The sequence below is a fragment of the Streptomyces sp. NPDC002671 genome (assembly GCF_053592475.1).
Map to the genome: position 1 here is coordinate 1 of NZ_JBSFVU010000013.1, position 114359 is coordinate 114359.

Here is a 114359-nt window from a genome sequence, read left to right on the forward strand (position 1 = left end):
CGGCGATGATCAAGGCGCCGCCAACGACCACGCCGATGAGAATGCGGTGCAACCGAGTCAGCTGCGGTGGCGCGGCCACTCGTACTCCCCTCCCGTTGCGTGCTCTTGCGCGCTACAGGGTGGCACATGTGTGCGCCGAACGCGGTACCGGTCCTTCCGGTAGACCCCGGCCGCCCTCCGATCAGGCCTTCTTCGCGCCCGACTTGGAGGGGGACGCGGAGGACGTCGTCGACGAACCGGCACCCGCACCGCCGTCGTTGGCCCGCGAGACCGCCGCCACGACCTCCTTGACGGCCTTCTCCGCGGCCTTGGCCAGCTCGCCGCCGTCCGGGGTCTTCTCGCCCGCGAGACCGGCACCGTTGTAGTCGAGGGTGATGACGACGTTCTCGACGCGGGAGACGACCGTCTGCTGCTTGAAGGCGCCTTCCTTCTTCTTCAGGTCGTAGCGCACGACCATCGCCTCGTCGCCCGCCCCGGACATCGGCGTCGAACTGGCGTGCGTCGCACCGGTCACCGTCTCGGCGCCCTTGACCTGCTGGTTGTAGTAGGTGTGCGCCTGGGTGTTGCCGGAGCCGCGGTTGGCGTCCGAGTCGAAGCGGAGCAGGGAGACGTTCAGCCAGCGGAACTGCGAGCCCTTGACGCCGTTGTTGTCCAGGCTGCTCCAGGCGCAGGAGGAACGGGACGCCGTGTCGTCGGTGGCGCCCTCCTTGGCGGAGCCGGTGCCCTTGGGGACCAGGCTGCCCAGGGTCTTGGCCGACAGCACCGAGCACGGCTTGGGCAGCTTCTTGAACGCGGCGGGCTGCACGGTCGGGGAGGCGCTGGCAGACGGCTTCTCGGAGGCACCGGCGCTCGGCGAGGCGCTGTTACCGCCATCGCCCTTGGCCTTGCTGTCGCCCGAGTCGGAGGAGCAGCCGGCGGCGATCAGCACCACGGGGACGGTGGCCGCGCAGACAAGGGCGCGACGGAGGCGCTTGGCTCGCTGGTCACGGTGGGCACGGTCGACTCGCTGGGCTGCTCGCTGCATGGTTCCTTCACTCATGACGCCGGGTGTTCGTGCGGGTTCCTGCGGGGCCACCGTACGCGGTGAAGGAGCTGTGCGGTTTCCGTTCACGGGCTTTGCGGGCGGCGGCGGAAACGACCGCGGGGGGCGTCAGGCGTTGAGCGCGCTGTCCAGTTGGGAGGCCAGATTACGGGCCCTGTCCTGCATTTCCTTGCTGTCCGGGACCGCGCCGACGGCCATCGGCTGCTCCTCGTACTCGATGGTGACGATGACGTTGGACGTGCGGAACACCACAGTCACCGTCCGCTGTTCGACCGTCGAACCGGACTCACCGAGCTGGTCGTCCAGGTACGCCTCGTCACCGAGTTCGGACAGCGCGCGGGGCTGGAGGTCGGCGGAGGAGGACGGGTCGTCACTCGGGGTGCCTGTGGAGGTCGAGGTCGCCGACGAGGAGGACGTCGGGGAGTGGGAAGCGGAGGGAGTGGAGGCCCCGGTGGTGGGCGTGGTGGGCGTGGCGGGCGTGGCGCTGGGACCGGGTATCCCGGCCGCCGTCCGCTTGTCCTGGAACAGGTTCATCGCCTGGTCGTCGTCACTGACCGTGTTGTCGTACGACACCACGCGCTCGAAGTCGACGGAGAGCCGGTCGGTGGCCTCGGCGGAGTCGACCTTCCAGCGGCAGCCCACCTTGCGGTCGGTGTCGTAGGTGAGCGCGGCCTCGCCGGCGTAGGCCTTGTCGCGCTGCTCCGGGTCGGCGATCTGCTGGATGCCGGGCAGCAGCGTGTCGAGGGTGTCGTGGCCGACCGCGCCGCAGGGCTCGGGGAGGCTGCGGTACCGGCCGGGCTGGGCCGCGACCGTGGCCGTGCCGGCCCCGCCCGGGTTGGCGTCGTCCGCCGGGCTCTCCCCGCCGGAGCCGCTCGTGCAGCCGGCCAGCAACGCCGCGAGGAGGGCGGCGGTACCGGTTACGTACGCCTTCCGCTGCACGGTCGGGCTCCTCTCGACGTGGGCGATCCGACGGTGCGCGATCGCTCGGTGCTCCAGTGTCCCCGCTGGTTATTCGCTTGCCGCAGCGGGGCGTCCCCTGGAGACAATGTGTATCGCACGCACTGCTGTGAACGCCGGTCCCATGTCCCTTTTCGACGACCTTGGCGCTGCTTTTGCGTTTTGCTGCTCTTAAGTCTTTTTGTTGTTGTCTTCGGGGGAACGAGGAAGATATGTCGTACGTAGAAATGCCGGGCGCGAAGGTCCCGATCCGCATGTGGGCGGACCCGGCGACGGTGGAGGACGTGGCCCTGCGGCAGCTCCAGAACGTGGCCACTCTGCCGTGGATCAAGGGTCTGGCGGTCATGCCGGACGTCCACTACGGGAAGGGCGCGACGGTCGGGTCGGTCATCGCCATGCAGGGGGCCGTATGCCCTGCCGCGGTGGGCGTGGACATCGGCTGCGGAATGTCCGCGGTGAAGACGTCGCTGACGGTGAATGATCTCCCCGGGGATCTGTCACGGCTGCGGTCGAAGATCGAGCAGGCGATTCCGGTGGGGCGGGGGATGCATGAGGACCCCGTCTGGCCGGGAGAGTTCCACGGGCTGGCCACCGCTGGGTGGGACGAGTTCTGGGGGCGGTTCGACGGGGTCGCGGAGGCGGTGAAGTTCCGGGAGGAGCGGGCGCACAAGCAGATGGGGACGCTCGGCGCCGGCAACCACTTCATCGAGGTGTGCACGGACACCGAAGGCGCCGTCTGGCTGATGCTGCACTCCGGTTCCCGGAACATCGGCAAGGAACTCGCCGAGCACCACATCGGCGTGGCCCATAAGCTCCCGCACAACCAGGGCCTGGTCGACCGCGACCTCGCTGTGTTCATCGCGGAGACCCCGCAGATGGCGGCGTATGAGCACGATCTCTACTGGGCTCAGCAGTACGCGAAGTACAACCGGTCGCTCATGATGGCGCTCCTCAAGGACGTGATCCGCAAGGAGTTCAAGAAGGCCAAGGTGACCTTCGAGCCCGAGGTGAGCTGCCACCACAACTACGTGAGCCGGGAGCGCTACGAGGGCATGGACCTGCTCGTCACCCGCAAGGGTGCGATCCGGGCCGGCTCCGGAGATTTCGGAATCATCCCGGGCTCGATGGGCACGGGTTCGTACATCGTGAAGGGTCTCGGGAACGAGAAGGCCTTCAACTCGGCCTCGCACGGCGCCGGTCGGCGCATGAGCCGCAACGCGGCCAAGCGGCGCTTCTCGACGAAGGACCTGGAGGAGCAGACGCAGGGAGTGGAGTGCCGTAAGGACTCCGGCGTCGTGGACGAGATCCCGGGCGCGTACAAGCCGATCGAGCAGGTCATCGATCAGCAGCGGGACCTCGTGGAGGTCGTGGCGAAGCTGAAGCAGGTCGTGTGCGTCAAGGGCTGACGCGAGAGGCCCCCGGTTGCCGGAACCGCGTCGGCCCGCTCGCTGTCTACCTCCTCGCCGGGCAACCGTCTGTCGGGGAGGGCCAGTTGATGAAGCACACACGCAGGCGTGCGGGGATATGGGCCGCCGGGCTCGTCGTGGTCGCGGGGAGTCTGCTCGCGGGGTGTTCGCAGAAGTACAACGACGAGCGGGGGAAGGGGGACGCCCCCGTGCAGGGGCGGGCGGGGGACAACACGCCTGCCGAGGTCTACAACATGCCCGACGGGTTCGGGAACCTCGCCACCAAGTGTGTGGGGCACGGGTTCCGGGCGTATGTGACGACCAACGCGTCCGGGCCGTCGAACGTGCAGATCGTGGAGGACAAGGCGTGCGCCGGCTGAGCGCCGTACTCGGTGTCTGTGCCGTGCTGCTGCTCAGCGGGTGTTCCCGGCAGTACTACGACGAGCGCGGCAAGGCGGACGCGCCCGTGAAGGGGCGCGCGGGGGAGAACAGCGCCGCCGAGGTCTACAACTTCCCGGACGGCTTCGGGAACCTCGCCACCAAGTGCGTGGGCAAGGGGAAGCGGGGCTACGCCACGACCAAGTTCGTGCAGGCCGAGGACGAGGACGACGTCAAGATCGTGCCGGCGAACGCCGTCATCGTCGACGACCCCTCGTGCCCCTGATCAGTGCCCGTGGCGTACGGCGTAGATCATCACGAACGCCAGGATGTGGATGCCGAAGAGGAAGTACGCCAGGAAGTACCAGACCTGGCGTTCGTCCTTCTTCTCCTGGGCCAGGCGGCGCTTCTCGGCGGATTCCGGGATACCGGGGGACTCTGCGGACTCCGCGGGCCCCGAGGACTCCTGCGTCATGACAGTTCCCTGTGCACCTTCGTGTTGGACGCCTGGGCGCGCGGGCGCAGGACGAGGAGGTCCACGTTGACGTGGCTGGGTCGGGTGACCGTCCAGGTGATCGTCTCGGCGACGTCGTCGGCGGTGAGGGGCTCGGCGACGCCCTGGTACACCTTCGCGGCCTTCTCGGTGTCGCCGCCGAAGCGGGTCAGCGCGAACTCGTCGGTCTTGACCATGCCGGGCGCGATCTCGATGACCCGCACCGGCTGGCCGACGATCTCCAGGCGCAGCGTCTCGGCGAGGACGTGGGCGCCGTGCTTGGCGGCCACATAGCCCCCGCCGCCCTCGTACGTGCCGTGCCCGGCGGTGGAGGACACCACGACCACCACTCCGTCACCGCTCGCCACCAGCTTGGGCAGCAGGGCCTGGGTGAGGTTCAGGGTGCCGATGACGTTCGTCTCGTACATCGTGCGCCAGTCCGCGGGGTCACCGGTGGCCACCGGGTCCGCGCCGAGCGCGCCGCCCGCGTTGTTGACCAGGACGCCGATCGTCTTGAAGGCCGTCGCGAACTCGTCGACCGCCGCGCGGTCGGTTACGTCGAGGGGGTAGGCCGTAGCCGAGTGCCCGGCCGCGTTGAGCTCCTCGGCCAGCGCCTCGATGCGGTCCTTGCGGCGGGCGGTGAGGACCACGCGGTAGCCCGCCGCGGCGAGCTGCCGGGCCGTGGCGGCGCCGATACCGCTGCTCGCACCGGTGACGACGGCGATGCGGGAGGCGGCGGACGGGGCGGCGGTGGCCATGGGCAGCTCCGGGCTCGTTCGGTGGCTTGTTCGGTGGTCGGGCTCTGTCCAATGTAAGTGAGCCTCAGCCCGTGCTTCGCGGCGCCCACATGATCACGGCCATTCCGGCCAGGCAGATGAGCGCCCCGGTGATGTCCCAGCGGTCGGGGCGGAAGCCGTCGGCGACGACACCCCACAGGAGCGAGCCGGCCACGAAGATCCCGCCGTACGCGGCCAGGATGCGGCCGAAGTGGGCGTCGGGCTGGAAGGTGGCGACGAAGCCGTAGGCGCCGAGGGCGAGGACTCCGCCGGTGATCCACAGCCAGCCGCGGTGTTCCCGCAGGCCCTGCCAGACCAGCCAGGCCCCGCCGATCTCGAACAGCGCGGCGAGGACGAACAGGGTGGCGGAGCGGAGGATCGTCATGCCCGCAGCTTCGCACGCCGGGGTGCGCGTTCTGACATGGCCGGTGGCGGCGTCTAGGCGGCGTTCTCAGCGCTTTCGGTGTTCTCGGCGTCGTAGCGCTCGCGGGCCGTCCGGACCTCCTCGAAGTTGGTCTCCGCCCAGTTCTTCACCGCGCTGAGCAGGGCGGCGAGGCTGCTGCCGAGCGGGGTGAGGGCGTAGTCGACGCGGACCGGGACGGAGGGGGTGACGGTGCGGGTGATGATGCCGTCGCGCTCCAGGGTGCGCAGTGTCTGGGTGAGCATCTTGGGGCTGACACCCGCGATCTTGCGGTTGAGGTCGCTGTAGCGCATGGGGGCGGGGACGAGCGCGGCCACGACCAGGCTGACCCACTTGTCGCTGAGCCGGCCGAGGAGCTGGTTGGTGGGGCAGGCGCGCAGGAAGGCGTCGTACTCGACTCGGGCCTGCTCGCGGCGCTGGGCCGCTGTCGTGGTCGCCATGGGCTTGCTCTCCTTCGGGACAGCTACGCACTCTCAGGTAACTACTTACCAATGGATAGTACATCTCCTAGAGTTGGTGTCGCGGCCGGGAAAACGCCGCGAAGCTCATCAAATGACTTGTAATCGGGGAGAGTTGACATGCGTGCTGCTGTGGTGACGACGTTCGGTGGTCCGGAGGCCGTGGAGCTCGTGGACGTGGCGGTGCCGGAGCCGGGGGCCGGGCAGGTGCGGATCAAGGTGGCGGCCAGCGCGGTGAACCCCGTGGACCTGGCCGTGCGGGCCGGCATCTTCGGCGGGGCGGGCCGGACGCTGGGGCTCGGCTGGGACGTGGCCGGGACGGTGGACGCGGTGGGGGTGGCCGCGGCCTGGCAGGTCGGCGACGAGGTGGTGGCGCTCGCGGCGGGCGTGGTCGATCCGCTGGGAGCGCACGCCGAGTATGTCGTCGTGCCGGCGGACGCGGTGGCCAAGGCGCCGGCCACGGTGGACGCGGTGCATGCAGGCGCCCTGCCGCTGAACGGGCTGACCGCCGTCCAGGCCCTCGACCTGCTGGACCTGGCGCCGGGTGCGTCGCTGCTGGTGACCGGTGCCGCGGGTGCGGTCGGCGGGTTCGCCGTCCAGCTGGCCGCGCGGCGGGGGATCGTGGTGACCGGGCAGGCCCGGGCGATGGACGAGGAGCTGGTGCGGTCGCTGGGGGCTGCGGAGTTCACGGCCGACGGGGTTGCGCCGGGCAGTGTGGACGCGGTGCTGGACGCGGCGATGCTCGGGGAGCCGGCGCTGGAGTCGGTGCGGAACGGGGGTGTCTTCGTCAGTGCCCAGCCCGGCCGGCAGCCCGCCCCGGTGCGCGGGGTGCGGACCACGGCCGTGGAGGTGAGCGCCGACGGTGCACGGCTGTCGGAGCTGGTCCGGCTGGTGGACGAGGGGGTCCTGACGCTCCGGGTGGCCGAGACCTTCACCCTGGCCGACGCCGCGAAGGCGCACGAGCGGCTGGCGCAGGGGGGTGTCCGGGGGCGGCTGGTGCTGGTGCCCTGAGGGGGCGGCCGGGGTGCCCCTGACGGTGCTGTCGGGTGCGCCGCCAAGGTCGGGGTGCCGGGATGGAATATTCGCCGGGTGGGTGACTGTTGCAAGGGCTTAGTTGAACAGTCAACAAGCCTGGAGGATGAGCGGCCATGCAGTTCGGGATCTTCACGGTCGGCGACGTCACGCCGGACCCCACGACGGGGCGTACGCCGACCGAGCGCGAGCGGATCAAGGCCATGGTCGCCATCGCGCTGAAGGCCGAAGAGGTCGGCCTGGACGTCTTCGCGACCGGTGAGCACCACAACCCGCCGTTCGTGCCGTCCTCCCCGACCACGATGCTCGGCTACATAGCGGCGCAGACGGAGAAGCTGATCCTCTCCACCTCCACCACCCTGATCACCACCAACGACCCGGTGAAGATCGCGGAGGACTTCGCGATGCTCCAGCACCTGGCCGACGGGCGTGTCGACCTGATGATGGGCCGCGGCAACACCGGGCCGGTCTACCCCTGGTTCGGGCAGGACATCCGGCAGGGCATCAACCTCGCCGTCGAGAACTACGCGCTGGTGCACCGGCTGTGGCGCGAGGACGTCGTCGACTGGGAGGGGAAGTTCCGTTCGCCCCTGCAGGGCTTCACGTCGACGCCGCGCCCGCTGGACGGGGTGCCGCCGTTCGTCTGGCACGGGTCGATCCGCTCGCCGGAGATCGCCGAGCAGGCCGCGTACTACGGCGACGGGTTCTTCCACAACAACATCTTCTGGCCGGCCGACCACACCAAGCGGATGGTCGAGCTGTACCGGAGCCGGTACGCCCACTACGGGCACGGCACGCCGGAGCAGGCGATCGTGGGGCTCGGCGGCCAGGTGTTCATGCGGCGCAACTCGCAGGACGCGGTCCGCGAGTTCCGGCCGTACTTCGACAACGCGCCGGTGTACGGGCACGGGCCCTCGCTGGAGGAGTTCACCGAGCAGACCCCGCTGACGGTCGGTTCCCCGCAGCAGGTGATCGAGAAGACGCTGTCCTTCCGGGAGTACGCCGGTGACTACCAGCGCCAGCTGTTCCTGATGGACCACGCGGGGCTGCCGCTGAAGACCGTGCTGGAGCAGCTCGACATGCTCGGCGAGGAGGTCGTACCGGTGCTGCGCAAGGAGTTCGCGAACGGCCGTCCGGCGGCTGTGCCGGAGGCGCCGACGCACGCTTCCCTCAAGGCTTCCCAGGAGGTGTCCGCATGAAGCTCGTCGTCGTCTCGGCGGGGCTGAGCGTTCCGTCGTCCACGCGGCTGCTGGGTGACCGGCTGGCCGCGGCGGTGGACCGGCAGACGCCGGTGGATGTGCAGGTCGTCGAGTTGCGCGACCTCGCGGTCGAGATCGCGCACAACTTCACCAACGGGTTCGCCGGGACGGCTCTGGCCGCCGCGCAGGACGCGGTGGCGGGGGCCGACGGGCTGATCGTCGTCACGCCCGTGTTCAGCGCGTCCTACAGCGGGCTGTTCAAGTCGTTCTTCGACGTGCTCGACAAGGACGCGCTGGCGGGCAAGCCGGTGCTGATCGCGGCGACCGGGGGTACGGGGCGGCACTCGCTGGTACTGGAACATGCGCTGCGGCCGTTGTTCGCGTACCTGCGGGCCGTGGTCGTGCCGACCGCTGTCTACGCCGCCTCGGAGGACTGGGGCGCGGAGGGGCTGCCCGAGCGGATCGAACGGGCGGCGGGGGAGCTGGCCGCGCTCATGCCTACGGCGGCTCGGCCGAGGGAGGCGGTTGTCGTCCCGTTCGCGGAACAGCTGGCGGCGCTGCGCCCCTAGGCCCTGTCGGCCTGGCTTTTGCCCACCCGCCCGACTCGGTCGGCCGAAAGGCTGCCGGCTCGCGTGGGTGGTGCCGGGCGGGATGCGGTGAGAAGACGGTAGGGGCGGGGGGTGGGTTCCGCTGTGACGGTGAGAGAGGGGTAAAAAGCGTGATCGTAGGCCTGCTCGTCCCGGCCTAACCGCCGGAGGCCTTGGCAGACTGGGTGCGTGCCCCAGACTGTGCTGCTCGCCGAAGACGACCGTGCCATCCGTCATGCCCTGGAGCGTGCCCTGACGCTGGAAGGGTACGAGGTGACGGCGGTCGCCGACGGCGTCGAGGCGCTCGCTCAGGCCCACAGGACGCCGCCGGACATTCTCGTCCTCGACGTGATGATGCCTGGTATCGACGGGCTCCAGGTCTGCCGGGTGCTGCGTGCCGAGGGCGACCGCACTCCGATCCTGATGCTCACCGCCCTCGTGGAGACCGCCGACCGGATCGCCGGCCTGGACGCCGGTGCCGACGACTACGTCGTCAAGCCGTTCGACGTCGAAGAGGTCTTCGCCCGGCTGCGGGCTCTGCTGCGTCGTACGACGCCCGTGGCTGCCTCGGCGGCAGGTGCGAGTGGTGGGGACGGCGGGCGGGAGCCGCAGCTCTCCGACCGGCAGGTCGAGGCCGCCGGGATCCGCATGGACCTCCAGGCCCGCCGCGCCTGGCGCGGCACGCGCGAGCTGGAGCTGACCCGTACCGAGTTCGAGCTGCTGGAGCTGCTCGTGCGGAACGCCGGCATCGTGCTCGATCATTCGACGATCTACGACCGGATCTGGGGCTACGACTTCGGGCCCGGCTCCAAGAACCTCGCTGTCTACGTCGGCTACCTGCGCCGCAAGCTGGACGAACCCGGCGCGTCGCAGCTGATCCACACCGTGCGGGGCGTGGGTTACGTGTTGCGGGAGGACTGAGTGAGCCGCCGCCGGCGGCTGCTGGACCGGCCGCGGCCGAAGCTGGTCTCCCTGCGGACCACCTTCGCTGTCTCCTTCGCGGCCGTCACCGCGGCCGTCGCGATCCTCGTCGGCATCGTGTCGTACGGCTCCGCCGCCCGCCTGGTCCGGGTCGACCAGCAGTCGGTGTTCACGCAGGTCGTGCAGGACGTCCGGGACGAGGTGCGGCAGCACGAGATGGTCCCGGAGGACTTCTCCTCCTCCCGGCCGGGCCATGATCTGGTCCGGCCCGCCCGCACCGACGTACAGGTGCTCGGCGATCAGGGGCAGATCGTCGACCACGGCAACCCCGTGCTGCCCGTCACCGGCCACGACAAGTCCGTCGCGCGGGCTCAGACGGCCGGGAAGGTGGTCGAGCACAAGGACGTCGGGGTCGACAGTGACCTGTTCCGCATCGCCACGGTGTCGCTGGGCGACGGGCGGGGCGCGGTGCAGGTCGCGCAGGAGTTCAGTGATACCGAGGATCTGCTGCGTACGCTCCAGCAGCGGACGCTGATCCTGATGGCGGCGGTCGTGGTGCTGGCCGGTCTGTTCGGCTGGTGGCTGGCCCGGCGGATCACCATGCGGCTGGTGATACTGACCTCCGCCGCGGAGGACGTGGCGCGCACCCGGCAGCTGGGCATCCAGGTGCCGGTCGTCGGGCTCGACGAGGTGGGGCGGCTCGGGCGGGCGTTCGACCGGATGCTGGGGCGGCTCGCGCAGTCGGAGGAGGACCAGCGGCGGCTGGTGCAGGACGCGGGGCACGAGCTGCGTACGCCGCTCACGTCGTTGCGTACGAACATCTCGCTGCTGCGCCGGATCGACGAGCTGCCGCCCGCGACCCGGGAGGACCTCGTCGCCGACCTCACCCAGGAGGCCCGTGAGCTGACCGACCTGGTCAACGAGCTGGTCGACCTCGCCGCCGGGCAGTCCGACACGGAGCCGCCGCAGCGGGTGGACCTCGCCGACATCGCGGAGGACGTGGTGGGGCTGGCGAAGCGGCGTACCGGGCGGGAGATCGTGCTGCGGACCAGCGGCGACACGAGTACGGACGGGCGGCCGGGGATGTTGCAGCGGGCCCTCTCCAACCTGGTGGAGAACGCGGCGAAGTTCGACCGGGGCGGGAAGGCGCCGATCGAGATCCACATCGCGGGGCCGGCGCGGCCGGGGGCGGTGCGGGTGGAGGTGCTGGACCGGGGGCCCGGGATCGCCGAGGGGGATCTGATCCGGATCTTCGACCGGTTCTACCGGGCTGCGGATGCGCGGTCCCTGCCGGGGTCCGGGCTGGGGCTGTCGATCGTGCGTGAGGTTGCCATGGCGCATGGGGGCGCGCCGTTTGCCTTCCGGCGAGAAGGGGGCGGGGCGGTGATCGGGTTCACGGTGGGCGGGGGGTCCGCCTCGGCTTCGCCTTCGGCGTAGTCGTCTCCCACCTGCGCTCGGGGGTAGCCCCGGAGTGCGGGCCGGGCCATGATCTGAGCGGGAGCTTGGCTCGGGAGGGGAGGTTCCGTGCTCAGTGATCAGGAGGCTGCCGCCCTTGCCTGCATCGACGAGGCGGCGATCGGGCGGACGCTGCTCGAGTTGATCGCGGTGCCCAGTGTGACCGGGAGCGCCGCCGAGTCGGAGCTTCAGCATCTGCTCGCCGGGCGGCTGGAGCGGCTGGGCCTGGACGTCGATCTGTGGGCCATGGATCTGCCTGCGCTCCGCGCCGACCCGGAATTTCCCGGGATGGAGGTCCCGCGGGACGAGGCCTGGGGGCTGGTCGGCCATACCGCGGCCGAGGGCGACGGGCCCACGCTGATCCTCCAGGGGCACGTGGACGTCGTACCGCCCGGGGATCTTCGCGCCTGGGACGGGGATCCGTTCGTGCCGCGGGTCACCGGGGACGTCGTGCACGGGCGCGGGGCCTGTGACATGAAGGCGGGGCTGGTCGCGCATCTGGCCGCGCTCGATGCGATCCGGGCGGCCGGGGTGCGGCTGCGCGGGCGGGTTGCCGTCCACTTCGTCGTCGGGGAGGAGGACGGCGGGATCGGCGCCTTCGGGACCCTGAAGCGGGGGTACGGCGGGGACGCCTGTGTCGTCACCGAGCCGACCGGCGGAACCCTCGTCACCGCCAACGCAGGGGCGCTGACCTTCCGCCTCTCCGTGCCGGGCCGGGCCGCCCACGCCAGTTCACGGGACGCCGGGGTCAGCGCCGTCGACGCGTATCTGCCGCTCCATGAGGCGCTGGCCCGCCTGGAGACGGCCCGCAACGCCGACCCCTCCCCGCTGATGGCCGAGTATCCGATCCCGTACGCCCTCTCCGTCGGGACCCTGCGGGCGGGGGACTGGGCCAGCAGCGTGCCCGATCTGCTGGTTGCGGAAGGGCGGCTGGGGGTGCGGCTGGGGGAGGACGCCGGCGCCGCGCGAGCGGAGTTCGAGCGGTGTGTGGCCGAGGTCTGCGCCGGCCACCCCTGGCTGCGGGAGCATCCGGCGAGCGTGAGCTGGCCGGGCGGGCAGTTCGCGAGCGGACGCCTCCCGGAGGGGCATCCGCTGCGCGACGAGGTGCGCGACGCCTGCGCCGACGCCAACGGCTGGGCCACCCGGCCCCGCGAGCGCGGGGCGCCGTACGGCAGCGATCTGCGGCTCTACGCGGGAGCCGGGATACCGACGCTGCAGTACGGGCCGGGCGACGTACGGGTCGCGCACAGCCCCCGGGAGTGCGTGTCCCTGCGTGAGGTGGTGGAGGCGGCGCGGACCCTCGTGCTCACCGTGATGCGGTCGGTCGGGGTGAAGTGACCCCGTCGGCGCAGCTCTGCTGACGGCGCCGGGTGAAGGCCGGCAGGCTCGGCGGGGTCAGGAAGCCCTCCGCGCGGGCGCTCGCCAGGCCGATGCGCGGGATGTCGGCGCTCTTGGCGAAGAGCAGGAAGCGGGGTTCCCACACCGGGCGGTACTTGGCGTTCGCGCGGTACAGGGACTCGATCTGCCACCAGCGTGAGAAGAAGGTGAGGATCGAGCGCCACAGCCGCAGCACCGGGCCCGCGCCGAGGCGGGCGCCCCGCTCGAACACCGAGCGGAACATGGCGAAGTTCAGCGAGACCCGTCGTACGCCCAACTCCTCTGCGTGCAGCAGGAGTTCCACGACCATGTACTCCATCAGGCCGTTCTCGCAGGCGCGGTCGCGGCGCATCAGGTCCAGGGACAGACCGTGCTCGCCCCAGGGGACGAAGCTGAGCAGGGCCCGCGGGCGGCCCTCCGCGTCCCGGCACTCCAGCATCATGCAGCGGCCGTCGGACTCGTCGCCGAGGCGGCCCAGGGCCATGGAGAAGCCGCGCTCGGTGGCGCCGTCGCGCCACTGGTCGGCGCGGTCGATGAGGAGGGCCATCTCGTCGTCGGGGATGTCCTCGTGGCGGCGGACGCGGACGGTGTAGCCGGCCCGCTTGACCCGGTTGTGGGCCTGGCGGACGACGCGCATGGCGCGGCCGTCGAGGGTGAAGTCGGCGAGGTCCACGATCGCCTCGTCGCCGAGTTCGAGGGCGTCCAGGCCGTGCCGGGCGTAGATCGTGCCCGCTTCCTCGCCGGCGCCCATCACGGCCGGGGTCCAGGCGTGGCGGCGGGCCTCGGCGAGCCAGGCGTCGATGGCGCCGGGCCAGGCCTCGGGGTCGCCGATGGGGTCGCCGGAGGCGAGGCTGACGCCGCCGATGACGCGGTAGGTGATGGCGGCCTTGCCGCTCGGGGAGAAGACGACGGCCTTGTCGCGGCGCAGCGCGAAGTAGCCGAGGGAGTCGCGGTCGCCGTGCCGGTCCAGCAGGGCCCGCAGCCGCTGCTCGTCCTCCGTGTCGAGCAGGCGCTCGCCGCGGGGGGCGCGGAAGCAGGCGTACAGGACGAGCAGGAAGGTCGCCGCGATCAGGCTGTTGACGATGATGTCGGCCCAGCGGGGCGCGTGGACGGCGTCCACGCGGTCGGCGAGCGGGCCGACGCTGATGCCGCGCAGCAGGGTGTAGGCGACCTCGTCGAGGAGGCTGGCGCCGGGGAGCTTGTTGGTGAGGTGCACCAGCAGCGTGCCGAGCGCGGCGCTGATCAGGGAGCCGCCCGCGCCGACCGCGAGGGCCAGGCGCGGGTTGGAGCGGTCGCCGATCGCGTCGAACTCGCGGCGGCCGATGAGCAGGGCGGCCACGAACAGGGCGGTGAGGGCGGCGGAGGCCCAGTTGAAGAGGTGCTCCTGGTACGACCCGTGGGTGAGGGCGAGGGTGTACAGGGCGAGGAGGGGGCCGGCGAGCAGCAGGTTGAAGACCCAGGCGGCCCGTTTGCGGCGGCGCATCACCATGGCCAGGAAGAGGGCGAGGGCCGCCGAGGCGAGGCCGGCGGTGGCCAGGTACGGGGTGAAGTACTCGCCCGCGTTGTGCTCGTGCACCTCCTCCCGGAAGGGGAGGGAGATCACGCAGGCGATGTTCAGCACGACCATGAGCCGCAGGTACCAGACGGTGGCCGCGGCGGCCCGCTTCCGCAGCCGGTCACGGCCGGGGGAGGGGACGAGGGAGAAGATCGTGCGGAGGGGGTTGCGCTGAGTGGAGACCTGTGGAGGGATCAGGGTCGACTCTGGTGCGGGCATGGTGACTGGTCACCTTGGGGGAGGGGGACGGGGTGAAACACTGACCCTACAGCTCGTAGGGTAGTGGGGATAAGGGGTTGCGCATATCCGATGCACAGGTTCTCATCCCGGCTCCTGTGTGCCGCGCCGGGCTGCCACCAGGTGCCAGGCCAGGTTGCCCGCCGCCGCCCCGGCCGCCACCGCGGCGACGATCACTCCGCCGGTCGCGAGGCCGTCGCTGAACAGGTGCGGGCGCCGGGCAAGGCTGTGCAGCCCGAAGCCGCACAGCTCGTACACGCCGATCGCGGCGATGATCAGGCTGACGACCAGCAGAGTCAGCGTCGGCGCGAGACTGCGCACGTCGACCTCCACCGGTGGACTCGCTTCCGCTTGTGTCTCCTGCATGCGTCCCCCGTTGAACAGACGTGTGACCGTGGCCGGTTGGGAACCCTACATTACGTAGGGTCGCACGGCTCGCCGCCGTGCGGGGCCGGGGCTGCAGCAGATGCAGGACACCATCGCCGACTTTGTCACCAAGCACACCGCCTGACCCGTCACCCGCCGCGCACGCCGAGGTGCCGCAGTGCCGACGCTGCCGCGCCCGCTCCGCACATGCCGTGTGCGCCCGGGCCGGGCGGGGTGGCGGCCGAGCAGAGGAAGACGCCGGGGACGCCGGTGGCGTACGGGTCGAGCGCCGCGCGCGGGCCGAGCAGGAGCCGCAGGGGCGTCTTCGCGCCGGTGAGGATGTCCCCGCCGCCGAAGTTGGCGTTCGCCGAGGCGAAATCGGCGGGCCGGGTCACGCGGACGCCCAGGATGCGCTCCCGCACCCCCGGCGCGAAGCGCTCCAGCTGCCGCAGCACCGCCTCCGTCGCGTCCCCGTCGTAGCCGTGCGGGACGTGCGCGTACGTCCACACCGGGTGCACGTTCCCGACCGAGCGTGCCGGGTCCGCCAGGTACTGCTGTCCGACCAGGACGAACGGGCGGTCGGGCATGCGGCCCGCCGCCACCTCCCGTTCCCCGTGGGCGACTTCGGCGAACGTGCCGCCGACGTGGACGGTGCCGGCGCGGCGGGCCTCCTCGTTGGTCCAGGGCACGCCGTCCTCGACCGCCAGGTCGAGCTTGTACGCGCCGGGGCCGCGTCGGAAGCGCTCATAGGCGGCCCGCGCCCGGGGCGGCAGCCGGTCGCCGTAGAGGGCGGCGACCTGGCCGGGGTCGAGGTCCAGCAGGGTCACGTCCGCGGGCGGGATCTGCGCGCGGTCGGTGACCCGTACCCCGGTGTGGACCTTGCCGCCGTGCACCCGCAGCACCTGTTCCATGGCGCGGGCGATGGCGCCCGACCCGCCTTCCGCGGCGGCCCAGCCGGCGGCGTGACCGGCGGTGAGGATGCCGAGGCCGATCGCGGAGCTGAGCGGAGCGGACAGCGGGCGGAACGCGTGCGCCGCGACCCCGGCCCACAGCGCCCGTGCCTGCGGGGTGCGGAACAGGCGCGCCAGGGCGGCGGCCGGCGCCAGTGTCGGCAGGCCGAAACGCGCGAGCAGCAGCGGGTGCCGGGGGACGCGGAGGAGCGGGCCCATGACGTCGTCGGCCAGGGCGTCCCAGTGGTGCACCGGCCGTTCGAACAGTGCTCGGTACCGCCCGCCGTCCACACCCAGGCCGCGGGCGGTCTCGGCCACGGAGCGCAGCAGGACGCCGGCCGTGCCGTCGTCGAGCGGGTGGACGCAGTCGACCTCCGGGAGCACCCAGCGCAGTCCGTGGCGTTCGAGGTCCAGCGCGCGGAGCGCGGGAGAGGTGACGGCCATGGGGTGGATGGCCGAGCAGTGGTCGTGCAACAGGCCGGGGACGAGGGCCTCGTAGCTGCGGGTGCCTCCGCCGGTCTCGGCGGCGGCCTCCAGGAGGGTGACCTCAAGGCCCGCCTTGGCCAGCAGGGCCCCCGCGGCGAGCCCGTTGGGCCCGCCGCCGACGACGACCGCGGTGGTCATGAAGCTGTGTCCCAGCTGCTCGGCGTGTCCGGCGTGCTCGGCCGGAGGGTGTGCACGGTGTGCACGTCGTGGACAGGCTAGCCGGGCCCGCCGGTGGGCCAGGGCCGGCGGGTCAGCATGTCCCGCACCCTGACCAGGCCGCGCTCCAGCGGTCCGAGGGCGGCGGATCAGCCGAAGCGGCCCGCGACGTAGTCCGCCGTGCGCTGGTCCGCCGGGGTGGAGAACATCTGCTCCGTGTCGCCGTGCTCGACGATGCCGCCGGGCGTGCCCTGCTCGGCGAGGAAGAAGGCGCACTGGTCGGAGACGCGCGCCGCCTGCTGCATGTTGTGCGTGACGATCACGATGGTGACCTGGCCCGCGAGCTCGCCGATCGTCTCCTCCACGCGGCGGGTGGAGGTGGGGTCGAGCGCCGAGCACGGCTCGTCCATGAGCAGGACGCGGGGGCGTACGGCCAGCGCGCGGGCGATGCACAGGCGCTGCTGCTGGCCGCCGGAGAGCGCGCCGCCCGGCTGGCGGAGGCGGTCGCGGACCTCCTTCCACAGGCCGGCGCGGGTCAGCGACTCCTCCACCAGCTCGTCCTTCTCCCGGCGGCCCGCCCGGACGCCGGTCAGCTTCAGGCCCGCCACCACGTTGTCGTAGATCGACATGGCCGGGAACGGGTTCGGCTTCTGGAAGACCATGCCGATACGGCGCCGGGCCTCGGTCAGCCGCCGTTCGGGTGCGTAGATGTCCTCGCCCTCGAAGAGCACCTCGCCGCCGAAGGCCGCGCCGGGGATCATCTCGTGCATGCGGTTGAGCGTGCGCAGGAACGTCGACTTGCCGCAGCCGGAGGGGCCGATCAGGGCCGTCACGCGACCCGCGGGCATGGTCAGCGAGACACGGCTGAGCACCTGATGGCTGCCGAACCAGGCCGAGACCGCGCGGGCCTCCAGGGTGGCGGGGCCGGGCCCGGCGGGGGCCTCGGGGGCTGCGGCATCCGTGGGGTCCGTGGGGTCCGTCGGGTCCGTGGCGGGCAGAAAGGCGGTGTCGGTCATCGGGGCCACCTCGGGGCGGGGTCGGTCACGGCGGGTTCGGTTCCGGCAGGTTCGGTCCTGGCGGGTTCGGTCACAGCAGGTTCGGGAGCAGTTCGGTCGTGCGGGTGGCCACCTGCAGGCCCAGCACCGTGACGACCGGCGCGAAGACGAGCCAGGTCTGGTGGCGGCCCCAGCGGTGCCAGGTCCACACCGCGGCGACGGCCGTGAGCAGCAGCGCCTGGAGCCACATCACCAGCGGCCACGGCACTCCGGACGGGCGGGCCAGCGGCTCCTCGGACGCGGGCAGGGTGCCGGAGCGGATCACCGCGGCCGGCGTCTGGAACGGCGCGGAGACCAGGTCGGCGTCGACCCGCAGCACCCCGTTCGGCATGAAGTGCGGCCCGCTGGCCGTCACCAGCACCAGGCGGCCCTTGCCGGAGACGAGGGGGGCCGGGGCGGGGTCGCCGGCCCGGCGGACGTCGGTGACCTTGTACTTCGCCTTGCCCTGCCCGGTGGTCACGGTGAGCGTGTCGCCCGCGGCGAGGTCGGCCAGGTGCCCGAACGGGCCACCGTAGGCCGCCGCGCGGCCCATCAGCACGCTGGTGCCGGCCTGGCCGGGCATCGGGGTGTCCCGGCGGTGCCCGGGGCCGTCGGTCAGCACGGAGGAGTCGGTGCCTTCGAGCACGACCTGGGAGAGTCCCACCTGGGGCGCGTCGATGAGCGCCAGCGGCGTGCCGGGCGCCAGCAACTGGCCCTGCTGGTCGGTCTGGGCCACCGGGGCGGTACCCAGGGCGAGTTGGTTGCGCAGCTCGTCGAACGCGGCGTGCTGCGCGCTGTGTTCCTGGATGCCGCTGAGCACCAGCAGCTGGACGGTGATGCCGAGCAGCAGCGCGGCGAGGCTGAGCAGACCGCCGCGGGCCAGATGGCGTACGGCGGTGACGCCGCGCACCCGGACGCCGGGCGCGGCCGGTGCGAGCGCGGTCGGTACGGCGGCGGTCACGGCGGCCCGCCTCCTTCGCTGTTCATAGGGAGTCGTGGAAAGTCCTGGAGGGTCGTACGGCGGCTGCCGGGGGAGGCGGGAGCGTCCCGCCTCCCCCGACGGCCGGTGGATCAGGTGGACTTGATGGTGAAGTTCGCGCCGGTCTTGGCGTTCACCGTCGAGGAGCCGGCGTAGACGGCGTGCAGCGTGTGCGTGCCGCGGGCCAGCTTCGGGAGGGTGATCGTGACGGCGCCCCGGTTCAGCGTGCCCGTGGCGAGGAGCTTGGTGCCCTCGTAGATGCGCACGGTGCCGGTCGGGGTGGTGCCGGCCGCGGTGACCTTGACGCCGACCTTGGCCTGGGCGGTGTGGCTGACCGTGGAGGGCGCGGTGGTGGACAGCGACGCGGTCGCCTTGGTGATCTTCAGGCTGACGGTCGCGTGGGACGTGTAGAGCTTGCCGCTGCCTGCGTAGGACACGGTCAGCGTGTGCGTGGCGACCTTGAGGTGGTTCGACAGGCCGATGGTGACCTTGCCGGAGGCGTCCAGCGTGCCGGTGCCGAGGACCGTGGCGCCCTCCTTCACCGTGACCTTGCCGGCCGGGGCCACGCCGTGCGAGCCGGTGACGACGACGGCCACCTTCGGCACCTTGCCGTACGCGGTGGTCGCCGCGGTCGCCTTGACGGTGCTCGCGTACTTGACCGTGGCCGTCACGGTGCCGGTCGCGCCGGTGCCGTTGAGGTTGGCGCCGGCGACCGTGGCGGTGTAGGTGCCGGCCGCCAGACCCGTGAAGGTGTGCGAGGTGGCGGACGCCGGAACGTCCTTGACGGCCGCCACGGTGCCGTCGGCGCGGGTCAGCCGGACGCGGTAGTCGGTCAGCGCCAGACCGCGGGCGGGCGGGGCCGTCCAGGACAGCTTCAGGCTCGCGTCACCGGGGGCCGCCTTCACTGAGGCGGGGGCGGCGGGCGTGGAGGCGTCGATGCCCGACTCCTCCAGACCGCCCAGCTTGGCGTGCTTGGCCACGCTGACCGAGCCGTTGTACGGCTCGTTCACGAAGCCGAAGCTCGCGATGACCTTCTCGGCGGAGTCGGAGGCCAGCCCGGCCTTGTGGGTGCCGCTGGTGACGAAGACGTCGTAGAGGTCCTTGTCGAAGAAGATGCCGGTCGGGTCGATCGCCCGGGACGGCACGATGTTGTAGACGTCGCGGCCGAAGGTGGCGTTGTCGTAGTAGTCGGTGACCGGGACGACCTGGCCGTTCTCCGTCTTCACCGGGCTGGTGGCAACGGTGGCGCCGGGCAGCACCACGGACGCGAGCCGGGCGCCGTTCGCCACCGCCTGGGTGCTGTAGTCGGGGGCGATGCCGTTGTTCTGGGCGATCCAGCTGCCCACGGAGAACGGGACCAGGGTGTTGTCCTGGTCGAGCGCGGCGTCGGCCTGGTTCTCCTGGACGGTCGGGATGGCCGGGTCGACCGTGCTCTCGTCCAGACCGATCACGTTGAGGAAGAACTTACGGGTGCCGGAGCCCGCCTGCGGGAGCAGCGGGTGCACCACGACACCGTTCAGCTTGTGGTCGGAGCCCGGGATGTACAGCTGGTGCAGCTGGTCCACCGTCAGGTTGTCCAGGCCCGCGCCGCGCACCGCGACACCCACCGCGTCGCGCGCGAACGGGATGTACGTCAGCGCGGTGCCGGAGGTGCTCGGGCCGCTGGAGGAGCGGGCGAAGTCGACCTGGCCCTTGATGGAGACGCCGGTGTCGGGCTTCGGCCAGTTGTCGCCGGTCAGCGCCATCGACAGGGCCTGCTTGCCCTGGGTGGAGCCGTTCGGGCGGGCGAAGGTCGGGCCGCCGGACCGGGTCCGGATGGAGGAGGTGGTGGAGCCGGTCCCGGGCTCGATCGCGTCGTAGGAGGCGATGCCCGCACCGCTCGCCGACTTCACGGCCGTGTCGGCGTAGCTCTTCTTGTTCACCGTGTCACCGGCCAGGGCGTTGAGCACGTCCTGGGTGGTGTCGGAGCCCACGCCGACCAGCTTGCGGAAGGTGCCGGCGGGGGTGGGGTCGGCCTGGGCGGGGCTCGCCAGGGCCAGGCCACCGGCCACCACGGCGGCGGCGACGAGCGCCGCAGTAGAGCGCGTTCTGCGCATCGAAGGTCTCCTGTTGTCAGTGCGGAGGTGTGCGAGGGATCTGGCAGGGTGGTACGGGCCGTCCGCCCCGAGTGCCTGTCGGGGCGGGCGGCCGTCTAGGGGGTGCCGGTGGTCACGGACGCGGTCCGCGCAGCCGTTCCGGCAGGGTGAGGGCCGGGATCACGGTCACCGTGCGGCCCGAGGGCAGGGTCACCCGCAGCGGCAGCCGCAGTCGGCGACCGCCCGCGAAGGGCGCGCCGAGACCGGCGACGGCGCCGAGCGCGGCCCCGGCCGGGACGGCGTACCGCAGCGGGTTCGAGGGGTCGCCGGGCGTCATGCCCGCGGCGGTGGTCTGCACGGCCTTGCCGCCGTCGAACGACGGCTGCGCGTCCGGGGACGCCGAGGCGTCGGGGCTCTGGCCCGTGCCGCCGTCGCCCGACGGTCCGCCGGAGGCCGTGCCGCCCGAACCGGCGCCGCCGGTGCTTCCGCCGGAGCCGCCGCCGGAGGTGCTGCCCGCGTCGCCGTCGTCCCCGGCGGGACCCGGGCCGGTGTAGTGCAGCAGGGCGTCGGCGGCCTTCAGCGCGCGCTCGCGCAGGCCGGCGGAGAGCGGGGCGTAGCCCACCGGGAGCCGGCCCGGGTCGGTGCCGGGCACCTGGCCCGCGCCGGCCGCGTACTTCAGCAGTGCCGCGTAGTCCGCGCGGGCGTTCGGCTTCAGCGACCCGGGCCGGGCTGCGGCCCACACCAGCTGGGCGAGCGGGTAGGCGCCCTTCGCCGTGGCGTTCGCCGGGGTGATCTCGGCGACGTCCTTGCCGCCGGCGCTCTTCGCGGCCTCGGTCAGCGCCGCCTCGGTGGGGGCGACGAACTTGCCCGCCGCGTTGCGCAGCTGGGCCGTCTGGAGGTTGTAGCGGGCGGCTGAGGCCGCGTCGGTGACCGTGATGACGAACCGGGAGCCGACGATCTGCGGGCCGGGGGACTTGTAGGCGGGCGGGTTGCCCAGCTCGTCCCAGATCGACTTCCACAGGTTGTCGGCGCGCCGGGTGTGCAGGGCGCCGCTGTGCATGTCCTCGACGTACGGGTGGAAGTCACCCATGCACTGCAGGGCTTCCTTGGGGGCGCCGGTGCCCGGCAGGACCGTGCACCAGGGGTCGGACTTCGGGAAGTCGTCGGTGTGCGCCGGGTCGAAGGTGTTACCGGTGGCGCTCCACTCCGGGTTGGTGCTGTAGTACGGGTTCACCATCATGCCGTTGTCGGAGACCCCGGAGAGGAACTGCCGGGCCTCCTTGTCGCCCATGATCCACTGCCACAGCGCGCGGGCGGTGTCCGTGTGGTCGAGCGAGGTCATGAGGTCGGTGTCGGTGGCCGGGGTCTCGGCGACCGACAGATGCGCGAACTCGGGGTTGAGCGCGATGAACTCGGGGTCGGTCGCGAGGCCGGCCGGGTTGTTCTTCACCCAGTCGTACCCCTTGGCCACCTTGTCGCCGAGCACCGCGCCCCAGGGCGAGTTGCGGTACGACTCCGTGAGCAGCTTCGCCACCAGGCGCGGGGTGAGCTTGATCGACTCGACCTTGGTGCCGGCGCGCTTGCGGATGTCGTCCGGGGCGTCGGCCATGGGCCTGCGCTCGATGGTGAACGCGATGACGGCACCGGACAGGGCGACCGGCGCGTACGTCGTCGTGCCCGAGGGAGCCGTCGTGCCGTCGTCGGCGCCCAGCGCGCGGGTGGTGAAGGCGAGCCCCGAGGAACCGTCCGCGGCGAGCTGGGAGCGGGTGTCCGGCTCGCCCTGTTGCGTGTAGCCGAAGACCTTGCCGGTCGGGCACAGCGCGGCCTGCCAGCTGGTCATGGCGTCCGCGGCGAGTTCGCTGCCGGTGGTGGGGCGCTCCTTGGCGCCCAGGGCGCAGCTGGAGCCGACCGGGTTGAAGTGCAGCGGGATCGCGATGCGGTTCTTCCAGTTGGTGGAGGAGACCGGGGAGCCCGCGTTGACCTGGCTGTGGTCGGCGTACGGCGCGCCGTCCAGGTCGAGGTGGCCCTGCGGGACGATCACCAGCCAGCAGGAGCGGGGCTTGGCCGTGCCACCCGCCTTGACGAGGGCGCCGCAGCCCAGGTGCGGGGCTTCGAGCGCGGTCTGCGTCTCGAAGTACTCCTCCCCGTTGCCGCCGTCGCCGGTGCGGGCGAAGTCGACCTCGTTGGTGGTGTTGCGGTTGAAGAAGGGGTTGTTCTGGGTGCCGGTGGTGATCACCGTGCCGTCCACCGCGCGGAACGGCACATCGGCCGGGGCGTTGGGGTTGTCGGCGCCGTAGCGGTCGTCCTGGCCGTAGTTGGTGGGCTCGGCGCTGTAGAAGACCTGGCGGGTGTCGTCCATCCCGGTGCCGGGCCAGCTGCTGCGGTTGGTGGTCGGGGAGGCGCCGTACTCGCACTGGGTGCGCGGCGGGCCGGGGTTGCCGGGGACGGAGTGGTCGTCGTCGCCCCAGCACTGCATGATCTGCACGAAGTCGGTGTTGAACAGCGTGCCCGCGAACGTGGTCGGGGTGCCGCCGGTCCAGGAGACCTTGATCGCCTGGCTGGTGAGGTGGGTGGTCTGGCCGACCGTGAACTTCATGTTCTTGAACTCGCCGCGCCCGGAGACGGTGACGGCGGAGCCGCTGCCGTCGGACGACGCGGACCGCGCCGCGGGTGCGGCCGTGGCCGCCGGGGCGGCCTGGGCCACGGCCAGCCCGGCCAGGGCGCCGACGGCGGCGCCGGCGACCACGCGGGCGAGGGCGCGCCGGACGCGGGTGCGGGTACGGCCGGGAGTGCGCTGCGGAGTCACTCCGAACTCCCCTCGGTGGAACGGCCGTTGGCGCGGTCGAGCCCGGAGCGGGAGCCGACCAGGCGGGACACCGTGGAGGGCAGCAGGAGCAGGCCGAGGACCAGGACGACGGCGAGCAGCATCAGCGTCTGGGTGCTGGTCCAGCCGTGCCCGGCGGCGACGGCGACCGGCTGGGCGAGGGCGACGGTCCCGTCGGCCGCGGTCCCACCGGCACCGCCACTGGCACCGGCGGTGCCGCCGCCGCTGCCGGTGCCGCCACTGGCACCACCGGCGGCCGAGCCGCCGCCCGGTGCGAGGGTCTGGCCCGTGTCGGGGTCCACGACCGGCCCGCCGGCACCCCCGGACGCCGCGCCGCCACCGGCCGCGTCACCGCCCGAGGCGCCGCCCGAACTGCCGCCGCTGCCACCGGACTTGGCGCCGCCACTGCCCGTGGTGCAGGGCGGGGCACCCTTCTTGTCGCACTCCGCAGGGTAGGGAGCGGTCTCGGCGAGCCGGTTGTGCCCGGAGGGGGTGAACGTCGGGTTGTTGCAGCGCCGGATGTCGATGTTCTGTGCCGACACGCCCGGGATCCGGCGGATCTGCTGGAAGCCGGCCTTGACCAGGTTGATCGGCAGCGGCGAGTAGCCGAGCTTGGGTGCCTGCTGCTGGCCCTGGCACATGAAGTAGTAGGCGAACGCGCCCAGCGTCCTGCCCTTGACCTTCGTGAACGTGCCCTGCACGGTCAGCGGCAGAATCATGTACGAGTAGCTGGACAGCGGGTAGTTGCGCTTGTCGGTGTCGTTGTAGACGCCGTCGAGCTGCTGGGTGAGGTAGTCCGGAGAGCTCTTGTCCGTGTTGATCCGGGCCTTGAGCAGCGAGACCGCGACGTTCTGCGGGGTCGGCTCGGTGTAGTAGCCGGCGTGGTTGAGGACCTTGGCGACCGGGTAGTGCGCGTGGAGCGCGTACGAGTAGTTGACGTAACCGATCGCGCCCTCACCGTAGTTCTGCGCGACGTAACCCGCGACGCCGAGGTCACCGGACTGCGCGATCATGCCGGGGACGGTCGGGTAGTACGAGGTCTGCCCGCAGGCGCCCGAGCGGCCGACCTTGTGGCAGTACGCCTGCCACAACGCCTTGTGCTGGTTGGCCATCCACAGCGTGAACTGGGCGGTGGAGCCGGAGCCGTCGGAGCGGACGACCGGGACGACGGGGCGGTGCGGCAGCATCAGACCCGGGTTGTCGGCCCGGATCGCCGGGTCGTCCCAGGTCTTGATGACCCCGGTGAAGATCTTCGTGACGACGTCCCCGGACAGGCGCAGGTTGGTGACCCGCCGGCCGTTGACCGTCAGGTGGTACATGAAGACGGTGCCGCCGGCCACGATCGGCATGTACGCGTAGGACCCGGGGGCCGGGCGCTCGGCGGCGGAGCCGTCGGTCGGGTGCGTCTGGAAGGGGATGTCCGAGACCGCGAAGTCCACGGTGCCGCTGAGGAACTGGCGGCGGCCGTCGGAGGAGCCGTTGCCGGCGTAGCTGATCCGCATGCCGTACTGGTTGACGCCGCGGCGCCACTCGTCGACGGCGTTCTCGGCCCAGGTGGAGCCGGCACCGGCGATGGGCGTGTAGCTGTCGGCGGCGGCAGGCGCGGAGGCCGTACCGGCGAGGATGCTGAGCAGCGCGGCGAGGATGCCCAGGCTGCGCAGGCGTCTGGTGAGATGGCTGAGCATCAGAGGGTGTCTCCGTCGGCTGCGGTTTCGGTGGTGTCCGGTACGGGGGTGGTGTCCGGCCGCGGGGCATCGGCGGGCTCGGCGGGCTCGGGGCCGAAGAGGCTGAGCTTCGGCCCGTGCAGCTCCGCGAAGCGCTCCACGTCCTTGCGGGAGGCGCGCTGCGCCCTGCGGGCCTGGCGCTTGTTCTGGTGGCCCGGGCCCCGGCCGCCGATGACACGGGCGATCGCGAACAGCACCAGCACCTGCGCCATCAGCACCGAAGCCGCGCCGAAACCGCGGGCGATCATCGTCGGCTCGGGCGACTTGACGAAGTTGAAGACGGCGAGCGGCAGGGACACCATCGGGCCGCTCGTCGGGTCCGCGTTGAGCGCGGCCGTGAATCCGGCCGTCAGCAGCACGGGGGAGGTCTCGCCGATGCCGCGTGCGGTGCCGAGGATGACGGCGGTGGCGAGGCCGGAGCGCGCGGTGGGCAGCACCACGTGCCACACGGTCCGCCAGCGCGGCGCGCCGAGGGCCTCGGCCGCCTCCGTCAGCGTGCCCGGTACGAGCCGCAGTACGACGTCCGACGCCCGGATCACGATCGGGAGCATCATCACGCTGATCGCGAACCCGGCCGCGAGCCCGGACTTCTCCATGCCGAGGTTGAGGATCCAGACGGCGTACACCATCAGGCCGGCCACGATCGACGGCAGCGCGGTCATCGCCTCGACGATGGTGCGCACGAAGCGGGAGAAGCGCCCGGGGATCTGGTTCAGGTACACCGCGCAGGCCAGGCCCAGCGGGACCGTGATCACCAGGGCGATGGTGATCATGATGAGGGTGCCGAGCATGGCGTGCGCGATGCCGCCGTTGCTGAGCGGGTCGAGGGGGCCCGCGGCCTGCATGTCCTGGGTGAAGAAGTTCCAGTGCGGCAGCGCCTCCCGGCCGCGCCAGGCGGTGAAGCCGACGACCATGAAGAGCCCGGTGAACAGCAGCGTGGCCGCGCTCCACAGCACGACGGTCATCACCCGGTCGCGTACCGCCTGCCCGTTCTCCTCCAGGCCGGTGAGCACGGCGTAGATGAGGAGGAAGGCGAGGTACGCCGTGACCGTGAAGCCCAACGCGCCGGAGAAGGCGGCGAGTTGGCCGAACAGCAACACGGCGGTGCAGTACCCGGAGGCGGCGGCGCCGGTCAGGGACAGCACGCCGGAGCGGGTGAGTCCGCCGATGCGGCGAGGCACGTCGGGCAGTTCACTGACGGCTGGGGCGGGGACGGCCTCGACGGCCTGTTCCACCACGGTGTCTTCCACGACGGTCATCTCATGCCTCGCTCTGCGCGCCGGACCGGGAGCGGGCCACGATGGAGGAGGCGGTGAAGTTGACCGCCAGGGTGAGCACGAACAGCGCCAGGCCCGCCGCCATCAGCGCCGACATACCGAAGGTGGAGGCGTCGCCGTAGTGCAGGGCGATCAGCGAGGACACCGAGTTCGAGCCGGTCTGCAGGACGTGCCACTGGATGCTGAACACCGGCGAGATGATCAGGTAGACGGCGATGGTCTCGCCGAGCGCCCGCCCGAGCCCCAGCATGGTGCCGCCGATGATCCCGCCCATGCCGTAGGGCAGGACGACCGCGCGGATCATCCCCCAGCGGGTCGCGCCGAGCGCGTACGCGCCCTCCCGTTCACCGGCCGGGGCCTGCGCGAACACCTCGCGCATCACCGAGCACTGGATCGGCGCGACCATCAGGGCGACGACGATCCCGGCGACGAAGGTGGAGGCGGTGAAGACGCTGTCGGAGGCCAGCGGCTCCCCGGCCTGCGTGCCGTCCACATGGAACAGCGGGATCCACCCGAGCCAGTCGTTCAGCCAGCGCGACAGGCCGATCACGTGCTGCTGGAGGAAGAACAGCCCCCACAGCCCGTACACCACGGAGGGTACGGCCGCCATCAGGTCGACCATGGCCACGAGGGTCTGCCGCAGCGGACGCGGGGCCACATCGGTGATGAACAGCGCGGTACCCACGGCCAGCGGTACGGAGATCGTCACGGCGACTGCTGCGATGAGCAGGGTGCCGGTGAGGACGGCGGCGATGCCGAACTGGTGGACGTCCGGCTGCCATTCGGTGGTCGTGAGGAACGCGAACCCTCGTGCCCGTAGCGCCTGTCCCGCTCTGAGCAGCAGAAACAGGCCAACCGCGGCCATGATGGCGAGGACAGTGACGCCGGTGGCGGTCAACTGCCAGCGGAAGATCCGGTCCCCGATGCCGCGGGTGGCGTACGCCTTGCGGGGCAAAGGTTGTTCGGGTCTTTCCGGTTCTTCGGATCTGCTGGGTTCCGCTCTGCCGGATCCCTCTACCGCGGACACCAAGTGTGGCCCCCTCATGCCTGCGACATGCGGCAACTTGCAGCGACATGTGCGGGAACGACCGTTCCCATGCGGGGAGAGTCAATGGCTGGTTGTTTTCGGATCGCCACGACACAGGAGGACCACCGGTGAACGGTTCATGTCATTTCAGGGCTTAAGGGTGCTTGTATCCGCCACGCTTCGGTGCTCCGGCTCTCCGTGCGGGCGGTGCGTCAACTCTCCGTACGGGCGGTGCGGCGGGCGTAGGCGCGGGCCGCGCGGGCGCGGTCGCCGCAGCGGGTGGAGCACCAGTGGCGGCGGCCGTGGCGCAGCAGGTAGCGGTTGCAGGGGCTGGATCCGCAGGCGGTGAGGCGGTCGGCGTCGGCGCCGGTGAGCAGGTCGGCGGCGTCGGCAGCGAGGGCCGCCAGGGCGTGCTCCATGATCTGGGCCGTCGGGTGGGCGGCCTCCCGGTACAGGCCCCGGTCGGGGTGCCAGTGGAGCAGCGAGGCCGCGGGCGCGCGGGTGAGCGCGTCGTTGACGGCGTCCAGGGCGCTCTTCGGGGCCGGGAGGTTCTCGACCCGGGCGGACAGCAGCGCGCGGATCTGCTCGCGCAGGGCGCGCAGCTGGGACGCGCAGGTCTCGCGCAGGCCGGCGTCCTCGGGGGCGAGCCCGTGCTCCGTGAGCCAGCGGTTCGCGGCGGCGGGTGTGCCGAGCAGGTCGAGCCTCTGGCCGCTGGCCAGGGCGGGGGCGCTGTTGGCGAGGTCGAGGGCGGGATGCTGCTCCGCGCCCGGCGCCGGGGCGAGTTCGGCGGCCGTGCTCCCGTTGCTCCCATTCATGAATCTCATGGTACGCCTTGCGCCCATCCGTGAGAACGGTCTACTGTCTCTCACGGATAGACGCCACTACATCCGTGAGGTGTTCGTCATGACTTCTGTTGCTCCCGACTTTGACGCGTCCCGCGAGCGCATACCGGTCCGCGTCTTCGGCGGCCCGACCGCCCTGATCGAGTACGGCGGTGTGCGCCTCCTCACCGACCCCACCTTCGACGACCCGGGCGACTACGCGCGGGGTGACGGCCGGTCCCTCACCAAGACCGCGCCGCCCCGCACGCCGCTGGCCGACCTCGGCCCGGTCGACGTCGTCCTGCTCTCCCACGACGAGCACCCCGACAACCTCGACACCTCCGGCCGTGCCCTGCTCGCCGACGTGCCGCGCACCTTCACCACCACCGGCGGCGCGGTCCGCCTCGGCGGCACCGCCGAGGGCCTCGCGCCCTGGCAGTCCGTGGAGCTGACCCGCCCCGACGGCGGCACCCTCACCGTCACCGGCGCGCCCGCCCTGCACGGCCCCGAGGGCGCCGAGGCGGTCACCGGCCAGGTCATCGGCTTCGTCCTCACCTCGCCCGACCTGCCCACGGTCTACGTCAGCGGTGACAACGCCTCCCTGGACCTGGTGCGCGAGGTCGCCGACCGGTTCGGCCCGGTCGACACCGCCGTGCTGTTCGCCGGGGCGCCCCGCATCGCGGAGATCTTCGACAGCGCCCTGCTCGTCCTGGACTCCGCCCAGGCCGCCACCGCCGCCGAGATCCTGGGCGCCCACCGGGTCGTGCCGGTCCACTGCGACAGCTGGGGGCACTTCACCGAGAGCCGGGAGGACGTGGTGAAGGCGTTCACGGCGGCCGGCCTCGCGGACCGCCTCCAGCTGGACTGACCCGGCCGCCGGGGCCTAATTCGCCCGCGGCGCCCACTCCTGCGCGAAGGTCTCCATCCGATGTCCGCGAGGGGGCGCCTCGCTTCAGCGGGGTGGGGAATCGCTTCTCTCAACTGCTGTGACCTCGGCTTTTGGTACGGATCTGCACCGTCTGCACCGGCCACGTCGAGAGTTCACTGGGGTTCAACCGCTCGATCGCCGCCCGGAGTTCGTCGTGCAGGACCAGGTCGTCCCAGCCCGCGCGTCGGCCGCTGCCGGGGGCGGTGTCCTCGCCGCGCAGCTCCGTCCAGCCGAGCCCGGCGAGCTGTTGCAACGCGAGCCGCTCCCACACGGACTCGGTCAGCTTCCCCCGGCACCGTCATCCCACCACGTCCCCCACGCGCAGCGTCTCTGATCAGCTAAGCGATCCCATGCAAGACAGAGTGTCTGGCATGGGTGGTGCCCACCGTGGCGGGGTGGCGTGGGCGTGCAGGTGGAATCCTGCACCCAGTGCCGCTCCTCGTGGCAGGTGTCGGCCGGTGGTGGGTGTGCTGATCGTCGTCACGCCCTGGTGCCGGTGGGCTGCGCGGGGCAGCCTCATCCGGCCCGTGTGAGCGTGTCCCTCCGGACGCTGTCCCGCCGAACCTGTGGGTCTGGTGGGGGAGGGTGCCCTGCGTCGCCTGGGCGCGGGGCGTGTTGTCTGTCGCCGAGTGGGGCCGGTCTTGGACCGGTCCTTCCGGCTGGTCTTCGTGGCCGGGGTGACCACGGCTTGAGTTTCGAGCTTGTCCGCCACCGAGCGGATGACCATGGTGCCGGTGGCGCGGTCGGTCACGGTCTTGGTCTGGTGGGCCAGGCCACGCGCGGCGATGCGCTGCCAGGCCCCCATGTCGCGGTCGCCTTGCCAGCCACACTCTGGATTCGGGCAGACGGCCCATTTCCAGCCGTGTGTGGTGGGCCGGTCGGGGGCCTTGCGGTGGCGCAGCGGGACGAGACAGTGGGGGCAGTGCCGGGAGGTGTCGCAGGCGGGGACGGTGACGACGGCGATGCCCGCCTCGGCGGCCAGGTGCCGCATCCGGTCCACGATCTGCCCGCGTACCTGCTGGGACAGGCGGGTGTTGAGGGTGCGGCCCATGCCCCGGGCTTCCATCGAGCGGAGGTCCTCGACGTAGATCACGGTCGCACGGGCAGTGATGGCCTGACCGACCGTCCAGCGTGCGGCGGACCAGGCGAGGGCGTCGTTGAGGTGGGAGCGGCGGTTGGAGACGTGCCGGAGCTCCTCGGCGAGCACCTGCTGTTGGACCGTCAGCGGATGCGTGTCGTTTCCGGCGATGAGGCGTTCGTAGTGGCCGGCCTTGGTATGCAGGTGCTCGCTCTCGCGGCGCAGCCGGTGCTGTCTGGCCAGCACACCAGAGGCGCGGAACATCCCACCTGCGCCGAGAGCGGTGATCTTCCCGTCGTCGTGCAGGCGGACCGCGCCCGCGCTGAGCAGGGTGTTCAGCCCCCAGTCCACGCCGAGGGCGATGGTGTGGCCACTGCGCCGGGCCATGGGCACGGCGTGGGTGTAGGCGAGGTCGGCCCTCACCCGGCCCTGGTGGATGCGCAGGGTAGGCAGGTGCAGTACCGCGCCGGGCGGGACGGTCGGCGGCAGCTTGATGGGGCAGGCCACCCACATCCAGTCGCCGTATGAGCGCGGGCCGGGGCGCGTAGGCAGCTGCAACTGCAGCAGCGCCCGGCCCGGATCATCACCACGCGCGATCGACGCCTGCTGCCCGTCACAAGCCGACAGCAGCAGCATCCGCGCCGTGCGGGGTGCGGCCTCCAGCTCGAACACATCGACCGGCAACCGGCCGTGCTTCGTGACGAAGGCGGCGATCTGCCGGGTCCGGGACCTGACCACGCTGGACGGCAGATCCCGGCCGCCGGGGACGGCCTCACGGACGGCATCCCACTCGGCCGGGGTGCGCCTGCCCGCATCGGCGGGCCACGCCGCGAGAATCCCGGCGGTCAGGTCGGCCCGCCACTTCGCCGACCGCAGCGTGCGCCCGGCGGTCTCCTGGGCCATGCGCACGATCCGGTCATTGACGCGGATGCCCTCGGCCGCGCCGACGGTCCAGCCCAGGCGTCGCAGCGCCATCCACGCGTTCGACGGCAGCGCACGGCCTACCGCGTCCACACCGGAGGCGAGCGTGCTCACGTCGGTGGCGTTCCAGTGCGCGGCCAGCAGATCAGCGACCATGCCGGACACCAGATCCGCCGCCCAGCCCATGCGCTGGGCCGGCACCGCGGCCGACAGCACCTCGCCCGACTGCTCCACCACCCCCGTCCGCAGCAGACCACGGGCACAGGCGGTGCGGGCCACCTCGCCCTCACCCAACGGCAGTCTCCGGCTCACCGGCACCCCCTCGCCTCGCTGCCACGTGGTGCTGTCATTCGATCAACGACACTCCCGCGAAAAGGTCACGCATTCGATCTACGCACTCATATACGACACCGACACCCGGCATGAGGCCGAACGACGACACATCACCAGGGATCCCGAAGGGAACACGTGAGCCTGCCGGAGATCAACTGGGGCAGCAAGGTGTCGCGGAACGCGACGAGCGAGCGGGACTCGGCCGCGGCGGCCACGATCCGGTCGTGCAGCGGCTGGGCCGCCGCCGCGAAGGAGGCGACCGCGTCCGGGCCGGGCACCCGCACGGCCAGCGTGGCCAGGTCCCGCTTGTTCAGATGGGCCACGGTCGTGCCCGTCTTGTAGTTCTCGACCTTGGCCAGCGGCCCGCGCAGGGCCTCCCGGCACAGCACGGAACCCCCGCCGACCAGGGACTTCGCATGCAGCACCCGCTGGTTGAGCAGGGCCGGTTCGCCCAGCCAGAAGGTGGGGCGGAACTCCGCGTCCATGCCGGCCACGGTCTCCCCGGGCGCCACGACCAGCTCCTTGTCCAGCCGCTGGGTGGTCCAGATCTGCGGGCGGAACGTCTTCAGGTCGCGGATGCGCAGCAACGGCCGCCCGAGCCCGTCGGAGTTGAACTCCGCCGACGCGAACGGCGCCCCGAACGTGAGCTCCAGCGCCTCGAACAGCGGCAGTTCGCGGGCGCCCGGCTCCGACAAGGCGGACCGGTAGAGGAGTTGGAGCAGCTCGTCGGCGGACTCCGTGATCCGGGCGTTGGCGTCGATCTTGTCGTCCAGCGCCCCGAGGACCGCCGCGACGGCCCGCTGCTCCCGCAGCGAGGGGAGCGGCACGGGAAGCCCGCGCAGTTCGCTGCCCCGGATGCCCGCCGCGGCCACCTGGTGGATGATCGTCTCCATGCTGCTGCGCCCGGCGGGGGAGCGGAAGTAGTAGTAGTAGAACCGCGGATCGGCCAGCGACTCCTTGATCCGGGCGCGGATCAGATGGCTCTCCCAGGTGCGCGGGCCACTGCCCGGCCCCACGTACACGCAGTGCCCGGCGCCCTCGTACTTCAGGGACTGGCGGACGAACAGCAGATCGCCCTCCTGGAGCAGGAACCGCTCCTTCTCCTTCTCGGTCAGGGGCGCCAGTTCGCACTCCTGGTCCGTGATCACGTCGTACGCGAAGGCCTCGCCCATGTTGACCATGGGGATGCCGGAGCCGCGCAGCTTGGTCGGGTAGCTGACCCCGTTGCGCAGCGGCTCGCTCAGCAGGTCCCCGAACGGCACCTCACGCAAGGGTGGTCACCCCGCTCAGCCGCTCGCGCAGTACGGCGTCCAGCCGCGCGGACTCGTCGAGCCGGTCGAACAGCTGCTTGGTCATCCGCGCGACGCGCTGGTCGAGGGGCTCGGCGTCCGGGTCCTCGGCGGCTTCGGCGGTGCCGACGTACCGGCCCGGGGTGAGCACGTGGTCGTGCCGGGCGATCTCCTCCAGCGTGGCGCTGTAGCAGAAACCGGGCACGTCCTCGTACGAAAGGCCCTTCTCCTTCGCGGACTTGGTGCCACGCCAGGCGTGGTAGGCGTCGGAGATGCGCTCCAGGTCCGCGTCCGTGAAGACGCGCTCCGTGCGGTCGACCATCGTGCCGACCGACCGCGCGTCGATGAAGAGCACCTCCCCGCGCCGGTCCTCCAGCGCCTTCGCGCCCTGCGAGGTCTTGTCCCTGGTGAGGAACCACAGGCAGGCCGGGATCGCCGTCGTGCGGAACAGGTTGCCGGGCAGGGCGACCATGCAGGCGACCAGGTCGGCGTCGACCAGCGCGGCGCGGATGTCGCCCTCGCCGTTCTGCTGCGAGGTCAGCGTGCCGTTGGACAGCACCACGCCCGCCGAGCCGCGGTCGCCCAGCTTGGACACGATGTGCTGGAGCCAGGCGAAGTTGGCGTTCGACTGGGGCGGGACGCCGTACTTCCAGCGCGGGTCGTCCGCCCTGCGCATCCAGTCGGACATGTTGAACGGCGGGTTCGCCATCACGAAGTCGGCCTGGAGATCGGGCAGTTTGTCCTCGGCGAAGGTGTCGGCCCAGCGCTCGCCGACGCCCTTGGGGTCCATGCCGTGGATGGCGAGGTTCATCTTCGCCAGCCGCCAGGTGCGCTCGTTGGCCTCCTGGCCGTAGACCGCGATGTCGTGGCTGTGGTCCCGGCCGCGCCGCTCGGCGACGAACTTGCCGGACTGCACGAACATGCCCCCGGAACCGCAGGCCGGGTCGTACACCCGGCCCTCGTACGGCTCCAGCACCTCCACGATCAGCCGGACCACGCTCGCGGGAGTGTAGAACTCGCCGGCCCGCTTGCCCTCGGCGCGCGCGAAGCGCTCCAGGAAGTACTCGTACGTCTCGCCGAGCACGTCCTGCGCCGGGCGGTCGCCGTGCCCGGTGAAGCGGGCGTCGCCGATCAGGTCGACCAGTTCCTTCAGACGGTGCTGGTCGACGTTGTCCCGGTTGAAGATCTTCGGCAGGACACCGGTGAGGGCCTTGTTGGCCCGCATCACCTCGTCCATGGCGTCGTCCAGCAGCAGACCGATGCCGCCGTCCGCGCCGGCCGCGCGCTCGGCGATGTGCTCCCAGCGCGCGGTCGGCGGCACCCAGAACACGTCCTTACGGGTGTACTGGTCCGGTGTCTCCGCCAGCTCGGGGTCGGCGGCCAGCTCGGCCCGGCGCTCGGCGAACGCGTCGGACACGTACTTCAGGAAGACCAGGCCGAGCGCGAACTCCTTGTACTGTGCCGCGTCCACGGAACCGCGGAGCTTGTCCGCCGCCTTCCACAGGATGTCCTGGATCTCCTTGGTGCTGGAGACATCGGGCAGCCCGGCCTGGCCGGGGGTGGCTCGCTTGCGCGGGGGCATCGGTTCCTCTTCGTGGGCCCTGGCATCGGCCACCCATTGTCCCCGACGCCAGGGCGGAGGTCAGTCCGTGCCGGACTCCATCGCGGCGCGGTCCAGGATCTCCTCCTCCTCGGAGACCTCGCCGCGGGAGGCGATGGCCTCGGCACCGCCCTCCGGCATCTCCTGCATGGTGCCGATCAGGCCGGTCGCCGCCGCCTGGTCGGCGCCGATGACGGGGCTGCCGGTGCCGATCAGGCCGAGCCCGGCGTACTGCTCCAGCTTGGCGCGGGAGTCGGCGATGTCGAGGTTGCGCATGGTGAGCTGGCCGATCCGGTCCGCCGGGCCGAAGGCCGAGTCCGCGGTGCGCTCCATCGACAGCTTGTCCGGGTGGTAGCTGAACGCGGGGCCCGTGGTGTCGAGGATCGAGTAGTCCTCGCCGCGCCGCAGCCGCAGCGTCACCTCGCCGGTGACGGCCGCGCCGACCCAGCGCTGGAGCGACTCGCGCACCATCAGCGCCTGTGGGTCCAGCCAGCGGCCCTCGTACATCAGCCGGCCGAGGCGCCGTCCCTCGTTGTGGTACTGGGCGAGGGTGTCCTCGTTGTGGATCGCGTTGACCAGCCGCTCGTACGCCGCGTGCAGCAGGGCCATGCCCGGGGCCTCGTAGATGCCGCGGCTCTTGGCCTCGATGATCCGGTTCTCGATCTGGTCCGACATGCCCATGCCGTGCCGGCCGCCGATGGCGTTCGCCTCCATCACCAGATCGACGGGGGAGCCGAACTCCTTGCCGTTGACCGTCACCGGGCGGCCCTGCTCGAAGCCGATCGTCACGTCCTCGGGGAGGATCTCGACCTCAGGGTCCCAGAACCGTACGCCCATGATCGGCTCGACGGTCTCGATGCCGTTGTCCAGGTGCTCCAGGGTCTTGGCCTCGTGCGTGGCGCCCCAGATGTTGGCATCGGTGGAGTACGCCTTCTCGGTGCTGTCGCGGTACGGCAGGCCGTGCGCGAGCAGCCACTCGGACATCTCCTTGCGCCCGCCCAGCTCGGTCACGAAGTCCGCGTCCAGCCACGGCTTGTAGATCCGCAGGTGCGGGTTGGCGAGCAGGCCGTAGCGGTAGAACCGCTCGATGTCGTTGCCCTTGAAGGTCGAGCCGTCGCCCCAGATCTGGACGCCGTCCTCCAGCATCGCCCGGACCAGCAGCGTGCCGGTGACGGCACGGCCCAGCGGCGTGGTGTTGAAGTACGTCCGCCCGCCCGAGCGGATGTGGAAGGCGCCGCAGGCGAGCGCGGCCAGGCCCTCCTCGACCAGCGCCGCCCGGCAGTCGACCAGGCGCGCGATCTCGGCGCCGTAGGTCTTCGCGCGGCCGGGCACGGAGGCGATGTCGGGCTCGTCGTACTGGCCGATGTCGGCGGTGTACGTGCACGGGACGGCGCCCTTGTCACGCATCCACGCGACCGCGACGGACGTGTCGAGACCGCCCGAGAAGGCGATGCCGACGCGCTCGCCGGCGGGGAGGGAGGTGAGGACCTTGGACATGGGAAGAGTATGCGCCTTAATGCATGACCATGCAAAGCCTGCTGCGTGTGGGTCGCGACACGGTGGGTCAGGACGCCGTTGACGCCGGTCCGGCCACGCCGAGGACGTCGAGCATCGCGCGGGTGGCCGGGCTCGGGTTGAACCGGCTCCACGCCAGGTACTCCACGCGATGCGGCCCGTCCACCACCGGGACCAGCGCCAGCCCGGGGTCCTCGGCGGCCAGCGGGCGGATGAACGCCGAGGGCAGCAGCGCGATGCCGAGCCCGCGCGCGATCAGCCGGGTGATCAGCTCGACGACCCCGGCCTCGTACGCCACGTCGCGCACCAGGCCCGCGGCGGCGAACGCCCGGTCGGACTGGGCCCGGGCGGGCGTCCCGGCCACGAAGTCCACGAACGTCTCCTCGGCGATGTCCGCCAGGGTGACCGGGGAGGCGCCCGCCAGCCGGTGCCCGGCCGCCACCGCCAGCACATGCTCGTCGCGAGCGAGGACGACGGTCTCCACGCCGGACGGCCGCTCGCCCTCCGGCAGGCCGAGGAAGGCGATGTCCAGCTCGCCGTCCCGGACCGCCGCCGCCAGTTCGTCGCTGCGCCCGGAGCGCAGGCCGACGCGCACGTCCGGATGCCGGGCGCGGTACCGCTGCAACAGCTCGGGCACGTCCACCGCCGCCGTCGTCACGATCACGCCGACGCGGAGCCGGCCGCGTACGACACCGGTCGCGGCGGCAGCGTCGGCGACCGCGCGGTCGGCTGCGGCCAGGCACTCGCGCGCGCCGACGAGGAACGCCGCTCCGGCGCTGGTCAGCTCCACCCGGCGGCTGGACCGGGCGAACAGGGTGACCCCCAGCTCCCGTTCCAGGGCGGCGATCCGGTGACTGAGGGAGGACTGCACGACGAAACAGCGTTCCGCGGCACGGGTGAAGTTGCGGGTTTCGGCGACGGCGACGACGTACCGCATCTGCTGGAGATCCACGGGGATCGATCGTTGTCGTTCATGGCTGCCATGACAACCATGTGTTGGACTCATGATGGTGGCGCTGCCGAGACTTCATGACATGCCTCGCATGCCTTCCCCGTCCGCGCAGCGGGCGGCAGACGTCGCCCTGACCGCGCTCGGTCCCGCCTCCTGGGGCACCACGTACGTCGTCACCACCCGGCTGCTGCCGCCCGGGCACCCGATGTTCGCCGGGCTGATGCGTGCCCTGCCCGCCGGGCTGATCGCGCTGGCGATCACCCGTGTGCTCCCGCGCGGGGACTGGTGGCGGAAGGCCGCGGTCCTCGGCGTGCTCAACATCGGCGGGATGCCCCTGCTGTTCCTGGCGGCCGAACGCCTCCCCGGCGGTGTCGCCGCCACCCTCAGCGCCGCCCAGCCGCTGCTGATCGCCGGGCTGGCCACCGTGCTGCTCCACGAGCGGCCGACGGCCTGGCGGCTGGCCTGGGGTGTGCTCGGCGTGGTCGGCGTCGGACTCGTCGTGCTGGGGCCACAGGCCCGGCTGGACGCCGTCGGCGTGCTCGCCGGCCTCGGGCATACGGCGATCATGGCCGGCGGGGTCGTCCTCACCAAGCGCTGGGGCCGCCCCGCGGGGGTCGGTCCGCTGACCCTGACCGGCTGGCAGCTGACGGCCGGCGGCCTGCTGATGCTGCCGCTCACTTTCGCGATCGAGGGGGTGCCGCAGCGGATCGACGCCGCGGCGGCGGGCGGCTACCTGTGGCTCGGCAGCATGGCCGGGCTGATCGCGTACACGCTCTGGTTCCGCGGCATCGGCAGGCTGCCGGTCGGCGCGTCCGCAGCGCTGGTGCTGCTGTCTCCGCTGGTCGCGACCGTCATAGGCCTTGCGCTGGGCGAGTCCCTGAGTCTGCTCCAGACCCTCGGCTTCGTCCTCGCCCTGGCCGCGCTGCTCGCGGCCCAGCTCAACCCTCCGCAGCTCAACCTTCCGAGGAGCAAGAACGATGAAGACAGGCATGACGATCGCCGTGCTCGGCGCCACCGGGATGGTCGGCAGCAGGGTGATCACCGAGTCCCGGGCCCGGGGACACCGGGTGCTGGCCCTGTCCCGCAAGCCCGCGAGTGAGGACCCGGACGTGACGCCGGTCGCGCTCGACGCGAACGACGCGGACGCCGTACGCGAGGCGCTGGCCGGATCCGCCGCGGACGCTGTGGTGCTCGCCGTGCGGACCGTGCCGGCCGACCAGGAGTTCCTGGTCGGCACCACCCGTACGGTGCTGGACCTCGCCGCACGGCTCGGGATGCGGGTCCTCGTGGTCGGCGGCGCCGGTGCGCTGCGCAGCCCCGGTGACCGGGAACTGCTGGTCGCCGACAACCCGGCCCACGTGCCGGCGGAGTTCCAGGCCGTCGCCGCCGCCGGGATCGCCCAACTGCGGGCCTGCCAGGCCCATTCGGCCGCCGACTGGGTCTACCTGAGCCCGCCGGCCCTGCTCGAACCCGGTGACCGTACCGGCCACTACCGGCGCGGCACGGACACGTTGCTCACCGGTGCCGACGGCCGGTCATGGATCAGCGCGGAGGACCTTGCCGTCGCCGTGCTCGATGAGCTCGAAGTCCCCGGTCCCGAGCGGCACATCACGGTGGTTCACGACGGCTGAATCCGAGGCGGGTCGCCGCGCCTCATGCCGTTGTGTACGCCCTCGCCGCCTCGGCGAGGCGGCGGACGCCCTCGGTGAGGTCGGCGGGGTCCGCGGAGGCCGCGAAGCCGAGTCTCAGGTAGGTGCCCGGTGGCTCGGCGGGGAAGTAGCGGGCGCCCGGGTTGACCGCCACGCCGTGCGCCCGTGCCACGTCTGCGACGGCGGAGTCCTCCAGGCCGGGCGGGAGCCGGACCCACAGATGCAGGCCGCCCGTGGGGACCCGGGTCGGCGTCCAGTCGGGCAGCTCGCGCGCCAGGGCCCCGGCCAGCACCGCACAACGTTCCCTCAACTGCGTGGAGAGGGAGCGCAGATGCCGGTCCCACGGCGGCGTGCTCACCAACTCCACCGCGGCCTCCTGCAGGGGCCTGGCGACGAAGAAGTCGTCGACCCGGCGCATCCCCTGCAGCCTGCGCATCACCGGTCCGCGGGCGATCACCGCCCCGATGCGCAGGCTCGGCGAGGCCGGCTTGGTCAGCGAGGTCAGGTGGACCACCGTGCCGTCGCGGTCGTCCGCGACCAGCGGACGCGGCACCGGACCGCCGTGGCCGAGATGGCGGGCGAAGTCGTCCTCGACGAGGAACGCCCCGGCGGCCCGGGCCACGTCCACGACCTGGCGGCGTCGCACCGGCGCGAGCACGGCGCCGGTCGGATTGTGGAAGGTGGGCTGGCAGTACAGCAGCCGGGCCCCGGTCACGGCGAAGGCGTCGGCGAGCAGGTCGGGGCGGATGCCGTCGTCGTCCATCGGTACGGCCACCGGGCGCAGCCCCGCCGCGCGGGCGGCGGCCAGCGCGCCCGGGTACGTCGGCGACTCCATCAGCACCGGGCTGCCCGGCGCGGCCAGCGCCCGGAACACCATCGACAGCGCGCCCTGGCCGCCGCCGGTGACCAGAACGTCCTCCGGGCCGACCCCGCCGCCCGCCGCCCGCGCGAAGATCGCGCGCAGCGGTGCGAGGCCTGCGGCGGGTGCCCGGTCCCAGGCGTCGGGGCGACGGGCCGCACGGGCCAGTGCCGCGGTCAACGCCCTTTCGGGGCGCAGTGATTGGTGCAGATAGCCGCCCGCCATGGCGATCGCCCCGGCGGGCAGCGGATCAGACAGGCCGTCCGCGGCGCCCGGGTCGAAGTCACGACCCGCGAGTGCCACCGCCTGCCAGGAGGTGTCCGGAGCGTCGGCGGCCGTGCGCGCGCGGCGCGGGGCGACGTAGGTGCCGCTGCCCGGACGGGTCACCACCTCGCCCTCGGCGGCCAGTTGGGCGAACGCCCTCGACACGGTCACCGGGCTGACGCCGTGACGTCCCGTCAACTCCCGGCTGCTGGGCAGCCGGTCGCCGGGCGAGAGCCGGGCGATCTCCTGGCGGAGGATCTCCACCAGTGCACCAGTACTGCTACTGTCAGACATGAGACATGAGAGTAACGCTTCTCACCCTGCTGGAGAATCGCTCCTCGACACGGCCGAAGCGGAGACGGATGCCGCGGCACCGCCGGAGAGCCTGTGGCGCAACGGCGACTTCCTCAAGTTCTGGCTGGGAGAGACCGTTTCGCTGCTCGGCACCCAGGTGACGACCCTCGCCCTGCCCCTCACCGCCATCCGCGCGTTCGGGGCGAGCGACGAGCAGGTGGGACTGCTGCGGTTCCTGCAACTCGCCCCCTACTTCGGCCTCGCCCTGATCTTCGGGGTGTGGGTGGACCGGGTCCGCCGGCGCAGGGTCATGCTCGCCGCGAACCTCGTCCGGCTGGTCCTGCTGGCGCTCGTCCCCGCCCTGTACTGGGCGGACGCCCTCGACCTGGTCACCCTGACGGTCATCGCGTGCGCCGTCGGTGTCGCGTCGGTGCTGTTCGACGTGAGCTGGATGTCGTACGTGCCCACTCTGGTCCGCGACCCCGCCAACTACGTCGAGGCGAGCGCGAAGATGGGCGTCAGCTCCTCCGCGGCCGATGTGGCGGGGCCCGGGCTCGCGGGTGTGCTGGTGTCGGCGCTGACCGCACCGGTGGCGCTGATCGTGGACGCCTTCTCGTATCTGGTGTCCGTGGTCTCCCTGCTGCTCATCCGAACGCCCGAGCCGCGTCCGGAGCAGGGTGCGCGACGGCATGTCTGGCGGGAGCTGCGGGACGGCCTCGACTGGGTCATGAAGGACAGGATCCTGCGGGCCCTGGCGCTCGTCGGGTTCTGCTGCAACTTCTCCATGATCACCGTGTGGACGATGTTCCTGCTCCACGGCACCCGCGACCTGCATCTCTCCTCGTCGGCGCTCGGCGGTATCTTCGCCACGGCCTCCGTGGGCGGCCTGATAGGCGCGCTGATGTCCGGACGGGTCATCAGGCGGTTCCGGCTCGGACGCGTCTACCTGGTGGCCCAGTCGGCCCTGCTGCTCGGCCCGAGCCTGATCGCCGCCGCCACCGGGCCCCGGCCGGTGGTGATCGCGATGTGCGTCGCGTCCTTCTTCGTCACGTACCTCGGCCTCGGCGTCGCCAACGTCATCATCGTCAGCCTCCGGCAGACGAGCACTCCCGCGTCGATGATGGGCCGGATGACGGCGGCCTTCCGCACCCTGCTGTTCGGCGGCGGCGCCCTCGGCGGCCTGACCGCCGGCCTCCTGACCGGCGAACTCGGCGGCCAGGGCGCCCTGACCATCGCGGCGATCGGCTCCGCCACCGTGGCAATCGGCCTCCTCACGTCCCCGGTCATCAGACTGACAGCTCTGCCGTCACCGGTGCACCGGTGACCGACGCCCCGGAGGCTTCCACCCTCAGGGGCTGAGACGCTCATGTAATGAGCGGTTCTTACGGTCGCGTAGTGAGAACATGCCCAGCACAGGGGGGAAGGGGGGCGCCCGTGGCCGCGCCTGGCTCGCGGAGTGACGGCACGACGAGGGTGCGGACGGTCTGCTCGTACTGCGGGGTCGGCTGCGGCATGGTCCTCGACATCGAAAGAGGGCCGGACGGGCGGCGTACGGTCCTGAAGGCGTCGGGGGACAAGGAGCACCCGGCGAACTACGGCCGGCTGTGCACCAAGGGCGCGACCACCGCGGACCTGCTCGCCGCGCCCGGGCGGCTGACCACCGCGCTGGTCCGGCAGGACCGCGGCGAGGAGCCGCGGCCCGCGCCCGTGGCGGACGCCGTCGCCGAGACCGCCCGCCGTCTGCGCGCGATCGTCGACGAGCACGGCCCTGACGCGGTCGCCCTCTACGTCTCCGGGCAGCTGAGCCTGGAGGCGCAGTACCTGGCCAACAAGCTGGCAAAAGGTTTCATCCGCACCAACCAGATCGAGTCCAACTCCCGGCTGTGCATGGCCGGCGCCGGCACCGGCTACAAGCTCTCGCTGGGCGCGGACGGGCCGCCCGGCTCGTACGAGGACCTCGACAAGGCCGACCTGTTCTTCGTCATCGGCTCCAACATGGCCGACTGCCACCCCATCCTCTACCTGCGGATGATGGACCGGGTGAAGGCGGCCGGTGCCAATCTGATCGTCGTCGACCCGCGGCGCACCGCCACCGCGGCCAAGGCCGACCTGTTCCTGCAGATCAAGCCGGGCACGGACCTCGCCCTGCTCAACGGGCTGCTGCACCTGCTGCACGAGAACGGCCGCACCGACCCCGAGTTCATCGCCGCGCACACCGAGGGCTGGGAGGCGATGCCCGGCTTCCTCGCCGACTACCCGCCCGCCACCGTCGCCGGGATCACCGGCATCCCGGAGGGCGACATACGCGAGGCCGCCCGGCTGATCGGCGAGGCGGGGGAGTGGACGAGCTGCTGGACGATGGGCCTGAACCAGTCCACGCACGGCACCTGGAACACCAACGCGCTGGTCAACCTGCACCTCGCCACCGGCGCGATCTGCCGCCCCGGCAGCGGGCCCTTCTCCCTCACCGGCCAGCCCAACGCCATGGGCGGCCGGGAGATGGGCTACATGGGGCCGGGACTGCCCGGGCAGCGCTCCGTCCTCGTCGACGCCGACCGGGCCTTCGTCGAGGAGCTGTGGGAGCTGGAGCCCGGCGCCGTGCGCGCCGACGGCGTCGGCAAGGGCACGGTCGAGATGTTCCAGAGGATGGCCGGAGGGGAAATCAAGGCCTGCTGGATCATCTGCACCAACCCGGTCGCCTCCGTCGCGAACCGCAAGACGGTCATCGAGGCCCTGGAGGCCGCCGAGTTCGTCGTCACGCAGGACGTGTTCGCCGACACGGAGACGAACGCGTACGCCGATGTCGTCCTGCCCGGCGCCCTGTGGACCGAGGCCGAGGGCGTCATGGTCAACAGCGAGCGCAACCTCACCCTCGCCCAGCCCGCCGCCGATCCGCCCGGCGAGGCGATGGCCGACTGGCGGATCATCGCCGACGTGGCCCGCGCGATGGGGTACGAGCAGGGCTTCGCGTACGACAGCGCCGAGGAGGTCTTCGAGGAGATCAGACGCGCCTGGAACCCGGTGACCGGCTGGGACCTGCGCGGGGTGAGCTACGAGCGGCTGCGGGAGACGCCCGTGCAGTGGCCCGCGGCGAGCGCGGACGGTCCCGACCGCAACCCCGTCCGGTACGTCGGCGAGGACGGCTCGCTCACCTTCCCGACCGGCAGCGGCCGGGCGGTCTTCTACCCCCGCCCGCACATCCCGGCGGCCGAACTCCCCGACGACGACTATCCGTTCGTGCTCAACACCGGCCGCCTCCAGCACCAGTGGCACACGCTGACCAAGACGGCCAGGGTGGCCAAGCTGAACAAGCTCAACCCCGGTCCCTTCGTGGAGGTGCACCCGCAGGACGCGGCCGAACTGGGCCTCACCGAGGGGGACTCGGTGGAGGTCGCCTCGCGGCGCGGGCGTGCCGTGCTGCCCGCGGTCGTCACCGACCGGGTGCGGCCGGGCTGCTGTTTCGCGCCGTTCCACTGGAACGACCTGTTCGGCGAGTACCTGAGCGTCAACGCGGTGACCAGCGACGCCGTCGACCCGCTGTCCTTCCAGCCCGAGTTCAAGGTGTGCGCGGTCTCGCTGACCAAGGTGTGCACTGCGGTGACGGTGCGGGACCCGGCGCCGCTGGGCGCACGGGCCACGGCACAGGCGCCCGCGGCTGCATTCCCACAGCCTGCGGCGTCTCCGCCGACGCCCGCTCCTTCTCCCTTTGGTCTGGAACCCGTGCCGCCGCCGGCCCTGTCCGACCACGAACACCGGTACCTGACCGGCTTCCTGACCGGCATCGTGCTGGGCTTCCCGGGCGTACCGGTGCTGCCGCCGCACGCCCCGGTCAGCCCGGAGAACGCCCTGTGGGTGAACGGCGTACTGGCCGGGATGTACTCCAGGACCGAGCCGCCGCCGTCCACGACATACGCGCCCGGCGGCTCCCCTCGCCCGTCCACAAAGACCCCCCGCCGCCAGGTCGTGATCCTCTGGGCGTCGCAGACCGGCAACGCCGAGGAGTTCGCGACCGCCACGGCGGACCGGCTCACCACCGACGGCCACTCCGCCTCCCTCCTGCCCATGGACGAGGCGGACCCCGCCGCGCTGCCCACCGACGCCGACCTGCTGCTGATCACCAGCACCTTCGGCGACGGCGAAGCCCCGGACAACGGTGCCGCGCTCTGGGACGCCCTCGCCGCGCCCGACGCCCCGCGCCTGGAGGGCAGGCGCTACGCCGTCCTGGCCTTCGGCGACTCCTCCTACGACGACTTCTGCGGCCACGGCCGCCGTCTCGACCGCCGCATGGAGGAGCTGGCCGCGACACGGCTTGCCCCGCGCACCGACTGCGAGCCGGACTACGAGACGGAGGCGGAGGCCTGGCTGGACCAGGTGCTGATCGCCCTGAAGGGTCCCGACCAGACGCCTGCCGCCCCTTCGCCTCCCCGTCCGCCCCGCCCCGTGCCCGCCTCCGTCACCGCCCGCCTGGCCGGCAACCGCCTGCTGAGCCTGCCCGGAGCGGGCAAGGAGGTCCGGCGCTTCACCTTCGACACGCGTGACAGCGACACCCCGCTGGTCCACGAGGCCGGCGACGCCCTGTCGGTGCGCCCGGTCAACTGGCCGGAACTCGTCACGGAGTGGCTGGCCGTGACCGGCCTGGACGCGGAGGCGACCGTCCGGGTCAAGAACGCCGGGGAGGTGCCCTTCGCCGAAGCCCTGCTGCGCCACCTGGACATCACCCGCATCAGCCACGACCTGCTGCGCTTCGCCGCCGACCGCGCCCGCGACCCGCGCGAGCTGCGCAACCTCCTGCGGCCGGACAACAAGGGCCGGCTGGCGCAGTGGTCCTGGGGCCGGCAGGCCGTGGACGTGATCACCGAGTCCGGCGTCCGGGCGGCCCCACAGGAGTGGGCCGACGTACTGGGCCGCCTGCAGCCACGCCAGTACTCCATATCCTCAAGCCCTTTGACGGACCCCCACCTGGTGTCGCTGACCGTCTCGGTCGTCCGCTACGAGAACGTCCGGGGCCGCCCCCGCCAGGGCGTGTGCTCCCCCTTCCTCGCCGACGCCGAGCCCGGCACCCCGGTGCCGGTCCGCGTCCACCGGACTCCGCACTTCCGCCCGCCCGCCGATCCCGCCACACCGGCGGTGATGGTGGGCCCCGGCACGGGCATAGCGCCTTTCATGGGCTTCCTGGAGGACCGCCGGGCCCGCGGCCACCGAGCCCCCAACTGGCTGTTCTTCGGCGAACAGCACCGCGCGACCGACTTCTACTACGAGGAGGAACTGGCCGCCTTCCTCGCCGACGGCACACTCACCCGCCTGGACACCGCCTTCTCCCGCGACCAGCGCGCCAAGGTCTACGTCCAGGACCGCATGCGCGAACACGGCGCCCTGCTCTGGTCCTGGCTCCAGGACGGCGCCCACTTCTACGTCTGCGGCGACGCCTCCCGCATGGCCAAGGACGTCGACCGGACCCTACGCGAGATAGCCACCGTCCACGGCGGCCTGGACGAGCCGGAGGCGACGTCGTACGTCAAACAACTCGCGGCGGACAGGCGCTACGTACGCGACGTGTACTGACGCGGGCCACGCGTGAGAGCCGTCGGCTCAGGCCACCTTGTGCTCCTCCTCCAACGCCTCCTTCAGCCGCCGGAGGGTGACCTTCATGGCCTCTCTGTTGTGGGTGACCCGGTCGCGGACGCCGGTCACCAGCTGTCCGACGAAGCGCATCAGCAAGCCTCGTTGGTCGATCCAGGTCTCGGTGACCTTGGTCGCTCCGCCGGAACCGATCGGCTCGAAGCCGTAGGACCAGAGGGAGACGCGCAGGCCGGCCGCGCGTACCTGGAAGGTGAACCGCTCGCCGGGATCCGCCGTCACGACGGTGCAGCTGGTCGACCAGGGACGCTGCCGGGCGGAGACGTTGTGCCCGGTGAACCGCGTCCCGGGGCGGATCCGCGCCTGGCCCTCGTCCTTCACATCGGCTCCGGTGCACTCGGGGCTCCAGCGGCCCATGTCGGCCACGTTGGTGACCGCTTCGTACACCACGTCCGGCGAGACCCCGATCACCGTGCTCTCGGACACTTCCCGGTTCAACGGCCAGCTCCTCGAAGTCGAATTGGCTAGACGAGGGCGGGGTCCTGAGACCTCGCCCGCACACCACGAAACACCAGCTCAGGGCCACACAAGGCAATAAGGCTGATGCCCCGCCTCATGCAGCCGATGCGAGAAGTCCTGCCACTCGTGCAGCAACTGGTACACGTTGAACGCGTCCCGCGGACCCCCGCGGTCCGGGACCGTCGACCAGATGAAGGCTGCCGCGCCGACCGCCTCCTCGCCGATGCCGCGGAGGGGATCGACGACCGTCATGGGGAGTTTGACGACCGCGTAGTCGGGGTGCAGGACGACCAGTTCGAGGGGCGGGACCTTGTGCAGGGGGACGCCCTCGATGCCGGTGAGGACCATCGCCGCCATCGTCTCAGGCTTGATCTTGGTGAACATGCCGTTCATGCCCAGCTCGTCGCCGCCGAGTTCCTCGGGGCGCATCGAGATGGGGACGCGGGCCGCGGTCGCGCCGTCCGGCGCGCCGAAGTATTTGTACGTCACCCCCACCCGACCACCATTCCTGCTCCCCGCCCGGGGGCCGTCGTACCGCTCGGACTCGTCCGGGACACCCTGTGACTGCCGTGCTTCGGCTGTTTCCTCCGCGTCGCGCCGGTGCCTTCCCCGCCGGGCTCGTCGAGGACCCAGATCATCAGTCCCCTCGCCCAGTCCGCCACCGCGATGCATATCTCCACCCGACTGCTTTTCTAGGACGCGCGGCCCCCGCCACGCAACCTGATCATCGTGTCAGTGACCTCCCCCACGGTCGCCCGCCGAAACGTGCGGTGAAACATGTAAGGGCAGTGTGTAGCCCGTCCAGTCTCGCAGATGGTTCACGGAGGGCACGGTTTCGATCTTGAGGTCGGCCGCGGGCGGGACCGGGCGCGGCCTACCCTGAGGGGGTCACTACGCAACCGGAGTCCGAGAAGTCGGAGAAGTCGCACGTCATGAGTGCCATGAGCGAAACGCCCTATCCCTACGACGCGCCCGCCTCACAGGCGCTCTTCGACCGTGCTGCCGTCGTCACGCCCGGCGGTGTGAACTCGCCGGTGCGCGCATTCCGGGCCGTGGGCGGCACGCCCCGGTTCATGGCGTCCGGCAAGGGGCCGTATCTGACCGACGCCGACGGGCGCGAGTACGTCGACCTCGTGTGTTCCTGGGGGCCCATGATCCTCGGGCACTCCCACCCCGAGGTCATCGCCGCCGTCCAGGAGGCCGTCGCCCGCGGTACCTCCTTCGGTACGCCCGGTGAGGGCGAGGTCGCGCTCGCCGAGGAGATCGTCGCCCGCGTGGCGCCCGTCGAGCAGGTGCGGCTCGTCAGCAGCGGGACCGAGGCGACCATGTCGGCCATCCGGCTCGCCCGCGGGTTCACCCAGCGGGCCAAGGTGATCAAGTTCGCCGGGTGCTACCACGGGCATGTGGACTCGCTCCTCGCCGCCGCCGGCAGCGGGGTCGCCACGTTCGCGCTGCCCGACACGCCCGGCGTCACCGGCGCCCAGGCCGGCGACACGATCGTGCTGCCGTACAACGACCTCGAGTCCGTGCACGAGGCCTTCCACCGGCACCCGGGCGAGATCGCCTGCGTGATCACCGAGGCCTCGCCCGGCAACATGGGCGTCGTGCCGCCGGACCCCGGCTTCAACCAGGGGCTCAAGGACGCCTGCCGGAAGAACGGCGCCCTCTTCATCTCCGACGAGGTCATGACCGGCTTCCGGACCAGCAGGAGTGGCTGGTTCGGGGTTGACGGGGTCGTCCCCGATCTCATGACCTTCGGGAAGGTCATGGGTGGCGGGTTCCCCGCCGCCGCCTTCGGGGGACGGGCTGATGTGATGGCTCATCTTGCGCCCGCCGGGCCCGTGTACCAGGCCGGCACCCTCTCCGGGAACCCCGTCGCCACCGCCGCCGGGCTCGCCCAGCTGCGGCTCCTCGACGACGCCGCCTACGACAAGGTCAACGCCGTCTCCGCGCAGATCCAGGCTCTCGTCACCGAGGCGCTCAACAAGGAAGGCGTCGCCCACCGGCTGCAGAGCGCCTCCAACATGTTCTCCGTGTTCTTCACCGACCGGCAGGTGCGGAACTACGAGGACGCCAAGCGGCAGGAGTCCTTCCGCTTCACCGCGTTCTTCCACTCCCTCCTGGCGAACGGCGTCTACCTGCCGCCGTCCTCCTTCGAGTCCTGGTTCGTGTCCACGGCCCATGACGAGCGGGCCATCCAGAAGATCGCCGACGCCCTTCCGGCGGCGGCCCGAGCCGCCGCGGAGGCGACCGCGTGAGCATCAGCAGCGACAAGGACATCACCGTCGTCCACCTCATGCGGCACGGCGAGGTCGAGAACCCGACCGGGGTCCTGTACGGCCGGCTGCCCGGCTACCACCTGTCCGAGCTGGGACGGGAGATGGCCGACCGGGTCGCCGAGCACCTCGCCTCGCGGGACGTCACCTATGTCGTCGCCTCCCCGCTGGAGCGGGCCCAGGAGACCGCCACCCCGATCGCCAAGGCGCACGGGCTGGACCTGGACACCGACGAGCGGCTCATCGAGGCCGACAACGTCTTCCAGGGCAAGATGTTCGGGGTCGGCGACGGCGCGCTGCGCAGGCCGGAGAACTGGAAGCACCTGGTCAACCCGTTCAGGCCGTCCTGGGGCGAGCCGTACGTCGACCAGGTCGTCCGGATGATGGGCGCGCTGAACGCGGCCAAGGACCAGGCGCGCGGGCACGAGGCGGTGCTCGTCAGCCACCAGCTGCCGATCTGGATCGTACGGTCGTACGTCGAGCGGCGGCGGCTGTGGCACGACCCGCGCAAGCGGCAGTGCACGCTCGCCTCACTGACGACGTTCACGTACCAGGGCGACAGGATAGTGTCCGTCGGCTACAGCGAGCCCGCCATCGACCTCGTGCCGGCCCATCTCCGCGCCGGCGTCAAGCCGGTGAAGGGGAAGAGCAAGGCCTTCGGGGCGTAGGTCCGTCAGTCCCTGGGCTGACCGGCGCTTCTGACGGTTCGTTTGGAATGACTTAGGGGCTTTTTGCCGGATCCGTTGCTAAAAACATAAGTATTCGCGGAACCTCCCCGTTCGTCGCGGCCTCTGAGTGGGTGACCAATCAGTAGGCGTGACGAACGGGGATCTTCCATGCGCACCAGCTCCCGAACCCTCTCCCGGCGGGGAATACTCGGCCTCGGCGCGGGAGCGGCGGCAGCCGCCGGGCTCGCCGGGTGCGGAAGTCTCAACTCGTCTGACGGCGGCGGGCACCCGTCCGGTTCCGGGAACGGTGATGGGGACGGCGGTGGCGGGAAGAACGGTGGGCGTCCCGCGCGCCTCATCGGCGACGGCTCCACCTCCTTCACGGGCAGGCAGCCGCACCAGCCCGCCAAGCCCGAGCCGCTGGAGCCGGGGCAGACCCCGCCGCAGTTCGTGATCTTCTCCTGGGACGGCGCCGGCGAGGTCGGCAACGGCCTCTTCCCGCGCTTCCTGGACCTCGCCAAGGAGCACGGCGCGAGCATGACCTTCTTCCTCTCGGGGCTGTATCTGCTGCCCGAGTCGAAGAAGCGGATGTACGAGCCGCCGAACAACTCGCGCGGCGCCTCCGCCATCGGCTACCTCGCCGACGACCACATCAAGTCGACGCTCGCCAACGTCCGCCGGGCCTGGCTGGAGGGTCACGAGATCGGCACCCACTTCAACGGGCACTTCTGCGGCGAGACCCACGGCTCGGTGAAGTGGTGGACCCCGCAGCAGTGGCAGAGCGAGATCCGGCAGGCCAAGGCGTTCGTGCAGGAGTGGAAGACCAACACCGGCTGGCACGACCTGCCCGCGCTCCCCTTCGACTACGACAAGGAGCTGGCCGGCGGCCGTACGCCCTGTCTGCTCGGCCAGAACAACCTGCTGCCCACCGCCCGCGCGCTGGGCTGGCGCTACGACGCCTCCTCGCCGGGCGGGCGCCAGGTGTGGCCGGTGCAGCGGATGGGGATCTGGGACCTGCCCCTGCAGCAGGTCCCGTTCCCCGGGCGCTCCTTCGAGGTCCTCTCGATGGACTACAACATGCTCGCCAACCAGTCGGTCAACTCCACCAAGGCGCCCGCCTACAACTACCCGGGCTGGCGCAAGCAGTCGGCGCAGGCATACATATCCGGATTCCAGCGGGCATACGAGACGAATCGGGCGCCGTTCTTCATCGGCAACCACTTCGAGCAGTGGAACGGCGGGATCTACATGGACTCCGTCGAGGAGGCCTTCAAGCACATCGCACGGGAGAAGGAGAAGGGGGCGGACGTGCGGCTCGTCTCCTTCAAGCAGTTCGTGGACTGGATGGACGTCCAGAAGCCGGAGGTGCTGGCGAAGCTGCGCACGCTGGACGTCGGGCAGCGGCCCGTCGGCGGGTGGCAGGGCTTCCTCGCGAACGCGAAGTCGGACACCAAGTCGGGCGCCGGGTCGACCTCTTCCGACGGTGCCTGAAATGTCCCGTGTAAATACCTCCTGATATGCGGGTTTCCGCCCGGCAGGGGGGCGCGCGAACGGCCCGGAGGCGACATGCGAAACTTTTCACATGAGTACCCGTAGCCGCGCCGTCCTGCTCGGCGCCGTGGCCGCCCTGGCGGCCCTGACCCTGTCCGCGTGCGGGAAGGGCGGTATCTCCGGAGGCGGCGGTAACACCAACTTCGTCACCGGCAGAAACGGCATCGCCACCGCCCCGCAGGGCAAGCGCGACGCGGCGCCGGACCTGTCCGGCAAGACCATCGACGGCAGCACCGTGGACGTCGCCGACTACAAGGGCAAGGTCGTCGTCATCAACGTCTGGGGCTCGTGGTGCGGGCCGTGCCGCGAGGAGGCGAAGTACTTCTCCCAGGTCTCCCGGGACTACAAGGACAAGGGTGTCCAGTTCGTCGGCATCAACACGCGGGACACCAGCACCACCCCCGCGGTCGCCTTCGAGAAGGAGCACGGGATCACCTATCCGAGCCTGTACGACCCGACGGGCCGGCTGATGCTCCGCTTCAAGAAGGGCACGCTCAACCCGCAGCTGGTCCCTTCCACGATCGTCATCGACCGGAACGGGAAGCTGGCCGCGCGGGCGCTGGAGCCCCTCGACGACACGGCCCTGCTGAAGATGCTCAAGCCGGTCGTCGCGGAGAAGTGACGTGAGCGGACTTCTCACGCTCGCCGCCGTGGGCCCGAACGAGACCGTCCTCAACGGTGCCCTGCTCGTCGCCCTGCCGGTCGCCCTGCTCGGCGGGCTCGTCTCCTTCTTCTCGCCCTGCGTCCTGCCGCTCGTCCCCGGCTACCTCTCCTACGTCACCGGGGTCGCCGGCACCGACCTGGCCGAGGCCAAGCGGGGGCGGATGGTCGCCGGTGCCTCCCTGTTCGTGCTGGGCTTCAGCGCCGTGTTCGTCTCCGGCGGGGCGCTGTTCGGGTACTTCGGCTGGACCCTGCAGGAGCACAAGGACGTCCTGTCGAGGATCCTCGGCGTCCTCATGATCCTCATGGGCGTGTTCTTCATGGGGCTCATGCCCTGGTTCACCCAGCGCGAGTTCCGCTTCCACAAGCGTCCGGCGACCGGCCTGGTGGGTGCCCCGATACTCGGCGCCCTGTTCGGCATCGGCTGGACGCCCTGCCTCGGCCCGACCCTCGCGGCGGTCAACTCCCTCTCCATCCAGCAGTCGAGCGCAGGGCGCGGCGCCCTGCTGATGGTGGCCTACTGCGTCGGCCTCGGCGTGCCCTTCGTCCTCGCCGCCGTCGCCTTCCGCAAGGCACTCGGCGCGTTCGGCTGGGTCAAGCGCCACTATGTCTGGGTGATGCGCATCGGCGGCACGATGATGATCGTGACCGGTGTGCTGCTGCTGACCGGTGCCTGGGATGGGCTGGTGCAGGAGATGCAGACCTGGTCCAACGGCTTCACTGTGGGGATCTGATCGATGAGCAATACGACGACCGACAAGGCCCCGGCCACCGACACCGACCAGGCCCAGGGAACCGAGGCGGCTTCGGCCGCGGCCGAGGACCAGGACCTGGGGGCGGCCGGCTCGCAGCTGTCCACCGCCCCGCGGGATGAGCTCGCCTCCGTGCCCGGCATGGGCGTCATCGGCTGGGCCCGCTGGTTCTGGCGGCAGCTGACCTCCATGCGGGTCGCGCTGCTGCTGCTCCTGATGCTCTCGCTCGGCGCGATCCCCGGCTCGCTGATCCCGCAGTCCGGCGCCGACATCACCAAGGTCGACGACTTCCGCAAGGCGCACACCACGCTCGCGCCGATCTACGACAAGCTCGGCCTGTTCCACGTCTACAGCTCGGTGTGGTTCTCCGCGATCTACATCCTGCTGTTCGTCTCCCTCATCGGCTGCATCGTCCCGCGCACCTGGCAGTTCGTCGGCCAGCTGCGCGGCCGTCCGCCGGGCGCGCCCAAGCGGCTGAACCGGCTGCCCGCCTACACCACCTGGCGCACCACCGCCGCCCCGGAAGAGGTCCGCGAGGCGGCGCTCGGCCTGCTGAAGAAGCGCCGCTTCCGCGCCCACCTCGCCGGTGACGCCGTCGCCGCCGAGAAGGGGTACGCGCGCGAGGTCGGCAACCTGGTCTTCCACATCGCGCTGATCGTGCTGCTCGTCGCCTTCGCCTGGGGGCAGCTGTACAAGTCGGACGGCACCAAGCTGATGGTGGAGGGCGACGGCTTCTCCAACGCGCTGCCCATGTACGACGACTTCAAGTCCGGCAGCATGTTCCAGAACGACGACCTGGTGCCGTACAGCTTCGACCTGAAGGACTTCCGCGCCACCTACGAGGTCAACGGCCCCAACCGGGGCACCGCGCGCACCTTCACGGCGAGGATCAAGTACAGCGAGGGTGCGTACGGCAAGGAGAAGACGACCACCGTCAGGGTCAACGAGCCGCTGAAGATCGGCGACGCCAAGGTCTACCTCGTCAGCCACGGCTACGCCCCCGTCATCACCGTCCGCGACGGCAAGGGCAAGGTCGTCTTCCACGACGCCGTGCCGCTGCTGCCGCTCGACGGGAACATGTCGTCCAACGGCGTGGTGAAGGTGATGGACGGCTACCGCGACCCCCAGGGCCGCAAGGAGCAGCTCGGCTTCCAGGCGTTCTTCGTGCCGACGTTCAACCCGCAGGCCGGCACGATGCTGTCGCAGTTCCCGGCGCTGGTGAACCCGCTGCTGGCGGTCAACGCCTACCACGGCGACCTCGGCGTCGACGCCGGCCCGCAGAGCGTGTACCAGCTCGACAAGACCCACATGAAGGCCTACAAGGACGCCAAGGGCCAGCTGCTGAAGAAGCTGCTGCGGCCGGGCGACACCCTGAAGCTGCCGAACGGCGCCGGGTCCATCACCCTCGAGAAGGACATCAAGGAGTGGGCCGGCTTCGAGATGGTCCAGGAGCCGGGCAGCGCCTGGGCGCTCGGCGGTGCCACCGCCGCGATCTTCGGCCTGGCCGGCTCCCTGTTCATCCAGCGCCGCCGCGTCTGGGTGCGGGCGGTGCAGGGTCCCGACGGCGTCACGGTCGTCGAGATGGCCGGGCTCGGCCGCAGCGAGTCCGCCAAGGTGCCCGAGGAACTGGGCGACCTCGCCGGAGTTCTCTACGACCAGGCGCCGGGGGCCCCCGACGCCGACGACGACACCCCCGAATCCCACGTCGTACCTGCCGAAGGGGCTGAGAAGTGACTCTCGCCGCCGCGACCAACGAACACCTGGCGAACATCAGCAACACGCTGATCTACTCGTCGATGGCCGTCTACACCCTGGCCTTCTTCGCCCACATCATCGAGTGGCTGCTCGGCAGCCGCAGCAAGGTGGCCCGTACGGCCGCCGCGCTGACCGCCGACACCGCGCAGCAGAAGGCGAGCGGGCCCGCCGTCACCGTCAAGCAGGCCGGGGGCACGGCCGTGCTGGAGCGGCCGAAGGTGGTCGTGCGCTCCACCTCCGGCGCCCGCGACGTGCCGGACGGGCCGGGCGCGCACGGCGGGGATGCGCAGGGCGACCTCTACGGCCGGATCGCGGTCTCCCTCACCGTGGTCGCCTTCCTCGTGGAGCTGGCCGGTGTCATCACCCGCGCGGCCTCCGTGGAGCGGGCGCCGTGGGGCAACATGTACGAGTTCAACATCACCTTCTCCACGGTGGCCATGGGCGTGTACCTCGGGCTACTGGCGCTGAAGAAGAACGTCCGCTGGCTCGGCCTGTTCCTGGTCACGGCGGTCCTGCTCGACCTGGGCCTCGCGGTCACCGTCCTCTACACGGCCAGTGACCAGCTGGTGCCCGCCCTGCACTCGTACTGGCTGTACATCCACGTCTCCACCGCGATCTTCTGCGGCGCGGTGTTCTACGTCGGCGCGGTCACCACGATCCTGTACCTGTTCAAGGACTCGTACGAGAACAAGCTCCAGACCGGCGGCAAGCCGGGCGCCTTCGCGACCTCGGTCCTGGAGCGCCTCCCCGCCTCGGCGTCCCTGGACAAGTTCGCGTACCGGGTGAACGCGGCCGTCTTCCCCCTGTGGACCTTCACGATCATCGCGGGCGCGATCTGGGCGGGCGACGCCTGGGGCCGCTACTGGAACTGGGACCCCAAGGAGACCTGGTCCTTCATCACCTGGGTCGCCTACGCCTGTTACCTGCATGCCCGCGCCACGGCCGGCTGGAAGGGCCGCAAGGCCGCCTACCTGGCGATGCTCGCCTTCGGCTGCTGGCTGTTCAACTACTACGGCGTGAACATCTTCGTCAGCGGCAAGCACTCGTACGCGGGCGTGTGATTCGCCCGGATACCAACTTGCCTACGGCCGAGGCCGGTTCCCATGACGTGAGTCGCGGGAACCGGCCTCGGCCGTTCCTGACAGGCGCTGTTCCCCGATATGCCGTCGGTTGCTCCGAGTTGGGTGAGTATTCTGCAAAGAATCGGCAAAGCCGGGCACCTTGCGTGCGGAAATAAATGCCCTCCGTGAGGTGAATGCCGGAGTGGCGTGGCCTGAACGGGCCGCGACGGGTGGAGTCGGGTCAACTCGGGTGCCCGGAGCCGCGGGATCCAAACCCGCCGATACCCAACACTTGGTCATGACTCTTTACTAAACCCAGACATTTTCTTGACCAAGGTAAAGTCCCCAGGTCGGGCGTGTGTGGATCATGAGGCGGTCACCCCCCACCTCAACATCCCTTGTGCAACAAGGAGTTGCAGATGATGCACACACGCCTGAGAGCGTGGCGAAGGCACCGCAGGAAAGTCGCCACTGCGGTGTCACTGGCGTTGCTGGCCGAGGCAGCGCTGATGCTGTCCACCGGCGAGGCCGTCGCGGTCGGCAAGCCCCAAGCGGCTGCCGCCGACACGAGCAAGGCCCAGAAGCAGCCGACCGGGCCGGCCGAGGCTGCCGACCCGGCTTCGGCCGTGCTGATGGCCCGGCTGCAGGGCCGCAGGATCGAGGTGCTGTCGGCACGCACGGCGGACTCGACGACCTGGGCGCTGCCCTCGGGGTCGTTGCAGACCGAGTCGTTCGCCGGCCCGGTGCGGGTCAAGCGCAACGGTGCCTGGCACGACATCGACACCTCGCTGAAGGACGCGGGCGCCGACCTGAAGCCGAAGGAGGTGGCCGCGGACGTCGCCGTCTCCGACGGCGGTGACAGCCGGCTGGCCTCGGTCGCCCGGGGCAAGACCCGGTTCGCCATGGGCTGGCAGGACAAGCTGCCCGCGCCGAAGGTCTCGGGTTCGACGGCCTCGTACGCCCTCGGTTCCGGTGAGACGCTGAAGGTCACCGCGCTCAAGGAGGGCTTCTCCGAGAGCGTGGTGCTGGCGAGCCGCCCGAACGGCCCGGTGTCGTACCGGATTCCGGTGAAGCTCGACGGGCTGAAGCTGTCCCAGGCCGCCTCGGGGAACCTGCTGCTGAAGGACGCCGCGGGCAAGCTCGTGGCCGCGGCGCCCGCGCCCATGATGTGGGACACGTCCCGGGACCGGCGTTCGGGTGAGTCCGCGCACCGGGCGCGGGTCGCCACGAAGATCGAGACGGCGAAGGACGGGTCGCAGACCCTGGTCCTGGCCCCGGACGAGAAGTTCCTGGCCGACCCCGCCCTCACCTACCCAGTGACCGTGGACCCGACGACCACGCTGGCGGTCACGACGGACACGTGGGTGCAGAACCCCGACTACCCGAGCTCGCAGCAGGGCTCCCAGGAGCTGAAGTCGGGTACGTACGACGCGGGCGCGGATGTCGCGCGGTCGTACCTGAAGTTCGATGTGTCGCCGTTCACGGGCAAGCACATCCAGTCCGCGACGATGTCGCTGTACAACTACTACTCGGCGACCTGCTCGACGTCGGGTGCGGCGACGGACGCCAAGCGGATCACCTCGTCCTGGTCCTCGTCGTCGATCACCTGGGGCGCCCAGCCCACGACCACGACCACCAACAAGGCGTCGAACACCGGGCACTGGGGCTACGACTCCTCCTGCCCCGGCGCCTGGTCGAACTGGAACCTCCAGGCCATGGTGCAGGACTGGGCCAACGGCTCGGCCAACTACGGTCTTCAGGTGGCCGGTGCCAGCGAGAGCGACTCCACCACCTGGCGTCGTTTCCGCTCGGCGAACTACACCACCTCCGGGTACGCGCCGAAGCTGGTGGTGACGTACAACTCCTACCCGGGCGCCCCGACCGCTGCCGCGGTCTCGCCCTCGGCCGTGAACGCCTACAACGGCAAGCGGTACGTGACCTCGCTGACGCCGACCCTGTCGGCGAAGGTGACGGACGCGGACGGCGGCACGGTCAAGGCCCAGTTCGAGGTCACCCCGGACCCGGCCTTCAACGACACCACCTACACGTACACCGCGACCAGCGCGGGCGTGGCGTCCGGCTCCACGGCCTCCCTGGCCGTCCCGTCGGCCAACGCCTTCCCGGTGGGCGCGCACCTGCGGTTCCGGGTGCGGGGGTACGACTCCACCGACTACGGTTCCTGGACCGGGTACACCACGTTCGTGATGAACACGGGACTGCCGGTGGCCCCGACCATCAGCTGCCCCGCGTATCCCCAGGACACCTGGTCGGCGACGGCGTCCGGCGCGGTGACCTGCACCCTGGACACGACCTCGACGGACGGACAGGGCTACAAGTGGGGCCTGGACGACCCGAAGATGGCCCAGAGCGTGTACGACACGGTGGACGGCAACGGCGGTGACCCGCTGAACATCTCCATCAACCCGACCGACGGCTGGCACACGTTGTACGCCCAGACCATCGACTCGGGCGGCAACCTGTCGGCGGCCACCACCCAGTACTCGTTCGGCGCGGGCAGTGCCGCGCTGCTGAGCCCCGCCGACGGTGACCGGCCCGCCCGGCGCGTGGCCCTGGCCGCCACGGCCAAGAACACGTACACCGGTGTCACGTACCAGTACCGCCGCGGTGAGACCGACAGCTGGCACAACGTTCCGCTCGCGGACGTCACGAAGAACAGCGACGGTACGCCCGTGACGGCCTGGCCACTGGCCGCGCCCAACGGCGCGCCGCCCGCGCTGACATGGAACATCACCACGTCGCTGACCGAGGACGGCCCGGTCGATGTCCGTGCCGTGTTCACCGACGGCACCACGACGGGGTACTCGCTGCCGTCGACGGTCACCGTCGACCGCCAGGCCGGCGACGCGCCCACCGAGTCGGTCGGTCCGGGTGAGGTGAACCTGCTCACCGGCGACTTCTCCTTCTCCGAGAGCGACGCGTCGGCGTTCAGCATGAGCGTCGACCGCTCCTTCTCCTCGCGGCAGCCGACCGCGGGTGCGGACGCCGAGGGCCAGGTGGCGATCTTCGGCCCGCAGTGGACGTCCGGTACCACCGCCGAGGTGACCGACTCCGACTACTCCTACATCCGCCAGACCTCCTCGACCTCGGTCGCGGTCGTGGACGTGGACGGCGTGGAGACCGGCTTCACCGCCACCAGCGCGGGTGGCTGGACGAGTGAGCCGGGTGCCGAGGAGCTGACCCTGACCGGCAGCCTCACCGGCAACTTCACCCTGAAGGGGACCGACGGCACCACCACGACCTTCACCAAGGTCGACCCGGCCGCGACCACCTGGCAGGTGTCCACCACCTACCTGCCGACCGACAACTCCACCACCAACGTCGTGTCGGAGAAGGTCGTCAACGGTTCGCAGACGCTGGCCCGCCCGAAGTACGTCATAGCGCCCACCTCGGCGGTGGCACCCGCCACCTGTGAGACGGCGCCGTCGACGAAGGGCTGCCGCCTGCTGGAGTACGTCTACGCCACCTCCACCACGGCCACGTCCACCGCGCTCGGCGACTACGTCGGCCGGGTCAAGGAGATCCGTCTGTGGGCCACCGACCCCGGTGCCGCGTCCGCGACCGCCACGTCCATGGTCCAGTACGCGTACGACGACTCCGGCCGGCTGCGTGAGGCGTGGGACCCGCGGATATCCCCGCTGCTGAAGACGGCCTACACCTACGACAGCGCCGGCCGGATCGCGACCATGACCCCCGCCGGTGAGCTGCCGTGGACCTTCACCTACGGCACGGCCGGCAACGCGGCCACCGCGGGCCCCGGCATGCTGCTGAAGGCGTCCCGGCCCACGCTCGTCCAGGGCTCGAAGACGCAGACCGACGGTGGCACGGCCACCACGAGCGTGGTCTACGACGTGCCGCTGACCGGTGCCGCGGCCCCGTACGCGATGGGCCCGTCGGACGTCGCCGCCTGGGGCCAGACGGACGTGGCCTCGGACGCGACCGCGGTGTTCCCGCCGGACGCGGTGCCGGCGTCGAACAACGGCACGGCACTGACCGCCGGTGCCTACACCCGGGCTTCCGTCTCCTACGCGGACGCCTCCGGTCGTGAGGTCAACAGCGCCGAGCCCGGCGGACACATCACCACCAACGAGTACGACAACGTGGGCAACGGCGTCCGTGAACTGACGGCGGCCAACCGGGAACTGGCGCTCTCCACCAGCGGTGCGGGACTCGACCAGCTCACCCGGCTCGGCATCAACGGTGCCTCCACCGCCGAGCGTGCCCAGAAGCTGTCCACCGTCCACGTCTACTCCAGCGACGGGACGCGTGAACAGGAGACGTTCGGACCGCTGCACCTCATCACCCTCACCAGCACCCTCCAGGGCGGCGCCGGCGGCACCTCGCTCGCCGCGGGCACGGAGACCCCGGCCCGCCAGCACGCGGTGACCACCTACGACGAGGGCCGTCCCACGGACGGCACCGCCACGGTGAGCAACCAGCCCACCACCGTCACCACCAGCGCCCGCGTGGACGGCTTCCCGACCGACGCGGACATCAGCACCAGCAGGACCCCGTACGACTGGGCCAAGGGTCTGCCCACGTCGACGACGGACGACCCGAGCGGTCTGAACATCACCAGGAACACCACGTACGACGCCCAGGGCCGGGTCGTCAAGACCACCCAGCCCCTGTCCAACGGCGCCGACGCCGGGGCGACGGTGACCACCTACTGGTCGGCCACCGGCACCGGAGCGTGCAACGGCCGCCCGGAGTGGGCGGACCTGGTCTGCTCGGTGGGACCGGCGGCCGACATCACCGGCGGTGGCACCAACCCCACCCAGCTGCCCACCAAGACCACCGAGTACGACCGGTGGGGCAACGTGGCCAAGGTGACCGAGACGGCGGGCGGCCAGACCCGCACCAGCACGCTCACCTATGACGCGGCCGGCCGTGTGACCCGGTCCTCGATCACCGGTGGGCTGGGCACCGGGGTGTCGGACACCACCACGGCCTACGACCCCGCCACCGGCGACGTGGCCTCGGTGACCTCCAACGGGCAGACGATCACCCAGAGCAGCGACATGCTGGGCCGGGGGATCTCCTACAACGACGGCAACGGCAACACCACGACCACCGAGTACGACAGCCTGGACCGTCCGGTCAAGGTGACCGACTCGGCACCGTCGACGACCACCTTCACCTACGACACCACCAAGGAGCCGCGCGGTCTGCCGGTCTCCCGCACGGACTCGGTGGCGGGTACCGTCAGCGCCGTCTACGACGCCAACGGCAGCCTGGTCTCCGAGAAGCTGCCGGGCGGGTACACCCTCACCCTGGACCAGGACGAGGCCGGCGCGCCGACCTCGCGTGTCTACACCCGTGACAGCGACGGCAGCGTCGTCGCCTCCGACACGGTCAGCCGCTCCGTGGAGGGGCAGATCGTCGAGGGCACGGACACCGCCGGCCAGAGCCGGGCGCGTGACTACACCTACGACGCGCTCAACCGGCTCACCCGGACGGATGACACCGCCCCGGACGGGACCTGCACCCGCAGGGACTACACCTTCGACAAGAACACCAACCGCACCGCCCTCGCCACGGCCACCAGCGCCGCGGGCGCGGCCTGCACCTCCACGGGTGCGACCACCGTCAGCAGCACCTACGACAGCGCCGACCGGCTGATCGCCACCGGCACCGTCTACGACGCCTTCGGCCGCACCACGGCCACCGGCAACACCGCGCTGACGTACTACGTCAACGACCTCGTCCAGAGCGAGACCGTCGGTGACACCCGCACGACGTGGTCGCTCGACGGCGCGGGCCGCCTCGCGCAGTCCGCTGCGCAGACGAAGGCGGCCGACGGCACCTGGACCACCAACACCACCACCACCAGCCACTACGGCTCCAGCGGTGACAGCCCCTCGTGGACCCAGTCGTCCGCGGGTGCCGTCAAGCGCGCCGTTCCCGACATGGCGGGCGGCCTCGGAATGGCGACCAGCGCCACCGGCGACGTCGTCCTCCAGCTGACCAACATGCACGGTGACGTCACGGTGCAGCTTCCGCTGGACACCGCCGTGGCTCCGACCGTCCAGAGCTACGACGAGTACGGCAACCGTCTCGCCGGCACCGCCTCCACCACCTACGGCTGGCTCGGCGGCGCGCAGCGTGACAGCAGCACTCTGAGCGGGGTCACCCTCATGGGCGTCCGGCTCTACGACTCGACCTCCGGACGCTTCCTCCAGGTGGACCCGGTCGCGGGCGGCAACGACAACAGCTACGAGTACTGCCGCGGCAACCCGGTGGGCTGTACGGACATCAGCGGTGCCTACTCGTACTCGTACGCCTACGACCTCGGGTACTTCTGGCAGTCCGCCAAGAGCCTCTTCGGCTGGGTCCGGCACCACTTCTGGGTGTTCCCCTTCACCGGTTGCGGAGGCACCCTCAGCTACGGTGAGCGGTGCAACCTGGCCTATGGCGTGTTCCCCGTCCGCGTTGTCGAAATGGGCAAGACCTACTGGAAGTTCAAGTCCCTCAAGGGGCATCTGGAAGGTGCGGGCAAGACCATCAGGTTCTCGTTCCACAAGAGCTGGGGCCGTATCCGACTGACGGTGACCGCGCACGGGGCCAACGACAAGTGGTTCCACAGGCACATGCTCACCAGATGGGGCAACTACGCGGGGGCCTGGCTGACATGGCTGTGGTTCGCCTCCAACATTGCCTGGTTCGCCCCGCGATGGTGATGCTCATGGTGCTCGCCGGATTCGTCCCGGGCACCCTGGCAGCACTCATCCTGGGAACCGTCGCCACCGATCAGATCCTCCGGTCCCTCGGAGTGATCGGCCGTGCGTCGGACAACGCCTCCCTGTGGCTGGGGGTGCTCCTTCTCTCCATGGCCCTTGCTCCCTTCGCGATCGCGGCGATCACTGCCGCGTATCAGCGCAGGCGCGGTGGCTCATGGGAGAGAGCGCTGAAGGCGTGCTCGGGCGCGGCGTTCGTCGCGGGCGCCCTGGCACTCCTCGTGGCCATGCCGGTATCCGTCGCCGTCGCGTGATCCCTTCGGGGAGTTCCACTCGGCACGGCAGATGACGCGTGCGGGGAAGGAGCCCGCTCCTTCCCCGCACGCATTCCCGGCTCCGGAGAAAACGTGGAAGATCAGCGGAAGATCAAAGGAAAGAAATGCGTCGATTCGCTGCGCTGCTGATAGCACCCGCTCTCGCGCTCGTGGGCTGCAGTAGCGACCATTCGTCCCACCAGTCCCGGCCGGACGGCTATCACCGGCCGCTCGCGGCCCCCTCGGTACCGGTGCACGCGCGGACCGTGCCCGCCGCGGTGCACACGGACGCCGTACTGCCCACCGTTTCCGGGAAGTTCGGCAGCCGGGCCACGATCTCGGTGCCGAAGGCCGCGCCCAGCGGCAAGTTCGTCGTCGCGCCGCAGACGCCCGGGCGGGGGCGTTCGGCACACACCGGCGACGTGGCCGTCGTCCGCTACACCGCCGAGCTGTGGCGCACCGGCAAGGCGCTGCCCGGCTCGTACGACAAGGGGGCCCACCCCCAGGTGTTCGCCGTCGGGCGCGGCGCGACGCTGCCCGCGCTGGACCGGGCCGTGCAGGGCGGGCGGGCCGGGAGCCGGGTCCTGGTCGTCGCACCCCCCGCAGCCGCGTACGGGAAGTCGGGCGACGCCCGGCTCAAGGTGACCGGCAAGGACACCGTGGTGTTCGCCGTCGACATCCTGAACGTCATCGAAAGCCGCGCCCTCGTCCCCGGTGAGCAGCACTCGCTCTCCGACGGGCTGCCCGGGGTGCGCATGAACCAGAACGACGGCACCGCGACCCTGACCGTCCCCGACCGTGCCGCTCCCAAGGGCCTGGTCGTCAAGAACCTGGTGGACGGCAGCGGCCCGGTGGTGAAGGCCGGGCAGACGCTGGTCCTCCAGCACTCCTCGGCCGCCTGGGAGGCCGCCCGCGGCAAGGACGAGGCGGATCTCTTCCTCAGCTCCCGCAAGGACGGCGGGCCGCTGTCCGTCGTGATCGGCCGGGGCAATGTCATCGCGGGCTGGGACCGGGCCCTGGCCGGCCGGAAGGTCGGGAGCCGGATCCTCGCCGTCATCCCCGCGAAGCTGGCGTACGGGGCGCATCCGCCGAAGGGCCTGGCACCCGGTGACACCGTGGTCTCGGTCCTCGACATCCTCGCCGCCGCCTGAGGTCGCTGTCCGAGGGACGAGTCGGTGACACTGGTGTCATGAGCGGTTCCATCGCACAGGGCAGCAGTCAGACCCACGGGAACACGCACATACTCCACCTTCTGGTGCGGCTCCCGAGGGCCATGGGAGACGTCTGGCCGGCGGTGGCCACCCGCGAGGGGCTCGCGGGCTGGTGCACCGCCGTCGACGTCCTCGAACCCCGGCTGGGCGGCCTGGTCGCCCTGCCCGAGCTGGGCACCGGGCAGGTCACGGCCTGGGACGTGGACCGGGTCGCCGAGTACACCGTGGGGGACGGCGGCCGGATCCGCTTCCACCTGGAACGGGCCGGCGACACGGCGAGCGTGCTGCGCTTCACCCACGAGTTCCAGGGCGAGGGGGAGTCGGAGGCCGCTTGGCGCGCCCGATTCGAACGCCTGATCGAAAAAATGGAGCCCGTGCAGGGCTAGTTCTGACTGGAGTACCAGGCCCTGAAGGCTGGTCCTAGATGTCGAGCGCCGTCCCGTACAGCCGGTCCACCTTCAGCCGGATGACCACCCGGCGCTCGGCGACCAGCTGCTCCAGGAACGCGTCCTCGTCCTCCGGCTTCGCGTCCGCCGGGATCATCCCGAGCAGTTCCCGCCCGACCGCGTCACCGGCAAGCGTCGTGACCTCGGAGACCTCGGCCTCGCCCTCGGCGACGGCGAACGACCACACGTCGCCGCCCTGCACGTGCAGCGCGGCACGCGGGTCCCGCTGCAGGTGCTTGAGCTTGACACGGTCGGCCGTCGTCGAGAACCGCACGACGCGGGACTCGGCGTCCCAGCTGTAGAGCATGGTGGTCAGGTGGGGATGGCCGGTGCGCTTGACGGTGGCGAGGGTGCCGAACCGCTGCGTGCCGAGCAGGTCGGAGAGCGCGTCGTCGGACAGCGGGCGAGGTGCGGGTCCTTGAGTCATGACGTGATCAACACCCTTGTCCGGCCCGGTATTTCGACTAGGGTCTGTCCGGCGGATCAGGTCGCAGGAGATCGACGGCACCTCATGGACGCAGATGGGCGTGCCAGGCCCTGCGTCTGCGGCAAGATCCGCCGGACAGGCCCTAGTGGGACGACGGCGGCAGGCACTCCGTGCCCGGCGGCTTCCCCTCCGGCCAGGCGATCCGGACGAAGCGGGCGCCGCCCTGCGGGGTCAGCTCCACGATCGGTACGGCCTTGTCGTACGGGTTGCCGTGCACGTCCAGGCAGATCCAGCCGCTCGCCCCGTCCACCCGCAGCGAGCCCTTGACCTGCGGCCACTGCAGGCCCACGTCCGCGAGCGAGGGGACCGACCTGCCGTCCGGCACCGCCTCGCGGATGCCGTGCACCGCGAGGCGCACGGTGTCGTAGCCGATGATCAGCTGGCCGTCGTCCAGCGGGGCCGCGCCGATCGGGCCGACCGGCCCCCGGGCAGCGTCCGCCAGCAGCTGCCGCAGCTGCTGGAAGTCCGCCGCCGAACCGCCCGTCTTCGCCGGGTCCTTCGTCCAGGCGTCCGGGTGGGCGAGGGAGGTGTAGCGGACCGAGAGGTTGTGCCGCAGGGCGCTGCGGTCGAGCGTGCTCTCGTGGGTCAGGTACGACGCCTCGTCCCCGGTCAGCACGGTGAACTTCCGGTCCTGGCAGCCGCGTCCGCCCAGCGCGTTGATGAACTGCCGCAGTTGCGTGTGCCGCCCCGCGAACAGGATCGTGTCGGTCTCCCGGGAGGTGTCGCAGACCAGGTGCGTGATCTGCCGGAAGGTGTTCGCGGTCGTCCCCTCCTCGCTGCGGTCGGCGGGCGGCGTGAACGGCTGCGGCTCGTACGGCGAGCCCTTGATCAGCGCCGCGAACGACTCCTGCAGCGTGCGCGTGTACGGGTCGCCCGGCTTGTCGTACACCAGCAGCGCCTTGCCCGCGCTCACCTTGGCGAAGGAGGCCAGCGCGCGGGCCTCGTCGGTGTTGGTCGGCGACACCCGGGCCAGGCCCGGGTACGGGTCCTTGCCCTGCTGCCCGTTGGCCAGGTCGTCGGCGGTGATGGAGGAGCCGATCACCGGGATCCCGCGCCGGGTCAGCGCCCGTACCGCCTGCTTGTTGTTGTCGGTGCTCTGCCCGATCCCGGCGACCGCCCGCAGCCGGTCCGCGCTCTTCGTCATCAGGGTCAGCTGCTCGACCGTCTGCGGCCACCGCCCGCCGGTGGCCCCCGGGTTGGCCAGCGCCAGCCGGATCAGCGGGGCCTCCCCGTTGGAGGCGTGGTTGGCCTGGTACTGCGCCAGGTAGGCGCCCTGGAGCTGGTGCTGGATGTCGTTCAGGTTCGTCTGCGAGGCGGAGCTGTACGGCAGCATCAGCGCCACCGTGACGTAACTGCCGGGCTTGAGACGGCCGTTCTCCCGCGCGATCGCCCGTACGACGTCCCGCAGCTGCGGCCGGCCGAAGTCGTAGTCGCCCGTCGCCACGCCCACGCACTCGTCGCTGCCCGGCGGCCGGGACACCCCCGGCGCGCAGGACCGGTCGGTGTGGGCGACGGTCCGCACCGCGAACACCACTCCGGTCACCAGGCCCGCCGTCAGCAGCAGAGCCAGATAGCGGCGCAGCGGGATCTCCCACACGCCCTCGCGTATCCACGTGCCCACACCCCTGCGCGTCATCACGCCTCCCCACTCAGGTCGTCCGGGCCCTCGTCCTCGTCGTCCGGATCGTGGGAGATGTCCAGGGGGCGCCCGGCGAGCGCCGCCGCCGGCCAGTCCCGGGACGCCCGCCACAGCAGCGCGTTGCCCGCGGGCCGCAGGTTGGACAGCTGCTCCAGCTCGAAGCGGAGCCGGTCGCCCACCTTCGGGTCGGGCAGCACCAGCGGATCGGCCAGCTGCCACACCGCGTGCAGCAGCCGCCGTGTCCGCAGGTGCAGGACGGCGTCCGCGCCCTGCGGAGGCCGCTGCCCGGCGTCGCCACGGCCCAGCGCGACGGCGGCCCGCCGGTCGCCCCCGCCGGTGGAGTCACGGCCTGCGGCGTCGTGCGCGTGGAAGTACGGCGCCGACGCGACGAAGCGCAGGGTGCGCAGCCAGGCCCGGGTGCCCAGGACGGGGAAGGTGTCGCGCAGATGGGCGACCGCCGACTCCGTGCTCCCCAGGGCGAGTTCGTGATGCAGCCGGTAGCGGGCGTGTTCGGCCCCCGGGTAGTGCGCGATCAGCGTCTCGTGCGCCGTCCGCCACGAGGCGTGGTCCGGGTCGCGCAGATGCAGCCGGAGCAGCAGCAGGGTCCGTACGAACGGGTCGCCGACGAACTGGCCGGGCGTCCCCGGAAGCCCCTCCTCGGCCAGCAGCGTCTGCAGCGCGCGTACGTCCGCCGGGCCGAAGGTGTCCGGGAGCAGCGCCGCCGCCAGCGCGCAGGCCGAGTCGTGGTCGTGGGCGGCGGCCAGCACGGTCAGCTCGTCCAGGTGCTCGGCGGGCACCAGCCGGTCCAGCAGCGCCTGGTAGGCGGGCAGGCCCGGCTCGTCCTCGTCCGGCCGGACGTCCGTGGTCAGCAGCTCGCCCAGCGAGGACGCCTGCGGCAGATGCTGCGCGGCCGACTCGGCGAGCAGCACGATGCCCAGCGGATTGCCGCCGGTCAACCGGTGTGCCGCATGCGGCAGTTGGGGCGGTACGGCGGTGTCGCCGCAGACCGCGCCGACGATGTGCAGGGTGTCGTCCGGGCTCAGCGGCGGCAGCGCGACCAGCAGCGCCCGCGAGGAGGGCGCCGCGTCCGGCGTCCAGTCCGTGCGCCGGGCCACCTCCGCCAGCTCCCGCCGCACCGCGCTGCGCAGCTCCTCGCGGCCCTCGCCGCGCCGGGCCGCGACGAACGCCACGTGGTCCTCGACGCCCTCGGCACGGTCGCGCAGCACCGCCTCCACGAGCCCGGGGCCGGGCGGCGACTGGGCGTTGTCGAGCAGCACCAGGGGCCGGCCCAGGCGCTTCATGCGCGGCAGCACGCCCGCGTAGGCCTCGGCCAGGTCGGCGAGCAGCGCCCGCACCAGATACCGCTCGGAGTGCTCGCGGGAGGTGCCGCCCGCCCGGAAGTGCCCGGACAGCAGGATCAGCCCGCGCTGCGCGTGCCCGCCCGCGTTCGGATACGTCCGGTACCACACCGACGCCTTCTGCTGCCGGCGGCTGCTGAAGCCCTCGGCGACCGACTCCAGCGTCGCCTCGATGGCCCCGCCCACCAGCGGTCCGGTGCCGGTGGCCGCGGCGACGACCTTGGCGGCCACCTTCCCGGCCCAGCGCCCGGCGAAGCCGCTGATCCACGAGCCGCTCTCGTTCAGCAGCAGGATCCGCTCGACCTCCCGGCGGATCCGCTCCGAGTCGGCGTCGCCCCAGCCGCCCGCGGCCACCGCGACCAGCCCCGACATCAGCCGCGGGAACGTGATCCGCCCGGCGCCGGTCACCGGCGCGGCCAGCTGCTCGGCGATCACCAGTAGCGCCTGCGCGAGCGGCGACCAGGAGTCGGCGGGCCGCTCCGCCGGGGGCCGCGCGAACTGCTCCTCCGCGCAGTCGATCAGCGCGACCGGCGTATGCCCCTTGTAGGCGTCCCGCAGCTCGCCGAGCACCGCGCTCTTGCCCAGACCGCGGGCGCCGGTCAGCACCACCAGGGGCAGCTCGCCCGGGTGCTCGTACGGATGGCCGCGGTGCTGGTGCGGGCGCAGGCCCACGAGCCGCGGCGCGAGACCGGGTGGATCGAAGTCGAACAGCGCTCCGCGCCCGTGCAACCGTCTGTGCACCGCATCTCCCCCTCAACAGCAGTGTAAAAAGGGGAAGTTGCTCCGGGCCAGGGTCAGTGATGTCCGTTGGGTCACGAAAATGGCTGGGGCATGAGGGACCGGGTCGGGGAAGCGGCGCCGCGAACGCGGAAGTGATCAACCGACGGTGATCGAGTCCAGCTTCTCCCGCAGATACACGTGCGAGTCGACGGGCGGGTACGCCACCCGGCCCACCGGCGCCGGCACGGACTCCACCAGGGTGCCCGGGGTGCACTCGCCGAAGTACACGAGGGACATCAGCTCCTCGGCGGGCGCGTCGGCGGGCGGCGGCAGCACCCGGTGCCGCCCCGAACGCCACCGGTCGCCGGTCCAACGGGCCAGCAGATCACCGATGTTGATGGTGAAGGCGGCCGGGTCGTAGGGCGCGTCCTCCCACCCGCCCGCATCTGTGTACACCTGGAGCCCGCCCTTGCCCGCCTGCCGGTCGAGGATCGTGACGGTCCCGAAGTCGGTGTGCGGCCCGATCCGGAACTGCCCCGGCTCCGCCTCCCCGACGACCTCCGTCCCCGGATACCAGTTGATGTTGAAGCCGTACGTCGGATGGTCCATGTGCCGGGAGAAGAAGTCGGGTTCGAGCCCGAGCGCGTACCCGAGCAGCGAGAGCAACTGCTTCTCCAGCCCGGCCATGTGCCCCAGGTACTCCTCGCACAACGGCCGGAGCCCGGGTGCCTCGGCGGGCCACACATTGGGGGCGTACCACTCGGCGTTGACCACCGGGTCGTCGAACGGCTCGTCCGTCGCGAACGTCAGCGACTCCTTCAGATCGGGCGGCGTCTCGGTCCCCTCCGCGTACGCGTTGGCCTCGGCCCCGGGCCCGAGCCACCCGCGACCGCCGACCTTGGCCTCGTACCGCCGCTTGACGTCGTCCGGCAGCAGGAAGAAGCCCCGTGCGGCCGTACGGATCCGGGCGCACAGGCCAGGGTCGACGCCGTGCCCGGTAACCAGCAGGAAACCGGCGGTCCGGAGGGCCTGGTCGACGGTACGGGCGAGGCCGGCGCGGGCTTCGGCGTCGCCGTCCCGCCAGGGCCGCAGATCGATCGTCGGAATACGGGGATCACTCACCGATGTCCTCGTTCCACAGGTCGGGTTCGCTGCCGATGAAGCCGCGCATCAGCTCGACGCACTCCGGATCGTCCAGCAGGACGATCTCCACGCCGTGCTCGGCGAGCCAGTCGTGGCCGCCGTGGAAGGTGACGGCCTCGCCGATCACCACCCGGGAGATGCCGAACTGCCGGACCAGTCCGCTGCAGTACCAGCAGGGGGAGAGGGTGGTGACCATGGTCGTACCGCGGTACGACCGCTGCCGTCCCGCCGCCCGGAACGCGGCCGTCTCCGCGTGCAGGGACGGGTCGCCGTCCTGGACGCGGCGGTTGTGGCCGCGGCCCAGCAGGGTGCCGTCGGGGCCGTAGAGGGCGGCGCCGACCGGGATGCCGCCCTCGGCGCGCCCGGCGCGGGCCTCGGCGAGGGCGGTGGCGAGCCAGGCACGGGCCGTGTCCAGATCCATGGCCTCACTGTCCGGCACGGGGGGAGGCCGGGGCAACGGTGACACGGCGAGACGGGGCACGGGGGCACGGTCCGAACCAATATGTTGGACCGCCGGGTTGTCGGCCCAGGCCGGTGAATCAGCATCACATCAGGTGCAGGGAGAGCGAGTTGAACAACGGGGAAAACAGGGAAGATGTCGGCGTCGAGCCGCTGGAGGGCGACGACCCCCGGCGGATCGGGCCGATCCCGCTGGTCGGCCGGCTCGGTGCCGGCGGCATGGGCCGGGTCTATCTCGGGGTGTACGAGGGCCGGTACGCCGCCGTCAAGCAGATGCTGTCGTCCGTCGGCGCCGAGGACAAGGACTTCGTCCGCCGCTTCGGGCACGAGCTGGACAGCCTCTCCCGGCTGCCCGCCGGGGCCACCGCGCCCCTGCTCGCCGGTGACCGCGACGCCCGCCCGCCGTGGTTCGCCACCGCCTACGTGCCGGGGCTGACCCTGAACGCCGCCGTCGAGGCGCACGGCGGACCGCTGCCGAGCGAGGCGCTGTGGTGGCTGCTGCGGGAGGCCGCGGCCGGGCTGGCGGCCGTGCACGAGCTGGACATGGTCCACCGGGACATCAAGCCGTCCAACGTCATGCTGACCCTCGACGGTGTCACCCTCATCGACTTCGGTGTCGCGCGGGCCGCGGACCAGAGCCAGCTGACCAGGACCGGCATGGTGGTGGGCACCCCCGCCTACATGTCGCCCGAACAGGCCTCCGGCCTCAAGCGGTTGACCGGCGCGGTGGACGTGTTCGCGCTCGGCTCCGTGATGGCGTTCGCGGCGTGCGGACGGCCGCCCTTCGGCGACGAGTCCGGGCACGGGGTGCTGTACCGGATCGTGCACGAACAGCCCGACCTGGCGGAGCTGCACGAACGCGACCCGGAGCTGGCCTCGGTCGTCGCCTCCTGCCTGGACAAGGACCCCGAGGGCCGGCCCACCGCCGCGGAACTTCTCGAACTCGCGGCAGGGCGGGGCCCGTCCGGCCCCGGGAGGTGGCCCGCGGCCGTCCACGAACGGCTTGCGGCGCGCGCGGCGTTCGCGGCGGAGGTGCCGGACGCGCCCGAGGTGCCGGACGCGCCCGAAGTCGTCGTACGAGGGCCCGAGCGGGAGCCGGCCAAGCCGGATGCACCGGAGAAGCCGGCGCGGCGGAGCAACCGCCTCCTCGTGGTTGTCGCACCGGTCGTGGTCGTCGGCGCCGCCACCCTGGCCTTCCAGCTGGCGCCCTACGTCACCGACACGAACCGGGCCGACGCGGGCGGGACCCCGTCCGCGTCGGTCACCGCCTCCGCCTCGGCCGACGCGCACACCGGAGCGCCCTCCGGTACGCCGAAACCCGGTAAGAGCAGGTCGGCCTCTCCCGCCAGCAAGAAGAAGCCCGGCAAGACGGACCCGGACGGCGGCACCGGCGGCGGTGACCGGGGGAGCGGGACCCACTCCGGTTCCGGTTCCGGTTCGGGCTCCGGCTCCCCGGGCGACAGCTCGGGCGGTACCGGCAACTCGTCCGGCGGAGCTTCGGGCGGCTCCTCCGGGGGCTCCTCCAGTGGAGCCGCCGGAGGATCAGGCGAAACCTCCACCACCAGCCCCGGATCCGGCTCCTTCCGGCTGAAGAACGGCGAGAACGGCAAGTGCCTGACCCAGATCTACAGCTCCACCGGCCTCGGCAGCTGCTCCGACTCCACCGCACGCTGGACCTTCCGCAGCGCGGCCGGCGGCAGTGTGAAGGTGGTCAACGTGTCGACCGGCTCCTGCCTGAGCGCCAACGGCAACAACCAGGCCGTCTTCGTCGGGGACTGCTCACAGGGCGGCAGCAACCTGCGCTGGACGACGGGCTCCGGCAACTCCCTGCGCACGGTCTACGACGGCGGCTGCCTCGACCTCGCCTTCGGGGGCGGCACGGCCGAGGCGACCTGCCAGTCGGGGGCGTCCTCGCAGAGCTGGGCCAGGGTCTGAGGGACGGGTCGGGTCGGGACGGCTACGCGCCCACCCGCAGCAGCAGCTTGCCGGTGCTGGCCCGGGCGCCCATCAGCCGGTGGGCGTCGGCCGCATCCGCCAGGGCGAACTCGGCGGTCACCGGCAGGGCGACCGTTCCGTCGACGACCTTCGCGAAGGCCCGCTCCGACAAGCGGCGCAGCTCGGCCGGGGCGGTCGTCGCCAGGCTCAGGATGGAGAAGCCGGAGACGGAGACGCCGAGCGGGTACAGCTCCGGCTGGCCCACCGTCCATGGCTCGGCCGAGCTCGCGTTGCCGAAGGAGACCAGGCGGCCGAAGGGGGCGAGGGAGGCGAGGCCGGCGCGCAGGGTGTCGCCGCCGACCGGGTCCAGGACCAGGTCGACACCCCGGCCGCTGGTCGCCTGCCGTACCGGTTCCTGGAAGGCACCGACGAACACCTCGTCGTAGCCGTGCTCCTTGGCGTAGGCGGCCTTCGCGGCGGAGGACACCACGCCGTACACCGCCCCGGCGCCCGCCGCCATTCGGCAAGTGGCACACGGCAGTGAGGAGGGTCACGTGGCCGCCACCGGTCATCGGGCCGCCCCCGAGCACACCCACCCCGACGACGTGCCCGTCCTCACCGCGCTCGCCGCCCTCGCGGACCCCGTACGCGTCACCCTCGTCAGGGAGCTGGCCTCCTCGGCCGACTGGTCCCGCAGTTGCGGCAGCTTCGACGTGCCCGTCGGCAAGGCGGCCCTCAGCCATCACTTCTCGGTACTGCGCGGCGCCGGTCTGGTGGAACAGCGTGACGAGGGGCCGAAGAGGGTCAACCGGCTCAGGAGGGTCGAGTTCGACGCCCGCTTCCCGGGGCTGCTCGACCTCGTGCTGCGCGAGACCTCCATCGGCGACTGACCCACGGGGATCCGGTCTGGCGGGAGCCGAGATCGGCAGGCCCCGTCAGGTCGGCGAGCCCCGCTTACGCGATGGGGGCCCGGCGGTAGTCGTTCGAGGACCCCGAGGACCCTGCAAAGTTCATGCGGGGCGCTGTTGGTTCTCGATGTACTGGCGTACGGCGGTCAGCGGCGCCCCGCCACATGAGCCTGCGAAGTAGGAGCCGGACCAGAAGTGGCCGCCCCACAGGTACCGGCGCATATGCGCCTCGTGCTCCTTGCGCAGCAGGCGGGCGGAGACGCCTTTGAGGGAGTTGACCAGCTTGGAGAGCTGGACCTTGGGCGGGTAGTGCACGAGCAGGTGCACATGGTCCTCTTCGCCGTTGAACTGCTTCAGCTCGGCCTCGAAGTCCGTGCACACGTCCCGCATGATCTCCTCGCACCGCCTCAGCATGGCGTCGGTGAGGACGCCGTGCCGGTATGTGGTGAACGACTGGCAGCACCAGACCACCACCCGACTCGCCCGCACCTACGGCGTGATCGTGGTGGAAGACCTGGACATCCCGAACATGGTCAAGAGTGCCAGGGGCACCGTGGAGAACCCGGGGAAGAACGTCACGCAGAAGTCCGCTCTGAACCGTTCCATTAGCCAGGAGGCGTGGGGCAGGACAGTGACGATGCTGACGTACAAGGCCGCCCGTCACGGCGGCAGCTTGCACCAGGTTCCCGCACCCGGCACCTCCCGGCGCTGCTCGATGTGCGGTTTCACCACGCCGGGCAGCCGGGAGTCCCAGGCCGTGTTCGTGTGCAAGAACGAAGGCTGCGGCTGGGCTGGCAACGCCGACCACAATGCCGCCCGGAACGTCCTGCACCTGTATCGGACGGGCCCCGCGCTCGTCCCGGCTGCCGGAAGGGCAGTCGTCAGGCGCCCACGAGGCGTCAAGCCCGCCACCGCAAGGTAGGTGGGAATCTCCTGGCTTCAGCTGGGAGAGCACTTCAAGAGCACCAGTTCCTGGCCCCCCCCAGATCGCCGCCCAGGCCGACATCCGGCACGTCGACGGCTGCGGCCGGCCTCCGGGACGGTCACCCCGAACTGCGCCCTCCTGAGGTAACTCGCCCAGCCCGGCACCAGGCCGCGGTCGCCAGTCCGAGTACCTGCGGGTCACCCTCAGTGAGTTGACAGACGTACGACCTGCGGGCATCGGCACCGCCGATGCCCCCCATCGGCAGGACGCCCCACTGGCGCGTGGACCGGCCCCGGCGGCCGTTCGTAGCGTCGTCGGCATGACCTCACAGAACAAGGGCACGGCCCAGCTGACGACCGCGATGGTGCTCTCCGGCACCCTCGGTGTCTTCGTCGTCGAGTCGGGCGCCTCGCCCTTCGACGTCGTCTTCTTCCGCGTCCTGTTCGGCGCCCTGGCGCTGGGCTCCTACGTCGTCGCCCGCGGCTGGCTGCGCGGCCACGGCTTCACCCCGCGCACGCTCGGACTGGCCGTCCTCGGCGGCGTGTTCATCGTCTTCAACTGGGTCCTGCTCTTCCAGGCGTACGAGAACACGTCCATCTCGGTGGCCACGGTGGTCTACCACACGCAGCCCTTCTACGTGGTCCTGCTGGGCGCCCTGCTCTTCCGGGAACGGCTGACGGTTGCCAAGGTGGGCTGGATCGCGCTGGCCTTCGCGGGCCTGGTCCTGGTCTCCGGCGTCACCCCCGCCGACTTCACGAGCGGCGGCGGCACGTACCTGACGGGCATCGGCCAGGCCCTGCTCGCCGCCCTCCTCTACGGCCTGTCCACCCTCGTCACCAAGCGGATCAGCGGCGTGCGCCCGCACCTCATCGCCCTCGTCCAGGTGCTGGTCGGCATCCCGCTCCTGCTGCCGTTCGCCGACTTCGGCGCGATGAGCGGCACGGGCTGGCGCTGGGGCTGGCTGGCCGGGCTCGGCCTCATCCACACCGGGGTGATGTACGTCCTGATGTACGCGGCCTACGCCAAGCTGCCGACCTCGAAGATCGCCGTGCTCGCCTTCGTCTACCCGGCGGTCGCGATGGTCATGGACTGGGCGGTGTACGGCCACCACATCGGCCTCGTCCAGGCGCTCGGCGTCCCGCTGATCGTGACGGCGAGCCTGAAGGTCACTCTTGCCCGGCCTGTTCGGACACCAGCTTCCGCGCCTGCTCCACGAACAGCCGCGCGTGCGCCGGAAGCCGCTTCCCGGCCCGCCACGCCAGTTGCGTCCGAAGCGTGAACGGCGGCTCCCAGCGAAGCCGTACGAGAGAACCTTCCGCGAGTTCGGCGGCGACCGTCACCTCGGGCAGCAGCGCGATGCCGAGGCCGGCCGCCGCCGCGCGTTTGGTGGCCTCGATGGTGCCGAACTCCATGAACCCGACGTCCCCCAGGGACTTCAGCTCCCGCTCGAACAGGTCCCGGTAGGCGCAGCCGGGTTCGGTGGCGAGCAGGGACTGCCGCAGGAGGTCGTGGGTGCCGAACTCCATGCCCGCCAAGGGGTGTTGCGGCCCCGCGACCAGCGCCAGCGGTTCCACCGCCAGCACCGCGCTCTCCAGCCCCGGGTGCCCGGTCTCCGCCTCCATCAGGAACCCGAGGTCGTACGTCCCCTGCCGCAGCGCCTGACGGGTCTCGTCGCCGATGGTGGTGCGCAGGGCGAGTCGCACCCTGGGGTGGCGGTGGTGGAAGTACTCCAGCAGCGGGGGCAGCCGGTAGGAGGTCAGGGACTCCATCGTGCCGATCGTGAGGGTGCCCTCCGGCTCCTCGGCGCCGGTGACCGCCGCCTGAGCCTCCTCGGTCAGCTCGATGATCCGGCGCGCGTACGGCAGCAGCCGCTCACCCGCCTCGGTGAGCCGGATCCGGCTGCCGAGCCGGTCGAACAGCTCGGTGCCGAGCGAGGACTCCAGCGTGCGGATCTGGCTGGTCACGCTGGACTGGGCGTACGACAGCTCGGCCGCGGCCCGGGTGAAGCTCAGCACCGTGGCGACCTTCTCGAAGGTGACGAGCAGCCGGAGTTCCATGGGTCACTCGCCCTTGGGGTCGTCCATGCCGAGGGACTTCAGGAACTCGGGGTTGTCGTCGGGGGCGACCCAGGCGCCGCCCGTGCCGGCGACGCCGACGCCGCCGTACGCCGCGGTCCGGCGGGCCCTGCCGGTGATCAGCCAGGCGAGCGGGCCGACCAGCACCTCGCCGAAGAGCAGGATGACGATCACCCACACCACCTTGGGCAGATGGCGGACGTCTTCGTCGGGGGTGTTCAGACAGTCCACGAACGCGTAGATCCACAACGCCAGGACCAGCAGGAACGGCAGATACCTCAGCATCGTCGTGCGCTCTCCCCGTGCTCTGGGACGGCCCCGGTGACCGGGCCAGCGTATCGGGTGACAGATACTGGGTCGCATGGCTTACGACGATCTTCGCTCCCTCCTGCGGGCGCTGGAGCGTGAGGGTGACCTCAAGCGCATCAAGGCCGAGGTCGACCCCTACCTGGAGGTCGGCGAGATCGTCGACCGGGTGCAGAAGTCCGGGGGCCCGGCGCTGCTCTTCGAGAACGTGAAGGGCTCCGCCATGCCCCTCGCGATGAACGTCTTCGGCACCGACCGGCGCCTGCTGAAGGCCCTCGGCCTGAAGTCGTACGGCGAGATCTCCGAGAAGATCGGCGGCCTGCTGCGCCCCGAGCTGCCGCACGGGTTCGTGGGCGTGCGCGAGGCCTTCGGGAAGCTCGGCGCGATGGCGCACGTGCCGCCGAAGAAGGTGAAGCCGGACAACGCCCCGGTGCAGGAGGTCGTCCTGCACGGCGACGAGGTGGACCTGGACCGGCTGCCGGCGCTGTTCACCTGGCCGCAGGACGGCGGCTCCTTCTTCAACCTGGGCCTGACCCACACCAAGGACCCGGAGACGGGCATCCGCAACCTCGGGCTCTACCGCCTCCAGCGCCATGACAAGCGCACGATCGGCATGCACTGGCAGATCCACAAGGACAGCCGCAACCACTACCAGGTGGCGGCCAGGCGCGGCGAGCGCCTGCCGGTGGCCATCGCCTTCGGCTGCCCGCCGGCGGTGTCCTACGCCTCCACGGCGCCGCTCCCCGGGGACATCGACGAGTACCTCTTCGCCGGGTTCCTCGCCGGCAAGCGGATCGAGATGGTCGACTGCAAGACGGTCCCGCTCCAGGTGCCCGCGAACGCCGAGGTCGTCCTGGAGGGCTGGCTGGAGCCGGGCGAGATGCTGCCGGAGGGCCCCTTCGGCGACCACACGGGCTTCTACACCCCGCAGGAGCCGTTCCCGGCCCTCAAGATCGACTGCGTGACGATGCGGAAGCGCCCGCTGCTCCAGTCGATCGTCGTCGGCAGGCCCCCCACGGAGGACGGCCCCCTCGGCCGCGCCACGGAGCGTTTCTTCCTGCCGCTGCTGAAGATCATCGTCCCGGACATCGTGGACTACCACCTGCCCGAGGCCGGCGGCTTCCACAACTGCGCGATCGTCTCGATCGACAAGAAGTACCCCAAGCACGCGCAGAAGGTGATGCACGCGATCTGGGGGGCGCACATGATGTCCCTCACCAAGCTGATCGTGGTCGTGGACTCCGACTGCGACGTCCACGATCTGCACGAGGTCGCCTGGCGCGCCCTCGGCAACACCGACTACGCCCGTGACCTCACGGTCGTGGAAGGCCCCGTCGACCACCTCGACCACGCCTCCTACCAGCAGTTCTGGGGCGGCAAGGCCGGCATCGACGCGACGAAGAAGTGGCCCGAGGAGGGCTACACGAGGGACGGGGGGTGGCCGGAGATGGTCCTGTCGGACCCGAAGACGGCCGCGCTGGTGGACCGTCGCTGGCGGGAGTACGGCCTGTGACCAGCGCATCCGCTGCGCTTCCGCAGCCAGGACGGACCAAGGCGTTCCTTCGCCTGGTGATGATCGAGCACTCGGTCTTCGCGCTGCCCTTCGCCTACATCGCCGCGCTGACCGCGATGTACGAGTGGGACAAGAACATCCACTGGAGCCGGCTGCTGCTGGTCACCATCTGCATGGTCGGCCTGCGCACGTTCGCCATGGCGGTCAACCGGATCATCGACCGGGAGATCGACGCCCGTAACCCGCGTACGGCACACCGCGAACTCGTCACGGGCGCGATGTCCGTCCGCCACGCCTGGACCGGCGCCCTGATCGCCCTGGTGATCTTCCTCGGGGCGGCGGCCCTGCTGAACCCGCTCTGCCTGGCCCTGGCCCCCGTCGCGGTGATCCCGATGGTGGTCTACCCCTACGGGAAGCGCTTCACGAACTTCCCACAGGCGATCCTTGGCCTGGCCCAGGCGATGGGCCCGGTCGGCGGCTGGCTGGCCATCTCGGGCACGTGGAACTGGGACGCGGTGATCCTCGGCCTGGCCGTGGGCATCTGGATCGGCGGCTTCGACCTGATCTACGCCTGCCAGGATGTGGAGACCGACCGCGAGGTCGGCGTCATGTCGGTCCCGGCCCGCTTCGGCGTCCCGGCGGCGATCTGGGGCGCCCGCGTCTGCCACGCGATCACGACGGCCCTCTTCGTCTGGTACGCCCTGCGCACCGACGCCGGCGTGTTCTTCTGGCTGGGCCTGCTGATCGTGGCGGGAGCGTTCGTCTACGAACACACGATCGTCCGCCCCCACGACCTGTCCCGCGTGAACAGGGCGTTCTTCAGCGTCAACGGGTTCATCGGCATCGCGCTGTTCGTGTGCTCCCTGCTTGATCTGCTGGTTCGGGGTCTGACGGTCTGAGTGCATCGCGCCCCAGTCCCCGCCGGTACGCTCAAGGTGTGAACGCAGGAGAAACGCAGCGCGTGCCTTGGATCGTGGGGGTGTCCGGGGCGTCCGGTACGCCCTATGCCGCCGCCGTGCTGCGTGCGCTCCTGGACGCGGGGGAGGCCGTCGACCTGGTGGTCAGCCGGGCCTCGCGGCTGACCTTGCTGGACGAGACGCAGATCTCCTTCCGGGACGCGCACTGGCAGGACGACCTGCGGGAATGGCTGTCGCTCGGGGCCGACGGGAAGCCCGGGACCTTCGATGTCGACGTGGCCGGGGTGCGGTACTGGAGCGCCGGGGACCTCGCCGCCGGGCCGTCCTCCGGGTCGTACCCCGCCAAGGGCATGCTGATCGTGCCCGCCTCGACCGCCTGCGTGGCCGGTGTCGCGCTCGGGCTGTCGAAGGACCTGCTCCAGCGCGCGGCGAGCGTCACGCTCAAGGAGCGCCGCCGCCTGGTCGTGGCCGTACGGGAGACCCCGCTGAACGGGCAGACCCTGCGGCACCTGGTCGCCCTGGACGACGCGGGCGCGAGCGTGGTGCCGGCCTCCCCGGCGTTCTACGCGGGCGCCACCCACATCCAGGACCTGGTGGACTTCGTCGCCGGGCGGGTGCTGGACGCGGCGGGCGTCGGGCACCGGCTCTACCGCCGCTGGGAGGGCGAACTCGGGGGCGGGACCCGGACGACGTGAGAGCACCGGCAGTCAGCTGAGCAAGTCGCAGTACCTCTCATCACTTCAGGAACACAGAACTTTCCAGGGGAAGGCTTCGATCGCATGGACGCCGTGGACAGGCAGCTCATCCAGGCCCTGAGGGAGAACGGCCGGGCCTCCTACGCGGAGCTGGGGCGCCTCGTCGGCCTGTCGGGCCCCAGCGTCACCGACCGCATCAACCGGCTGGAGGCGGCCGGTGTCATCACCGGCTACCGCGCCACCGTGAACGCGGCCTCCCTCGGCCTCGGTGTCACCGCGCTGATCGGCATCTCGCTCTCCGACGCCGCCGACCACGAGGACGTGGCCCAGCGGCTGAAGGAACTCCCCGAGATCGAGGACTGCTGGTTCATCGCCGGTGACGACTCCTTCATGCTCAAGGTCCGGGCGGCGGACGTCGACGGCCTGGAGAAGATCATCCGCCGGCTGTCCGGCACCAAGGGCGTCTCCCGGACCCGTACCACGATCGTGCTCTCCACCAAGTGGGAGAACCGGGTCGGGGAACTGCCGGAAGAGGTGTAGGGCTACGGTTACTGGGTCGTCGAGGAAAGGGATGAGCATGGACGTCGGGCTCAAGCGCGAGCTGGAGGACAAGGTCCGCTCCGGTGAACGGCTGACCCGCGAGGACGGCATCGCGCTGTACGAGTCGGACGACCTGGCCTGGCTGGGCGGCCTCGCGCACGAGGTGCGGACGCGCAAGAACGGTGACGTCGTGCACTTCAACGTCAACCGGCACCTCAACATGACGAACGTGTGCACCGCGTCCTGCGCCTACTGCTCGTTCCAGCGCAAGCCGGGCGAGAAGGACGCGTACACGATGCGCATCGAGGAGGCGGTCAAGCTCGCCAAGGCGATGGAGAGTGACAACCTCACCGAGCTGCACATCGTCAACGGCCTGCACCCGAGCCTGCCGTGGCGGTACTACCCGCGCTCCCTGCGCGAGCTGAAGGCCGCCCTCCCGAACGTCTCCCTCAAGGCGTTCACGGCGACGGAGATCCACCACTTCGAGACGATCTCCGGGCTCTCCGCCTCCGAGATCCTCGACGAGCTGATCGACGCGGGGCTGGAGTCCCTCACCGGCGGCGGTGCCGAGATCTTCGACTGGGAGGTCCGGCAGCACATCGTGGACCACAGGACCCACTGGGAGGACTGGTCCCGTATCCACCGGCTGGCGCACGAGAAGGGTCTGAAGACCCCGTGCACCATGCTCTACGGCCACATGGAGGAGCCCCGCCACCGCGTGGACCACGTGCTGCGCCTGCGTGAACTCCAGGACGAGACCGGCGGCTTCCAGGTCTTCATCCCGCTGCGCTACCAGCACGACTTCGTGGACATGAAGGACGGCAAGGTACGCAACACCCTGCAGGCCCGTACCCAGATGGCGACCGGCGCGGAGGCGCTGAAGACCTTCGCCGTCTCCCGGCTGCTCTTCGACAACGTCCCGCACGTGAAGGTCTTCTGGGTCATGCACGGCGTGCAGACCGCCCAGCTCGCCCTCCAGCACGGCGCGGACGACATGGACGGCTCGGTGGTCGAGTACAAGATCACCCACGACGCGGACAACTACGGCACGCCGAACAAGCTGACCCGCGAGGACCTGCTGGAGCTGATCCGCGACGCCGGTTTCCGGCCGGTGGAGCGCAACACCCGCTACGAGATCATCCGCGAGTACGACGGCCCGGACCCGCTGCGCCGCGAGTCGCCGCAGCCGATGCGCGTCTGAAGCCTTCGACGGCCCCAGGGGCTCCGCCCCCCTGTCAAGATCGGCAGGGGGGCGTGCTTCACTGGACGGTGCCTCTTGTGAGGTTTCGGACCGTACGACACGGAAGAGTGGATTGAGATGCTCCGCTACACGCTGATGCGCCTCGGCATCTTCGCCGGCTGCCTCGTGGTCGTCTGGGGAGCCGTCTACTCGGGCATCTTCCCGCACGGCTACGGCCAGTCGAACTTCCTGTGGGTGCTCCTCCTGTCCCTGGTGCTGTCGGCGCCGCTCAGCTGGGTGCTGCTGCGCAAGGAGCGGGACCGGGCCTCGGAGCGGATCGCGGGCCGGGTCGACCGGATGAAGGCCAACCTGGAGGCCAACATCGAGGCCAACCGCAGCCAGGAGGACCTGGCCGACGACGCCGCGCGGGCTCAGGGCCAGACCTCCTGACGCCATAGGCTTTCCCCATGGGCGGGGCGAGGACCAAGCGGATGCCGCGTGCGGTGCGTGAGCAGCAGATGCTCGACGCCGCCGTACGGATTTTCGGCGAGCGTGGCTACATGGCCGCCTCGATGGACGAGATCGCCGAACTCGCCGGTGTGTCGAAGCCGTTGGTCTACCTGTACCTCAACTCCAAGGAAGACCTCTTCACCGCCTGCATCCGCCGCGAGGCCACCGCTCTCACGGAGGCCGTCCGCGCCGGAGTGCGCCCGGAGCTGCCCGCCGACCGCCAGCTCTGGGACGGGCTGCTGGCGTTCTTCGCGCACACCGGCGAGCACCCCGACGCCTGGTCCGTGCTGCACCTCCAGGCCCGTACCCACGGTGAGCCCTTCGCCGCCGAGGTCGCGGCGATGCGCGAGGAGATCGTCGAGTTCGCCACCCGGCTGATCGCGGTCGCGGCCCGGGACGCACTCCCCCACGCTCGAACATGCTCGCGCGGGGGGACCCCCATGGATCCGGGCCTCCCCGAGCGCGAGGTCGCCGGTCTCGCCGAGGCCCTGGTGGGCGCCGCCGAGTCCCTCGCCGCCTGGGCGAACACCACCCCCGGCATGACGCCCCGCCAGGCGGCGGCCACCCTGATGAACTTCGCCTGGTCGGGTCTGGGCAACCTGTTGGACGGCCGGCCCTGGACTCCGCCCGCGCCTCCGGCCTCTGCTGTGGACTAGCTCACCTCTCCCGACAGGTGCAGCTTCCCCCACGCTCGAACATGCTCGCGCGGGGGGACCCCCATCCCTTCGCCCCCGCGCAGCTCGAAGCGGCCGGAGTGGTCCGCCCCGTACGTCACCGTCGCCGGGATCAGCACCGGCGCCCGGAAGTGCGCGCGGACCGTCGTCGCGGTGGGGGTGCCGTGGGCGGCCAGGCAGCGGGACACCGTCCACATGCCGTGCGCGATGGCGCGCGGGAAGCCGAAGAGGCGGGCGGTGAGGGGGTGCAGGTGGATGGGGTTGCGGTCGCCGGACGCGGCGCCGTAGCGCCGGCCGATGTCGCCGGCGAGGCGCCACTCGGCCAGCACAGGGAGCGGAGGCGCAGGCTCGTCCCGTGGCTCTGCGGGGCCGCCGTCGCTCCGGTGCCGGGCGAGGTAGGTGCTCCGCGACTCCCATACGGCATCCCCGCCGGCCCGTAGTTCGGTGACCACCGTGGCCTCCGTGCCGCGCCGGTGCGGGGCCAACCCGTCGATGTGGACGGCGAGTTCGTACTCGCCGGTGGCGGGCAGGCTGCGGCGCCGGACGAGCTCGATCGAGGTGTGGACCAGGCCGAGCAGCGGCAGCGGGAAGTCCCGGCCGCTCATCAGGCGCATGGCCAGCGGGAAGCCGAGGATGTGGGGATACGTCACCGGCAGCGTGTCGTTTTCGGTGGGCAAGCCGCACACCCGCTCGTAGGCGGCGAGCCGGGCCAGGTCGACGCGCAGGCCGGGCAGGACGAGCCGCGTGCGCGGGTACGACGCGTCCGGGGCCGGGCGCTTGAAGGGGGAGCGCAGGGCGCCGCGCGCCAGCAGCGGCGCGAGCGCGGGCGTGCCGGTCAGGTAGCGGTCGGCCATGTGCAACTCCCGCACGACTGGGGTCCAAAAGAGTTACTCTGGAGTAGGGTTACCGAAGGTAAGTCTATGTCGCCGGCGAGGGGAAGGCCGAAGGCGAGATTGACCCGGGACCATCCCCGGACCACCCCCGAACCCGCACAATCCCCCCACAACGGCACCGTACGATCACCCAACTGAACCGTCGGTAACCCCTTTCTGCGGCCCGCCGCCGGTGAACGCCTCGGCAGCCGAGGCCCGTACGCATTGCAGCAAGCAGTCGACCGCTGCACGCCCGAGGAGCCGCCAGTGTCCACCCCGTACCCGAACGCCGCCCCCGTCTCCGCCACCGACTACGACGGCAACCCGGTGCTGGTGGCGCCCGAGACGAAACGGCTGGACGGCGCTGTACGGGAGGCGTCCGTACCGCCCTTCGCACCCCCGGTGACGCACGGCTCGCTCGCCGACCTGCCGTTCGACAACGCCGAGGCGGTCCCCGGCTCCGTCGTCCTCAGCCGCAGGCTGACCGACGGCAGTTGGCGGGACGTCACGGCGGCCGGCTTCGCCGAGCAGGTGCTGGCCGCGGCGAAGGGCCTGATCGCGGAGGGGCTGGTGCCGGGCGACCGCATCGCCGTCATGGCCCGGACGACGTACGAGTGGACGCTGCTCGACTTCGCCGCCTGGGCGGCCGGCCTGGTCACCGTGCCGGTCTACCCCACCTCCTCCGTCTACCAGACCCGCTGGATCCTGCACGACTCCGGCGCGGTCGCCCTGGTCACCGAGACCACCGAACAGGCCTCCGCCATCGGCCCCGAACTCCAGCACCTGCCCGAGCTGCGCCACCTGTGGGTGATGGACAAGGGGCACGTGGAGCTGCTGGGCCAGGCGGGCGCCCACGTCCCGGACGCCGAAGTGGCCGTGCGCCGGGGCATGCTGGGCCCCGACACCCTCGCCACGCTCATCTACACCTCGGGCACCACCGGCCGCCCCAAGGGCTGCGCCCTCTCGCACGGCAACTTCTTCGCCGAGGTCGACAACGCCATCGAACTCCTCTACCCGATCTTCAAGGCGAAGACGGGCGAGGAGCCGTCCGTCCTCCTCTTCCTCCCCATGTCCCACGTCTTCGGGCGGATGGTGGCGATCGCCTGCGTGCGCGCCCGCGTCCGGCTCGGGCACGCGCCCAGCCTGAAGGCGGAGGACCTGCTCCCGGACCTGGCCGCCTTCAAGCCGACCTGTCTGCTGACCATCCCCTACATGCTGGAGAAGGTCTTCAACTCCGCGCGGGCACAGGCGGAGTCGGGCGGCAAGCTCACCGCCTTCGACCGCGCGGTCGCCGTCGCCCGGCGCTACGGCGAGGCGCTGGAGTCCAAGCAGACCGGCACCGGAAGCGGCCCGAACCGGGCCCTGAAGACCGCCCGTTCCTTCTACGACCCCCTCGTCTACCGGCGCATCCGGGCGGCGATGGGCGGCCGGGTGAAGTACGCCATCTGCGGCGGCTCCCCGCTCGGCCGGCGCCTCGCCGCGTTCTACGCGGGCGCGGGCATCGAGATCTTCGAGGGCTACGGCCTGACCGAGACCACCGGCGCCACCACGGTCACCCCACCTCTCAAGCCCCGCCTGGGCACGGTGGGTTGGCCGCTGCCCGGCACCCGGGTGCGGATCGCGGCGGACGGCGAGATCCTGATCGCGGGCGACCACGTCCTGCGCGGCTACTGGGACCCGCAGGCCGGCGGAGTCGTCCCCGCGACGCGGGAGGGCTGGCTGGCCACCGGGGACATCGGCGAGCTGGACGACGAGGGCTATCTGACCATCACCGGCCGCAAGAAGGAGCTGCTGATCACGTCCGGCGGCAAGTCGGTGGCCCCGGCCCCGCTGGAGAACTGGCTCCGCCAGCACCCGCTGATCTCCCAGGTCATGCTGGTCGGTGACGGCCGCCCCTACGTCTCCGCGCTCATCACCCTCGACCCCGACGGCATCACCCACTGGCGCCAGATGCGCGGCAAGCACCCGGTACCGCCGGAACTCCTCGTCGGGGACGTGGAGTTGGAGGCCGTCCTGCAGCGGGCGGTGGAGGAGGCGAACAAGCTGGTCTCGCGACCCGAGTCCATCCGCCGCTTCGCGGTGCTGCCCGCGGACTTCACGGAGGAGGCGGGGCATCTGACCCCGTCGATGAAGCTGCGCCGGGAGCGGATAGCGGCGGACTTCGCGAAGGAGATAGCGGGCCTGTACGGGGGCTGAGGCCCTGTGCCAAGCCCGTTTGCGGCAGACAGGAGAGAAATTCAGGAAATGTCCGTTCCTCCCGCTGCTTGTGGTGCTGGTGTCGGCCCTCGGTCGTTTCGCCGGCGGCGTCGGCGGATCACCAGGACGAGTACGCAAGCGGCCAGGGCCGTGACTGCGGCGGCTGCGGCGTAGAGGAAGGTGCGAGATCTGGCCTTCGCTTTGGCAAGCGTCACGGTTGCTGTGCTGGTCCGTTCCACTGTTCCGCTCCGCAGCGTCAGCTTGGCTTTCCAAGGACCGTCGGGCAGGCCTGGATCAAGGGGAACGGTGACGATGCCCATCCCGTGCGAGGCGAGTGTGACAACGGAGGCCACTCGGAAGGGGCCTGCGCTGATGCCGCCGGGGCCGTCGCGAAGGTCGAGTGCCCCGTTCAGGTCCACCGCTCGCCTGCCAAGGTTGCGGACGGCTGCGGTAATGCTGGGACGGCCCTGTTTGTCACGCGCACCCGTCATCGTCTCGATCTTGAAGTCGGAGAGGGGCTCTCCGCCCGGCCCGATGTCCAAGTAGATCCGCAGTCCCACGCGGGTGATGCTGCCGATGTTGTGGGTGGCGTCCGCTGCCACGCGGTTTTCGGCCCATACGACGGCGTAGCGCTCTCCGGCTTGCGCGGTCCGCGCCACATTGATCGTGATTTCGGCCTTGGCTTTCGAGTGCGGGCCCAGGATCACGAAGGGGGGTTTGACACGGGTCCACTGAGTCAGTTCGTTGGGTGTGCGCTTCGCGGCGAAGGTGAACCCGTCCCGCTGGATGGAGGCGGCGGCCGCGTACAGGTCGATGCGACGTGGGGCGGACGACTTGTTCGAGATCTCGATACCGCGCTTGATCGTCGTGCCCGGCTTGAGGTGGTCGACGATATACATCCGTGCCCGTGGGTCGTTCCGCAGCGCGACAGGGGCTTCGAGGAGCCGGATGCCGAAGGATCCCGGCCCTCTGTCCGCTGCCGTCGCTGAGGTGATGCCGGCCGGAGTAAGGACACCCAGGGCGATCGCCGCCGCGGCGAGAGCCGCGGCGGCGATCAGGGTGAAGCTCCGGTGTTGCGGCGACGGTTTACGCCACAGAATGGGTCACCGTCCCGGTGTAGATGCCGGCGACTGCGGCTGCGGGTACGGCGACGTCCAGGGTGGGGTTCCAGCTGACGGAGTTGTTACCGGAACCGCTCGGCTTGCTGAACGCGGTCCGGGCGGAGGCGAGCGTTCCTGCCGTGCCCGCAGTGAACGGTCCGTTGACGGGGGAGATTGACGCTCCGGGTGTGTAGGTCGTGGCGCTGCCGGTGATGGGGCTGCCACCGGTGGTGGTGAAGGCATCGGTCAGTGAGGCGGTGGCCACCCAACTGGCATCGGCCAGCGATCGCTGGTCGTTCACCGTGACCTGGCCGAGCTGGCCGGTGGCGGTATTGCCTGGGGTGACCGCGCTCAGGGTGGCCGAGTTGGGAACGTTGATGGTCAGGCCGTCCGTGGGGGTGACCTGGAATGTGGTCACCTCGCCCCCCTGGTCCGGGGAGGCCGCCGATCCTGCCGGTCCGCCGCCGACGGTGAGGAGGGTGGCGCTGGCCGTGTCGTTGCTGGTGTCGATCACGGACACGTTGTTGGACTTCTCGTTGGAAACGTAGGCCTTGTTGCCGTTCGCGGTGACGGAGACCCCGAGCGGGCCGGTGCCGATGTTCGTCGTGATGGTGGTGGAAACGGCGTCAGTGGTGGTGTTGATCACCGACACACTGTTCCCATCGTTGTTCGTGACGTAGGCCTTGGCCCCGTTGGGAGTCACGGCCACCCCGCGGGGGCCTTGGCCCACGGCGATGGGGGTGGCGCCGACACTGTCGTCGGCAGTATTGATCACCGACACGTTGTTCGAGCCTCCGTTGGTGACGTAGGCCTTGGCCCCGTTGGGAGTCACGGCCACCGCGTCGGGAAGCGTGCCGACGGTGATGGTGGAGCTGACCGTGTCGGTGGCGGTGTTGATGACCGACACGTTGTTCGAGCCTGCGTTGGTGACGTAGGCCTTGGCGCCGTTGGGAGTGACGGCCACCCCGATGGGATTCGAGCCGACGGTGATGGCGGTGGCACCGACGGTGTCGTTCGCGGTGTTGATCACTGAGACGGTGCCATCGGTGGAATTGACCACGTAGGCCTTTGTGCCGTCAGGGGTGACGGCCACCCCCAGAGGTCCGCCGCCGACGGCGATGGTGTTGCTTACGGTGTTGTTGGCGGTGTTGATGACCGACACGTTGTTCGAGCCGTTGTTCGTGACGTAGGCCTTGGTGCCGTTCGGGACGATGGCCACGCCGAAGGGAGTCGTGCCGACGGCGATCGGGGCGGCACCGACGGTGTCGTTCGTGGTGTTGATCACCGAGACGGTGTTATCGGCGTCATTGGCCACATAGACGTAGTTCGACGGGGCGGCGGCTGCAGGAGGCGCAGCGACCATGGGCAGGACCAACGAGGCCATCGCCATCAAACCCACCACGGCCCGTCGCCCAGCTGATACGCCTTCACCCCCTCTCCGTCGTCCGAACCATCCCTGTGGCCGCCCTTCGGGGCGGCCACCAAATTCCGGCGAATAAGCCCGGTGTCCGAGCACGGAGACCTCCGCGTCCACGATGGTGACGCCCGCACACACGTCAAGGCGCCGAGATCATCTGCGATGACTCGGAGGTCAATTTATGGGCATTGCTTACCGCAATAACCGGAATTGAAATAGAGCGTGTCGTATTCCTTTTATATGCCGAATAAGTCCCTGGGTGGCCGGCCGGCGGGGCTCAAGCCACTGAATGCGTCACCACGCCCCGGTAGACACCGGCCACCCCGTCGGCGGGCACATGGACGATCAAAGCGGGGTTCCATGCAACAGAGTTGCTGCCGGAACCGCTCGGATGGCTGAACGCCATACGGACGTTGGCCAGGCTCCCGGGGTGACCGGGGGTAAACGGTCCGTTGAACGCATCGATCGCCGTTCCGGGGCGGTAGGCCACGTGACCTCCGGAGATCGTCTCATCGAAGTCGGGTGAACCGGCCGTGAAGTCCTCGCTCACGGTGACGGTGGCTACCCAAGCGGCATCCCGCGCGGCCCGCTCGTCGGTGACGCGAACTTTGCCGAGGCGGCCAGAGGTCTCGTCCCCCGGAGGCGCACCGGACAGCACGGCGGCGCAGGGAGCGGATACATACAGGCCCCCAGGCGCGACCACCTCGAACCTCACCCGGGTGTCCGCGCTGCTCGCGCTGTCCGCGCTGTCACCCGCGCCGACTGGCGCAGCGCCCAGCGCAGCGACCGCCCCGGCGGCGAGGAGGGCGCCTCTCGCCAGTGACATTGCACTACTGTTGCCGTTTGTCATAAATGCACGATATGCAACAAAATATGACTATACGTTTTTTACGCCACCAAATGGCGGAACCCGGTGCCCCAGCTGAGGGTCGGCACCCGCTCCGGCCTGCTCCCGTCTCGTCCGGACTCGACGGGGGCGCGGAGCGGGTTGCCGCCTGGGTCGATCGCGGCCCGCTGTCGATCCTCGTACGGCCTCCGAAGCCAGTCAATCCTTGGGTTTCCTCGCCAAATCCAAGTGTTAGCTTGGGTGTTGTGACGCTGGACGATCTTCGTGTGTTCGTGGCCGTGTGCCGTGCGGGCAGCCTCAGTTCCGTCGGGCGGGAGCTGGACTGTACCCAGTCGGCCGTCAGTCAGCACGTCAAACGGCTGGAACGGGAGACCGGGGTGGCCCTGCTGGAACGCCAGCCGCGCGGGGTGGTCCCCACGCAGGCCGGCCGCATACTCGAAGCCGCCGCGGCTGAGGGCATCTCCGGACTCGACCTGGCGGTACGGCAGTTGCGGGACCTGGTCGACGGGCACAGCGGCTACGTCCGCGTGGCCACCGGCGCTACGACCGTCCGGCACTTCATGTCGGACGCAGTGGTCACGTTCCGGCGCCGCCACCCCCGGGTCAACCTCGAATTCCGGACGGTCAGTTCGGGGCGCGGCAGCTTCGACGCGCTCTCCGACGGCACCCTCGACCTCGCCTGGATCACCGTCGGCCCGCCGGTGCGGGGTATCGAGCAACGGACGGTGGCGGAGTTGCCGTGGCTGCTCGCGCTACGCGCCGACGACCCCCTGGCGGGGCGGTCCGCTCTTGATGTTGCTGAGCTGGGCGACGTCCGCCTCATCCGCCTCCCCCCGAACTCCACCTCCGCCGCCCACCTCGACGCGGCCTGCGCCGAGCTGGGCGTGAGGTTCAGCTACGACACGAGCGTCGCCGACTGGGATACGGCGTTGCTGCTTGCGGAGCTGGGGGTGGGGCGGGCGGTGGTGCCGGCCGTGCCCGGGCTGCCGGCGCCGGGGGAAGGGGAGCTGCGGCTCGTCCCGCTGCCGGGCTTGCGGCCGTTGCCCGTCGGCTGGGCCGTCCGCCGGTGGGACGCCCTCAGCCCTCCGGCACGGGCGTTCGCGGACACGGTCGTCGAATGCCGGTCCCGCGTCGGGGCGGGGTGAGTGACAGGTCCGCCCACACGGTCTTGTCTGATCAGCCTTCCTTCTGGGCGAACAGGAACGCCTGCGGGATTGACTCCGCCAATCCCTCGTCGCCCGGTTCGCGCACGGTGCTGGACCGCAGCGCGAAACCGGCGTCGGCCAGCAGCTTGGCCATGTCCTCTGGGCGGCGCCGGTGGAAGTCCAGGGTGACCGCGTGTCCCCACGGCTGGTCGAGGCGGCGCGGCACGTCGCCCACCTGGAAGGCGAGCAGGAGGTGCCCGCCCGGGGCGAGTACGCGATGGAACTCACCGAACAGTGCGGGGAGTTCGTCCACAGGCGTGTGGATGCTGGAGTACCAGGAGACGACACCCGCCAGCGAGCCGGAGGCCATGGGGAGGTCCAGCATGGAGCCCTGCTCGAAACGCAGTTCAGGGTGGTTGCGACGGGCGATCGCGACCATGGACGCGGACAGATCGAGCCCGAGGACGGACAGGCCCAGCGAGGCGAGGTGGCCGGTGGCCACGCCGGGGCCGCAGCCGAGGTCGGCCACGGTTCCGCCGGGCCCGACCAGTTCGGCGTACGCACGGAGCAGCGCCCGCTCCAGCGGCTTGTCGCCGATATGGTCGCCGAAGTGGCCGGCGTAGTCCTCGGCGACGGTGTCGTAGAAGGTGCGCGTGGCGGTCAGGAAGTCCTCGGTGTCGGTCATGGGGAGGGACCGTAGCGGGCCGCACTGACATCCCCGTTTAGGCTGCTGGCGTTGGCCAAAGCAGTTGAACGGGGGGTAGTGGGCCGATGAACCATGCGACGGAGGTCTTCCAGCCACTCCAGGCGGACGATCCACCCGTGGTGGCCGGGTACCGGCTCGCCGCCCGGCTCGGGGCGGGTGGCATGGGCCGGGTCTACCTCTCGCACACCCAGGGTGGCCGTCCCGTGGCGATCAAGGTGGTGCGGCCGGAGCTGGCGGACGACCCGGGCTTCCGGCGGCGGTTCGGCAGGGAGATCGAGGCGGCCCGGCGGGTCCGCGGCGCGTACACCGCCGAGCTGATCGACGCGGACGCGGACGGCGTACCGCCGTGGCTGGCCACGCTGTACGTGCCCGGTTCGTCCCTGACGGAGGCCGTGGCCCGGCGCGGGCCGCTGCCGGTGCAGGCGGTGCTGTGGCTGATGGCGGGCGTGGCCGAGGCGTTGCAGGCCATCCATGCCGAGGGCATCGTGCACCGGGACCTGAAGCCGTCGAACGTGCTGTTGGCCGCCGACGGGCCGAGGGTGATCGACTTCGGCATCGCGCTGGCCGCGGACGGGACCTCGTACACGGCGACGGGGAGCACGATCGGCACGCCCTCCTTCATGGCTCCGGAGCAGGCGTCCGGGGGTGAGGTCACGGCGGCGACCGATGTCTTCGCGCTCGGCCAGACCGCGGCGTTCGCGGCGCTGGGCAGGCCGCTGTACGGCGACGGCCAGGGGATCAACGTGCTGTACCGGATCGTCCACTCCGAACCGGATCTGACCCTGCTGCCCGAGCCGCTGCGTCCGCTGTTCGCCCGGTGCCTGGCCGCCGATCCGGCGGAGCGGGCCACTCCGGCGGAGGTCGTGGAGTGGTGCCGGCAGCGGCTGGGCGCGGATGCCGACGCGGGCGGGGGGCCCGCCGTGTGGCGGGAGATCACCGGGCCGGAGGTCGCGGTCCCGGCGCCGGTGTCCGACCCCACCCCGGCGTACCCGCAGCCGCTGATCGGGTACGCGCGGACGACGGCCGGGTGGCCGCAGCCGACGCCGGAGCAGCGGAAGGCCCGCAGGCGGCGCGCCGCACTGATCACGGCCGTCGGTGTGGCGGGGGGTGCGCTGCTGGTGACGGCCCTGGCGTGGTCGCTCATGGATGCGAAGGACCGGCGCGGCGACCGGGACACGGCCGGCTCCACGACGTCTGCCACGGGTCCGGCCGCACGGTCGTCGGCGTCCTCGCCGGCTTCCGCGCCGGGGTCCGCGCCGGGGTCCACGTCCGGAGCTTCGCAGTCCTCCTCGGCCACGCCCCGGGAGCCGCAGCCCGAGCCGTACGCCCCGGTGATGCTGGACGCGAAGAACCCGCTGAGCCTCAAGGACCCGGACGCCCATTCGAAGAACCGGAAGCGGGACATCCGTTTCGACTGCAAGACGAACAGTTGCGAACTGGAGAGCGACACCAGTGTGTTCGTCCAGATCTTCGGGGGGCACGGCACCACCCTCGACATGTGCCGTCTCATGCTCGCGCACGAGAAGAATCACACCCTCCCGCTGGCCGCGGCGGCGAACGGCACCGAGATCTGCATCAAGGACGCCTCGGGAGACATCGGGCTCTTCGTGATCCAGACGAAGTCGACCGCGATACCGGACATCGCCTTCCTCCAGGGGGACCTGACGGTCTGGCGGGACGCGGCCTAGCTCACCCCGGCAAGTCGCAGCAGCGCCGTCGTCGCCGCGGCGGCCAGGACCACCACGGCGAAGGGGGCCCGGCGCCAGGCCAGGGCGGCGCCGGTCAGGACCCCGGCGGGGCGGGCCCAGCCCGCGAAGCCGCCGCCCTCGGTCAGGGCCCCCGTGGCGAGCAGGGCGACGAGCAGGACGACAGCCCCGGCCATGGCCAGCTCCTGCACCCGGGGCGGTATCTCCACGCGCCCGTGCAGCACGGGTCCTACCAGCCGGAAGGCGTACGTGCCAACCGCCAGGGCCAGGATCACGACGACGGTGGCATTCATGCGGCGGCCTCCACGGGCGACGGTCGGCGGTGCAGGAACAGTCCGGCCAGGGCGAGCAGCACCGGCACCCCCGCAGGCACCGCAGGCGTCACCGCGAGGGCGATCGCGGCGCCGAGCAGGGCGCATCGCCGTACCGTCGCGTCCGCGCGCAGCGACGGCAGGACCAGGGCCACCAGAACCGCGGGGAAGGCGGCGTCGAGGCCGTAGCGGGCGGTGTCGCCCAGCGCGCTCCCGGCCAGGGCGCCCGCCAGCACGCCGGTGTTCCATACGGCGAACAGGCCGAGCCCGGAGATCCAGAACGCCCTCCGCTGCCGTACCGGGTCCGGCTGGGCGAGGGCGAAGGCTACGGTCTCGTCGGTGACGAGGTGGGCGCCCAGGAAGCGGCTCACCCGGCTCGTGCCGATGATGTCGGCGACGGCGAGGCTGAAGGCCGCCGTACGGGTGTTCAGGAGGAGGCCGGTGGCCGCCGCGGCCAGCGGGCCGCCCCCGGCGATCAGGATGCCGACCGCGCTGAACTGGGCCGACCCGGCGTACACCACGAGCGACATCAGCACCGGCACCCACACCGGCAGCCCGCCGGCCACGGAGACGGCGCCGAAGGAGACGCCGACGATGCCGCTGGCCAGCCAGACGAGTGAACTGTCCCGGACGAGGGAACGGTCGCCGGGTGTTTGGAGTGTGCGGACTGTTCGGAGAAACGAACGCATGTTTCCTACAATGAACAGTAGGGCACCTGTCCGTCAAGCCGAACGATCATACCGATGGAGCGAACGACATGGCCGATGCACCCGAGGCCCCCGCGCGGCTCCCGATGGAGTGGATCGCCGCCTCCCTCAAGCGCGAGCGCGCCCGCGTCGGCCTGTCCCTGTCCGAGCTGGCCAAGCGCGCCGGAATCGCGAAGTCCACGCTCTCCCAGCTGGAGGCGGCGAGCGGGAACCCGAGCATGGAGACGATCTGGGCGCTCGCGGTGGCGCTCGGGGTGCCGTTCAGCGCGCTGGTGGAGCCGCCCGCGCCCGCCGTACAGGTGATCCGGGCCGGCGAGGGCCCCGCGGTCCACTCCGACCAGTCCAGCTATCTGGCCTCGCTGCTGTCCGCGTGCCCGCCGGGCGCGCGCCGGGACATTTACTACGTGTGGCTGGAGCCGGGGACCCTCCGGGATTCCGAGCCGCACATTCCGGGGACCACCGAGCACATCGTGGTCACGGAGGGGAAAGTGAAGGCCGGGCCGCGCGGGGAAGGCGTGGAGCTGGGGCCCGGGGACTACATGTCGTACCGGGGGGACGTTCCGCATACGTACGAGGCGCTCACCACCGGAACGAAGTTCGTTCTGATCATGCAACATATGTGAACGCGAATTGAACAGAAAAAGGCAGGAGCCCCGTCGCCTTACGGCGTGGGGCTCCTTGGGTACTGCTCTCAGGTTCTGCGATCAGGCAGAGATCAGACGGGGGTGACGTTCTCCGCCTGCGGACCCTTCGGGCCCTGCGTCACGTCGAAGCTCACCTGCTGGTTCTCCTCAAGGGAGCGGAAGCCGGCAGCGTTGATCGCGGAGTAGTGAACGAAGACGTCGGGGCCGCCGCCCTCCTGGGCGATGAAGCCAAAGCCCTTTTCGGCGTTGAACCACTTAACGGTTCCGGTAGCCATAAGCCCTCCTTGGGCTCAAAAGGGTTGCCCTGCTCCAGAACCTGCAAGTGCGAAACGGTGCTGCACAACGCATATGTCTGAAAACGACGAGAGCCCGCGGTTACATGCTCCGCAGGCTCTGTACTGCAAGGGAAACCAAACTGCAACTTGCGGCGAGCCTAGCATGCAGGCAGCCGAAAGCAATAGAGGTCAAGATCACTTCACCCGGATGTTTGAACATCCGGGTAGGCGGCTTGACGGCGGGGTCGGTCTCAGCACCGCACCTCACGGGGTCTAGTCTCGCGATGTGGACAATTCCCGCACCCGGCCGCGCGTAGGCCACATCCAGTTCCTGAACTGCCTGCCCCTGTACTGGGGGCTCGCGAGAACCGGCACGCTCCTCGACTTCGAGCTGACGAAGGACACCCCGGAGAAGCTCAGCGAGGGGCTGGTGCGCGGCGACCTCGACATCGGACCCATCACCCTTGTCGAGTTCCTCAGGAACGCCGACGATCTGGTCGCCTTCCCGGACATCGCCGTCGGCTGCGACGGCCCGGTGATGTCCTGCGTGATCGTTTCGCAGGTCCCCCTCGACCGGCTGGACGGCGCCCGCGTCGCCCTCGGCTCGACCTCGCGCACCTCGGTCCGGCTGGCCCAGCTCCTGCTGGCCGAGCGCTACGGCGTCCAGCCCGACTACTACGCCTGCCCGCCCGACCTCAGCCTGATGATGCAGGAGGCGGAGGCCGCCGTACTCATCGGCGACGCGGCCCTGCGCGCCAACCTCATCGACGGCCCGCGCTTCGGCCTGACCGTCCACGACCTGGGCGCGCTGTGGAAGGAGTGGACCGGCCTGCCGTTCGTCTTCGCGGTGTGGGCGGCCCGCCGGGACTACCTGGAGCGCGAGCCGTTCATCACCCGCCGGGTCCACGAGGCCTTCCTCGCCTCCCGCAACCTCTCCCTGGAGGAGGTCGGCAAGGTCGCCGAACAGGCGTCCCGCTGGGAGACCTTCGACGAAGCCACCCTGGAGGAGTACTTCACCACGCTCGACTTCAGCTTCGGCGCCCCGCAGTTGGAGGCGGTCGCGGAGTTCGCGCGCCGGGTCGGCCCGACGACCGGGTTCCCGGCGGACGTGAAGGTGGATCTGCTTCAGCCGTAGTCACCGGCATTCCTGGAGGATGCCCCGGCCTTCAGGCCGGGGAGGAATCCGGCTTCCCGCGTAGCGGGGCAGGAGACGCCGGATCGCCATCGGTCGATACGGCGTCCGCCAGAGGAGCGGCGAGGGCGGCCTCCAGGAGGCGGAGGAGGGACCGCCGGTCCGCTGTAGCTTGGGCGGTCACCCGATCGTGTAGGTCTGCCGGAATCCGGGGTGAGGAACGGATCATGACGCTACGTTGGCGCCGTGATGACGCCAGGTGTAGCCGACGAGGCCGGGCACGCCCGGTACACATACCGGCTTCGCATGTCGTCCACCGCCCATACCGTGCTGCTGGCGGAATGGGACCGGTGCCGGTGGATCTGGAACGAGTGCGTCGCGAAGTCCAAGGCCGTCCACCTGCACAACAAGGCCAGGCGCGGGAAGCGGACGTGTGGCCCGGCGCAGCTCGACAGGATGCTGACCGAGGCGCGTTGGCGTACGCCGTGGCTGCGTGAGGGCAGCTCAGTTCCTCAGCAGCAGGTGATCCGGGACTTCGGCAGGTCACGAGCCAAAGCGCTGAAGGACGTCCGGGAACGCCTGCCGCAGCGGCAGCGGGCCGGGATGCCGACGTGGAAGAAGAAGCGCGAGGCCTTGCCGACGCTGAACTACACCCGGCGCGGGTTCCGGCTGAAGGACGGCCGTCTGCATCTGGCGGGCGGGATCGTGCTGACGGTGGTGTGGTCGCGGGAGTTGCCCGCCGAACCCTCCTCGGTACGCGTGTACCAGGACAGTGCCGGGCACTGGTACTGCTCGTTCGTGGTCCCCGCCCAGGTACAGGTGCTGCCGGAGACCGGCCGGGTGCTCGGTGTGGACTGGGGCGTGAAGGAGACCGCGACCACCACCTCCGACGCCCACGACCTCCCGCACGCCCAGCACGGCCGCAAGGCGCAGGCCAGGCTGACCCGGTACGACCGGATGATGGCCCGCCGCAGACCGAAGAAGGGGCAGGCCGCCTCGAAGGGCTACCGGGAGGCGAAGAAGTGGCGGGCGCGGACCTACCAGAAGATTGCCCGGCAGCGGCAGGATGCCGGCCGTAAGTGGGCGAAGAAGGCCGTGACCGACCACGACGCCATCGCCGTGGAGGACTTCAGGCCGAAGTTCCTCGCCAAGACCAGCATGGCGCGCAAGGCGGCGGACGCCGCGATCGGCGCCACGAAGAGGGCCCTGATCGAGATGGGCCGCAAGCACGGGCGGGACATCCGTCTCGTGAACCCTGCGCACACCACCATGGACTGTGCATCGTGCGGAGCGAGAACCAAGCACGCACTGCCGCTGTCCGAGCGCACCTACACTTGCACCGCGTGCGGAGCTGTCTCCCCCCAGAGACAAGAACTCCGCGCGTGTGATGCTCGTCCGGGCTGGTCTGAACCCGGCTGGTGTCGAGGGTGTAAGACCTCGGGGAGCGCCGCTCCCGGAGGCAGCCTGAGCCAGTAATCCCCTCTCCTCAGGGAGGGGAGCAGTCAATACGCTGCGGGTAGTTCAGGGGGGCCGGGGGGAGAGATGCACGCCATGCACCCGCTCGGAGCCGACGAACCGACCGCCGTCGGGCCCTACCGGCTGCTCGGCCGGCTCGGCTCCGGTGGCATGGGCCGGGTCTACCTGGGCCGCAGCGCGGGCGGCCGTACCGTCGCCGTGAAGATCGTGCACCCGCACCTCGCGCTCGACGAGGAGTTCCGGGCCCGGTTCCGGCGCGAGGTGGAGGCGGCCCGCATGGTCGGCGGTGCCTGGACCGCGCCCGTCCTGGACGCGGACCCGGAGGCCGCGGTGCCCTGGGTCGCCACGGTGTACGCGGCGGGCCCGTCCCTGGCCGCGGCGGTCGCCGACGGCGGCGCGCTGCCGGCCCCTTCGGCACGGGCCCTGGGCGCGGGCCTCGCCGAAGCGCTCGCCGCGGTGCACGAACTGGGCCTCGTCCACCGGGACGTCAAGCCGTCCAACGTGCTGCTCACCCTGGACGGCCCCCTCCTCATCGACTTCGGGATCGCCCGGGCCATGGACGGCACGGCGTCCCTGACCTCCACCGGTGTGTCGGTCGGCTCGCCGGGCTACATGTCCCCCGAACAGATCCTCGGCAAGGGCGCGACGGGCGCGGCGGACGTCTTCTCTCTCGGCGCGGTGCTCGCCTACGCGGCCACCGGCGAGCCGCCCTTCTCCGGTGACAGCTCGGCCGCGCTGCTCTACAAGGTCGTCCACGAGGAGCCGGAACTCGGCTCGCTGGGCGGAGACTTGCGGGAGGTGGCCGAGGCCTGCCTGGCCAAGGACCCCGCGTCCCGGCCGGCCCCCGCCGAGGTGAGCCGCCGGCTCGCCCCCGTAGGCGCCGCCCGCCTGGTCGCGGGCGGCTGGCTGCCGGGCACCCTGGTGGAACAGGTCAGCCGTCGTGCCGTAGAGCTTCTGAACCTGGAGACGACCGCCGGGCCGGAGCCGGCACCGTCCGGGCCGGTGGAGTTCGCCGGCCCTTCGGTGGACGACGTCAGCGGACCCGCGGCAGGCGGGCAGACCCCGGCGCCCGCGTGGGGGCCGGGTGCCGGTGCGCCGGTGCCGGCGCCGCCCGCTTCCAGTACCGGTGGCGGTGGGTCCGCTTTCCCGGCCGGTGTGGGCGTGTTCGGGCCCGCTCCTGTGATGGGGCCCGCTCCTGTGAAGGCAGCCGGTGGCGCGGCGGACACCGGGCCCGGGGGTGCCGCCTTCGGTGCGCCCACGGTCGTACCCGGTACGCAGGACGCGGTGCCGCCCGGCAAGCTGTCCGTCAGCGTGTCCGCGACCTCCGGGCCGGGTGACGGCGGGCGCGGGCGGCGGGTCAGCTGCACGGTGGCGCTGGCGGTCGCCGGGGCGGTGGCCGCCGTCTCCGTGGGGCTCGGGGTGCTGCAACCGTGGTCCGGCGGCGGTACGACCGAGGCCGGCAGTTCCCCCGCCTCCCCGGCACCGACCGCGGCCGGCAGCGAGACCCCCTCCGCCTCCACGGATCCGGGCGGCGACGGCGCCGGGGATCCCGAGAAGCCCGGCACCGTCCCGGCCCGTTACCTCGGCACCTGGGAGGGCGAGGCCACCGGCCTCGGCGGCGCCCTGGCCATGGGCACCTTCCGGGTCACGGTCCACCAGGCGGGCGTGGGCGAGGAGTTGGGGAAGATGCGGCAGACCGACCAGCTGGGCACCGTCTGCACCGACGTCCTCACCCTCAAGAAGGTCACGAAGACCCAGGTCCTGGCCACCGCGGCGGGCGCCAGGACCAATCACCCCGGCTGCAACCCCACGCCCCACCAGGTCGAGTTGACCCCCGTCGGCGACGATCTCCGCTACACCTCGGACAGTTCGGCCGAAGGCAACCCGGTTTCCCGGATGTCGAAGGTCGGTTAGTGGAGCCGGGGGAGTGGTTCCTCGTCCTCGCCGGCGCGCTGTGGGGCGCCGCGGCGGGCGCGCTGCTGCCCCGCGCCGCCTACCGCTTCGCCGTACCGGTGGACGAGCCGTGGCGGGAGCGGTGCCCGAACGGCCACCCGATCCGGGGCTGGCTGGGCGCCGCACGTTGCGCCGACTGCCCCCCGCCCACGTTCTCCGGGTCCGCCCCTCTTGTCCTCGTCACCGCCCTCACCTGTGCCGCGCTCGCCGCCGCCACCGGTGTCCGGCCGGAGTTGGCGGTCTGGCTGCTGCTCGCGCCCGTGGGTGTCCTGCTGGCCGCCGTGGACTTCCGGGTGCAGCGGCTACCGGATCCGCTGACCCTGCCGCTCGCGGCAGCCGCCCTCGCCCTGCTCGGCCTGGCCGCGCTGCTGCCCGCGCACGCCGGGCATTGGCTCACCGCGTTGTACGGCGCCCTCGCGCTCGGCGGCGGGTACTACGTGCTGTACCGCCTCAACCCGGCCGGCATGGGCTTCGGCGATGTGAAGCTGGCGCTCGGCACGGGCGCCGCCCTCGGCTGGTACGGCTGGCCGACCGTACTGCTCGGCGCCTTCCTCGGCTTCCTGCTGGGCGCGCTCTACGGCGCCGCGCTCGTGCTCGCCCGGCGGGCGGGGCGCAGGACGGCCATCCCGTTCGGGCCGTTCCTGCTGGCCGGGGCCTTCGCGGGGCTGCTGCTCGGCGCGTCCGCGGCCTGACCGTGGACGGCCGGTACTGCTGGCGTAGGCTGGCTCGGTCCGTCCATAACCCTTGACGAAAGGGACGCCCCGGTGTCCGAGAAGGCCGACCTCGCTTCCGTTGATGTCACTGCCGTACTCGACCGAGCCGCGGCGGGCGGACGCATCACCCCCGAGGAGGCGCTCGTCCTCTACCGCGACGCCCCGCTGCACGCGCTGGGCGCCGCCGCCGACGCCGTACGCCGCCGTCTGTACGCCGGCACCGAGCACATCGCGACGTACATCATCGAGCGCAACATCAACTACACGAACGTGTGTGTCACGGCGTGCAAGTTCTGCGCCTTCTATGCGCCGCCGAAGGACAAGGCGAAGGGCTGGACCCGCGACCTCGACGACATCCTGCGCCGCTGCGCGGAGACCGTCGAACTGGGCGGCACCCAGATCATGTTCCAGGGCGGCCACCACCCGGACTACGGCGTCGAGTACTACGAGAAGCACTTCAAGGCCATCAAGGAGGCCTTCCCGCAGCTGGTGATCCACTCGCTGGGCGCCTCCGAGGTCGAGCACATGGCCCGGATCAGCGGGGTGTCGGTCGAGGAGGCCATCACCCGCATCCACGAGGCGGGTCTCGACTCCTTCGCCGGCGCCGGTGCCGAACTGCTGCCCGCCCGCCCGCGCAAGGCCATCGCCCCGCTGAAGGAGAGCGGCGAGCGCTGGCTGGAGATCATGGAGATCGCGCACAGGCTGGGCGTGGAGTCCACCTCCACCATGCTCATGGGCACGGGCGAGACCAACGCCGAGCGCATCGAGCACCTGCGGATGATCCGTGACGTGCAGGACCGCACCGGTGGCTTCCGGGCGTTCATCCCGTACACCTACCAGCCCGAGAACAACCATCTGAAGGGCCGTACGCAGGCCACTCTCTTCGAGTACCTGCGGATGATCGCGATCGCCCGCCTGTTCCTGGACAACGTCCGGCACATCCAGGGCTCCTGGCTCACCACCGGCAAGGAGGTCGGCCAGCTGTCCCTGCACTACGGCGCGGACGACCTCGGCTCGATCATGCTGGAGGAGAACGTGGTCTCCTCGGCGGGCGCCAAGCACCGCTCCAACCGCCTGGAGATCATCGACCTCATCCGCAAGGCAGGCCGCGTCCCGGCGCAGCGTGCCACGACGTACGAGCACCTCGTCGTGCACGACGACCCGGCGAACGACCCCGCCGACGACCGCGTGGTCTCCCACATCTCCTCCACGGCCATCGAGGGCGGCACGGCCCACCCCGAGCTGAAGCTGCTCGCCTCCAACTAGGCGCATTGTGCTGACACTTCACGTCGCCGAGCGGTCTCCCGAGACGGCGGTTCTGGTCGACGGGGCGTTCGTCGCCGCCGTCGGCCCGTACGAGGAACTGGCCGCTGCCGAGCCCCGGGCCAAGGTGCGGCGCTGGCCCGGCATCCTCACCCCGGGGCTGCTGAACCCGTACGGTCCGGAGCTGCTGGAGGCCACCTACCACCCCGACCCCCGCGAGGCCGACGTCCTGGGCACCGAGCCCATCGGCGGGGAGCGGGCGCGGGAGATCTTCCGCGCCGATCCCGCACGCCTCGGCGCGAGCGCGCGACGCGGGGTGCAGCGGATGCTGGCGCACGGCACGGTGGCGGTGGCCGGGGAGCTGCGGTCGCGGGCCGTGGTCGACGCGGTGCGCAGGGCCGGACTCGCGGTGGGGCAGCGGCCCGACCGCCTCCCGGGTCCGGCGGCGCTGTCCCCGGCCCCGCTGGTCCTGCTGCCGCAGCTCGTCCCGGGCGGGCCGGCCCGCTTCGCCGTGTTCGACGTCGCGGACCGCGCCGAACTGGTCCGCCGCGGCGCCGGGACCTGTGTGGCGACCGTGATCGGCGGGCGGTTGGTGTACCGGGGCCGCTGAGCCGCGCGCGGTCCCCCGAACCCGGGCTGCAACAATGAGCGGGTGACCCGCGCTTCCCTGAACAAGCAGCCGCACGAAGTCGCCTCGATGTTCGACGACGTGGCGGAACGGTACGACCTGACCAACGACGTGCTGTCGCTCGGCCAGGACCGGATCTGGCGCAAGGAGGTGGCGAAGGCGGTCGACGCGCGCCCCGCCCAGAAGGTTCTCGACCTCGCGGCCGGTACGGCCACGTCCTCGCTGCCGTTCGCACAGGCCGGCGCCTACGTCGTCCCCTGCGACTTCTCCCTCGGGATGCTCCGCGTCGGCAAGAGGAAGAACACCTGGCTGCCGTTCACGGCGGGCGACGCGACCCGGCTGCCGTTCAAGGACGACACCTTCGACGCCGTCACGATCTCCTTCGGCCTGCGTAACGTGCAGGACACGGACGCGGCCCTGCGCGAGATGTACCGGGTGACCCGGCCCGGCGGGCGCGTGGTGATCTGCGAGTTCTCGCACCCGACCTGGGCGCCCTTCCGGACCGTCTACACCGAGTACCTGATGCGGGCGCTGCCGCCGGTCGCGCGCGCGGTGTCCTCGAACCCGGATGCGTACGTCTACCTCGCCGAGTCCATCCGGGCCTGGCCCGACCAGCCCGCCCTCGCCGAGCGGCTGCAGAAGGCGGGCTGGTCGAAGGTGGCCTGGCGCAACCTCACCGGGGGTGTGGTCGCGCTGCACCGGGGCTTCAAGGAGAGCTGAACCCCGCCACGGCGTACGGGTCGCCGGGCTCGTCCAGTTCCCGTTGCAGTCCACCCGAGGGCGGCCGTGGGATGCGCGGCTCGCGCACGCCTCCGCCGCCCTCGCCCTCACCGAAGTCGAACCACACGTACACCATCGACTCCCGCGGCACCTCGGCGCCGGGCTGCGGATACTGGCGTACGACATGGTCGACGACGGTGCGTTGGAAGTCCGGCCGGTCCGGCGCGCTCAGGAACAGGCCCCGCGCCCTTGCCGTTTCGCGCGCGTCCACGGCCATGAGTCCGACCAGCCGCGGGACACGCACTTCGGGTGTTTTGGGTGTTATGTGCACAGATGTCACCCCCAGCGGTACTGGCAGGGTAACTCCGGTGCGCACCACCCGGAAGGACTTGGTGCCTTTCTGTAACGGATCGCTACCCTGCGTGACTTGAGGGTGTCTCGGGGGCTGCTTGAGGGTGCCTCGGGGACTAGTCGAGTGCGAGCCGGAAGCAGCGCGTCGGCTCGTTCAGGGCGGGATGGGTGTAGGTCTCTGCGGGCTCCATGCCGAGCCGCCGGGTCACCGCGACCGCCCGTTCGTTGACCGGTCGGACCACCGCCACCACGCCCGGCACGCCCGCCGCCCGCACCCGCTCCAGGGTCTCCCGCGCGGCTGCCGTGACGTACCCCTTGCCCCAGTGCGCTCGACCGAGCCTCCAGCCGATCTCGATCTCCCCTACAGGGCCCCAGTCCGGGCGCCAGGGCTGGGCGCCCGTGAAACCGATCACTTCGCCGGACTCGTCCAGCATCGTCCACAGGCAGAACCCGTGCTCCGCGTCGTGCCGCCGCTGGCGCGCGGTGAGTTCCTCGTAGTCGGCCGGCGCCGCCCGCTTGCCGCCGTAGAACTCCATGACCTCGGGGTCGTCGAACAACCGGTGCCACGCAACCGCGTCCTCGTGGGTGGGAACGCGCAGACGTACCGCGGGGAGAGGTCGGTTCACGGATGACAGCCCTTCAGACGGGTGATCAATTCTGCTGAATAGACTGCCCATGTCCAGTGCCGGTCGGCACGCAGTTTTCGAACCTTGGGGAGATCCCGCCGTGACCGAGCCCCTCTCCGACCACACCGCCGACGTGATCGTCGTGGGCGCGGGGCCAGCCGGCTCCACGACCGCGTACCACCTTGCCAGGTCCGGACTCGACGTCCTCCTGCTGGAGAAGACCGAGTTCCCGAGGGAGAAGGTCTGCGGCGACGGCCTCACCCCGCGCGCGGTCAAGCAGCTCGTCGCGATGGGTATCGACGTCTCGGAAGAGGCCGGCTGGCTGCGCAACAAGGGCCTGCGCATCATCGGCGGCGGCCACCGTATCCAGCTCGACTGGCCGGAACTCGCCTCCTTCCCGGACTACGGGCTCGTCCGCAAGCGCGACGACTTCGACGAGCAGCTCGCCCGCCAGGCCCAGAAGGCCGGAGCGCGCCTGTACGAGCGCTGCACCGTGAGCGAGCCGATCATCGACGACCGCACCGGACGCATCACCGGTGTGACCGCCAAGCTCGGCGAGGAGAAGCGCGAGGTCACCTTCCACGCGCCGCTCGTCGTCGCCGCCGACGGCAACTCCACCCGCCTGTCCCTGGCGATGGGCCTGCACCGCCGCGAGGACCGCCCCATGGGCGTCGCGGTGCGCACGTACTTCACCTCGCCCCGCCACGACGACGATTACCTGGAGGCGTGGCTGGAGCTGTGGGACCGCCGCGGCCCCCAGGACCGGCTGCTGCCCGGCTACGGCTGGATCTTCGGCATGGGCGACGGCACCTCCAACGTGGGCCTGGGCATCCTCAACTCCTCCTCCGCCTTCCGGGAGCTGGACTGGCGCGAGGTGCTGAAGGCCTGGTGCGCCTCCATGCCCGAGGACTGGGGCTACACCCCGGAGAACATGACCGGCCCGATCCGCGGCGCCGCCCTGCCCATGGCCTTCAACCGCCAGCCGCACTACACCAAGGGCCTGCTGCTCGTCGGCGACGCCGGCGGCATGGTGAACCCCTTCAACGGCGAGGGCATCGCCTACGCCATGGAGTCCGGCCAGATCGCCGCCGACGTCATCGTCCAGGCCCACGCGCGGTCCACGCCCGCCGGGCGCGAGATCGCCCTCCAGAGCTACCCGCGCGTCCTCAAGGACACCTACGGCGGCTACTACACGCTCGGCCGCGCGTTCGTGAAGATCATCGGCAACCCGAAGATCATGCAGATCGCCACGCAGCGCGGCCTCTCGCACCCGGTGCTGATGAAGTTCGTCCAGAAGCTCCTCGCGAACCTCACCGACCCCACGGGCGGCGACGCGATGGACCGCATCGTCAACGCCCTGAGCAAGGCGGCCCCGAAGGCCTGAGCGCCCTCTGGAGCCGCCTCGGGGCTCTCAGGCCCTCAGGGGCTTCAGCGGCTCAGCTCCCCGGCCTTGACGGACCGGCGGGCGTACACCTCGCCCCGCCGGTCCGCCACCTGCCGCAGCGCGTCCCTTTTGTCCCGCTTGGAGAGCCGGTCCAGATAGACGTGACCCCGGGTGTGGTCGGTCTCGTGGGCGTAGCGGCAGTTGCCGGGAGCGTGCACGAGGGCGGTTTAACTCGATCGTGTGATGGTCGGCTTCCGGGCTTGCGGCGTCCTGGGCCGTTCGGGCTACGGTGATCGTGCGACCTGGGACGCCGGGTACGGCGCCAGCATGCGGGGCCCCCGCTCCACCGGAGTGATGGTTCGGGCCCTCCCCGTCGCCTCTGGCCGTACCCAACTGGCCAGGTCGTGAGGGAGCCGGCCTCCCGGGATCGGACCACGGACAGGATCCGTGTCGCCGCTTCGGGGTCGAGTACACCGGGGACCTGGGGGTACCTCCCACGCCCTTAAGGCAGTGGGGGAGCGCCCAAGATCGTTCGGGGCGTGCGGCTGGGCGGAGTCCCTCCTGCTCAGTCCACAGGAACGGTTTCCCTGGACGAACACGCGTGGCATCGCGCGGTCTCGTTCACTCATGGACGGACCGCCGGACGGCGGCCCGTGCAGAGCATGTCAGGAGACGCGGAAGGGCCGCTGCCCCCGAGCGGCTGCGGCCCTACGCGCGTGAGTGGCGTGCTGTGTGCTCAGAGCACCCGCACGGCGCCGGTCGGCGGGTCGTACGACAGCGGCTTCTCCACGATGCCCGTGGAGGGGTTCTGCGCGCCGACGAACATGCCGTCACCGGCGTAGATCGCCACGTGGTAGGCGCTGCCCGCGCTGCCCCAGTAGAGGATGTCGCCCGGCTGCAGGTTGCTCAGCGAGACCTGGGTGCCCTGCGTCGACTGGTCCTGGGAGACGCGCGGCAGGCTGACGCCGACCTGCCTGAAGGCGGCCTGCACGAGGCTGGAGCAGTCCCACGCGTTGGGGCCGGAGGCACCGAGGACGTAGCTCTTGCCGATCTGCGCCTTGGCGAAGGCGAGGACCGCCGCGGCCGAACCGGTGGCCGTGGACGTGCTGGTGCTGGAGCCGGTGCTCGCCGTGGTGGAGAGCGTCGTCCGCTCCGCGTTGCGGGAGGCGCGGGCGGCGGCCTCCCGGCGGGCGGCCTCCTCGGCCTTCTTCTTGGCCTCCGCCGCCTTCTGCTTCGCCTCCGCAAGGTCTGCCTTGGCCTGCTTCGCGGCGTTCGCGGCGGCCGTGTCACGCTCGGCCTGCAGCTCGTAGTTCGCGGCGACCTGCTGCGTGGCGTCCGCGGACTGGGCAACCTGAGCGGACAGGTCGGCCGTCAGGGTGGGCAGTTCGAGGGTCTGCGTCACCGGCTCGGAGGCGTTCGCCGAGCCGGACGCCCCGGCGACTGCCAGGGTGCTGAGGACGCCACCGGCAACTCCGGCCCGCATCGCGACGGTGGACGCGCTGCGGCGGGGCTTCCGGTGGCTGCGTATGTGAGCGGTGTGGGACATGAGAACAACCGGTACCAGGGGCTCCTTCATATCTTCAAGAAACGTGTCCTGCGCCACAGTTGCTCAATCGAGACCCAGAATCCCGGGCGCGTCACTCTTTATTGACGCCGTAACGGACATTGCGGACGCCGGTGATCAAGCCCTTGATCACGGTCTTTGATCATTACGTCCGAATTGCCCCCCACCTACCACTGGTTGCGGTCGATGGCCAAGCCCGGTTCTCGGAGGCCCCTCGTCGATGTGGCGGAGGTCACGGAACGGTCACCGGAGAGGCCGCGTCCCGCGCGGGCGGGAGTTCGTGAACGCGTGCACGCGTCCGGGTGTCGTCCACATCGCGCCCCGCACCTCCCCCTGATGTGTGAACGGCCTCCTCTACCAAGGGGCGCCGTCCAACACCAATTTGCATGCAGCGGAACTCTCTTGATATTGAGATGCCCCCTCTGGCCTGTGATGACAGGCGAAAATGTCACTTCTGGTGATCAGCTGAACGCTTCGCGTATGAAGATCACCCATCATCCGACTTCATGATCCTTCGTCAGGTGGTGGAGATCACAAAGCTTGTGGAATACCCCGTGTCGCAGATCACAGAGTGGCGGGCATAAGATGCGAGGCAGTTGGGCTTGTGACCTGCTTCACATGTTCTCGATCTTCGCCCGGGACGAGCGGGGTTCGGGGGACTGGTGAGGCGGATGTGAGCCCAGTGCAACCGCCAGCAGTCAGCGCCGACTGAGAGGAGCGAGGAGCGGTGAACGCGTATGCGCCCATCCTCGTACTGGGAGCCCTCGGGGCAGGCTTTGCGATCTTCTCCGTGGTCATGGCCACGCTGATCGGTCCGAAGCGGTACAACCGCGCCAAGCTCGAAGCCTACGAGTGCGGCATCGAGCCGACCCCCACGCCGGCCGGCGGCGGGCGCTTCCCCATCAAGTACTACCTGACGGCGATGCTCTTCATCGTCTTCGACATCGAGATCGTCTTCCTCTACCCCTGGGCCGTCACCTTCGACGCCCTGGGGATCTTTGGGCTCGTGGAGATGCTGCTCTTCGTGCTCACCGTCTTCGTCGCGTACGCGTACGTATGGCGGCGCGGCGGCCTGGAATGGGACTGAGGGGCCTACTGACATGGGACTCGAAGAAAAGCTGCCGAGCGGCTTCCTGCTGACGACCGTCGAGCAGGCCGCGGGCTGGGTACGCAAGGCGTCCGTCTTCCCCGCCACCTTCGGCCTCGCCTGCTGTGCCATCGAGATGATGACCACCGGTGCGGGGCGGTACGACCTGGCGCGCTTCGGCATGGAGGTCTTCCGCGGCTCACCGCGCCAGGCCGACCTGATGATCGTCGCCGGCCGGGTCAGCCAGAAGATGGCGCCGGTGCTACGGCAGGTCTACGACCAGATGCCCAACCCGAAGTGGGTGATCTCCATGGGTGTCTGCGCGTCCTCGGGCGGCATGTTCAACAACTACGCGATCGTCCAGGGCGTCGACCACATCGTCCCCGTCGACATCTACCTCCCGGGCTGTCCGCCCCGGCCCGAGATGCTGATGGACGCGATCCTCAAGCTCCACCAGAAGATCCAGACCTCCAAGCTCGGCGTGAACGCCGAGGAGGCCGCCCGCGAGGCGGAGGAGGCGGCGCTCAAGGCCCTGCCCACGATCGAGATGAAGGGGCTGCTGCGGTGAGCGACGCGAACGGCACCAACAGCGCGAACGGGACCAACCTTCCCGGCCAGCGCGGCGGGGGCGGCGAGGAGATCCGCGTCCAGCGCGGCATGTTCGGCGCCGACAACGGCGGCGACACCTCCGGCTACGGCGGCCTGGTCCGCTCGGTCCGGCTCCCTGGACCGTCGGCCCGTCCCTACGGCGGCTGGTTCGACGAGGTCGCCGACGAACTGGAGGGCGCGCTGGAGGAACAGGGTCTCCTCCCCGGCAACGCCATCGAGAAGGTGGTCGTCGACCGCGGTGAGGTCACCTTCCGCATCGAACGCGAGCACCTCGCCCGCGTCGCCCGCACCCTGCGCGACGACCCCGCCCTGCGCTTCGAACTGTGCACCGGCGTCAGCGGCGTCCACTACCCGCAGGACAAGGGCCGCGAGCTGCACGCCGTGTACCACCTGCGCTCGATCACCCACAACCGGCTGATCCGCCTCGAAGTCAGCGCCCCCGACGCCGACCCGCACATCCCGTCGCTGGTCCCCGTCTATCCGACCAACGACTGGCACGAGCGCGAGACCTACGACTTCTTCGGAATCGTCTTCGACGGTCACCCGGCCCTGACGCGGATCATGATGCCGGACGACTGGCAGGGCCATCCGCAGCGCAAGGACTACCCCCTCGGCGGCATCCCCGTCGAGTACAAGGGCGCCCAGATCCCGGCTCCGGACCAGCGGAGGTCGTACTCGTGAGCACGCAGTCAGCATCCGACGCGTCGGCCGCCTCGGCGCGCGAGACCACCGAGGGCACCGTATATACGGTCACCGGTGGCGACTGGGACGAGATCGTCCAGTCCGCGGCCCGCGCCGACGACGAGCGCATCGTCGTCAACATGGGTCCCCAGCACCCCTCCACCCACGGGGTGCTCCGCCTGATCCTGGAGATCGAGGGCGAGACCGTCACCGAGGCCCGCTGCGGCATCGGCTACCTCCACACCGGCATCGAGAAGAACCTCGAGTTCCGCACGTGGACGCAGGGCACCACGTTCGTGACGCGCATGGACTACCTGACGTCCTTCTTCAACGAGACCGCCTACTGTCTCGCCGTCGAGAAGCTCCTCGGCATCGAGGACCAGATCACCGAGCGCGCCAAGATCATCCGGGTGCTCCTGATGGAGCTGAACCGGCTCTCCTCCCACCTGGTGTGCATCGCCACCGGCGGCATGGAGCTGGGCGCCACCACGATCATGATCTACGGATTCCGTGATCGTGAAATGATTCTCGACCTCTACGAGCTGATCACGGGCCTGCGGATGAACCACGCGTACATCCGCCCCGGCGGACTCGCCCAGGACCTGCCGCCCGGCGCGGTGGACCAGATCCGCGAGTTCGTGAAGAAGATGAAGAAGAACCTCCCGGAGTACGACAAGCTCGCCACCGGGAACCCCATCTTCAAGGCCCGCATGCAGGACATCGGCTACCTCGACCTGGCCGGCTGCATGGCCCTCGGCGCCACCGGACCGATCCTGCGCGCCACCGGCCTGCCGCACGACCTGCGCAAGACCCAGCCGTACTGCGACTACGAGACGTACGACTTCGAGATCCCGACCGCCGACACCTGCGACGCCTACGGCCGCTTCCTCATCCGCGTGGAGGAGATGCGCCAGTCGCTCGGGATCGTCGAGCAGTGCCTGGACCGGCTCCAGCCCGGCCCGGTCATGGTCGCCGACAAGAAGATCGCCTGGCCCGCCCAGCTCGCCCTGGGACCGGACGGGCTCGGCAACTCCCTCGACCACATCAAGAAGATCATGGGCACCTCCATGGAGGCCCTGATCCACCACTTCAAGCTGGTCACCGAGGGCTTCCGCGTCCCGCCGGGCCAGGCGTACGCGGCCGTCGAGTCGCCCAAGGGCGAACTCGGGGTGCACGCCGTCTCCGACGGAGGCACCCGCCCCTACCGGGTCCACTTCCGTGACCCGTCCTTCACCAACCTGCAGGCCATGGCGGCGATGTGCGAGGGCGGCCAGGTCGCCGACGTGATCGTCGCCGTCGCGTCCATCGACCCCGTGATGGGAGGCGTCGACCGGTGACCACCAGTTCCTCGGAGCGGGGCGTCAGCCTGGGCATGCCCGAACTGCCCGCGCCGGCCTACCCGGACGACGTCCGGGCCCGGCTGGAGGCCGACGCGCGCGAGGTGATCGCGCGCTACCCGGACTCCCGGTCCGCCCTGCTGCCGCTGCTCCACCTCGTGCAGTCGGAGGAGGGCCATGTCACGCGCACCGGGATGCGGTTCTGCGCGGACATGCTCGGCCTGACCACGGCCGAGGTCACCGCCGTCGCCACCTTCTACACCATGTACCGGCGGGGGCCGTCCGGCGACTACCAGGTCGGGGTCTGCACCAACACGCTGTGCGCGGTGATGGGCGGCGACGCGATCTTCGAGACCCTCCAGGAGCACCTGGGCATCGGCAACGGTGAGACCACCGCCGACGGCAAGGTCACCCTGGAGCACATCGAGTGCAACGCGGCCTGCGACTTCGCGCCGGTCGTGATGGTCAACTGGGAGTTCTTCGACAACCAGACCCCCGCGAGCGCCACGCGCCTGGTGGACGACCTGCGCGCGGGGCACCCCGTCGAGCCGACGCGCGGGGCGCGGCTGTGCACCTTCAAGGAGACCGCCCGGATCCTGGCGGGCTTCCCCGACGAGCGGCCAGGAGCCGTCGAGGAGAGCGGCAGCGCGGGCCCCGCCTCGCTGGTGGGCCTCCGCCTGGCCAGAGGAGAGGCCGCACCCGCGCGCGTGGTCCACCCGCGTGCCCAGGAACCCCAGGACGCGCCGCACGCCGGCCAGGCCGAGGAGGAGGGGGAGTGATGACCGTGGTACCCGAAGTCAAGGACACCAGCCCCGAGAAGCTGCTCGCACCCGTGCTGTCGGCCTTCTGGGACGAGGACCGGTCCTGGACTCTGGACGTCTACCGGAGGCACGAGGGGTACGAGGGGCTCCGCAAGGCGCTCGCCATGTCACCGGACGACGTGATCGCGTACGTCAAGGAGTCCGGACTGCGCGGGCGCGGCGGCGCGGGATTCCCGACCGGGATGAAGTGGCAGTTCATTCCGCAGGGTGATGGGAAACCGCACTATCTAGTTGTCAACGCCGACGAATCGGAGCCCGGGACCTGCAAGGACATCCCGCTCCTCTTCGCGAACCCGCACAGCCTCATCGAGGGCATCGTCATCGCGTGTTACGCCATCAGGTCGTCTCATGCCTTCATCTATCTGCGTGGTGAAGTCGTCCCCGTTCTGCGGCGGTTGCACGAGGCCGTGCGCGAGGCCTACGCGGCGGGCTACCTCGGCGAGAACATCCTGGGCAGCGGACTCGACCTCCACCTCACCGTGCACGCCGGCGCCGGCGCGTACATCTGCGGTGAGGAGACCGCGCTGCTCGACTCGCTCGAAGGCCGCCGTGGTCAACCGCGGCTTCGTCCTCCTTTCCCTGCTGTCGAAGGGCTCTACGCCTGCCCGACTGTTGTGAACAACGTCGAGTCGATCGCGTCGGTTCCCGCGATCCTCCAAAACGGGAAAGAATGGTTCAGGTCGATGGGCAGCGAGAAGTCGCCCGGCTTCACGCTCTACTCGCTCAGCGGCCACGTCGCGAGCCCCGGCCAGTACGAGGCCCCGCTCGGCATCACGCTGCGCCAGCTCCTCGACATGAGCGGCGGCATGCGGCCCGGCCACCGCCTCAAGTTCTGGACGCCGGGCGGCTCCTCGACCCCGATGTTCACCGACGAGCACCTCGACGTGCCCCTCGACTACGAGGGAGTGGGCGCCGCGGGTTCGATGCTCGGCACCAAGGCCCTGCAGTGCTTCGACGAGACGACCTGCGTGGTGCGGGCGGTGACCCGCTGGACCGAGTTCTACGCCCACGAGTCCTGCGGCAAGTGCACGCCCTGCCGCGAAGGGACGTACTGGCTGGTGCAGTTGCTGCGGGACATCGAGGCCGGCAAGGGCGTGATGTCCGACCTCGACAAGCTGAACGACATCGCCGACAACATCAACGGCAAGTCGTTCTGCGCCCTCGGCGACGGCGCCGCGTCCCCGATCTTCTCCTCGCTCAAGTACTTCCGCGAGGAGTACGAACAGCACATCACGGGCCGGGGCTGTCCCTTCGACCCGGCCAAGTCGACGGCCTGGGCGGACCGCCCGGAGGTGAACGCATGACCGTGACCACGAACGCTCCCGCCGGAGGGGGAGAGCCGGCGGTCCCGCCGGAGGACCTCGTCACGCTGACGATCGACGGCATCGGGATCAGTGTGCCCAAGGGCACCCTGGTCATCCGGGCCGCCGAGCAGCTCGGCATCGAGATCCCGCGCTTCTGCGACCACCCCCTGCTGTCCCCGGCCGGCGCCTGCCGCCAGTGCATCGTCGAGGTCGAGGGCCAGCGCAAGCCCATGGCGTCGTGCACCATCACCTGCACCGACGGCATGGTCGTCAAGACCCAGCTCACCTCGCCGGTCGCCGAGAAGGCCCAGCGCGGGGTGATGGAGCTGCTGCTCATCAACCACCCGCTGGACTGCCCGGTCTGTGACAAGGGCGGCGAGTGCCCGCTGCAGAACCAGTCGATGTCGCACGGCAGCGCCGAGTCCCGCTTCGAGGGCAGGAAGCGGACGTACGAGAAGCCCGTGGCGATCTCCACGCAGGTGCTGCTCGACCGGGAGCGGTGCGTGCTGTGCGCCCGCTGCACCCGCTTCTCCAACGAGATCGCGGGCGACCCGATGATCGAGCTGCTGGAGCGGGGCGCGCTGCAGCAGGTCGGTACCGGTGAGGGCGACCCGTTCGAGTCGTACTTCTCCGGCAACACCATCCAGATCTGCCCGGTCGGTGCCCTGACCTCGGCGGCCTATCGTTTCCGTTCCCGTCCCTTCGACCTCGTCTCCTCGCCCTCCGTGTGCGAGCACTGCTCCGGCGGCTGCGCCACCCGCACCGACCACCGGCGCGGCAAGGTCATGCGGCGGCTCGCCGCCAACGACCCCGAGGTCAACGAGGAGTGGATCTGCGACAAGGGACGCTTCGCGTTCCGCTACGCGCAGCTCAAGGACCGCCTCGACACCCCGCTGGTCCGCAACGCCGAGGGCGTCCTGGAGCCCGCCTCCTGGCCGGAGGCGCTTCAGGCGGCGGCGCGCGGACTGGCCGCCGCCCGCTCCCGGGCCGGTGTCCTCATCGGCGGCCGGCTGACCGTCGAGGACGCCTACGCCTACAGCAAGTTCGCGCGCGTGGCCCTCGACACCAACGACATCGACTTCCGCGCGCGCGTGCACAGCGGCGAGGAGGCCGACTTCCTGGCGTCCAGGGTGGCGGGCCGCGGCCGTGACCTCGACGGTACGGGCGTCACGTACACCTCCCTGGAGAAGGCGCCCGCCGTCCTGCTCGTCGGCTTCGAGTCGGAGGAGGAGGCGCCCGGCGTCTTCCTGCGCCTGCGCAAGGCCTGGCGGGGGCACAAGCAGCGGGTGTTCGCGCTGGCCACGCACGCCACGCGGGGCCTTGAGAAGGCGGGCGGCACGCTGCTGCCGACCGCCCCCGGCACCGAGACCGAGTGGCTGGACGCCCTCGCGAGCGGCGTCGGCCTGGAGGAGCCGGGCACCAAGGCCGCCGAGGCGCTGCGCACCGAGGGCGCGGTGATCGTCGTGGGCGAGCGGCTCGCCACGGTCGCCGGCGGCCTCACCGCCGCCGTCCGCGCGGCCACCGCGACCGGCGCCCGGCTGGTGTGGATCCCGCGGCGCGCCGGAGAGCGCGGCGCGATCGAGACGGGCGCGCTGCCCTCGCTGCTGCCGGGCGGCCGTCCGGCCACCGACCCGCGCGCGCGGGAGGAGGTCGCCGCCGTCTGGGGGCTCGCCGAACTGCCGCTGCGCTATGGCCGCGACACCCACCACATCGTCGAGGCCGCGGCCACCGGAGAGCTGTCCGCCCTCGTGGTCGCGGGCGTGGAGGTCGCCGACCTGCCCGACCCGGCACGCGCGCGTGAGGCCCTCGAGAGCGTCGGCTTCCTGGTGTCGCTGGAGCTGCGGCCCAGCGAGGTCACCGAGCACGCGGACGTCGTTCTGCCGGTGGCCGCGGTCGCCGAGAAGGCGGGCACCTTCCTCAACTGGGAAGGCAGGGTGCGCTTCTTCGAGGCCGCCCTCAAGCCCGAGCAGATGACCCGCCGCCTCGCCCCGACCGACGGGCGCGTGCTGCAGATGCTGGCCGACGCCATGGACGTCCACCTGGGCCTGCCGGATCTGCGCACCACGCGCGCGGAGATCGACCGGCTCGGCTCCTGGGACGGGCCGCAGGCCACCGGGCCCATGGAGTCCGCGGGCGTGCTGCCGCGGCCGGCCGCCGGCGAGGCCGTGCTCGCCGGGCACCGGCTGCTGCTCGACCAGGGCCTCCTCCAGGAGGGCGACGAGGCGCTCGCCGGAACCCGGCACGCCGCACGCGCGCGCGTGTCGTCCGCGACGGCCGCCGAGGCCGGTGTCGAGGACGGCGGCCTCCTCGCCGTCACCGGATCCGCCGGCACGGTCGAACTCCCGCTCCAGATCACCGAGATGCCCGACCGGGTGGTGTGGCTCCCGCTGAACTCCCTCGGCCGGGGCGTCGCCTCCGACACCGGGGCACAGCCCGGTTCCCTCGTCCGTATCGGCTCGGCGGCAGTCGCCGAAGAGGCCCCCAAGGAGGTGGAGGCATGAGCCCGTACCTCGCCGCTGAAGACCTCTCGATGTTCGGCCGCGACCCCTGGTGGCTGGTCGTCATCAAGGCCGTCTTCTGCTTCGCCTTCCTGATGGTGACCGTGCTGTTCTCCATCGTCTGGGAGCGCAAGGTCGTCGCCTGGATGCAGCTGCGCATCGGCCCCAACCGGCACGGCCCCTGGGGCATGCTCCAGTCGCTCGCCGACGGCGTGAAGCTGATGCTCAAGGAAGACATCATCGTCAAGCGCGCGGACAAGGTGGTCTACATCCTCGCGCCGATCGTCGCGGCCATCCCGGCCTTCATGGCGATCGCGGTGATCCCCTTCGGCCCGGCCGACAACGAGATCTCGATCTTCGGCCACCGCACCACGATGCAGCTCACCGACCTGCCGATCGCGATGCTCTACATCCTCGCGGTCGCCTCCGTGGGCATCTACGGCATCGTGCTGGCGGGCTGGAGTTCCGGATCGACGTACCCGCTGCTGGGCGGCCTGCGGTCCTGCGCGCAGATGATCTCGTACGAGATCGCCATGGGCGCCGCGTTCGCCTCCGTGTTCCTCTACTCGGGGTCGATGTCGACGTCCACGATCGTCGAACAGCAGCACGACCGCTGGTACATCCTGCTGCTGCCGGTCTCGTTCATCCTCTACATCGTCACGATGGTCGGCGAGACCAACCGCGCCCCCTTCGACATGCCGGAGTCCGAGGGCGACCTGGTCGGCGGCTTCAACACCGAGTACTCCTCCATCAAGTTCGCGCTGTTCATGCTCGCCGAGTACGTGAACATGGTGACGGTCTCGGCCGTCTCGACCACCCTGTTCCTCGGCGGCTGGCGCGCCCCGTGGCCGATCAGCGGCTTCTGGGAGGGCGCGAACCACGGCTGGTGGCCGCTGCTCTGGTTCGTCATCAAGGTGCAGCTGCTGCTGTTCTTCTTCATCTGGCTGCGCGGCACGCTCCCTCGTGTCCGCTACGACCAGCTGATGAAGCTCGGCTGGAAGGTCCTCATCCCGGTCTCCGTGACCTGGCTGATGCTCGTCGCGACCGTACGGGCCCTGCGCAACGAGAACTACGACTTCGCCGACATCGCCCTCTACGTCGGCGGCGGTGTCCTCGCCCTGC

Annotated in this window: 99 protein-coding genes and 4 pseudogenes (1 of these 103 running past the window's edge); 56 read left to right on the forward strand and 47 right to left on the reverse strand. The window is 70.9% G+C overall.

Features of this window, described 5'->3' with window-relative positions; translation table 11 throughout:
* Nucleotides 1-181 precede the first annotated feature (181 nt).
* Nucleotides 182-1039 (reverse strand): DUF3558 family protein, encoded by an 858-nt coding sequence (locus tag ACWD35_RS21010; RefSeq protein WP_451352808.1) that lies wholly within the window; start codon nucleotides 1037-1039, stop codon nucleotides 182-184.
* Between the two features lie 111 nt (nucleotides 1040-1150).
* Nucleotides 1151-1981 carry a DUF3558 domain-containing protein gene (locus tag ACWD35_RS21015; RefSeq protein ID WP_451352809.1) on the reverse strand — a complete coding sequence of 277 codons (831 nt, stop codon included), beginning with the start codon at nucleotides 1979-1981 and terminating at the stop codon, nucleotides 1151-1153.
* Nucleotides 1982-2211: 230 nt separating this feature from the next.
* Between ACWD35_RS21015 and ACWD35_RS21020 the strand changes: the two genes are divergently transcribed.
* From ACWD35_RS21020 to ACWD35_RS21030, 3 genes are all read left to right on the forward strand, one after another.
* Nucleotides 2212-3405, forward strand: coding sequence for an RtcB family protein (locus ACWD35_RS21020; protein WP_451352810.1), 1194 nt, complete (start codon nucleotides 2212-2214; stop codon nucleotides 3403-3405).
* An 89-nt stretch (nucleotides 3406-3494) separates the two neighbouring features.
* On the forward strand, nucleotides 3495-3785 hold the full coding sequence (locus ACWD35_RS21025) for a hypothetical protein (RefSeq protein WP_451352811.1): 291 nt from the start codon (nucleotides 3495-3497) through the stop codon (nucleotides 3783-3785).
* Complete coding sequence (locus ACWD35_RS21030; protein ID WP_451352812.1) at nucleotides 3773-4069, forward strand: hypothetical protein; 297 nt, start codon at nucleotides 3773-3775, stop codon at nucleotides 4067-4069. Before ACWD35_RS21025 ends, ACWD35_RS21030 begins: the two co-directional genes overlap by 13 nt.
* Here ACWD35_RS21030 and ACWD35_RS21035 read toward each other — a convergent pair whose 3' ends face one another.
* The 4 genes from ACWD35_RS21035 to ACWD35_RS21050 form a co-directional block, all read right to left on the reverse strand.
* Nucleotides 4070-4258: a hypothetical protein gene (locus ACWD35_RS21035; protein WP_451352813.1), complete on the reverse strand. Its 189-nt coding sequence runs from the start codon at nucleotides 4256-4258 to the stop codon at nucleotides 4070-4072. It abuts the gene before it with no gap.
* On the reverse strand, nucleotides 4255-5034 hold the full coding sequence (locus tag ACWD35_RS21040) for an SDR family NAD(P)-dependent oxidoreductase (protein ID WP_451352814.1): 780 nt from the start codon (nucleotides 5032-5034) through the stop codon (nucleotides 4255-4257). The genes ACWD35_RS21035 and ACWD35_RS21040 overlap by 4 nt, the downstream gene beginning before the upstream one ends.
* A gap of 64 nt (nucleotides 5035-5098) precedes the next feature.
* On the reverse strand, nucleotides 5099-5437 hold the full coding sequence (locus tag ACWD35_RS21045; RefSeq protein ID WP_451352815.1) for a YnfA family protein: 339 nt from the start codon (nucleotides 5435-5437) through the stop codon (nucleotides 5099-5101).
* Between the two features lie 53 nt (nucleotides 5438-5490).
* The gene (locus tag ACWD35_RS21050; RefSeq protein ID WP_451352816.1) at nucleotides 5491-5913 is read right to left on the reverse strand and encodes a winged helix-turn-helix transcriptional regulator; all 423 of its coding nucleotides are present in this window, start codon (nucleotides 5911-5913) and stop codon (nucleotides 5491-5493) included.
* A 138-nt stretch (nucleotides 5914-6051) separates the two neighbouring features.
* Between ACWD35_RS21050 and ACWD35_RS21055 the strand changes: the two genes are divergently transcribed.
* The 6 genes from ACWD35_RS21055 to ACWD35_RS21080 all read left to right on the forward strand — a co-directional run bounded on the left by ACWD35_RS21055 (nucleotide 6052) and on the right by ACWD35_RS21080 (nucleotide 12463).
* Nucleotides 6052-6942: an NADP-dependent oxidoreductase gene (locus ACWD35_RS21055; RefSeq protein ID WP_451352817.1), complete on the forward strand. Its 891-nt coding sequence runs from the start codon at nucleotides 6052-6054 to the stop codon at nucleotides 6940-6942.
* A gap of 137 nt (nucleotides 6943-7079) precedes the next feature.
* A complete protein-coding gene (locus tag ACWD35_RS21060) occupies nucleotides 7080-8162 on the forward strand; it encodes an LLM class flavin-dependent oxidoreductase (protein ID WP_451352818.1) in 1083 nt (360 codons plus the stop codon).
* Nucleotides 8159-8731, forward strand: a complete 573-nt coding sequence (locus ACWD35_RS21065) for an FMN reductase (protein WP_451352819.1) — start codon at nucleotides 8159-8161, stop codon at nucleotides 8729-8731. The genes ACWD35_RS21060 and ACWD35_RS21065 overlap by 4 nt, the downstream gene beginning before the upstream one ends.
* A 207-nt stretch (nucleotides 8732-8938) precedes the next feature.
* Nucleotides 8939-9670 carry a response regulator transcription factor gene (locus ACWD35_RS21070; protein WP_451352820.1) on the forward strand — a complete coding sequence of 244 codons (732 nt, stop codon included), beginning with the start codon at nucleotides 8939-8941 and terminating at the stop codon, nucleotides 9668-9670.
* Nucleotides 9671-11107, forward strand: coding sequence for an ATP-binding protein (locus tag ACWD35_RS21075; protein ID WP_451352821.1), 1437 nt, complete (start codon nucleotides 9671-9673; stop codon nucleotides 11105-11107).
* Between the two features lie 87 nt (nucleotides 11108-11194).
* Complete coding sequence (locus tag ACWD35_RS21080) at nucleotides 11195-12463, forward strand: ArgE/DapE family deacylase (RefSeq protein ID WP_451352822.1); 1269 nt, start codon at nucleotides 11195-11197, stop codon at nucleotides 12461-12463.
* Here ACWD35_RS21080 and ACWD35_RS21085 read toward each other — a convergent pair.
* The 11 genes from ACWD35_RS21085 to ACWD35_RS21135 form a co-directional block, all read right to left on the reverse strand.
* Nucleotides 12432-14276 (reverse strand): phosphatidylglycerol lysyltransferase domain-containing protein, encoded by a 1845-nt coding sequence (locus tag ACWD35_RS21085; RefSeq protein ID WP_451352823.1) that lies wholly within the window; start codon nucleotides 14274-14276, stop codon nucleotides 12432-12434. The two genes, ACWD35_RS21080 and ACWD35_RS21085, sit on opposite strands and share 32 nt — an antisense overlap.
* 102 nt (nucleotides 14277-14378) lie before the next feature.
* Complete coding sequence (locus ACWD35_RS21090) at nucleotides 14379-14660, reverse strand: hypothetical protein (protein ID WP_451352824.1); 282 nt, start codon at nucleotides 14658-14660, stop codon at nucleotides 14379-14381.
* Nucleotides 14661-14809: 149 nt separating this feature from the next.
* A complete protein-coding gene (locus tag ACWD35_RS21095) occupies nucleotides 14810-16234 on the reverse strand; it encodes a phytoene desaturase family protein (RefSeq protein WP_451352825.1) in 1425 nt (474 codons plus the stop codon).
* 167 nt (nucleotides 16235-16401) lie between these two features.
* Nucleotides 16402-17268 (reverse strand): phosphate ABC transporter ATP-binding protein PstB, encoded by an 867-nt coding sequence (gene pstB / locus ACWD35_RS21100; protein ID WP_451352826.1) that lies wholly within the window; start codon nucleotides 17266-17268, stop codon nucleotides 16402-16404.
* 70 nt (nucleotides 17269-17338) lie between these two features.
* Nucleotides 17339-18247: a sortase gene (locus ACWD35_RS21105; RefSeq protein WP_451352827.1), complete on the reverse strand. Its 909-nt coding sequence runs from the start codon at nucleotides 18245-18247 to the stop codon at nucleotides 17339-17341.
* Between the two features lie 110 nt (nucleotides 18248-18357).
* Nucleotides 18358-20361, reverse strand: a complete 2004-nt coding sequence (locus ACWD35_RS21110; protein ID WP_451352828.1) for an Ig-like domain repeat protein — start codon at nucleotides 20359-20361, stop codon at nucleotides 18358-18360.
* 112 nt (nucleotides 20362-20473) lie between these two features.
* Nucleotides 20474-23146, reverse strand: coding sequence for a hypothetical protein (locus tag ACWD35_RS21115; RefSeq protein ID WP_451352829.1), 2673 nt, complete (start codon nucleotides 23144-23146; stop codon nucleotides 20474-20476).
* Entirely contained in the window at nucleotides 23143-24849 is a 1707-nt protein-coding gene (locus ACWD35_RS21120) for a phosphate ABC transporter substrate-binding protein PstS (RefSeq protein ID WP_451352830.1), read from the reverse strand. The genes ACWD35_RS21115 and ACWD35_RS21120 overlap by 4 nt, the downstream gene beginning before the upstream one ends.
* Nucleotides 24849-26147, reverse strand: coding sequence for a phosphate ABC transporter permease PstA (gene pstA / locus ACWD35_RS21125; RefSeq protein ID WP_451352831.1), 1299 nt, complete (start codon nucleotides 26145-26147; stop codon nucleotides 24849-24851). Before pstA ends, ACWD35_RS21120 begins: the two co-directional genes overlap by 1 nt.
* 1 nt (nucleotide 26148) lies before the next feature.
* Nucleotides 26149-27120: a phosphate ABC transporter permease subunit PstC gene (gene pstC, locus ACWD35_RS21130; RefSeq protein WP_451352832.1), complete on the reverse strand. Its 972-nt coding sequence runs from the start codon at nucleotides 27118-27120 to the stop codon at nucleotides 26149-26151.
* A 284-nt stretch (nucleotides 27121-27404) separates the two neighbouring features.
* Nucleotides 27405-28016 (reverse strand): CGNR zinc finger domain-containing protein, encoded by a 612-nt coding sequence (locus ACWD35_RS21135; RefSeq protein ID WP_451352833.1) that lies wholly within the window; start codon nucleotides 28014-28016, stop codon nucleotides 27405-27407.
* A gap of 79 nt (nucleotides 28017-28095) precedes the next feature.
* Between ACWD35_RS21135 and ACWD35_RS21140 the strand changes: the two genes are divergently transcribed.
* A complete protein-coding gene (locus tag ACWD35_RS21140; RefSeq protein WP_451352834.1) occupies nucleotides 28096-28881 on the forward strand; it encodes an MBL fold metallo-hydrolase in 786 nt (261 codons plus the stop codon).
* A gap of 109 nt (nucleotides 28882-28990) precedes the next feature.
* Here ACWD35_RS21140 and ACWD35_RS21145 read toward each other — a convergent pair whose 3' ends face one another.
* From ACWD35_RS21145 to ACWD35_RS21170, 6 genes are all read right to left on the reverse strand, one after another.
* Nucleotides 28991-29212, reverse strand: coding sequence for a hypothetical protein (locus tag ACWD35_RS21145; RefSeq protein ID WP_451352835.1), 222 nt, complete (start codon nucleotides 29210-29212; stop codon nucleotides 28991-28993).
* Nucleotides 29213-29275: 63 nt separating this feature from the next.
* Entirely contained in the window at nucleotides 29276-31252 is a 1977-nt protein-coding gene (locus ACWD35_RS21150) for a zinc ribbon domain-containing protein (protein ID WP_451352836.1), read from the reverse strand.
* A 131-nt stretch (nucleotides 31253-31383) separates the two neighbouring features.
* On the reverse strand, nucleotides 31384-32535 hold the full coding sequence (locus ACWD35_RS21155) for a restriction endonuclease subunit S (RefSeq protein ID WP_451352988.1): 1152 nt from the start codon (nucleotides 32533-32535) through the stop codon (nucleotides 31384-31386).
* 1 nt (nucleotide 32536) lies between these two features.
* Entirely contained in the window at nucleotides 32537-34144 is a 1608-nt protein-coding gene (locus tag ACWD35_RS21160) for a class I SAM-dependent DNA methyltransferase (protein ID WP_451352837.1), read from the reverse strand.
* A 60-nt stretch (nucleotides 34145-34204) separates the two neighbouring features.
* Nucleotides 34205-35659, reverse strand: coding sequence for an argininosuccinate synthase (gene argG / locus ACWD35_RS21165; RefSeq protein ID WP_451352838.1), 1455 nt, complete (start codon nucleotides 35657-35659; stop codon nucleotides 34205-34207).
* A 67-nt stretch (nucleotides 35660-35726) separates the two neighbouring features.
* Complete coding sequence (locus ACWD35_RS21170) at nucleotides 35727-36629, reverse strand: LysR family transcriptional regulator (protein ID WP_451352839.1); 903 nt, start codon at nucleotides 36627-36629, stop codon at nucleotides 35727-35729.
* An 82-nt stretch (nucleotides 36630-36711) separates the two neighbouring features.
* Between ACWD35_RS21170 and ACWD35_RS21175 the strand changes: the two genes are divergently transcribed.
* Both ACWD35_RS21175 and ACWD35_RS21180 read left to right on the forward strand, forming a co-directional pair.
* Nucleotides 36712-37728: an EamA family transporter gene (locus ACWD35_RS21175; RefSeq protein WP_451352840.1), complete on the forward strand. Its 1017-nt coding sequence runs from the start codon at nucleotides 36712-36714 to the stop codon at nucleotides 37726-37728.
* Nucleotides 37619-38260 carry an NAD(P)-dependent oxidoreductase gene (locus ACWD35_RS21180; protein WP_451352841.1) on the forward strand — a complete coding sequence of 214 codons (642 nt, stop codon included), beginning with the start codon at nucleotides 37619-37621 and terminating at the stop codon, nucleotides 38258-38260. The genes ACWD35_RS21175 and ACWD35_RS21180 overlap by 110 nt, the downstream gene beginning before the upstream one ends.
* A gap of 22 nt (nucleotides 38261-38282) precedes the next feature.
* Here the strand turns inward: ACWD35_RS21180 and ACWD35_RS21185 are convergent, their stop codons facing one another.
* Entirely contained in the window at nucleotides 38283-39695 is a 1413-nt protein-coding gene (locus ACWD35_RS21185) for an aminotransferase-like domain-containing protein (RefSeq protein ID WP_451352842.1), read from the reverse strand.
* Here ACWD35_RS21185 and ACWD35_RS21190 point away from each other — a divergent pair.
* Nucleotides 39694-41019 carry an MFS transporter gene (locus ACWD35_RS21190; protein WP_451352843.1) on the forward strand — a complete coding sequence of 442 codons (1326 nt, stop codon included), beginning with the start codon at nucleotides 39694-39696 and terminating at the stop codon, nucleotides 41017-41019. The genes ACWD35_RS21185 and ACWD35_RS21190 overlap by 2 nt on opposite strands.
* 188 nt (nucleotides 41020-41207) lie before the next feature.
* Nucleotides 41208-45257 carry a molybdopterin-dependent oxidoreductase gene (locus ACWD35_RS21195; protein ID WP_451352989.1) on the forward strand — a complete coding sequence of 1350 codons (4050 nt, stop codon included), beginning with the start codon at nucleotides 41208-41210 and terminating at the stop codon, nucleotides 45255-45257.
* Nucleotides 45258-45284: 27 nt separating this feature from the next.
* Here the strand turns inward: ACWD35_RS21195 and ACWD35_RS21200 are convergent, their stop codons facing one another.
* Together ACWD35_RS21200 and ACWD35_RS21205 are read right to left on the reverse strand one after the other, a co-directional pair.
* A complete protein-coding gene (locus ACWD35_RS21200; RefSeq protein WP_451352844.1) occupies nucleotides 45285-45770 on the reverse strand; it encodes an SRPBCC family protein in 486 nt (161 codons plus the stop codon).
* A gap of 78 nt (nucleotides 45771-45848) precedes the next feature.
* Complete coding sequence (locus ACWD35_RS21205) at nucleotides 45849-46463, reverse strand: hypothetical protein (protein ID WP_451352845.1); 615 nt, start codon at nucleotides 46461-46463, stop codon at nucleotides 45849-45851.
* Between the two features lie 269 nt (nucleotides 46464-46732).
* Here ACWD35_RS21205 and hemL point away from each other — a divergent pair, with 269 nt between their 5' ends.
* From hemL to ACWD35_RS21260, 11 genes are all read left to right on the forward strand, one after another.
* The gene (gene hemL, locus ACWD35_RS21210; RefSeq protein ID WP_451352846.1) at nucleotides 46733-48049 is read left to right on the forward strand and encodes a glutamate-1-semialdehyde 2,1-aminomutase; all 1317 of its coding nucleotides are present in this window, start codon (nucleotides 46733-46735) and stop codon (nucleotides 48047-48049) included.
* 38 nt (nucleotides 48050-48087) lie between these two features.
* Nucleotides 48088-48735, forward strand: a complete 648-nt coding sequence (locus ACWD35_RS21215; RefSeq protein WP_451352990.1) for a histidine phosphatase family protein — start codon at nucleotides 48088-48090, stop codon at nucleotides 48733-48735.
* A gap of 168 nt (nucleotides 48736-48903) precedes the next feature.
* Nucleotides 48904-50226, forward strand: coding sequence for a hypothetical protein (locus tag ACWD35_RS21220; protein WP_451352847.1), 1323 nt, complete (start codon nucleotides 48904-48906; stop codon nucleotides 50224-50226).
* A 91-nt stretch (nucleotides 50227-50317) separates the two neighbouring features.
* Entirely contained in the window at nucleotides 50318-50908 is a 591-nt protein-coding gene (locus ACWD35_RS21225; protein ID WP_451352848.1) for a TlpA family protein disulfide reductase, read from the forward strand.
* 1 nt (nucleotide 50909) lies between these two features.
* Complete coding sequence (locus tag ACWD35_RS21230) at nucleotides 50910-51680, forward strand: cytochrome c biogenesis CcdA family protein (protein ID WP_451352849.1); 771 nt, start codon at nucleotides 50910-50912, stop codon at nucleotides 51678-51680.
* 3 nt (nucleotides 51681-51683) lie between these two features.
* Complete coding sequence (resB, locus tag ACWD35_RS21235; RefSeq protein WP_451352850.1) at nucleotides 51684-53432, forward strand: cytochrome c biogenesis protein ResB; 1749 nt, start codon at nucleotides 51684-51686, stop codon at nucleotides 53430-53432.
* Nucleotides 53429-54514 carry a c-type cytochrome biogenesis protein CcsB gene (ccsB, locus tag ACWD35_RS21240; protein WP_451352851.1) on the forward strand — a complete coding sequence of 362 codons (1086 nt, stop codon included), beginning with the start codon at nucleotides 53429-53431 and terminating at the stop codon, nucleotides 54512-54514. Before resB ends, ccsB begins: the two co-directional genes overlap by 4 nt.
* Before the next feature lie 419 nt (nucleotides 54515-54933).
* Nucleotides 54934-61212 carry a DNRLRE domain-containing protein gene (locus tag ACWD35_RS21245; RefSeq protein ID WP_451352852.1) on the forward strand — a complete coding sequence of 2093 codons (6279 nt, stop codon included), beginning with the start codon at nucleotides 54934-54936 and terminating at the stop codon, nucleotides 61210-61212.
* 5 nt (nucleotides 61213-61217) lie between these two features.
* Nucleotides 61218-61523, forward strand: coding sequence for a hypothetical protein (locus ACWD35_RS21250; protein ID WP_451352853.1), 306 nt, complete (start codon nucleotides 61218-61220; stop codon nucleotides 61521-61523).
* 125 nt (nucleotides 61524-61648) lie between these two features.
* Entirely contained in the window at nucleotides 61649-62674 is a 1026-nt protein-coding gene (locus ACWD35_RS21255) for an FKBP-type peptidyl-prolyl cis-trans isomerase (protein ID WP_451352854.1), read from the forward strand.
* A gap of 38 nt (nucleotides 62675-62712) precedes the next feature.
* On the forward strand, nucleotides 62713-63120 hold the full coding sequence (locus tag ACWD35_RS21260; RefSeq protein ID WP_451352855.1) for a hypothetical protein: 408 nt from the start codon (nucleotides 62713-62715) through the stop codon (nucleotides 63118-63120).
* 34 nt (nucleotides 63121-63154) lie between these two features.
* Here the strand turns inward: ACWD35_RS21260 and ACWD35_RS21265 are convergent, their stop codons facing one another.
* The 5 genes from ACWD35_RS21265 to ACWD35_RS21285 all read right to left on the reverse strand — a co-directional run bounded on the left by ACWD35_RS21265 (nucleotide 63155) and on the right by ACWD35_RS21285 (nucleotide 68948).
* A complete protein-coding gene (locus tag ACWD35_RS21265) occupies nucleotides 63155-63607 on the reverse strand; it encodes a PPOX class F420-dependent oxidoreductase (protein ID WP_451352856.1) in 453 nt (150 codons plus the stop codon).
* Nucleotides 63608-63749: 142 nt separating this feature from the next.
* Nucleotides 63750-65303 carry a hypothetical protein gene (locus ACWD35_RS21270; RefSeq protein WP_451352857.1) on the reverse strand — a complete coding sequence of 518 codons (1554 nt, stop codon included), beginning with the start codon at nucleotides 65301-65303 and terminating at the stop codon, nucleotides 63750-63752.
* The gene (locus tag ACWD35_RS21275) at nucleotides 65303-67405 is read right to left on the reverse strand and encodes a hypothetical protein (protein WP_451352858.1); all 2103 of its coding nucleotides are present in this window, start codon (nucleotides 67403-67405) and stop codon (nucleotides 65303-65305) included. Before ACWD35_RS21275 ends, ACWD35_RS21270 begins: the two co-directional genes overlap by 1 nt.
* A 135-nt stretch (nucleotides 67406-67540) precedes the next feature.
* Entirely contained in the window at nucleotides 67541-68506 is a 966-nt protein-coding gene (locus ACWD35_RS21280; protein ID WP_451352859.1) for an isopenicillin N synthase family dioxygenase, read from the reverse strand.
* Nucleotides 68499-68948: a nucleoside deaminase gene (locus ACWD35_RS21285; protein WP_451352860.1), complete on the reverse strand. Its 450-nt coding sequence runs from the start codon at nucleotides 68946-68948 to the stop codon at nucleotides 68499-68501. Before ACWD35_RS21285 ends, ACWD35_RS21280 begins: the two co-directional genes overlap by 8 nt.
* 149 nt (nucleotides 68949-69097) lie before the next feature.
* Between ACWD35_RS21285 and ACWD35_RS21290 the strand changes: the two genes are divergently transcribed.
* Nucleotides 69098-70921: a protein kinase domain-containing protein gene (locus ACWD35_RS21290; RefSeq protein WP_451352861.1), complete on the forward strand. Its 1824-nt coding sequence runs from the start codon at nucleotides 69098-69100 to the stop codon at nucleotides 70919-70921.
* A 22-nt stretch (nucleotides 70922-70943) separates the two neighbouring features.
* On the opposite strand, the pseudogene ACWD35_RS21295 reads toward ACWD35_RS21290, so the two are convergent.
* Nucleotides 70944-71438 (reverse strand): annotated as a pseudogene (locus tag ACWD35_RS21295) (zinc-binding dehydrogenase); the annotation flags it as partial.
* 37 nt (nucleotides 71439-71475) lie between these two features.
* Between ACWD35_RS21295 and ACWD35_RS21300 the strand changes: the two are divergent.
* A complete protein-coding gene (locus ACWD35_RS21300; RefSeq protein ID WP_451352862.1) occupies nucleotides 71476-71811 on the forward strand; it encodes an ArsR/SmtB family transcription factor in 336 nt (111 codons plus the stop codon).
* Nucleotides 71812-71931: 120 nt separating this feature from the next.
* On the opposite strand, the gene tnpA is transcribed toward ACWD35_RS21300, so the two are convergent.
* Nucleotides 71932-72318 carry an IS200/IS605 family transposase gene (gene tnpA / locus ACWD35_RS21305; RefSeq protein WP_451352863.1) on the reverse strand — a complete coding sequence of 129 codons (387 nt, stop codon included), beginning with the start codon at nucleotides 72316-72318 and terminating at the stop codon, nucleotides 71932-71934.
* Between tnpA and ACWD35_RS21310 the strand changes: the two are divergent.
* Both ACWD35_RS21310 and ACWD35_RS21315 read left to right on the forward strand, forming a co-directional pair.
* Nucleotides 72278-72751: pseudogene (locus tag ACWD35_RS21310) on the forward strand (RNA-guided endonuclease InsQ/TnpB family protein); the annotation flags it as partial. The gene tnpA and the pseudogene ACWD35_RS21310 overlap by 41 nt on opposite strands.
* Before the next feature lie 322 nt (nucleotides 72752-73073).
* Complete coding sequence (locus tag ACWD35_RS21315; RefSeq protein ID WP_451352864.1) at nucleotides 73074-74033, forward strand: DMT family transporter; 960 nt, start codon at nucleotides 73074-73076, stop codon at nucleotides 74031-74033.
* On the opposite strand, the gene ACWD35_RS21320 is transcribed toward ACWD35_RS21315, so the two are convergent.
* Both ACWD35_RS21320 and ACWD35_RS21325 read right to left on the reverse strand, forming a co-directional pair.
* Nucleotides 73921-74811, reverse strand: coding sequence for a LysR family transcriptional regulator (locus tag ACWD35_RS21320; protein ID WP_451352865.1), 891 nt, complete (start codon nucleotides 74809-74811; stop codon nucleotides 73921-73923). The two genes, ACWD35_RS21315 and ACWD35_RS21320, sit on opposite strands and share 113 nt — an antisense overlap.
* 3 nt (nucleotides 74812-74814) lie before the next feature.
* Entirely contained in the window at nucleotides 74815-75114 is a 300-nt protein-coding gene (locus tag ACWD35_RS21325; protein ID WP_451352866.1) for a PLD nuclease N-terminal domain-containing protein, read from the reverse strand.
* Nucleotides 75115-75190: 76 nt separating this feature from the next.
* On the opposite strand from ACWD35_RS21325, the gene ACWD35_RS21330 reads away from it, so the two are divergent.
* The 7 genes from ACWD35_RS21330 (at nucleotide 75191) to ACWD35_RS21360 (ending at nucleotide 81146) form a co-directional block, all read left to right on the forward strand.
* A complete protein-coding gene (locus tag ACWD35_RS21330; protein WP_451352867.1) occupies nucleotides 75191-76648 on the forward strand; it encodes a menaquinone biosynthesis decarboxylase in 1458 nt (485 codons plus the stop codon).
* A complete protein-coding gene (gene mqnP / locus ACWD35_RS21335; protein ID WP_451352868.1) occupies nucleotides 76645-77547 on the forward strand; it encodes a menaquinone biosynthesis prenyltransferase MqnP in 903 nt (300 codons plus the stop codon). The genes ACWD35_RS21330 and mqnP overlap by 4 nt, the downstream gene beginning before the upstream one ends.
* A 62-nt stretch (nucleotides 77548-77609) precedes the next feature.
* Nucleotides 77610-78260: a UbiX family flavin prenyltransferase gene (locus ACWD35_RS21340; protein WP_451352991.1), complete on the forward strand. Its 651-nt coding sequence runs from the start codon at nucleotides 77610-77612 to the stop codon at nucleotides 78258-78260.
* An 84-nt stretch (nucleotides 78261-78344) separates the two neighbouring features.
* Entirely contained in the window at nucleotides 78345-78800 is a 456-nt protein-coding gene (locus tag ACWD35_RS21345) for an Lrp/AsnC family transcriptional regulator (RefSeq protein WP_451352869.1), read from the forward strand.
* Between the two features lie 37 nt (nucleotides 78801-78837).
* Nucleotides 78838-80001: an aminofutalosine synthase MqnE gene (gene mqnE, locus ACWD35_RS21350; RefSeq protein WP_451352992.1), complete on the forward strand. Its 1164-nt coding sequence runs from the start codon at nucleotides 78838-78840 to the stop codon at nucleotides 79999-80001.
* A gap of 117 nt (nucleotides 80002-80118) precedes the next feature.
* On the forward strand, nucleotides 80119-80430 hold the full coding sequence (locus tag ACWD35_RS21355) for a DUF4229 domain-containing protein (RefSeq protein WP_451352870.1): 312 nt from the start codon (nucleotides 80119-80121) through the stop codon (nucleotides 80428-80430).
* Nucleotides 80431-80447: 17 nt separating this feature from the next.
* The gene (locus ACWD35_RS21360) at nucleotides 80448-81146 is read left to right on the forward strand and encodes a TetR/AcrR family transcriptional regulator (RefSeq protein ID WP_451352871.1); all 699 of its coding nucleotides are present in this window, start codon (nucleotides 80448-80450) and stop codon (nucleotides 81144-81146) included.
* Here the strand turns inward: ACWD35_RS21360 and ACWD35_RS21365 are convergent.
* Complete coding sequence (locus ACWD35_RS21365; protein ID WP_451352872.1) at nucleotides 81143-82018, reverse strand: MaoC family dehydratase; 876 nt, start codon at nucleotides 82016-82018, stop codon at nucleotides 81143-81145. The two genes, ACWD35_RS21360 and ACWD35_RS21365, sit on opposite strands and share 4 nt — an antisense overlap.
* Before the next feature lie 285 nt (nucleotides 82019-82303).
* Here ACWD35_RS21365 and ACWD35_RS21370 point away from each other — a divergent pair, with 285 nt between their 5' ends.
* Complete coding sequence (locus tag ACWD35_RS21370; RefSeq protein WP_451352873.1) at nucleotides 82304-84232, forward strand: AMP-dependent synthetase/ligase; 1929 nt, start codon at nucleotides 82304-82306, stop codon at nucleotides 84230-84232.
* A 41-nt stretch (nucleotides 84233-84273) separates the two neighbouring features.
* Here ACWD35_RS21370 and ACWD35_RS21375 read toward each other — a convergent pair whose 3' ends face one another.
* The 3 genes from ACWD35_RS21375 to ACWD35_RS21385 form a co-directional block, all read right to left on the reverse strand.
* Nucleotides 84274-85131 (reverse strand): peptidase, encoded by an 858-nt coding sequence (locus tag ACWD35_RS21375; RefSeq protein ID WP_451352874.1) that lies wholly within the window; start codon nucleotides 85129-85131, stop codon nucleotides 84274-84276.
* 187 nt (nucleotides 85132-85318) lie between these two features.
* A complete protein-coding gene (locus ACWD35_RS21380; RefSeq protein ID WP_451352875.1) occupies nucleotides 85319-86722 on the reverse strand; it encodes a beta-propeller fold lactonase family protein in 1404 nt (467 codons plus the stop codon).
* Between the two features lie 304 nt (nucleotides 86723-87026).
* Nucleotides 87027-87599, reverse strand: coding sequence for a hypothetical protein (locus ACWD35_RS21385; protein ID WP_451352876.1), 573 nt, complete (start codon nucleotides 87597-87599; stop codon nucleotides 87027-87029).
* A gap of 242 nt (nucleotides 87600-87841) precedes the next feature.
* Here ACWD35_RS21385 and ACWD35_RS21390 point away from each other — a divergent pair, with 242 nt between their 5' ends.
* Entirely contained in the window at nucleotides 87842-88741 is a 900-nt protein-coding gene (locus tag ACWD35_RS21390) for a LysR family transcriptional regulator (protein WP_451352877.1), read from the forward strand.
* 31 nt (nucleotides 88742-88772) lie between these two features.
* Here ACWD35_RS21390 and ACWD35_RS21395 read toward each other — a convergent pair whose 3' ends face one another.
* Entirely contained in the window at nucleotides 88773-89426 is a 654-nt protein-coding gene (locus tag ACWD35_RS21395; RefSeq protein WP_451352878.1) for a class I SAM-dependent methyltransferase, read from the reverse strand.
* An 86-nt stretch (nucleotides 89427-89512) separates the two neighbouring features.
* Here ACWD35_RS21395 and ACWD35_RS21400 point away from each other — a divergent pair, with 86 nt between their 5' ends.
* Nucleotides 89513-91135 carry a serine/threonine-protein kinase gene (locus tag ACWD35_RS21400; RefSeq protein ID WP_451352879.1) on the forward strand — a complete coding sequence of 541 codons (1623 nt, stop codon included), beginning with the start codon at nucleotides 89513-89515 and terminating at the stop codon, nucleotides 91133-91135.
* On the opposite strand, the gene ACWD35_RS21405 is transcribed toward ACWD35_RS21400, so the two are convergent.
* Both ACWD35_RS21405 and ACWD35_RS21410 read right to left on the reverse strand, forming a co-directional pair.
* Nucleotides 91132-91446 carry an AzlD domain-containing protein gene (locus ACWD35_RS21405; RefSeq protein ID WP_451352880.1) on the reverse strand — a complete coding sequence of 105 codons (315 nt, stop codon included), beginning with the start codon at nucleotides 91444-91446 and terminating at the stop codon, nucleotides 91132-91134. The two genes, ACWD35_RS21400 and ACWD35_RS21405, sit on opposite strands and share 4 nt — an antisense overlap.
* Nucleotides 91443-92153, reverse strand: a complete 711-nt coding sequence (locus tag ACWD35_RS21410; protein ID WP_451352881.1) for an AzlC family ABC transporter permease — start codon at nucleotides 92151-92153, stop codon at nucleotides 91443-91445. The genes ACWD35_RS21405 and ACWD35_RS21410 overlap by 4 nt, the downstream gene beginning before the upstream one ends.
* Nucleotides 92154-92221: 68 nt before the next feature.
* Here ACWD35_RS21410 and ACWD35_RS21415 point away from each other — a divergent pair, with 68 nt between their 5' ends.
* Complete coding sequence (locus ACWD35_RS21415) at nucleotides 92222-92794, forward strand: helix-turn-helix domain-containing protein (RefSeq protein ID WP_451352882.1); 573 nt, start codon at nucleotides 92222-92224, stop codon at nucleotides 92792-92794.
* Between the two features lie 92 nt (nucleotides 92795-92886).
* On the opposite strand, the gene ACWD35_RS21420 is transcribed toward ACWD35_RS21415, so the two are convergent.
* Nucleotides 92887-93090: a cold-shock protein gene (locus ACWD35_RS21420; protein WP_069779342.1), complete on the reverse strand. Its 204-nt coding sequence runs from the start codon at nucleotides 93088-93090 to the stop codon at nucleotides 92887-92889.
* 286 nt (nucleotides 93091-93376) lie between these two features.
* Here ACWD35_RS21420 and ACWD35_RS21425 point away from each other — a divergent pair, with 286 nt between their 5' ends.
* From ACWD35_RS21425 to ACWD35_RS21455, 7 genes and pseudogenes are all read left to right on the forward strand, one after another.
* Nucleotides 93377-94225 (forward strand): menaquinone biosynthetic enzyme MqnA/MqnD family protein, encoded by an 849-nt coding sequence (locus ACWD35_RS21425; protein ID WP_451352883.1) that lies wholly within the window; start codon nucleotides 93377-93379, stop codon nucleotides 94223-94225.
* Nucleotides 94226-94471: 246 nt separating this feature from the next.
* Nucleotides 94472-95690, forward strand: a pseudogene (locus ACWD35_RS21430) (RNA-guided endonuclease InsQ/TnpB family protein).
* Between the two features lie 83 nt (nucleotides 95691-95773).
* Nucleotides 95774-97612, forward strand: coding sequence for a protein kinase domain-containing protein (locus ACWD35_RS21435; protein WP_451352884.1), 1839 nt, complete (start codon nucleotides 95774-95776; stop codon nucleotides 97610-97612).
* Nucleotides 97612-98343, forward strand: a complete 732-nt coding sequence (locus tag ACWD35_RS21440) for a prepilin peptidase (protein ID WP_451352885.1) — start codon at nucleotides 97612-97614, stop codon at nucleotides 98341-98343. The genes ACWD35_RS21435 and ACWD35_RS21440 overlap by 1 nt, the downstream gene beginning before the upstream one ends.
* Before the next feature lie 72 nt (nucleotides 98344-98415).
* Complete coding sequence (mqnC, locus tag ACWD35_RS21445) at nucleotides 98416-99630, forward strand: cyclic dehypoxanthinyl futalosine synthase (RefSeq protein ID WP_451352886.1); 1215 nt, start codon at nucleotides 98416-98418, stop codon at nucleotides 99628-99630.
* Nucleotides 99631-99637: 7 nt separating this feature from the next.
* Complete coding sequence (locus ACWD35_RS21450; protein ID WP_451352887.1) at nucleotides 99638-100237, forward strand: hypothetical protein; 600 nt, start codon at nucleotides 99638-99640, stop codon at nucleotides 100235-100237.
* 42 nt (nucleotides 100238-100279) lie between these two features.
* The gene (locus ACWD35_RS21455) at nucleotides 100280-100975 is read left to right on the forward strand and encodes a demethylmenaquinone methyltransferase (RefSeq protein ID WP_451352888.1); all 696 of its coding nucleotides are present in this window, start codon (nucleotides 100280-100282) and stop codon (nucleotides 100973-100975) included.
* Here ACWD35_RS21455 and ACWD35_RS21460 read toward each other — a convergent pair.
* Nucleotides 100962-101279, reverse strand: coding sequence for a PASTA domain-containing protein (locus ACWD35_RS21460; RefSeq protein ID WP_451352889.1), 318 nt, complete (start codon nucleotides 101277-101279; stop codon nucleotides 100962-100964). The genes ACWD35_RS21455 and ACWD35_RS21460 overlap by 14 nt on opposite strands.
* A 163-nt stretch (nucleotides 101280-101442) precedes the next feature.
* Nucleotides 101443-101952 carry a GNAT family N-acetyltransferase gene (locus tag ACWD35_RS21465; protein ID WP_451352890.1) on the reverse strand — a complete coding sequence of 170 codons (510 nt, stop codon included), beginning with the start codon at nucleotides 101950-101952 and terminating at the stop codon, nucleotides 101443-101445.
* Between the two features lie 49 nt (nucleotides 101953-102001).
* Here ACWD35_RS21465 and ACWD35_RS21470 point away from each other — a divergent pair, with 49 nt between their 5' ends.
* Nucleotides 102002-103336 carry a geranylgeranyl reductase family protein gene (locus ACWD35_RS21470; protein ID WP_451352891.1) on the forward strand — a complete coding sequence of 445 codons (1335 nt, stop codon included), beginning with the start codon at nucleotides 102002-102004 and terminating at the stop codon, nucleotides 103334-103336.
* Between the two features lie 44 nt (nucleotides 103337-103380).
* On the opposite strand, the pseudogene ACWD35_RS21475 reads toward ACWD35_RS21470, so the two are convergent.
* Nucleotides 103381-103527, reverse strand: a pseudogene (locus ACWD35_RS21475) (peptide deformylase); the annotation flags it as partial.
* 545 nt (nucleotides 103528-104072) lie between these two features.
* On the reverse strand, nucleotides 104073-104882 hold the full coding sequence (locus ACWD35_RS21480; RefSeq protein ID WP_451352892.1) for a C40 family peptidase: 810 nt from the start codon (nucleotides 104880-104882) through the stop codon (nucleotides 104073-104075).
* A 745-nt stretch (nucleotides 104883-105627) separates the two neighbouring features.
* On the opposite strand from ACWD35_RS21480, the gene ACWD35_RS21485 reads away from it, so the two are divergent.
* The 8 genes in view from ACWD35_RS21485 to nuoH are tightly spaced (at most 13 nt apart) and all read left to right on the forward strand, a layout consistent with a single transcriptional unit that may run on beyond the window.
* Complete coding sequence (locus tag ACWD35_RS21485) at nucleotides 105628-105987, forward strand: NADH-quinone oxidoreductase subunit A (RefSeq protein WP_003992243.1); 360 nt, start codon at nucleotides 105628-105630, stop codon at nucleotides 105985-105987.
* A gap of 13 nt (nucleotides 105988-106000) precedes the next feature.
* The gene (locus tag ACWD35_RS21490) at nucleotides 106001-106555 is read left to right on the forward strand and encodes a NuoB/complex I 20 kDa subunit family protein (RefSeq protein WP_003998928.1); all 555 of its coding nucleotides are present in this window, start codon (nucleotides 106001-106003) and stop codon (nucleotides 106553-106555) included.
* Entirely contained in the window at nucleotides 106552-107277 is a 726-nt protein-coding gene (locus ACWD35_RS21495; protein ID WP_451352893.1) for an NADH-quinone oxidoreductase subunit C, read from the forward strand. Before ACWD35_RS21490 ends, ACWD35_RS21495 begins: the two co-directional genes overlap by 4 nt.
* A complete protein-coding gene (locus ACWD35_RS21500; RefSeq protein WP_451352894.1) occupies nucleotides 107274-108614 on the forward strand; it encodes an NADH-quinone oxidoreductase subunit D in 1341 nt (446 codons plus the stop codon). Before ACWD35_RS21495 ends, ACWD35_RS21500 begins: the two co-directional genes overlap by 4 nt.
* Nucleotides 108611-109393, forward strand: a complete 783-nt coding sequence (gene nuoE / locus ACWD35_RS21505) for an NADH-quinone oxidoreductase subunit NuoE (RefSeq protein WP_451352895.1) — start codon at nucleotides 108611-108613, stop codon at nucleotides 109391-109393. Before ACWD35_RS21500 ends, nuoE begins: the two co-directional genes overlap by 4 nt.
* Nucleotides 109393-110739, forward strand: a complete 1347-nt coding sequence (gene nuoF, locus ACWD35_RS21510) for an NADH-quinone oxidoreductase subunit NuoF (RefSeq protein WP_451352896.1) — start codon at nucleotides 109393-109395, stop codon at nucleotides 110737-110739. Before nuoE ends, nuoF begins: the two co-directional genes overlap by 1 nt.
* Nucleotides 110736-113240 carry an NADH-quinone oxidoreductase subunit G gene (locus tag ACWD35_RS21515; protein WP_451352897.1) on the forward strand — a complete coding sequence of 835 codons (2505 nt, stop codon included), beginning with the start codon at nucleotides 110736-110738 and terminating at the stop codon, nucleotides 113238-113240. Before nuoF ends, ACWD35_RS21515 begins: the two co-directional genes overlap by 4 nt.
* A protein-coding gene (nuoH, locus tag ACWD35_RS21520) for an NADH-quinone oxidoreductase subunit NuoH (RefSeq protein ID WP_451352898.1) crosses the window boundary here: on the forward strand, nucleotides 113237-114359 show its 5' portion. The gene runs 230 nt beyond the window's last position; only the first 1123 of its 1353 coding nucleotides appear in the window; it begins with the start codon at nucleotides 113237-113239; its stop codon lies off the right edge, out of view. Before ACWD35_RS21515 ends, nuoH begins: the two co-directional genes overlap by 4 nt.

Excerpts from the sequence above, each read along its gene's own strand:
- ACWD35_RS21400 (WP_451352879.1), top strand. The coding sequence starts at position 89,513 with ATGAACCATGCGACGGAGGTCTTCCAGCCACTCCAGGCGGACGATCCA.
- ACWD35_RS21190 (WP_451352843.1), top strand. The coding sequence starts at position 39,694 with ATGAGACATGAGAGTAACGCTTCTCACCCTGCTGGAGAATCGCTCCTC.
- ACWD35_RS21375 (WP_451352874.1), bottom strand. The coding sequence starts at position 85,131 with ATGTATATCGTCGACCACCTCAAGCCGGGCACGACGATCAAGCGCGGT.
- nuoF (WP_451352896.1), top strand. The coding sequence starts at position 109,393 with ATGACCGTGGTACCCGAAGTCAAGGACACCAGCCCCGAGAAGCTGCTC.
- ACWD35_RS21085 (WP_451352823.1), bottom strand. The coding sequence starts at position 14,276 with ATGCCCGCACCAGAGTCGACCCTGATCCCTCCACAGGTCTCCACTCAG.
- ACWD35_RS21140 (WP_451352834.1), top strand. The coding sequence starts at position 28,096 with ATGACTTCTGTTGCTCCCGACTTTGACGCGTCCCGCGAGCGCATACCG.
- ACWD35_RS21250 (WP_451352853.1), top strand. The coding sequence starts at position 61,218 with ATGGTGCTCGCCGGATTCGTCCCGGGCACCCTGGCAGCACTCATCCTG.
- ACWD35_RS21285 (WP_451352860.1), bottom strand. The coding sequence starts at position 68,948 with ATGGATCTGGACACGGCCCGTGCCTGGCTCGCCACCGCCCTCGCCGAG.
- ACWD35_RS21095 (WP_451352825.1), bottom strand. The coding sequence starts at position 16,234 with ATGACCACCGCGGTCGTCGTCGGCGGCGGGCCCAACGGGCTCGCCGCG.
- pstA (WP_451352831.1), bottom strand. The coding sequence starts at position 26,147 with ATGACCGTCGTGGAAGACACCGTGGTGGAACAGGCCGTCGAGGCCGTC.
- ACWD35_RS21255 (WP_451352854.1), top strand. The coding sequence starts at position 61,649 with ATGCGTCGATTCGCTGCGCTGCTGATAGCACCCGCTCTCGCGCTCGTG.
- ACWD35_RS21160 (WP_451352837.1), bottom strand. The coding sequence starts at position 34,144 with ATGCCCCCGCGCAAGCGAGCCACCCCCGGCCAGGCCGGGCTGCCCGAT.
- ACWD35_RS21260 (WP_451352855.1), top strand. The coding sequence starts at position 62,713 with ATGAGCGGTTCCATCGCACAGGGCAGCAGTCAGACCCACGGGAACACG.
- ACWD35_RS21110 (WP_451352828.1), bottom strand. The coding sequence starts at position 20,361 with ATGCGCAGAACGCGCTCTACTGCGGCGCTCGTCGCCGCCGCCGTGGTG.
- ACWD35_RS21245 (WP_451352852.1), top strand. The coding sequence starts at position 54,934 with ATGATGCACACACGCCTGAGAGCGTGGCGAAGGCACCGCAGGAAAGTC.
- ACWD35_RS21020 (WP_451352810.1), top strand. The coding sequence starts at position 2,212 with ATGTCGTACGTAGAAATGCCGGGCGCGAAGGTCCCGATCCGCATGTGG.
- ACWD35_RS21385 (WP_451352876.1), bottom strand. The coding sequence starts at position 87,599 with ATGACAAACGGCAACAGTAGTGCAATGTCACTGGCGAGAGGCGCCCTC.
- ACWD35_RS21035 (WP_451352813.1), bottom strand. The coding sequence starts at position 4,258 with ATGACGCAGGAGTCCTCGGGGCCCGCGGAGTCCGCAGAGTCCCCCGGT.
- ACWD35_RS21315 (WP_451352864.1), top strand. The coding sequence starts at position 73,074 with ATGACCTCACAGAACAAGGGCACGGCCCAGCTGACGACCGCGATGGTG.
- ACWD35_RS21270 (WP_451352857.1), bottom strand. The coding sequence starts at position 65,303 with ATGACGCGCAGGGGTGTGGGCACGTGGATACGCGAGGGCGTGTGGGAG.
- ACWD35_RS21515 (WP_451352897.1), top strand. The coding sequence starts at position 110,736 with ATGACCGTGACCACGAACGCTCCCGCCGGAGGGGGAGAGCCGGCGGTC.
- ACWD35_RS21360 (WP_451352871.1), top strand. The coding sequence starts at position 80,448 with ATGGGCGGGGCGAGGACCAAGCGGATGCCGCGTGCGGTGCGTGAGCAG.
- ACWD35_RS21215 (WP_451352990.1), top strand. The coding sequence starts at position 48,088 with ATGCGGCACGGCGAGGTCGAGAACCCGACCGGGGTCCTGTACGGCCGG.
- ACWD35_RS21325 (WP_451352866.1), bottom strand. The coding sequence starts at position 75,114 with ATGCTGAGGTATCTGCCGTTCCTGCTGGTCCTGGCGTTGTGGATCTAC.
- ACWD35_RS21185 (WP_451352842.1), bottom strand. The coding sequence starts at position 39,695 with ATGTCTGACAGTAGCAGTACTGGTGCACTGGTGGAGATCCTCCGCCAG.
- pstB (WP_451352826.1), bottom strand. The coding sequence starts at position 17,268 with ATGACCGACACCGCCTTTCTGCCCGCCACGGACCCGACGGACCCCACG.
- ACWD35_RS21435 (WP_451352884.1), top strand. The coding sequence starts at position 95,774 with ATGCACCCGCTCGGAGCCGACGAACCGACCGCCGTCGGGCCCTACCGG.
- ACWD35_RS21330 (WP_451352867.1), top strand. The coding sequence starts at position 75,191 with ATGGCTTACGACGATCTTCGCTCCCTCCTGCGGGCGCTGGAGCGTGAG.
- ACWD35_RS21195 (WP_451352989.1), top strand. The coding sequence starts at position 41,208 with ATGGTCCTCGACATCGAAAGAGGGCCGGACGGGCGGCGTACGGTCCTG.
- ACWD35_RS21490 (WP_003998928.1), top strand. The coding sequence starts at position 106,001 with ATGGGACTCGAAGAAAAGCTGCCGAGCGGCTTCCTGCTGACGACCGTC.
- ACWD35_RS21265 (WP_451352856.1), bottom strand. The coding sequence starts at position 63,607 with ATGACTCAAGGACCCGCACCTCGCCCGCTGTCCGACGACGCGCTCTCC.
- ACWD35_RS21410 (WP_451352881.1), bottom strand. The coding sequence starts at position 92,153 with ATGCGTTCGTTTCTCCGAACAGTCCGCACACTCCAAACACCCGGCGAC.
- ACWD35_RS21175 (WP_451352840.1), top strand. The coding sequence starts at position 36,712 with ATGCCTCGCATGCCTTCCCCGTCCGCGCAGCGGGCGGCAGACGTCGCC.
- ACWD35_RS21025 (WP_451352811.1), top strand. The coding sequence starts at position 3,495 with ATGAAGCACACACGCAGGCGTGCGGGGATATGGGCCGCCGGGCTCGTC.
- ACWD35_RS21470 (WP_451352891.1), top strand. The coding sequence starts at position 102,002 with ATGTCCAGTGCCGGTCGGCACGCAGTTTTCGAACCTTGGGGAGATCCC.
- ACWD35_RS21395 (WP_451352878.1), bottom strand. The coding sequence starts at position 89,426 with ATGACCGACACCGAGGACTTCCTGACCGCCACGCGCACCTTCTACGAC.
- ACWD35_RS21355 (WP_451352870.1), top strand. The coding sequence starts at position 80,119 with ATGCTCCGCTACACGCTGATGCGCCTCGGCATCTTCGCCGGCTGCCTC.
- ACWD35_RS21320 (WP_451352865.1), bottom strand. The coding sequence starts at position 74,811 with ATGGAACTCCGGCTGCTCGTCACCTTCGAGAAGGTCGCCACGGTGCTG.
- ACWD35_RS21040 (WP_451352814.1), bottom strand. The coding sequence starts at position 5,034 with ATGGCCACCGCCGCCCCGTCCGCCGCCTCCCGCATCGCCGTCGTCACC.
- ACWD35_RS21090 (WP_451352824.1), bottom strand. The coding sequence starts at position 14,660 with ATGCAGGAGACACAAGCGGAAGCGAGTCCACCGGTGGAGGTCGACGTG.
- mqnE (WP_451352992.1), top strand. The coding sequence starts at position 78,838 with ATGGACGTCGGGCTCAAGCGCGAGCTGGAGGACAAGGTCCGCTCCGGT.
- ACWD35_RS21055 (WP_451352817.1), top strand. The coding sequence starts at position 6,052 with ATGCGTGCTGCTGTGGTGACGACGTTCGGTGGTCCGGAGGCCGTGGAG.
- ACWD35_RS21405 (WP_451352880.1), bottom strand. The coding sequence starts at position 91,446 with ATGAATGCCACCGTCGTCGTGATCCTGGCCCTGGCGGTTGGCACGTAC.
- argG (WP_451352838.1), bottom strand. The coding sequence starts at position 35,659 with ATGTCCAAGGTCCTCACCTCCCTCCCCGCCGGCGAGCGCGTCGGCATC.
- ACWD35_RS21045 (WP_451352815.1), bottom strand. The coding sequence starts at position 5,437 with ATGACGATCCTCCGCTCCGCCACCCTGTTCGTCCTCGCCGCGCTGTTC.
- ACWD35_RS21220 (WP_451352847.1), top strand. The coding sequence starts at position 48,904 with ATGCGCACCAGCTCCCGAACCCTCTCCCGGCGGGGAATACTCGGCCTC.
- hemL (WP_451352846.1), top strand. The coding sequence starts at position 46,733 with ATGAGCGAAACGCCCTATCCCTACGACGCGCCCGCCTCACAGGCGCTC.
- ACWD35_RS21205 (WP_451352845.1), bottom strand. The coding sequence starts at position 46,463 with ATGCATCGCGGTGGCGGACTGGGCGAGGGGACTGATGATCTGGGTCCT.
- ACWD35_RS21050 (WP_451352816.1), bottom strand. The coding sequence starts at position 5,913 with ATGGCGACCACGACAGCGGCCCAGCGCCGCGAGCAGGCCCGAGTCGAG.
- resB (WP_451352850.1), top strand. The coding sequence starts at position 51,684 with ATGAGCAATACGACGACCGACAAGGCCCCGGCCACCGACACCGACCAG.
- ACWD35_RS21480 (WP_451352892.1), bottom strand. The coding sequence starts at position 104,882 with ATGTCCCACACCGCTCACATACGCAGCCACCGGAAGCCCCGCCGCAGC.
- ACWD35_RS21065 (WP_451352819.1), top strand. The coding sequence starts at position 8,159 with ATGAAGCTCGTCGTCGTCTCGGCGGGGCTGAGCGTTCCGTCGTCCACG.
- ACWD35_RS21415 (WP_451352882.1), top strand. The coding sequence starts at position 92,222 with ATGGCCGATGCACCCGAGGCCCCCGCGCGGCTCCCGATGGAGTGGATC.
- ACWD35_RS21010 (WP_451352808.1), bottom strand. The coding sequence starts at position 1,039 with ATGAGTGAAGGAACCATGCAGCGAGCAGCCCAGCGAGTCGACCGTGCC.
- ACWD35_RS21380 (WP_451352875.1), bottom strand. The coding sequence starts at position 86,722 with ATGGCGATGGCCTCGTTGGTCCTGCCCATGGTCGCTGCGCCTCCTGCA.
- ACWD35_RS21120 (WP_451352830.1), bottom strand. The coding sequence starts at position 24,849 with ATGCTCAGCCATCTCACCAGACGCCTGCGCAGCCTGGGCATCCTCGCC.
- ACWD35_RS21225 (WP_451352848.1), top strand. The coding sequence starts at position 50,318 with ATGAGTACCCGTAGCCGCGCCGTCCTGCTCGGCGCCGTGGCCGCCCTG.
- ACWD35_RS21345 (WP_451352869.1), top strand. The coding sequence starts at position 78,345 with ATGGACGCCGTGGACAGGCAGCTCATCCAGGCCCTGAGGGAGAACGGC.
- ACWD35_RS21365 (WP_451352872.1), bottom strand. The coding sequence starts at position 82,018 with ATGGCCGACCGCTACCTGACCGGCACGCCCGCGCTCGCGCCGCTGCTG.
- ACWD35_RS21420 (WP_069779342.1), bottom strand. The coding sequence starts at position 93,090 with ATGGCTACCGGAACCGTTAAGTGGTTCAACGCCGAAAAGGGCTTTGGC.
- ACWD35_RS21180 (WP_451352841.1), top strand. The coding sequence starts at position 37,619 with ATGACGATCGCCGTGCTCGGCGCCACCGGGATGGTCGGCAGCAGGGTG.
- ACWD35_RS21060 (WP_451352818.1), top strand. The coding sequence starts at position 7,080 with ATGCAGTTCGGGATCTTCACGGTCGGCGACGTCACGCCGGACCCCACG.
- ACWD35_RS21135 (WP_451352833.1), bottom strand. The coding sequence starts at position 28,016 with ATGAGATTCATGAATGGGAGCAACGGGAGCACGGCCGCCGAACTCGCC.